This is a genomic window from Pedosphaera parvula Ellin514 (genome assembly GCF_000172555.1).
Taxonomy (GTDB): Bacteria; Verrucomicrobiota; Verrucomicrobiia; order Limisphaerales; family Pedosphaeraceae; genus Pedosphaera.
This window is the reverse complement of record NZ_ABOX02000006.1, coordinates 1-110,577: the sequence shown is the minus strand read 5'-3', so window position 1 is coordinate 110,577 and position 110,577 is coordinate 1. Positions and strand designations below refer to the sequence as shown.

At 53.5% G+C, this 110,577-nt stretch carries 120 protein-coding genes and 1 tRNA gene (1 of these 121 only partly in view); 57 read left to right on the top strand and 64 right to left on the bottom strand.

Annotation, left to right across the window (positions count from 1 at the left end; genetic code table 11):
* Nucleotides 1-198: the 5' portion of a type II secretion system protein gene (locus CFLAV_RS31950; protein WP_007413888.1), read on the bottom strand. It extends 678 nt beyond the left edge of the window; only the first 198 of its 876 coding nucleotides appear in the window; the start codon lies at nt 196-198; the stop codon falls past the left edge of the window.
* Between the two features lie 928 nt (nt 199-1,126).
* Between CFLAV_RS31950 and CFLAV_RS06580 the strand changes: the two genes are divergently transcribed.
* From CFLAV_RS06580 to CFLAV_RS06565, 4 genes are all read left to right on the top strand, one after another.
* Nucleotides 1,127-1,777, top strand: a complete 651-nt coding sequence (locus tag CFLAV_RS06580) for a LemA family protein (protein ID WP_007413886.1) — start codon at nt 1,127-1,129, stop codon at nt 1,775-1,777.
* A gap of 6 nt (nt 1,778-1,783) precedes the next feature.
* On the top strand, nt 1,784-2,560 hold the full coding sequence (locus tag CFLAV_RS06575; protein ID WP_007413885.1) for a TPM domain-containing protein: 777 nt from the start codon (nt 1,784-1,786) through the stop codon (nt 2,558-2,560).
* A gap of 6 nt (nt 2,561-2,566) precedes the next feature.
* Nucleotides 2,567-3,001 (top strand): TPM domain-containing protein, encoded by a 435-nt coding sequence (locus CFLAV_RS06570; protein ID WP_007413884.1) that lies wholly within the window; start codon nt 2,567-2,569, stop codon nt 2,999-3,001.
* A gap of 66 nt (nt 3,002-3,067) precedes the next feature.
* A complete protein-coding gene (locus tag CFLAV_RS06565; protein ID WP_007413883.1) occupies nt 3,068-3,871 on the top strand; it encodes a hypothetical protein in 804 nt (267 codons plus the stop codon).
* A 140-nt stretch (nt 3,872-4,011) separates the two neighbouring features.
* Here the strand turns inward: CFLAV_RS06565 and CFLAV_RS06560 are convergent, their stop codons facing one another.
* Nucleotides 4,012-4,776 (bottom strand): tetratricopeptide repeat protein, encoded by a 765-nt coding sequence (locus CFLAV_RS06560; RefSeq protein WP_007413882.1) that lies wholly within the window; start codon nt 4,774-4,776, stop codon nt 4,012-4,014.
* Nucleotides 4,777-4,960: 184 nt separating this feature from the next.
* Between CFLAV_RS06560 and CFLAV_RS06555 the strand changes: the two genes are divergently transcribed.
* Nucleotides 4,961-6,388: a hypothetical protein gene (locus CFLAV_RS06555; RefSeq protein ID WP_007413881.1), complete on the top strand. Its 1,428-nt coding sequence runs from the start codon at nt 4,961-4,963 to the stop codon at nt 6,386-6,388.
* 92 nt (nt 6,389-6,480) lie between these two features.
* On the opposite strand, the gene CFLAV_RS06550 is transcribed toward CFLAV_RS06555, so the two are convergent.
* On the bottom strand, nt 6,481-6,828 hold the full coding sequence (locus CFLAV_RS06550) for an ArsR/SmtB family transcription factor (RefSeq protein WP_007413880.1): 348 nt from the start codon (nt 6,826-6,828) through the stop codon (nt 6,481-6,483).
* Between the two features lie 86 nt (nt 6,829-6,914).
* Between CFLAV_RS06550 and CFLAV_RS06545 the strand changes: the two genes are divergently transcribed.
* The 8 genes from CFLAV_RS06545 (at nt 6,915) to CFLAV_RS06505 (ending at nt 14,215) form a co-directional block, all read left to right on the top strand.
* Complete coding sequence (locus CFLAV_RS06545) at nt 6,915-7,928, top strand: zinc-dependent alcohol dehydrogenase family protein (RefSeq protein WP_007413879.1); 1,014 nt, start codon at nt 6,915-6,917, stop codon at nt 7,926-7,928.
* A gap of 102 nt (nt 7,929-8,030) precedes the next feature.
* The gene (locus tag CFLAV_RS06540) at nt 8,031-9,290 is read left to right on the top strand and encodes a hypothetical protein (protein WP_040547274.1); all 1,260 of its coding nucleotides are present in this window, start codon (nt 8,031-8,033) and stop codon (nt 9,288-9,290) included.
* Nucleotides 9,291-9,373: 83 nt separating this feature from the next.
* Nucleotides 9,374-10,747 carry a tetratricopeptide repeat protein gene (locus CFLAV_RS06535; RefSeq protein ID WP_007413877.1) on the top strand — a complete coding sequence of 458 codons (1,374 nt, stop codon included), beginning with the start codon at nt 9,374-9,376 and terminating at the stop codon, nt 10,745-10,747.
* Between the two features lie 66 nt (nt 10,748-10,813).
* Nucleotides 10,814-11,197 (top strand): hypothetical protein, encoded by a 384-nt coding sequence (locus CFLAV_RS06530; protein WP_040547272.1) that lies wholly within the window; start codon nt 10,814-10,816, stop codon nt 11,195-11,197.
* A 41-nt stretch (nt 11,198-11,238) separates the two neighbouring features.
* Nucleotides 11,239-11,523, top strand: a complete 285-nt coding sequence (locus CFLAV_RS06525; RefSeq protein ID WP_040547270.1) for a hypothetical protein — start codon at nt 11,239-11,241, stop codon at nt 11,521-11,523.
* 131 nt (nt 11,524-11,654) lie between these two features.
* Complete coding sequence (locus CFLAV_RS06520; protein ID WP_007413874.1) at nt 11,655-11,912, top strand: hypothetical protein; 258 nt, start codon at nt 11,655-11,657, stop codon at nt 11,910-11,912.
* A gap of 885 nt (nt 11,913-12,797) precedes the next feature.
* Nucleotides 12,798-13,691, top strand: coding sequence for a DUF3592 domain-containing protein (locus tag CFLAV_RS06510; RefSeq protein ID WP_007413872.1), 894 nt, complete (start codon nt 12,798-12,800; stop codon nt 13,689-13,691).
* Nucleotides 13,692-13,708: 17 nt separating this feature from the next.
* Nucleotides 13,709-14,215 carry a hypothetical protein gene (locus tag CFLAV_RS06505; RefSeq protein ID WP_007413871.1) on the top strand — a complete coding sequence of 169 codons (507 nt, stop codon included), beginning with the start codon at nt 13,709-13,711 and terminating at the stop codon, nt 14,213-14,215.
* Nucleotides 14,216-14,249: 34 nt separating this feature from the next.
* Here the strand turns inward: CFLAV_RS06505 and CFLAV_RS06500 are convergent, their stop codons facing one another.
* From CFLAV_RS06500 to CFLAV_RS34750, 6 genes are all read right to left on the bottom strand, one after another.
* The gene (locus tag CFLAV_RS06500) at nt 14,250-15,299 is read right to left on the bottom strand and encodes a hypothetical protein (RefSeq protein ID WP_007413870.1); all 1,050 of its coding nucleotides are present in this window, start codon (nt 15,297-15,299) and stop codon (nt 14,250-14,252) included.
* Nucleotides 15,300-15,412: 113 nt separating this feature from the next.
* Nucleotides 15,413-15,775 (bottom strand): hypothetical protein, encoded by a 363-nt coding sequence (locus CFLAV_RS06495; RefSeq protein WP_007413869.1) that lies wholly within the window; start codon nt 15,773-15,775, stop codon nt 15,413-15,415.
* 4 nt (nt 15,776-15,779) lie between these two features.
* A complete protein-coding gene (locus CFLAV_RS06490) occupies nt 15,780-16,421 on the bottom strand; it encodes a hypothetical protein (RefSeq protein WP_007413868.1) in 642 nt (213 codons plus the stop codon).
* A 15-nt stretch (nt 16,422-16,436) separates the two neighbouring features.
* Nucleotides 16,437-16,634, bottom strand: a complete 198-nt coding sequence (locus tag CFLAV_RS06485; protein WP_150107304.1) for a hypothetical protein — start codon at nt 16,632-16,634, stop codon at nt 16,437-16,439.
* Nucleotides 16,635-16,915: 281 nt separating this feature from the next.
* Nucleotides 16,916-17,341, bottom strand: a complete 426-nt coding sequence (locus CFLAV_RS06480) for a hypothetical protein (RefSeq protein ID WP_007413866.1) — start codon at nt 17,339-17,341, stop codon at nt 16,916-16,918.
* 81 nt (nt 17,342-17,422) lie between these two features.
* Nucleotides 17,423-17,866, bottom strand: a complete 444-nt coding sequence (locus CFLAV_RS34750; protein WP_007413865.1) for a hypothetical protein — start codon at nt 17,864-17,866, stop codon at nt 17,423-17,425.
* Nucleotides 17,867-18,231: 365 nt separating this feature from the next.
* On the opposite strand from CFLAV_RS34750, the gene CFLAV_RS06470 reads away from it, so the two are divergent.
* From CFLAV_RS06470 to CFLAV_RS06460, 3 genes are all read left to right on the top strand, one after another.
* Entirely contained in the window at nt 18,232-18,729 is a 498-nt protein-coding gene (locus tag CFLAV_RS06470; protein WP_007413864.1) for a hypothetical protein, read from the top strand.
* Nucleotides 18,730-19,132: 403 nt separating this feature from the next.
* Nucleotides 19,133-19,627, top strand: a complete 495-nt coding sequence (locus CFLAV_RS06465; RefSeq protein WP_007413862.1) for a hypothetical protein — start codon at nt 19,133-19,135, stop codon at nt 19,625-19,627.
* Nucleotides 19,628-19,676: 49 nt separating this feature from the next.
* Nucleotides 19,677-20,027, top strand: coding sequence for a hypothetical protein (locus CFLAV_RS06460; RefSeq protein ID WP_007413861.1), 351 nt, complete (start codon nt 19,677-19,679; stop codon nt 20,025-20,027).
* Nucleotides 20,028-20,473: 446 nt separating this feature from the next.
* Here the strand turns inward: CFLAV_RS06460 and CFLAV_RS06455 are convergent, their stop codons facing one another.
* The 12 genes from CFLAV_RS06455 to CFLAV_RS06405 all read right to left on the bottom strand — a co-directional run bounded on the left by CFLAV_RS06455 (nt 20,474) and on the right by CFLAV_RS06405 (nt 32,539).
* A complete protein-coding gene (locus CFLAV_RS06455; RefSeq protein ID WP_160164510.1) occupies nt 20,474-22,579 on the bottom strand; it encodes a phage tail protein in 2,106 nt (701 codons plus the stop codon).
* Between the two features lie 134 nt (nt 22,580-22,713).
* Entirely contained in the window at nt 22,714-24,159 is a 1,446-nt protein-coding gene (locus CFLAV_RS06450) for a phage BR0599 family protein (protein WP_007413858.1), read from the bottom strand.
* The gene (locus CFLAV_RS06445; protein WP_007413857.1) at nt 24,146-24,451 is read right to left on the bottom strand and encodes a hypothetical protein; all 306 of its coding nucleotides are present in this window, start codon (nt 24,449-24,451) and stop codon (nt 24,146-24,148) included. The genes CFLAV_RS06450 and CFLAV_RS06445 overlap by 14 nt, the downstream gene beginning before the upstream one ends.
* A gap of 23 nt (nt 24,452-24,474) precedes the next feature.
* A complete protein-coding gene (locus tag CFLAV_RS06440; RefSeq protein WP_007413856.1) occupies nt 24,475-25,581 on the bottom strand; it encodes a LamG-like jellyroll fold domain-containing protein in 1,107 nt (368 codons plus the stop codon).
* A 204-nt stretch (nt 25,582-25,785) separates the two neighbouring features.
* Entirely contained in the window at nt 25,786-28,119 is a 2,334-nt protein-coding gene (locus CFLAV_RS06435) for a phage tail tape measure protein (RefSeq protein ID WP_007413855.1), read from the bottom strand.
* Between the two features lie 12 nt (nt 28,120-28,131).
* A complete protein-coding gene (locus CFLAV_RS36410; protein WP_007413854.1) occupies nt 28,132-28,281 on the bottom strand; it encodes a hypothetical protein in 150 nt (49 codons plus the stop codon).
* Nucleotides 28,278-28,802, bottom strand: a complete 525-nt coding sequence (locus CFLAV_RS06430) for a hypothetical protein (RefSeq protein WP_007413853.1) — start codon at nt 28,800-28,802, stop codon at nt 28,278-28,280. The genes CFLAV_RS36410 and CFLAV_RS06430 overlap by 4 nt, the downstream gene beginning before the upstream one ends.
* A 60-nt stretch (nt 28,803-28,862) precedes the next feature.
* On the bottom strand, nt 28,863-29,885 hold the full coding sequence (locus CFLAV_RS06425) for a phage tail tube protein (RefSeq protein ID WP_007413852.1): 1,023 nt from the start codon (nt 29,883-29,885) through the stop codon (nt 28,863-28,865).
* 25 nt (nt 29,886-29,910) lie between these two features.
* On the bottom strand, nt 29,911-30,879 hold the full coding sequence (locus tag CFLAV_RS06420; protein ID WP_007413851.1) for a phage tail tube protein: 969 nt from the start codon (nt 30,877-30,879) through the stop codon (nt 29,911-29,913).
* Nucleotides 30,880-30,928: 49 nt separating this feature from the next.
* Complete coding sequence (locus CFLAV_RS06415; protein WP_007413850.1) at nt 30,929-31,369, bottom strand: hypothetical protein; 441 nt, start codon at nt 31,367-31,369, stop codon at nt 30,929-30,931.
* A gap of 33 nt (nt 31,370-31,402) precedes the next feature.
* Nucleotides 31,403-31,921 carry an HK97 gp10 family phage protein gene (locus tag CFLAV_RS06410; RefSeq protein WP_007413849.1) on the bottom strand — a complete coding sequence of 173 codons (519 nt, stop codon included), beginning with the start codon at nt 31,919-31,921 and terminating at the stop codon, nt 31,403-31,405.
* Between the two features lie 24 nt (nt 31,922-31,945).
* On the bottom strand, nt 31,946-32,539 hold the full coding sequence (locus CFLAV_RS06405; RefSeq protein WP_007413848.1) for a head-tail connector protein: 594 nt from the start codon (nt 32,537-32,539) through the stop codon (nt 31,946-31,948).
* A gap of 74 nt (nt 32,540-32,613) precedes the next feature.
* Between CFLAV_RS06405 and CFLAV_RS31945 the strand changes: the two genes are divergently transcribed.
* Complete coding sequence (locus tag CFLAV_RS31945) at nt 32,614-33,306, top strand: class I SAM-dependent methyltransferase (RefSeq protein WP_007413847.1); 693 nt, start codon at nt 32,614-32,616, stop codon at nt 33,304-33,306.
* On the opposite strand, the gene CFLAV_RS06395 is transcribed toward CFLAV_RS31945, so the two are convergent.
* The 12 genes from CFLAV_RS06395 to CFLAV_RS31940 form a co-directional block, all read right to left on the bottom strand.
* A complete protein-coding gene (locus tag CFLAV_RS06395; RefSeq protein WP_007413846.1) occupies nt 33,303-35,357 on the bottom strand; it encodes a phage tail-like protein in 2,055 nt (684 codons plus the stop codon). The two genes, CFLAV_RS31945 and CFLAV_RS06395, sit on opposite strands and share 4 nt — an antisense overlap.
* A gap of 398 nt (nt 35,358-35,755) precedes the next feature.
* Nucleotides 35,756-36,973 carry a phage major capsid protein gene (locus CFLAV_RS06385; RefSeq protein ID WP_007413845.1) on the bottom strand — a complete coding sequence of 406 codons (1,218 nt, stop codon included), beginning with the start codon at nt 36,971-36,973 and terminating at the stop codon, nt 35,756-35,758.
* A 35-nt stretch (nt 36,974-37,008) separates the two neighbouring features.
* Nucleotides 37,009-37,716 carry an HK97 family phage prohead protease gene (locus tag CFLAV_RS06380; protein WP_007413844.1) on the bottom strand — a complete coding sequence of 236 codons (708 nt, stop codon included), beginning with the start codon at nt 37,714-37,716 and terminating at the stop codon, nt 37,009-37,011.
* Between the two features lie 522 nt (nt 37,717-38,238).
* Complete coding sequence (locus CFLAV_RS06375; protein WP_007413842.1) at nt 38,239-38,541, bottom strand: hypothetical protein; 303 nt, start codon at nt 38,539-38,541, stop codon at nt 38,239-38,241.
* Complete coding sequence (locus tag CFLAV_RS06370) at nt 38,531-40,432, bottom strand: phage portal protein (protein WP_007413841.1); 1,902 nt, start codon at nt 40,430-40,432, stop codon at nt 38,531-38,533. The genes CFLAV_RS06375 and CFLAV_RS06370 overlap by 11 nt, the downstream gene beginning before the upstream one ends.
* 43 nt (nt 40,433-40,475) lie before the next feature.
* Nucleotides 40,476-41,789: a terminase large subunit domain-containing protein gene (locus CFLAV_RS06365; RefSeq protein WP_007413840.1), complete on the bottom strand. Its 1,314-nt coding sequence runs from the start codon at nt 41,787-41,789 to the stop codon at nt 40,476-40,478.
* Between the two features lie 117 nt (nt 41,790-41,906).
* Nucleotides 41,907-42,494, bottom strand: a complete 588-nt coding sequence (locus CFLAV_RS06360) for a phage protein Gp27 family protein (protein WP_007413839.1) — start codon at nt 42,492-42,494, stop codon at nt 41,907-41,909.
* The gene (locus tag CFLAV_RS06355) at nt 42,491-42,784 is read right to left on the bottom strand and encodes a hypothetical protein (RefSeq protein WP_150107303.1); all 294 of its coding nucleotides are present in this window, start codon (nt 42,782-42,784) and stop codon (nt 42,491-42,493) included. The genes CFLAV_RS06360 and CFLAV_RS06355 overlap by 4 nt, the downstream gene beginning before the upstream one ends.
* Complete coding sequence (locus CFLAV_RS06350; protein WP_007413837.1) at nt 42,768-43,022, bottom strand: hypothetical protein; 255 nt, start codon at nt 43,020-43,022, stop codon at nt 42,768-42,770. Before CFLAV_RS06350 ends, CFLAV_RS06355 begins: the two co-directional genes overlap by 17 nt.
* Nucleotides 43,019-43,510: a hypothetical protein gene (locus tag CFLAV_RS06345; RefSeq protein WP_007413836.1), complete on the bottom strand. Its 492-nt coding sequence runs from the start codon at nt 43,508-43,510 to the stop codon at nt 43,019-43,021. The genes CFLAV_RS06350 and CFLAV_RS06345 overlap by 4 nt, the downstream gene beginning before the upstream one ends.
* A 462-nt stretch (nt 43,511-43,972) precedes the next feature.
* Nucleotides 43,973-44,227 carry a hypothetical protein gene (locus tag CFLAV_RS06335; RefSeq protein WP_007413834.1) on the bottom strand — a complete coding sequence of 85 codons (255 nt, stop codon included), beginning with the start codon at nt 44,225-44,227 and terminating at the stop codon, nt 43,973-43,975.
* Nucleotides 44,228-44,347: 120 nt separating this feature from the next.
* Nucleotides 44,348-44,737 carry a hypothetical protein gene (locus CFLAV_RS31940; RefSeq protein WP_007413833.1) on the bottom strand — a complete coding sequence of 130 codons (390 nt, stop codon included), beginning with the start codon at nt 44,735-44,737 and terminating at the stop codon, nt 44,348-44,350.
* 164 nt (nt 44,738-44,901) lie between these two features.
* On the opposite strand from CFLAV_RS31940, the gene CFLAV_RS31935 reads away from it, so the two are divergent.
* Entirely contained in the window at nt 44,902-45,570 is a 669-nt protein-coding gene (locus CFLAV_RS31935; RefSeq protein WP_007413832.1) for a LexA family protein, read from the top strand.
* A gap of 229 nt (nt 45,571-45,799) precedes the next feature.
* Here CFLAV_RS31935 and CFLAV_RS06315 read toward each other — a convergent pair whose 3' ends face one another.
* Complete coding sequence (locus tag CFLAV_RS06315; RefSeq protein ID WP_007413831.1) at nt 45,800-47,092, bottom strand: IS110 family RNA-guided transposase; 1,293 nt, start codon at nt 47,090-47,092, stop codon at nt 45,800-45,802.
* A 347-nt stretch (nt 47,093-47,439) separates the two neighbouring features.
* Nucleotides 47,440-48,099 (bottom strand): hypothetical protein, encoded by a 660-nt coding sequence (locus tag CFLAV_RS06310; protein WP_040547246.1) that lies wholly within the window; start codon nt 48,097-48,099, stop codon nt 47,440-47,442.
* Between the two features lie 757 nt (nt 48,100-48,856).
* On the opposite strand from CFLAV_RS06310, the gene CFLAV_RS06305 reads away from it, so the two are divergent.
* Nucleotides 48,857-50,920, top strand: a complete 2,064-nt coding sequence (locus CFLAV_RS06305) for a choice-of-anchor Q domain-containing protein (protein ID WP_007413827.1) — start codon at nt 48,857-48,859, stop codon at nt 50,918-50,920.
* Nucleotides 50,921-51,238: 318 nt separating this feature from the next.
* On the opposite strand, the gene CFLAV_RS06300 is transcribed toward CFLAV_RS06305, so the two are convergent.
* The gene (locus tag CFLAV_RS06300) at nt 51,239-51,943 is read right to left on the bottom strand and encodes a HEAT repeat domain-containing protein (protein ID WP_007413826.1); all 705 of its coding nucleotides are present in this window, start codon (nt 51,941-51,943) and stop codon (nt 51,239-51,241) included.
* Nucleotides 51,944-52,320: 377 nt separating this feature from the next.
* On the opposite strand from CFLAV_RS06300, the gene CFLAV_RS06295 reads away from it, so the two are divergent.
* A complete protein-coding gene (locus tag CFLAV_RS06295) occupies nt 52,321-52,542 on the top strand; it encodes a hypothetical protein (RefSeq protein WP_007413825.1) in 222 nt (73 codons plus the stop codon).
* Nucleotides 52,543-52,830: 288 nt separating this feature from the next.
* Here CFLAV_RS06295 and CFLAV_RS06290 read toward each other — a convergent pair whose 3' ends face one another.
* Nucleotides 52,831-53,133 (bottom strand): hypothetical protein, encoded by a 303-nt coding sequence (locus CFLAV_RS06290; protein ID WP_007413824.1) that lies wholly within the window; start codon nt 53,131-53,133, stop codon nt 52,831-52,833.
* A gap of 39 nt (nt 53,134-53,172) precedes the next feature.
* On the opposite strand from CFLAV_RS06290, the gene CFLAV_RS35440 reads away from it, so the two are divergent.
* Nucleotides 53,173-53,346: a hypothetical protein gene (locus CFLAV_RS35440; protein ID WP_160164509.1), complete on the top strand. Its 174-nt coding sequence runs from the start codon at nt 53,173-53,175 to the stop codon at nt 53,344-53,346.
* Nucleotides 53,347-53,401: 55 nt separating this feature from the next.
* Here CFLAV_RS35440 and CFLAV_RS06285 read toward each other — a convergent pair whose 3' ends face one another.
* Nucleotides 53,402-54,886, bottom strand: a complete 1,485-nt coding sequence (locus CFLAV_RS06285; RefSeq protein ID WP_150107302.1) for a sensor histidine kinase — start codon at nt 54,884-54,886, stop codon at nt 53,402-53,404.
* Between the two features lie 485 nt (nt 54,887-55,371).
* Between CFLAV_RS06285 and ligD (CFLAV_RS06275) the strand changes: the two genes are divergently transcribed.
* Nucleotides 55,372-57,000, top strand: coding sequence for a non-homologous end-joining DNA ligase (ligD, locus tag CFLAV_RS06275; protein WP_007413822.1), 1,629 nt, complete (start codon nt 55,372-55,374; stop codon nt 56,998-57,000).
* A 12-nt stretch (nt 57,001-57,012) separates the two neighbouring features.
* Nucleotides 57,013-57,915 carry a non-homologous end-joining DNA ligase gene (gene ligD / locus CFLAV_RS06270; RefSeq protein WP_007413821.1) on the top strand — a complete coding sequence of 301 codons (903 nt, stop codon included), beginning with the start codon at nt 57,013-57,015 and terminating at the stop codon, nt 57,913-57,915.
* A gap of 190 nt (nt 57,916-58,105) precedes the next feature.
* Here ligD (CFLAV_RS06270) and CFLAV_RS06265 read toward each other — a convergent pair whose 3' ends face one another.
* The 3 genes from CFLAV_RS06265 to CFLAV_RS33920 all read right to left on the bottom strand — a co-directional run bounded on the left by CFLAV_RS06265 (nt 58,106) and on the right by CFLAV_RS33920 (nt 59,962).
* Nucleotides 58,106-58,585, bottom strand: coding sequence for an REP-associated tyrosine transposase (locus CFLAV_RS06265; protein ID WP_007413819.1), 480 nt, complete (start codon nt 58,583-58,585; stop codon nt 58,106-58,108).
* A gap of 242 nt (nt 58,586-58,827) precedes the next feature.
* Nucleotides 58,828-59,391 carry a hypothetical protein gene (locus tag CFLAV_RS06260; RefSeq protein ID WP_007413818.1) on the bottom strand — a complete coding sequence of 188 codons (564 nt, stop codon included), beginning with the start codon at nt 59,389-59,391 and terminating at the stop codon, nt 58,828-58,830.
* Nucleotides 59,392-59,422: 31 nt separating this feature from the next.
* Nucleotides 59,423-59,962: a BON domain-containing protein gene (locus CFLAV_RS33920; protein WP_202796853.1), complete on the bottom strand. Its 540-nt coding sequence runs from the start codon at nt 59,960-59,962 to the stop codon at nt 59,423-59,425.
* A gap of 159 nt (nt 59,963-60,121) precedes the next feature.
* Here CFLAV_RS33920 and CFLAV_RS06250 point away from each other — a divergent pair, with 159 nt between their 5' ends.
* The 4 genes from CFLAV_RS06250 to CFLAV_RS06235 all read left to right on the top strand — a co-directional run bounded on the left by CFLAV_RS06250 (nt 60,122) and on the right by CFLAV_RS06235 (nt 65,093).
* The gene (locus CFLAV_RS06250; RefSeq protein ID WP_007413816.1) at nt 60,122-60,406 is read left to right on the top strand and encodes a hypothetical protein; all 285 of its coding nucleotides are present in this window, start codon (nt 60,122-60,124) and stop codon (nt 60,404-60,406) included.
* 1,130 nt (nt 60,407-61,536) lie between these two features.
* The gene (locus CFLAV_RS06245) at nt 61,537-63,690 is read left to right on the top strand and encodes an alginate lyase family protein (RefSeq protein WP_007413815.1); all 2,154 of its coding nucleotides are present in this window, start codon (nt 61,537-61,539) and stop codon (nt 63,688-63,690) included.
* Nucleotides 63,691-63,915: 225 nt separating this feature from the next.
* The gene (locus CFLAV_RS06240) at nt 63,916-64,611 is read left to right on the top strand and encodes a VIT1/CCC1 transporter family protein (RefSeq protein ID WP_040547239.1); all 696 of its coding nucleotides are present in this window, start codon (nt 63,916-63,918) and stop codon (nt 64,609-64,611) included.
* Between the two features lie 209 nt (nt 64,612-64,820).
* A complete protein-coding gene (locus CFLAV_RS06235; protein WP_007413813.1) occupies nt 64,821-65,093 on the top strand; it encodes a hypothetical protein in 273 nt (90 codons plus the stop codon).
* A 357-nt stretch (nt 65,094-65,450) separates the two neighbouring features.
* On the opposite strand, the gene CFLAV_RS06230 is transcribed toward CFLAV_RS06235, so the two are convergent.
* Both CFLAV_RS06230 and CFLAV_RS06225 read right to left on the bottom strand, forming a co-directional pair.
* A complete protein-coding gene (locus tag CFLAV_RS06230) occupies nt 65,451-65,753 on the bottom strand; it encodes a hypothetical protein (protein WP_007413812.1) in 303 nt (100 codons plus the stop codon).
* Nucleotides 65,754-65,992: 239 nt separating this feature from the next.
* Nucleotides 65,993-66,481, bottom strand: a complete 489-nt coding sequence (locus CFLAV_RS06225) for a hypothetical protein (RefSeq protein ID WP_040547237.1) — start codon at nt 66,479-66,481, stop codon at nt 65,993-65,995.
* Nucleotides 66,482-66,820: 339 nt separating this feature from the next.
* Here CFLAV_RS06225 and CFLAV_RS06220 point away from each other — a divergent pair, with 339 nt between their 5' ends.
* The 3 genes from CFLAV_RS06220 to CFLAV_RS06210 all read left to right on the top strand — a co-directional run bounded on the left by CFLAV_RS06220 (nt 66,821) and on the right by CFLAV_RS06210 (nt 68,419).
* Complete coding sequence (locus CFLAV_RS06220; protein WP_040547235.1) at nt 66,821-67,036, top strand: hypothetical protein; 216 nt, start codon at nt 66,821-66,823, stop codon at nt 67,034-67,036.
* Nucleotides 67,037-67,149: 113 nt separating this feature from the next.
* Nucleotides 67,150-67,605, top strand: a complete 456-nt coding sequence (locus CFLAV_RS06215) for a response regulator (RefSeq protein WP_160164507.1) — start codon at nt 67,150-67,152, stop codon at nt 67,603-67,605.
* Nucleotides 67,606-68,119: 514 nt separating this feature from the next.
* Nucleotides 68,120-68,419, top strand: coding sequence for a hypothetical protein (locus tag CFLAV_RS06210; protein ID WP_007413807.1), 300 nt, complete (start codon nt 68,120-68,122; stop codon nt 68,417-68,419).
* A gap of 233 nt (nt 68,420-68,652) precedes the next feature.
* On the opposite strand, the gene CFLAV_RS06205 is transcribed toward CFLAV_RS06210, so the two are convergent.
* The 4 genes from CFLAV_RS06205 to CFLAV_RS06190 form a co-directional block, all read right to left on the bottom strand.
* On the bottom strand, nt 68,653-69,114 hold the full coding sequence (locus CFLAV_RS06205; protein ID WP_007413805.1) for a response regulator: 462 nt from the start codon (nt 69,112-69,114) through the stop codon (nt 68,653-68,655).
* 176 nt (nt 69,115-69,290) lie between these two features.
* Nucleotides 69,291-69,656: a helix-turn-helix domain-containing protein gene (locus CFLAV_RS37825; protein ID WP_007413804.1), complete on the bottom strand. Its 366-nt coding sequence runs from the start codon at nt 69,654-69,656 to the stop codon at nt 69,291-69,293.
* A gap of 292 nt (nt 69,657-69,948) precedes the next feature.
* Nucleotides 69,949-70,023, bottom strand: a tRNA-Val gene (locus CFLAV_RS06195).
* 66 nt (nt 70,024-70,089) lie between these two features.
* On the bottom strand, nt 70,090-70,518 hold the full coding sequence (locus CFLAV_RS06190) for a hypothetical protein (RefSeq protein ID WP_160164506.1): 429 nt from the start codon (nt 70,516-70,518) through the stop codon (nt 70,090-70,092).
* Nucleotides 70,519-70,868: 350 nt separating this feature from the next.
* Between CFLAV_RS06190 and CFLAV_RS31925 the strand changes: the two genes are divergently transcribed.
* Nucleotides 70,869-71,756 carry a golvesin C-terminal-like domain-containing protein gene (locus CFLAV_RS31925; protein WP_007413802.1) on the top strand — a complete coding sequence of 296 codons (888 nt, stop codon included), beginning with the start codon at nt 70,869-70,871 and terminating at the stop codon, nt 71,754-71,756.
* Nucleotides 71,757-71,917: 161 nt separating this feature from the next.
* Nucleotides 71,918-72,403, top strand: coding sequence for a PTS sugar transporter subunit IIA (locus CFLAV_RS06180; protein WP_007413801.1), 486 nt, complete (start codon nt 71,918-71,920; stop codon nt 72,401-72,403).
* A gap of 5 nt (nt 72,404-72,408) precedes the next feature.
* Here the strand turns inward: CFLAV_RS06180 and CFLAV_RS06175 are convergent, their stop codons facing one another.
* From CFLAV_RS06175 to CFLAV_RS34745, 6 genes are read right to left on the bottom strand one after another with little or no spacing between them, the layout of a single operon-like run.
* Nucleotides 72,409-72,876, bottom strand: coding sequence for a tRNA (cytidine(34)-2'-O)-methyltransferase (locus CFLAV_RS06175; protein WP_007413800.1), 468 nt, complete (start codon nt 72,874-72,876; stop codon nt 72,409-72,411).
* On the bottom strand, nt 72,857-73,684 hold the full coding sequence (truA, locus tag CFLAV_RS06170) for a tRNA pseudouridine(38-40) synthase TruA (RefSeq protein ID WP_150107300.1): 828 nt from the start codon (nt 73,682-73,684) through the stop codon (nt 72,857-72,859). Before truA ends, CFLAV_RS06175 begins: the two co-directional genes overlap by 20 nt.
* Nucleotides 73,681-74,097 carry a Holliday junction resolvase RuvX gene (gene ruvX / locus CFLAV_RS06165; RefSeq protein WP_007413798.1) on the bottom strand — a complete coding sequence of 139 codons (417 nt, stop codon included), beginning with the start codon at nt 74,095-74,097 and terminating at the stop codon, nt 73,681-73,683. The genes truA and ruvX overlap by 4 nt, the downstream gene beginning before the upstream one ends.
* Before the next feature lie 8 nt (nt 74,098-74,105).
* Nucleotides 74,106-74,981, bottom strand: a complete 876-nt coding sequence (locus CFLAV_RS06160) for a HEAT repeat domain-containing protein (protein ID WP_007413797.1) — start codon at nt 74,979-74,981, stop codon at nt 74,106-74,108.
* An 11-nt stretch (nt 74,982-74,992) separates the two neighbouring features.
* The gene (hemL, locus tag CFLAV_RS06155) at nt 74,993-76,282 is read right to left on the bottom strand and encodes a glutamate-1-semialdehyde 2,1-aminomutase (RefSeq protein WP_007413796.1); all 1,290 of its coding nucleotides are present in this window, start codon (nt 76,280-76,282) and stop codon (nt 74,993-74,995) included.
* 9 nt (nt 76,283-76,291) lie between these two features.
* The gene (locus CFLAV_RS34745) at nt 76,292-76,543 is read right to left on the bottom strand and encodes a hypothetical protein (RefSeq protein ID WP_007413795.1); all 252 of its coding nucleotides are present in this window, start codon (nt 76,541-76,543) and stop codon (nt 76,292-76,294) included.
* 220 nt (nt 76,544-76,763) lie between these two features.
* On the opposite strand from CFLAV_RS34745, the gene CFLAV_RS31920 reads away from it, so the two are divergent.
* Entirely contained in the window at nt 76,764-78,554 is a 1,791-nt protein-coding gene (locus CFLAV_RS31920; protein ID WP_007413794.1) for a phospholipase D-like domain-containing protein, read from the top strand.
* A complete protein-coding gene (locus CFLAV_RS06140; RefSeq protein WP_160164505.1) occupies nt 78,538-78,876 on the top strand; it encodes a phospholipase D-like domain-containing protein in 339 nt (112 codons plus the stop codon). The genes CFLAV_RS31920 and CFLAV_RS06140 overlap by 17 nt, the downstream gene beginning before the upstream one ends.
* A gap of 150 nt (nt 78,877-79,026) precedes the next feature.
* On the opposite strand, the gene CFLAV_RS06135 is transcribed toward CFLAV_RS06140, so the two are convergent.
* Nucleotides 79,027-79,668 (bottom strand): TetR/AcrR family transcriptional regulator, encoded by a 642-nt coding sequence (locus CFLAV_RS06135; RefSeq protein WP_007413792.1) that lies wholly within the window; start codon nt 79,666-79,668, stop codon nt 79,027-79,029.
* A gap of 93 nt (nt 79,669-79,761) precedes the next feature.
* Here CFLAV_RS06135 and CFLAV_RS06130 point away from each other — a divergent pair, with 93 nt between their 5' ends.
* The 4 genes from CFLAV_RS06130 to CFLAV_RS06110 all read left to right on the top strand — a co-directional run bounded on the left by CFLAV_RS06130 (nt 79,762) and on the right by CFLAV_RS06110 (nt 83,380).
* Nucleotides 79,762-80,229 carry an ester cyclase gene (locus tag CFLAV_RS06130; protein WP_007413791.1) on the top strand — a complete coding sequence of 156 codons (468 nt, stop codon included), beginning with the start codon at nt 79,762-79,764 and terminating at the stop codon, nt 80,227-80,229.
* 12 nt (nt 80,230-80,241) lie between these two features.
* Entirely contained in the window at nt 80,242-80,856 is a 615-nt protein-coding gene (locus tag CFLAV_RS06125) for an NAD(P)-dependent oxidoreductase (RefSeq protein ID WP_007413790.1), read from the top strand.
* Between the two features lie 362 nt (nt 80,857-81,218).
* A complete protein-coding gene (locus tag CFLAV_RS06115; protein WP_007413788.1) occupies nt 81,219-81,581 on the top strand; it encodes a SirB2 family protein in 363 nt (120 codons plus the stop codon).
* A 350-nt stretch (nt 81,582-81,931) separates the two neighbouring features.
* Entirely contained in the window at nt 81,932-83,380 is a 1,449-nt protein-coding gene (locus CFLAV_RS06110) for a hypothetical protein (RefSeq protein ID WP_007413787.1), read from the top strand.
* A 27-nt stretch (nt 83,381-83,407) separates the two neighbouring features.
* On the opposite strand, the gene CFLAV_RS06105 is transcribed toward CFLAV_RS06110, so the two are convergent.
* A complete protein-coding gene (locus CFLAV_RS06105) occupies nt 83,408-85,045 on the bottom strand; it encodes an NAD+ synthase (RefSeq protein WP_007413786.1) in 1,638 nt (545 codons plus the stop codon).
* An 11-nt stretch (nt 85,046-85,056) separates the two neighbouring features.
* Complete coding sequence (locus CFLAV_RS06100) at nt 85,057-85,587, bottom strand: DUF192 domain-containing protein (RefSeq protein ID WP_007413785.1); 531 nt, start codon at nt 85,585-85,587, stop codon at nt 85,057-85,059.
* Between the two features lie 118 nt (nt 85,588-85,705).
* On the opposite strand from CFLAV_RS06100, the gene CFLAV_RS06095 reads away from it, so the two are divergent.
* From CFLAV_RS06095 to CFLAV_RS06085, 3 genes are all read left to right on the top strand, one after another.
* Complete coding sequence (locus CFLAV_RS06095) at nt 85,706-86,521, top strand: helix-turn-helix domain-containing protein (protein WP_007413784.1); 816 nt, start codon at nt 85,706-85,708, stop codon at nt 86,519-86,521.
* A gap of 65 nt (nt 86,522-86,586) precedes the next feature.
* Entirely contained in the window at nt 86,587-87,015 is a 429-nt protein-coding gene (locus CFLAV_RS06090; protein ID WP_007413783.1) for a DUF6223 family protein, read from the top strand.
* A gap of 204 nt (nt 87,016-87,219) precedes the next feature.
* Nucleotides 87,220-87,609, top strand: coding sequence for a VOC family protein (locus CFLAV_RS06085; protein WP_040547315.1), 390 nt, complete (start codon nt 87,220-87,222; stop codon nt 87,607-87,609).
* Between the two features lie 313 nt (nt 87,610-87,922).
* Here CFLAV_RS06085 and CFLAV_RS06080 read toward each other — a convergent pair whose 3' ends face one another.
* Nucleotides 87,923-89,143, bottom strand: coding sequence for an acyltransferase family protein (locus CFLAV_RS06080; protein ID WP_202796852.1), 1,221 nt, complete (start codon nt 89,141-89,143; stop codon nt 87,923-87,925).
* Nucleotides 89,144-89,287: 144 nt separating this feature from the next.
* A complete protein-coding gene (locus tag CFLAV_RS06075; RefSeq protein WP_007413780.1) occupies nt 89,288-89,869 on the bottom strand; it encodes an adenylate kinase family protein in 582 nt (193 codons plus the stop codon).
* Between the two features lie 550 nt (nt 89,870-90,419).
* Here CFLAV_RS06075 and CFLAV_RS06065 point away from each other — a divergent pair.
* The 10 genes from CFLAV_RS06065 to CFLAV_RS06020 all read left to right on the top strand — a co-directional run bounded on the left by CFLAV_RS06065 (nt 90,420) and on the right by CFLAV_RS06020 (nt 98,262).
* Nucleotides 90,420-90,773, top strand: a complete 354-nt coding sequence (locus CFLAV_RS06065; protein WP_150107298.1) for a hypothetical protein — start codon at nt 90,420-90,422, stop codon at nt 90,771-90,773.
* 86 nt (nt 90,774-90,859) lie between these two features.
* A complete protein-coding gene (locus tag CFLAV_RS06060; RefSeq protein ID WP_007413778.1) occupies nt 90,860-91,663 on the top strand; it encodes a lipid II flippase Amj family protein in 804 nt (267 codons plus the stop codon).
* Nucleotides 91,664-91,795: 132 nt separating this feature from the next.
* Nucleotides 91,796-93,043 (top strand): LL-diaminopimelate aminotransferase, encoded by a 1,248-nt coding sequence (locus CFLAV_RS06055; RefSeq protein WP_007413777.1) that lies wholly within the window; start codon nt 91,796-91,798, stop codon nt 93,041-93,043.
* 47 nt (nt 93,044-93,090) lie between these two features.
* Nucleotides 93,091-93,540 (top strand): response regulator, encoded by a 450-nt coding sequence (locus CFLAV_RS06050; RefSeq protein WP_007413776.1) that lies wholly within the window; start codon nt 93,091-93,093, stop codon nt 93,538-93,540.
* Nucleotides 93,541-93,595: 55 nt separating this feature from the next.
* The gene (locus CFLAV_RS06045) at nt 93,596-94,114 is read left to right on the top strand and encodes a DUF2127 domain-containing protein (protein ID WP_007413775.1); all 519 of its coding nucleotides are present in this window, start codon (nt 93,596-93,598) and stop codon (nt 94,112-94,114) included.
* 26 nt (nt 94,115-94,140) lie between these two features.
* Nucleotides 94,141-94,665 carry a GNAT family N-acetyltransferase gene (locus tag CFLAV_RS06040; protein WP_007413774.1) on the top strand — a complete coding sequence of 175 codons (525 nt, stop codon included), beginning with the start codon at nt 94,141-94,143 and terminating at the stop codon, nt 94,663-94,665.
* Nucleotides 94,666-94,693: 28 nt separating this feature from the next.
* Nucleotides 94,694-95,956, top strand: coding sequence for a M48 family metallopeptidase (locus CFLAV_RS06035; protein WP_007413773.1), 1,263 nt, complete (start codon nt 94,694-94,696; stop codon nt 95,954-95,956).
* A 198-nt stretch (nt 95,957-96,154) separates the two neighbouring features.
* Nucleotides 96,155-96,400, top strand: a complete 246-nt coding sequence (locus CFLAV_RS06030) for a hypothetical protein (protein ID WP_007413772.1) — start codon at nt 96,155-96,157, stop codon at nt 96,398-96,400.
* On the top strand, nt 96,400-97,338 hold the full coding sequence (locus CFLAV_RS06025) for a sulfite exporter TauE/SafE family protein (protein WP_007413771.1): 939 nt from the start codon (nt 96,400-96,402) through the stop codon (nt 97,336-97,338). The genes CFLAV_RS06030 and CFLAV_RS06025 overlap by 1 nt, the downstream gene beginning before the upstream one ends.
* Before the next feature lie 21 nt (nt 97,339-97,359).
* Nucleotides 97,360-98,262: a universal stress protein gene (locus CFLAV_RS06020; RefSeq protein ID WP_007413770.1), complete on the top strand. Its 903-nt coding sequence runs from the start codon at nt 97,360-97,362 to the stop codon at nt 98,260-98,262.
* Nucleotides 98,263-98,348: 86 nt separating this feature from the next.
* Here CFLAV_RS06020 and CFLAV_RS06015 read toward each other — a convergent pair whose 3' ends face one another.
* The gene (locus CFLAV_RS06015) at nt 98,349-99,377 is read right to left on the bottom strand and encodes a YncE family protein (RefSeq protein WP_007413769.1); all 1,029 of its coding nucleotides are present in this window, start codon (nt 99,375-99,377) and stop codon (nt 98,349-98,351) included.
* A gap of 124 nt (nt 99,378-99,501) precedes the next feature.
* Nucleotides 99,502-100,488, bottom strand: coding sequence for a metallophosphoesterase (locus CFLAV_RS06010; protein ID WP_007413768.1), 987 nt, complete (start codon nt 100,486-100,488; stop codon nt 99,502-99,504).
* 187 nt (nt 100,489-100,675) lie between these two features.
* Between CFLAV_RS06010 and CFLAV_RS06005 the strand changes: the two genes are divergently transcribed.
* Complete coding sequence (locus tag CFLAV_RS06005) at nt 100,676-101,230, top strand: TraR/DksA family transcriptional regulator (protein WP_007413767.1); 555 nt, start codon at nt 100,676-100,678, stop codon at nt 101,228-101,230.
* Nucleotides 101,231-101,271: 41 nt separating this feature from the next.
* On the opposite strand, the gene CFLAV_RS06000 is transcribed toward CFLAV_RS06005, so the two are convergent.
* Complete coding sequence (locus tag CFLAV_RS06000; RefSeq protein WP_007413766.1) at nt 101,272-101,799, bottom strand: DUF4864 domain-containing protein; 528 nt, start codon at nt 101,797-101,799, stop codon at nt 101,272-101,274.
* A 201-nt stretch (nt 101,800-102,000) separates the two neighbouring features.
* Between CFLAV_RS06000 and glpK the strand changes: the two genes are divergently transcribed.
* The 3 genes from glpK to CFLAV_RS05990 all read left to right on the top strand — a co-directional run bounded on the left by glpK (nt 102,001) and on the right by CFLAV_RS05990 (nt 104,425).
* The gene (gene glpK / locus CFLAV_RS05995) at nt 102,001-103,494 is read left to right on the top strand and encodes a glycerol kinase GlpK (protein ID WP_007413764.1); all 1,494 of its coding nucleotides are present in this window, start codon (nt 102,001-102,003) and stop codon (nt 103,492-103,494) included.
* A 149-nt stretch (nt 103,495-103,643) separates the two neighbouring features.
* Nucleotides 103,644-103,829, top strand: a complete 186-nt coding sequence (locus CFLAV_RS34735) for a hypothetical protein (protein ID WP_007413763.1) — start codon at nt 103,644-103,646, stop codon at nt 103,827-103,829.
* A gap of 200 nt (nt 103,830-104,029) precedes the next feature.
* Complete coding sequence (locus CFLAV_RS05990; protein WP_050785641.1) at nt 104,030-104,425, top strand: endonuclease domain-containing protein; 396 nt, start codon at nt 104,030-104,032, stop codon at nt 104,423-104,425.
* Between the two features lie 338 nt (nt 104,426-104,763).
* Here the strand turns inward: CFLAV_RS05990 and CFLAV_RS05985 are convergent, their stop codons facing one another.
* The 3 genes from CFLAV_RS05985 to CFLAV_RS05970 form a co-directional block, all read right to left on the bottom strand.
* Complete coding sequence (locus CFLAV_RS05985) at nt 104,764-105,912, bottom strand: aldose epimerase family protein (protein ID WP_040547305.1); 1,149 nt, start codon at nt 105,910-105,912, stop codon at nt 104,764-104,766.
* Between the two features lie 680 nt (nt 105,913-106,592).
* On the bottom strand, nt 106,593-107,051 hold the full coding sequence (locus CFLAV_RS05975; protein WP_007413758.1) for a hypothetical protein: 459 nt from the start codon (nt 107,049-107,051) through the stop codon (nt 106,593-106,595).
* Nucleotides 107,052-107,055: 4 nt separating this feature from the next.
* Nucleotides 107,056-107,367 carry a hypothetical protein gene (locus CFLAV_RS05970; RefSeq protein WP_040547303.1) on the bottom strand — a complete coding sequence of 104 codons (312 nt, stop codon included), beginning with the start codon at nt 107,365-107,367 and terminating at the stop codon, nt 107,056-107,058.
* A 319-nt stretch (nt 107,368-107,686) separates the two neighbouring features.
* Here CFLAV_RS05970 and CFLAV_RS05965 point away from each other — a divergent pair, with 319 nt between their 5' ends.
* Nucleotides 107,687-109,579 carry a hypothetical protein gene (locus CFLAV_RS05965; protein WP_007413756.1) on the top strand — a complete coding sequence of 631 codons (1,893 nt, stop codon included), beginning with the start codon at nt 107,687-107,689 and terminating at the stop codon, nt 109,577-109,579.
* A 655-nt stretch (nt 109,580-110,234) separates the two neighbouring features.
* On the top strand, nt 110,235-110,577 hold a 343-nt coding region (locus tag CFLAV_RS36405; protein WP_237712369.1), incomplete at its 3' end, for a hypothetical protein.

Sequence of the window (110,577 nt, the reverse complement as noted above, 5' to 3'; positions counted from 1 at the left end):
GGCGAGAATCAACTGCTTGTTGTTGCTGGTACAGGAGATGGTCTGCGCCTTCATCTTGGCCCTGGCCAGGGCGGGCAACAGGAGTCCGGCAAGAATGGCGATGATAGCGATCACCACCAGGAGTTCAATCAGGGTAAACGCGCCCCTTCCAGGGGTGGAGCGGAGACGCACAGTGGGTTTTAGATTTGAGTTGCGCATACGAGTTAAATTGGGCGCTGAGTGTTTTACAGAACTAATGGCTATGCGTCGAATATTAATTGTTTCTCTTACGTAGTCAACTGTGCTTTTGCATGCACATGGGTAACTCCGCCCGGCAGTTAAGCCCGGTATTTCAGCTCGCTCAAATGTAACTCAGAGTCACTAACTTTTTACAAGTAGTAACGTCACCCAGTAAAGCAACCTGAGATCGCGCCGAATCGGAGAGTGCCTGATGGGAAAATTGATTTAAAACATAACTGCGAGCCGGGAGGCTTTTGATTAAAGGAAATGATTGCACGCAGCTTCGGATGCCTTTGTTTTCTCTCCAGTTAAAATCCCCCTGCGGTTTGGACGTTTCATCAGGAGTCTGGCACAGCTTCACGCGGGGAAAGCGCAGAACAACATCTCCTGCCTGCAAATGGTATCACCGAGCCACCTAACGGGGATGGCTTTCTAAAGAGGAAGGGAAAAAACAATTTAATGGTTATCTGAGAGCCGATGTCTTCGACTGCAGCCACTGAACATCCGAGTTATTGCCCGTGTTATTAAAGGAGAAGAGAGTTGAATACATTACCTTGGGCAACCTATCCAAATGCTGCCATTTATGAAGCTCTGCGTGGCCATCCAAGAATGAAATGCCGACTGCGCCCCCATGAAGAGTTAAGGGAACATGGATCCAACCGGAAGTTGGATCCATGGCGACGGCAAAGCTCCCATCGTTGATAGAAGCGGATGTTTCCCCTCAAGGTCTCCACTGGAAACGATGTTTCCCCTTCACGGGCAACCCATGGATGGTTTATGATTTACAAGTGAGTGAAGGCTACCTATCAGGGCATTCTCATTTAACAAGAGGCACTTACGCCGGGCGTTCCTGATTCGCCCTCGGACGGTGAGTGTGCTAATCTAAGAGTCAGATAATTGTGATATTATGAAAAAACTTGGGCTTGGTTGTGGGGTGGTGCTGTTGATCGTGATTGTGGGCGTGATCATTGTGGCAATGGCCGGCGCCGGAGGTTATAATCGCCTGAACACGTTGAATCAGGGGGTGAACAGATCCTGGGCACAGGTGCAGAATGATTATCAACGGCGGGCTGATCTGGTGCCCAATCTGGTCAATACAGTGGCGGGAGCCGCCAACTTTGAGAAATCCACCCTGGTTGAAATTACCCAGGCCCGGGCATCGGTGGGACAGGTCAAGGTTGATCCCAACAACGCACCGACTGATCCTCAACAACTCGCAAAATATCAGCAGGCGCAGAATCAACTGGGTGGAGCCCTGTCTCGATTATTGGTGGTGTCAGAGCGCTATCCGGAGTTGAAGGCAAACACAAACTTTCGTGACTTACAGGCGCAACTCGAAGGGACGGAAAATCGGATTGCGGTGGCCAGGAGAGATTTCAACGAAGCTGTTGCAGCCTATAATACGAGATTGAAGGCGTTTCCCACGGTTTTGTATGCGGGTTTTTTGGGATTCAAGGAAAAACCTTACTTCCAAGCCACGGCGGGTGCTGAAGCGCCGCCCAAAGTGGAGTTTAATTTCGGGAATCCGCCGGCCACGTCCGCTCCGGCAACCAGGTAGCAATCTGTGAAGCAACTGTGTTTTATCCTCGGGCTGATCTGGTGTTTTTGCCTCTCGGCTGCGGAGGTCATCCCGCCCGCACCGAAACTTTATTTCAACGATTATGCACATGTGGTCTCGGCGGGCACGGCCCAACGTTTGAACCAGCAATTGGAGGATTTTGAGCGGCAGACTTCGAGCCAGCTTTTGGTGGCGATCTATCCGAAAATGGAGACGGATTCGTCCATTGAGGATTATACGGTGCGGGTATTTAGGGAGTGGAAGCCGGGGTTGAAAGACAAGAATAACGGGGCGGTTCTCTTTGTTTTCGTGCAAGAGCACAAAATGCGGATTGCAACCGGCTATGGACTTGAGGGGGCGATGCCGGATGCCATTTGCAAGCGCATCGTGCAGGATGAAATTGCACCGCATCTGAAACAGAATGATTGGGATGGCGGAATGACGGCAGGAGTGGCCGCGATGATGGCGGCCGCAAAGGGTGAATATAAAGGGACTGGTGGAACGGTCGCAGATCAAACCGGACAGAACGGCAGCCACAGCCTCGGGGGCATCATTTTCCTGGTAATCGTGGGGTTTTTCATTCTTTCCTTCTTCTTCCGCGGGCCGAGAAGGCGGGGGTATTCAGGCTGGACCATGGGCAGTGGCGGCTTTGGCGGTTGGGGTGGCGGGGGTTGGACATCAGGCGGTGGTGGGGGGAGTTGGGGAGGCGGCGGTGGTGGTGGCGGAGGTTTCTCGGGAGGTGGCGGATCCACTGGAGGCGGGGGAGCGAGCGGGAGTTGGTAGAATCTTATGAAAGCAAGGGATTTCATCAGCAAACTGGATGATAAACATATTGTGTCTGCCATTCAGAAGGCGGAACAGACGACGTCCGGTGAAATCAGGGTTTTTGTCAGCCGACAAGAGCCGGAAGATGCCATCGTGGCGGCGCAGGCACAGTTTACAGCCCTGGAAATGCACAAAACCTCAGAGAGAAATGGCGTGTTGATTTATGTCGCGCCGAGAGTTCAAAGATTTGCGGTGGTTGGTGATCAGGCAGTGCACGAAAAGTGTGGGCAGGAGTTTTGGGAACTGGTGGCAAGGGAAATGACGGGTCATTTCAAGAAGTCCGAGTTTACACAGGGGATTTTGCATGGGGTTCACAAGGCGGGTGAACTGCTCGCACGGCACTTTCCCGGCAAGCCCGGTGATAAAAATGAGCTTTCGGATGAGATCGGCCGTGATTAGGCGTCGAGGGAGAGTTCGTAAAATCTTGTTTTGATTTTCAAAAAGGGTTCTATAATCGGGTTGCTCATGGAAGACGTCAGCCCAATTGAATCCGTTCCGCAACTTTCCCAAGGTATTTCTTCTGGTCAAATCCCCATCCGCACGGTGGAGGTGACGGGCATGACCAATCGAGAATTTCTTGAGCTTTACGCCAGTCCGGGACGCATCGGGCTCTCCGGTGGAATCACGTTGATTGATAAGGCGATTGCCCGGGCGGAGCGGCACGTGGATGCGGCCAAGGCATGGGGTTCATGGTCGCACGCCTTTTTGTTCCAAGGCAAGCGGCATGATGGGCATCACTGGGTGATTGAGTCGGATTTGCAGGTGCATCGGAAGCATATCCAACTTGGGGTGCAGGAAAATCGCGCCACCAAATATCATGATGAGGATCTGTACAGCACGCTGGCAGTCCTGGATTTCGGGCTTTCGGAGAAACAAGTATCCACCCTGCTCTGCGAGGCGCTGGATTTGGTGGCGAACCGGGCGCGTTATTCCGTGCGGGAATTGTTCGGCACCATGATTGCGCTGCGTGATGCGAAGATGCGCGCCGAGAGGAATCCATTGGCGCGCGAGAGTTCGATGTATTGCTCAGCTTTTGTGCAGCATTTGTTTCGCAAGGCGGAGATTGAACTGGCACCCGGAGTGCACGCGAAAAATACGACGCCGGAGGATATTTCCCGCACGCCGGTGCCGCACGTTCGGTATGTGTTGAAGCGGGAGATGACACCGCACAGGATTTCGCAATTGAGGACCAAATTTAAGAGCCAAGTGCGGTCGAGAATTGATCACCTCAAGCAGAGGGTGAAAAAGAAAAAAGGATTGAGTGCGTGATTGTGTTGGGGCGTGCGGATTAGATCGGAGGTACTGCCGCCCCGTTGGGGCTGATTTTATTTGCACCTTTCCAGGGGCTCACGCCCCTGGCTAATGACGGCGTCCCTTTGGGACTCTTTAGGATCTGTTGGAACTTTAACTTAGTCAGTCTCCACAGAAGCACCGGCTTCTTCCGCAGCCTTCGCGGTGGCTTCCTCAATAGCTTTGGCTTCGGCTTCGGCTGCGGCAGCGACCTTCATGGCAGCGCGGGCTTCTTCCAAGGTGGCGTAGTAAAGGCCCAGGTTATGTTGGGCAGTCTTGTCACCCTGGCGCGCAGCTTTGCAGAACCACTTCACGGCCATGGCTTCGTTCTTTTCCACGCCGCGACCGGTTTGATAGCAGAGACCCAGATTACATTGCGCAGGGGCGGTTTCCTGCTCGGCTGAAGCGAGATACCATTTGACTGCTTCCTCGTAGTCCTGAGGCACTACCTGGCCGCTTTCGTAGAAAACACCCAGATTGAATTGGGCCTGAGGTTCACCGCGTTCGGCAGCGGCGTGATACCACTTGAAAGCTTCGGCATAGTTTTGGGGTACGCCCTGCCCGGTCTCGTAACACACACCCAAATTGAATTGAGCAGCAGGGTCGCCCTGCTCGGCTGCTTCGCGGAACCAGCGGGTGGCTTGGCCCAGTTCCTGAGGCACGCCCAAACCAGCCTGGTAGCAAACACCCAGATAGCATTGGGCGGCGGAATCTTCCTGTTCGGCGGCACGGCGCAGCCATTTCACGGCTTCGACATAATCCTGCTGAGTGCCCTGGCCGGTTTGATAACAGATACCCAAATAGCATTGAGAGGCGGCATCCCCGCTTTCCGCTGCCTTTTTCAGGTCCTCAAACGTGTTCCATGTCGCCTGGTTCGTAGCCATGATGGTGTTGGTGGTCGGTAAATAGTTTTAATGGCTTTGCCGACTCAGGGTCATATTAAAGTCGCCTACCCCAAATTCAAGCCTCGTTTTATTTTATAAGACGATAAAAACGAATAAAAGGTGACAGAATCCAGTCGAGTTTTTTAGCAGAAATAGTAAAGTAACGATAGCTCTGGATGCCACTATGAACGCCTATCAAACTTATCGCAATCTGCCCGCCCTGGCCGGAATCTGCTCGATGCCGGAGGCCATGAAACCGGGGTTGTCCGTGGAGGCATGCGTCACCCGGTTAAAACGTTATCACTACGCCTACAAACGTTTGCATGAGATTTTCACGGCCCGCCTCACCGCGGAACCGATTTATGAGTTGAAGATGGGTTTCAGCCTGCACTCGCATTATTGCGCCGAGCATGTCTCGGCCTTGCGCAAGCGGGTGGGCGAAATGCGCGAACCACCGCTGGGTTTGGAGGCAATTCCGGGCGCGAATCTGGAAATCTTTTTCGATGAAATTCTTTGTAGCCCGACGACTGAGGAATTGCTGCTGGGGCTCTATGAAAAAGCGGTGCCGGCGCTGAAAGCTGCGTTGGAGCAGCATTTGCAGGATACCAATCAACTGGCGGATCATCCGAGTGTGCGCATCTGCCGATTCGCGCTGCTGGAAGTGGAGGAGATGGAGAAGTATGGCCGGCAAGCGATCGAGAGCCTGGTGGATGCGAAGTGCCGTGAGCGGGCCAAATCATGGCTGGAGATGTTGGAAGAATGCCTGGAAGCGGCTGGGAAACTGGATGGAACTGGACAGCTTTCCGAAGATGTGCCGACCGGACGTTTTTATTCCGCCAAACCCTATAAGTATGACGGCCATCCCAAGCGCGACGAACGGTTTCCTGATCCCTATAACATGGGGGTGAATGCCGAGGTATTTCTTTACGACGAGCAATACCCGCCCGCGCCAAAAACATTGATGATGTTTTACAAACGACTGCGGGAGATTGATGTGCCGGAGATGATGGCGAGCATCATTGCGGAAACGGAGGATAAGCCGTGGGACTATTATCGCGACATGACGCGGCAGCTTTGGGATGAGGCGCGTCATGCAATGATGGGCGAGGTGGGCTTTGCGAATCTGGGTATTGAGTGGCCGAAGCGAGTGATGGTGAATTACACCTGGTCGCTGGCGTTGAATACACAATTGAAACCGATTGAACGTCATGCGGTGCTTTACTTTATTGAGCAGGGGTTGATGCCGAAGACGGGCAAGCGGTTTGAATGGGAGGTGGGACTGGCCTCGCAAAATCCGCTGTCAGGATTGTTTCAAGATTACGATTGGGCGGATGAAGTGCTCCACGCGCGGATTGGTCGCGACTGGTATGTGAAGGATTTCAAGAATGCTTCCGAGGCGGTTCATTACGGGGATGAATGTTGGTCGCGGGTGTTGATGAACTGGGAATCGTGGAAGAAGCAGGGATTGACGCAGCATCGCAACTGGTGGCCGGAGGTTTACAAAGCGGCGTGTGAACGCTGGGGTATCAAGCCTGATCCGAAAGTGCTGTCGTATTCGACCACTTACCAGACGGTGCGGGCGGATTTGAAGAATCTGGTGGGGTCTGCATGAGTCTGAGACAGCGGCAATTCCCGTCGCCTGTGCGGCTTCACTCACTTCTGGTTTGAAAGCCACCGTTCGCTGTTTGGGCGCGGGCGCAGTTGTTATTTTTTAGGCTTCCCCCGCCCGTTTTCATTTTTCTGAAGGTCTGACTCGCCAAGGACAGCGCGCAAGAGACCGGGGAATCTTTGTTCCAGATCGGCGCGACGCAATTCGTTAAATAGCGTGGTTCCCTTTCTCTGCGTCGCCACGACTCCAGATGCCCTCAAAATGCGGAAATGATGCGACAGCGAAGACTTGGGCATGTCGATTTTAAAACATCCGCATGACAACGACTCGACTTGTGCGAGTTGCCGGACAATGTCCAGTCGGATCGGATCGCTCAGGGCGTAAAGAACACTCGTGAGTTCCAATTCGTCCACCGAAGGAAATTTGGGCAATTGTATTCTCATAATTTTTCAGACCTTGACAGGTTTCAACTTGGTTCTATTGTTCGATTGTCTTCGAACAATCAAACTATACTACAAAAGGTTAAATTATGAAAGCGTGGATACTCAAAGGTTTTGGTCGTGGCAACCTTGAAATGTCAGACGTGGCAATCCGCAGGCCCCTTGAAAACGAGGTAATGATCAGGGTGAGCGCCGTTTCCCTCAATTACCGGGACAAACTGATAATCGAAAAGATCTATAATCCTGATATGAGTTTTCCACTCACGCAGGTGGCGGATGGAGTCGGCACCGTGGTGGAATGCGGCAAAAACGTCACCCGATTTCGGGAAGGCGACCGTGTCATGACGCAATACGCCACGCGCTGGATTGATGGCCCGCCGCAATCTGGTGAATATCTCCACACCCTGGGAAATACCATCCCTGGTGCGCTGGCTGAATATCTTGTGCTAAATGAGCAGGCGCTCGTTCTCGTGCCGGATTATCTGGACGATACCGAAGCTGCGACCCTGCCATGCGCCGCCCTGACGGCCTGGTATTCACTGGTGGAAAGAGGCAATCTCCAACGGGGAGAGACAGTGTTGGTACAAGGCACCGGTGGAGTGTCAATCTTTGGCTTGCAGATATCGCGCATGCTTGGCGCGGACGTGATTGTGACGTCGAGCAGTGATGCGAAATTGGAGCGCGCCAAATCCCTCGGCGCGACCCATACGATCAATTACACAACAACTCCCGACTGGGATAAAACCGCTCTTGAATTGACCTCACAAAAGGGAGTTGACCAAGTCCTGGAAGTCGCCGGAGGCGGGAGTTTGATCAAATCGCTGAATTCGCTCAAGGCTTTTGGCCACATAGCAATCATTGGTTTTCTCGACGATATGACCTCGGACCTTCCCCTCTTTCCGGTGCTGGCGAAACAAGCGACACTGCGCGGAATCTCCACCGGCCCGAGGCGCGCTCTGGAAAGAATGAATCAGGCATTTGCCCAATTTAAAATTCATCCGGTCATTGACAAGGTTTACTCATTTGAGGATGCCCTGGCTGCATACGACCATCTTTATCAAGGTGCATTCGGCAAAATTGTCATACGCGGCCCGGGCCATTAATCATGCGCCAGCCGACGTTGAACAATTGAAGGGCTGTGACCAAGTGGGACCGGCGGTGTTGCGTACGCTTGCATGCGTCACGCATCTGATTATTCTGAAGGCATGAAATTCCTTCGGCCTTTTCTGTGCGGCGCAGCGGCGGCGCTCATTGCGTGCGGCTGCTCTTCGACAGACCCAAAACCTATTTCCAGGCGGCAAGCTGAGGTTACCACGAAGGCTTCTTCCATGAGCAATGCGGTTGAGCAGCCAATCTTCCCGGTGATGGCGTGGAATTCTGCGCCGAATGATCCAGCGGTGTTGAAAAAGATGAAGGAATGCGGATTGACAGTGGCGGGATTTGTCGCGCCGGGAACGCTGGATGCGTGTCAGGCTGCGGGATTAAAGGGAATAGTCTGGGATGCGCGCACGATGGGATACGACTGGACGAAGGTTGATGCGAACGTGGCCAGGAGCAATGTGGCGAGCGTGGTCGCGGAAACGGGAAAGCATCCGGCCACCTATGGATATTATTTGCGCGATGAACCGGGTGCGGACTTTTTTCCAGGATTGGCAACGGTGGCAGGGTTCTTCAACGAGATGGCTCCGGGAAAATGGGCTTACATCAATTGCTTCCCGAACTATGCCGAGAACTGGCAAATGCACGCCACGAATTACAATGATTACCTGGAACAGTTCGTGAACACGATTCATCCCACGACGTTGAGTTACGATCATTATTCCATCATGGACGATGGTTCGTTGCGGGACGTTTACTGGTCCAACCTGGAGCAGATGAGTGCGGTGGCGAGAAAATATAATCTGCCGTTCTGGAACATCGTGCTTTCGGTGGGGTCATTCAATTTTCGGGAGCCAACGGCGGCGGACTTTCAGTTCCAGGTTTACAGCAGCCTGGCGTATGGAGCGAAAGGGATTGCCTATTTCACTTACTTTGCGCCGCAGGTGGGGAACTATCGCATGGCGCCGATTGACCAGTTCGGCAATGAGACGGCCAACTGGCACAACATGCAGAATGTGAATCTGCAGATTCAGAAGCTTGCCCCCACCCTGCTCCAGCTGAAATGCGATGAGGTTTATCATTTTGGTTCGATTCCAAGTGGATGCAAAGGGCCTTCGACCAACAGCCTGGTCACAACGGTTGGCGGACAGATGGTGGTTGGGGATTTTACCCATAAGGATGGCACCCGATATGTGATGCTGGTGAACAAGGATGTGCAGAAATCGATTCCGTGCGGACCGCAATTCCGGAAGGCTCCCAGGAAGGTGCTGAAGGTTTCCCCATACACGGGCGACCTCGTTGCGTTTGAGGGGGAACAGGTTTGGCTGGCTCCGGGCGCCGGGGTGTTGTTACGGGTGGAACAATGACGCGAAATCAGGCACGAAACTCTGCTTGGAATCCAACGACGTTGGGTCTAATGTAAGTCAAAACGCTGTTACAACAGCACCAAATGAGTTTGGAGGTATCCATATTAACCTTGGTCGCATTCGTGTGGGGGACGTTCTTTTATCGCGGCCACCTGCTCGGAGACGACGAGACTTATAACCGCAAGTGGCTGGTTAAGTGGACGATTAAAGGGGTGATTTTTCCTCTCGTTCTGTGGACGATTTTTAACTCAGGCATTTCGTCACGGTTGCCGCCGATCTTTACATTTTCAAACTCACCGAACTGGTGGATTCGGACGTCGGGACAAGTGTCACCAGGAGTCAGCATGGTGGCTACCTATTGGGGAGCAATCACCCTGGCCTGGTGGCTGGTGGTGGTGGTGATGCGTTCTGAAAAGGAGAGCCGGAAGGATTTTCTGCTGGCGAGTTTTATCTGGTGCGCGTTGGTGACACCGATCGCCGGCCTGATCCTTTATTCGGGCGGATTGCCGACGCTGGGATATGCTGCCGTGATCTGGATGTTGCCGCTGGTTCATTCGAGTATTTCACTCCTGGTTGAAGAGAAGACAGCCCCGATGTATTCGCGGGCGGTTGCGGCGATGAAGTTCGGCAAATACGCCGAGGCGGAGGTCGAAGTCATCCGCGAGCTTGAGAAATGCCAGACGGATTTTCAGGGCTGGATGATGCTGGCTGAACTTTATGCGAACCATTTTCATGATATCAAGGAAGCGGAGCGGACGATTTCCGGATTAATCGAAGAGCCGGAAATGACGGCGACGCAGGTGGCGATTGCGCTGCATCGGTTGGCGGATTGGGAACTCAAATTATGCGAGAACCCGATAGCCGCGCGGAAGGTGCTGGAACAGATTTGCAAAAGATATCCGGATACGCACTTGGCGAAGATGGCGTGGTTGCGAATCAACCAAATTCCGGAATCATCGGAGGAATACAAAGAGCAGCAAAAGGTGAAGACAGTGCGCATGCCGGCGCTGAGCGGTGGCCTGCTGGGGAGTGGCGATGGCGAAGCGCGGAAGATGGATGTGAATGTGGCGACGTTGCAGGCCAACCAATGCGTGGAAAAGCTGAAACAGGATCCCAATGATGTGGAGGTGCGCGAGCAATTGGCGCGGATTCTGGCGGAGCAACTGGGTTCTGTGCTGGCAGCCATGGAACAAATGGAGTTGCTCATCAGCATGCCGGAGCAGTCGGAGAAAAAGATCCCGGAATGGTTGAGCCTGATGGCCTCGTGGCAGATTAAATATCGTTCCGACCATGCGGCGGCGCGGAAGATTTTGGAGCGTCTCATTCATGACTATGCCGCGTCACCGCAGGCTTTCACGGCGCAGAGGCATATTCATTTGATGGAGGAAGAGGAGCGGATTCAAAAGCGCAAGGCGGCGGAGGTGAATGCGAAGCCGAAGGTGAGGTTGGCGGTTTAGTGTGCTTTTTTTAGCTGAACTTCCTGTTGCTGGGATTTTTTCAAACGCATTTAATAATTGACCTACGTGAGCCACACATCGAATCATCTTTTAACTGACGTTAACCTGGCAGGGATCGGGTTCTCAGAAGACGGACGAACCTTAACTATTGAGTTTCTGAACATGACGGATGGACAGCCGTGTGCCCGGTTAATCGCAAATGGCGTCATCCTGCTGCACTATCACAATATCTTCGACAGTGGCGATGGTTTGGCTGCCTATGTTGGAGAAGTGACCGTGCAAGAACTTGGAATGGATGAGTCTGGTTTGGTTTTGTCGCAACTCGGTTATGGCTTCCGTGGCAGTGGAATGGAGCGCCATAGCATGCTGATTCACATCGAGGGCGGAGAAGTTGCGGTGGACATTGTCTGCTCTGAGTATCATCTGATCGGCCATGCGTCGAATGGCTAATGGTTAATACCCAGCCTCAAACATCCCACTATAGAATTATAATGCACATAAACCACAGCCCCAAGGAGTCGACTATCGAGATAAGCAGCAAGTCTGCTGAGCCGTTGGAACTTGGAAATGCTTTCATTCGAGGCGATAAGTTTGCGATTAGCGCAGAGAAATCTTCGAAGCGGTTTTACCCGGAGGCTTTTGAGCGGCTTGTATTCCTGCCAGCGAAAGAAAGCAAAGCGCAATTGACGATCACAGTCGATGGACAACAACTGGTTCTTTCTGGAGGGATTGAAATGGCGAAAAAAGGTGGGCCAATCGATTTTAAACTTTTTTAGCGGCGAAGTCTTAGAAGGGCAGCACTTTCATTTGGACTATTTTGATTTTGAAGAGAATGGGATTCTTGCACCGACGAATTTCCATCTGATTTTTGCGGTGGCGACGGTTCATTAATTTAAATATTGCGGCCATGAAACCTGAACATCGAGAGCAAATCGTCAAGTTGCTGGAACAAGTAGTGACAAATGAAATCACTGCAAAACGCGCTATTGATTCATGGCCGAATATTGATGAGGAGCAAGACGCATTGATAAAGAGTGCGTGGCACGAATTATATCATTTTTACACTGATGAAGATATTCGCAAAAAGGACGCGGCTTATGACCAAGAACGCAGAGAAGTTATCAGTAAGTTTGTTCAGAGAATTAAAATGCAGACTGATAATTGAATGCTCGCGCTCAACAGGCCTGACTGGCCAATTAGGAAGAAATAATTTGGATCGTTGGTGATGGAATCGCAGATCGCCTCCGCGCTTGGCACGATGAATTGGATTGGATCGCAAGGGAGGTCAGGGAAGCGGCGCAGCGCGTTCCCTACCTTTCAATTGATTGCTGGCGCGGGGATTGCATCGCTGGTCGCTTACGCGAGTTGGGCGTGATTGGATTTGAATCCTGGGCCAGGTCAGTGCGGCGCGTACGGAGTGACGCGCCCTACCTGGACGGCTGGCGGTTGGACGGACTCATCTGGGCGCGTCCGCGGATAAGCTCGATGGGCCGAGCAGAATCACCGACGGTGCTTCAATTCCGGGGTCCTTCCGGACGGGCACCATTCCACACGGACACCGGCGTCATTCCACCAAGTTATTGATTGCTGGCGCAAAGGATGGAGTCGCGGGGTGCGTTCGCGTGCAGGCTCGATGGGCTGAACACGGTGGCCGACGAGGTTAGAATTCGAGTCTTTCCAGACGGGCACCAGTCTCATTCCACCGATTAATTGATTGCTGGTCGCTTACGCGAGTTGGGCGTGATTGGATTTGAATCCTGGGCCATGTCAGTGCGGCGCGCAGCGGAGTGACGCGCCCTACCTGGACGGCTGGTTGCGGACGGCATCGTAGATCGCCTACGCGTTGACCACGGTGAATTGGATTGGAGCATGAGGGAGGTCACGGAAACGGCGCAGGTCTTTCCAGACGGGCAATATTCCCTACCATAAATTGATTGCTGGCGCGGGGGATTGCATCGCACTTCAAATTGGACTTTCAATTGGTTGGGGCTGATGGGATGGTTTGCGGCATGAGATGGGGTGAATTTGCCGGGAGTTTGATTGGATTGTCATGAGCACCATGATTTCAGCGAGCAGTCCTCCGCGAAGTGTGCCGTTGTCCACGCGGTTGGTGGTTTTGTTTGGCGGGACTTTCTCGACATTCGGGTGGTTTTTCTTTGGGTTTGGGATGTTTTTTGTTTGGGCTATGGGGGTCAAGGGAGATTACACGTCTGCCTTTGTGATGCGGGGAAAGTTGGAAACTGCGAGTGCCGAAGTAACACAGGTTGACAGCACGAGTTACACGGAGGGAGGGGGCAGGCACAGCAGAGGCGTGCCCATTTATGCATACCATTATAAGTTTGAGACCGGCGGGACGGGCTTTGAAGGAATCTCGTATAGAACAGGAAGGATAGGCAAGAAGCCGGGCGGTCATATGACGGTCGAGTTTCCCGCAGGCAGGCCGGATCGCTCGCGAATTCAGGGAATGCGGCGGGCGGTATTTGGGCCGTCGGTGGCGATGGTATTCCTTTTTCCCATGGTAGGATTGGGAGTGGTGTTGCCGGGGCTTTGGCGGGGATTGAAGAATATTCGTTTGCTGGCCAACGGTGAAATGGCCGAAGGACGATTGGTCAGCAAAACGGCGACGAATGTGCAAGTTAACAAGAGGACTGTGTATGAGCTCACCTTCACATTCTGCGACTCGCAAGGGCAAGTACGGCAGGCATCCACCAAGACGCATCTGCCGGAAAGGCTGGAGGATGATCGGCGGGAAGTTTTGGTTTATGATCGCAACGATTACAAGTATGCGGCGCTGCTCGATAATCTGCCGGGTGAGCTTGCGTTGACGGAACGGGGTGAAATAAAACCGTGCAGGTTTGGGGCGGTGTTGAAGGTGATTCTGGTGCTGCTGCTCGTGTGGAGCGCGGTGGCAGGCGGATTTGTGGTGAAGCTTTTTCAGAAGTAAGCGGAATAGCATAACGAATGGGCAGTGATCGACATTGCAGCAAATGGAAAGTGATCAGAAGGCCAAAGGGCTTGGTGATTGCTGGTTTGGTTGTTGCCTTATTGGGCGGAGTGGCATGGCACTTCGCGAGTGATCCGGACATGCCTATTCAAGTTTTTGGAACCTTGGCGCCTGAAGATGTGAACCAATTGAAACGACTTGCGCGCCACGAAGCATGGCACAGGGCTTTTCCGGATTTCTCCTGGAGCACGATTCAGCAGCTCCCAAAAAAACTTAGACCGATAAGGGCTCACGTTTTCGTTATGCTGGTTAGCGACAATGGAGATGTTTCGGTAACAGCAACCGTAGAGCGTGGCGCAAATATAGGTAAAGGCCCAACCTACTCCTACCACTTTGCAAGGAGTTCGAATAGCTGGCGTTGTACTGGGTTTGCTGAAGTCGGTGTAGTACATATTGAGACCAAGCCGTTCGAGGTGGCACCAAACCCATATTCCAGCTTCTCATTTGAGCCAGGCAAACACTGATCCCGAATTCAGCGGTGGAAAAAACCGCTCCATGTTAACGAATAGGACTGAGCTTCTTGTGAGCGCTGATAATCCGCAAAGTGAGATAGGTTTCCTTGTCACCCGATTTTTCTGCGAGCAGGCCGACGATTCCGGCGCAACCTAGAAGCGGTGGTCGCGGCGGAGCCACAACCAGCGTGGTGATTAATGCCGGTTGGTCATTCAACTGGAGTGCGAGAGGATAAGCGTAACACGGTGTCTGCGGCGTCAGATTCCATTTTGAGGCGTCCATGGTGGTCACATATTGACTTTCAATCTTTAGATTCACGTCTACACCCAGATGACTCGCGATGGACCAGATGGATGGCAGTTTCACGACTTTTTCAAAAAGGGTGTCGAGCCCGGGCGTTGCCTGGACGAGTTGAACGTAGGACATGAGTGCGAAGTCCGCCCCGGCAATCGCGCGCTGTTCGGGCAAACTTAATTGCAAAGCAGTCATGGCCTTTTTGCCCTCAGCAACCTGGGCTTCGGTAAATGGCCGCCCACTCATGAGGAAGTTGCCATGCACATGGTTTTCCTTTATTCGGCAGGTCGCCGTACCGGCTTGATCCAGACCGAGAGCGAGAAATCCCTTGTTCAAGGTGATGTGCGCTTTCTTGTCTTGAAATTTGGGCGGCTTGCTCCTGCCAGTGGTTTCTGCGAAAGGACCGAGCAAGCGCAGGTTCACGGGTGTGAGGCCGTTGGTGAACTCCATTTTGTCTCCCGCGCCGACATAACAGACCGTCGGCGGACCGGGTTTACGTGCCTGTTCCTCAGCGGTCGGAGCGGCGACCTCGACATAGAGGAGCATTTGTGTTTTGTGGCCGCCCTTTTCGAACAGCGTGATCAGGGCGGTGAGCGAGTCGCCTGGATTGAGATTGTCCGTGTTGTCTGGTGTATCCATTCCCTCGATGGGAATGTTGTTGGTGCGTGCGGTTTCCATCAGCGATGGATAAAGTGCCACTGGCGCCAGTTTGTTGAAATCCGGTTTGATGTCTTCGCCCCTGAGTTGGACGGTCAGCAGGACGACGCAAAAAGCCGGTGCTATGCGATGGAGAAAGACCATAAATGTAACCCGAGAACACCTTGATTCACTGTCACTGCACGTTGAAGAGACAGGGATGCCTCTCGTTTGTTCAAATCTGTGCTGAAGCGAACCGATGTCCTCAGCCAGGATTGTTAGCTGTTAAAGTCGATCATATCATCAATAGCATACCGAAACCACGACCAGAATGAGTCGAATTCCTCCATGTTTTCATGTCCAGAGGAAGTATATGCATTTATAATTTTCACGGTTTCGCCGCAGCCTTTTTCAAGACAAACAACATCGTCACTTCCTCCGCGATGGGCAATCGGGAAAATCTCTCTTTTATATCTATCGCGAAGCGCCGGATAGACATTTAACGCAAACTGAGTGTTTACAAGTCGCCATGGTGCAAAATGCACAATGCCTTGTTTAACCAAAACTATGAACCCCGGTGGATATTCAAACCAATCGGGCAAATCAGCTTTTGCGGCAAAGTATTCGCTCTCTTCCTTCATGGGATTAAGCGCCTGGAAGGAGTGGTGGTTTGCCGTGGGATGAAAGTTGATTATCTGGCGGCGGAGGTTGGAGTTGTTGGACGACGCAGTAGGGAAGCATCATCGCGGCACCGAGGACTAGGTGAGCGAGAATTTTGGTGTGGTCTTTTTGCACCTTCTCCTGATTGGCCTTGATTTCGACTTTTGCGGGGTCAATCCATTCGAGGTAGGTGAGGAATTGATCGCGAAACTCGTCGTTGGGAAATCCGTTCCATTTTAGGGAATAGGATTGGCCTTCTGATTCCAGGGTCATGGTCGAAAGCGCGGCTTGGACGAACAGGCAGGTGAATTGGGATAGGAAAGCTTTTCGCTCGTTCAGGCTTAATAATGGTCTTCCCTTTCTTTTAAGACCGAACACCGGGAAAGCATTACTGAGAATCAGCAGCACAGCGACGCGATGGAGGGCGGTGGGAGAGGTGAAGTATTCGCGCAGGATGCGTCCTCCGACGGTGCTGATGTGGTCAAAATCCCCCTTCACTTCAACTGCATCAACTTCCACGGCATGACTGTGCTTGGAGTGTGTGGAATTATAGAAGTTTACCGATGCCTGAGCTATATGCTGAAGTGAACTGATGTCCTCAGCAGTATCGTCGCTAAAAATCCCCATTCCAGCCTAAAGGTATCAGGCTGCTGGAACGACTTTGGCAGCTCCGATGTGGAAAGTGTTATCGAGCGAACGCTTGATGTTCGCCGGAGTGGCGAGCGCAGAGGAGAACCGGAACCGCGCATTGACTCCACGCGAAATGAGTGCGGGCACCTTGGAAGGTGGTGTGGAGGACACTTTTAGTATGACCGTGGTGCTTTTGGTGTTTTTAGCCATAACATCCATTCTGGTTTTCGCGCCGTCTATATGCGTTCCTGAGCTCTTATTCGGTTTTAACATAACCACAGCTTCCAATGTGCTGTCAACTCTCTTAGGTTGCCATTAAAATGTCATTGTCCCAATTGGGGACATCTGGCGATCTTGATTCGCAATTTTATTTAAGCATTTCTTGTGCTGAGCCAAAAACCCGGGCAGCCAAGTCTAAACGAATGTAGTTGAAGGTTTTAGTTGTGCAATGGGGTATGGGGCTGTGTTGGAAGATCGCCACTACCATCCACTCAGTCCCACCAGGCACGAATTAGCTGATAGCCTGCCGGAATCTCAGGCGGATTTGCGAAGGACTCATCAGAAGAAGCAATCTCGTCTGGTTGCAATGGGCGGAATAATGGTTCAAAAACTGCCGCCGGTAGCCGGGTGACTATTAGGGCTGTGTCGGTGAAGGGCCAGATGCCGTCATAGGTTTCGTCAATCTCGGTGATGGCCAGATACACACCAGCGACTCGATCCATCTCCTCGACCTGTCTGAAGGCAGCGTCGAACGTGGCGATACCGGGATGTTCAATCAAGTTGCAGCCGATGGAGCCGTCATCGTCATTGCCATCGAAAAACTCCTGACGCGTGACGAGAACACGCGGAGGAGCCATGTCGGTATAGCCACGAGATTTTGCGATCTCGATGAGTTGTTTGCGTTTTGCTTTGTCCATGTGAGGAGACATTTATTACCGACTGATTATTAATACGCAATCTCCGGTTCACGTATTGGAATGGTTTATGAAAAGCTGATGTTAGAACCAACTTACGTTGAGTCGCTGCGGGAGTGAACGTGCCTGGCGGAAATTATTTGCGTCGTTGACCGCGTACGCGGGTGGGATCGTAGAGGGAAATTTGAGTCGCGTTACCTCGCGGGCCAGCGTGTAGCTGTCCTCCTCATCGCACTTGTGGTGGTGGCGGCTGATGAGGTGGTTTTGGCGCGGATCACACACGAGGACCTCGGCGACGTGCGGCCGGGCCACCTGGGCCAGCCAGCGGCCAAGCCCGCATTCCTCCAGGGCCAGCTGTCGGGTGGTGGCAGGAATGGCCTTCAAGTGTTGGCACAACTCGCTTTCGGTGGTGGGAAAGCGCCAGTGAGCGCGGCGCTCACCTGCGTCATCCATCCAGGCCAAAACACAAAAATGGGCATGGGCATCCAGGCCCAGCCACGCTATGCTTTTCTCGTTCTCTGTTTTCATAAGCGGACGATTTTTGGGGTTGATGGTGCAGCCGGTTTGTTTTTGAACAACAACCCAATGCTACCAGAAACTCAGGTCGTCCGCTTTTCAAATTACCTGCTACGCGAGATTGGATGGTCGCGGATTGGATTAGAGTGGTGGGTCGCGTACGCGAGTTGGGGCAGTGGCTAAAGAGGAATTGAAGTTTCAGCTTTACCTGGCGGCAGGAGAGATTCATTCTTCGCAATATGAACAAGGTTGAGGTGGTTTCCCCTCACGTCGAAGAGGCCTGATTATGAGTATAATTAATTTGGTCCGATCTTTTACGACCTCTTTAATCCGTTGCAACCCGACCTTTTTGGAAAAGGGGTCACAATAGCAGGAATATGGCATACTTCTTCGAACTCGCCGCTGAATGCGGTTCAGAAAGGGAGGCGGCAGAGGTCTTCGGAAATCATTTTGATGGTTTCCGGATAGTTCTGTTGGCAGCAAGCAAAGAACTATCGACCGTGTGTCAATTTGAAGTTTGGCAAGATAGCGAAGGCAACTGGTGGTGTATTGTGGTACCCTCTGGCGTAAGTCAAACCGGGAGGGAAGATAATGTCATTAAATCACAAAATCAGGTATTTGAGGTTGTTGAAGGCCTATATGAACGTCTTAAGACTGCTCCCGCCTTCCGCTATGCAGTTGTGGGCTTCGAGGTGATACCATTTGATACATATTCTGAGTTGGTAGAAGCGAAGGGGCCGGCCCATGAGCCTTTTGGGGGCTTGGTTCTCGATCAGCATCTTTGGGAGGAAATCGAACGCCCAAGCGGATACGTGAAGTTTTCAGAAGGTGCGTATTGGTTTCCGTTTCGAAAAGAGGACTTACGGTGCGGATAATAGTTACGGAGTAACGACGATGCTAAACGAGCAGATGTTCAAATAGCGGCTGTATAAAGGCGCAAAAAATGGCAGATCGGGAAAGAATAAATGGCAGAAACGGGAAAATCGGGAAATTTGATGGCAGGTCATTTGTGAGCCGATGAAGCGCGGTTTAAGGATGGAATTGGATGATGTTTCAAGAGAGCATCATGCAAGAGCCGATTGGGCTGATGTGTGTAAACAAATTGGACCGACCCTGGTTCGACCCTTTTCTCCAAAAAAGAAATAACGAATGGCTTGAAAGGTGACTCCTTAAGCCTCACTATTTTTAGCGAGCGACCTGAAAGACTGTTTCCGATTTTTGTTCCGTTTGGTTTATGGAAAGGAAGACTTTAATCCAGCATCAAAACATCTAACCAGCATGCGCACACTGAGCTCATTCATTCGCTTCGCCTCACTGGCCATGATTGGCTTCTCCACACTCGTCCTCGTTTTGGGCACCCTTCTGTTTCAAGCGGCCTCAATAACTGGAACGACCTCAAACTATACAGTACCGGTATCCTGGTCTTCCGTTTTGACCAATACATTGTGGCCGCCGGTTCGGCTGCCGTTCCTGCTGCTGTTAGGCGTGGTGATTCTCGTTGGTGTGACTACGTTCACATACTTCCGCATGCCGCGTCTACCTGCTGTCATTGTGCTATTTGGGCTAGCCATTTTTGGTTTCCTTTTCGGTGGCGGACTTGGCTGGTTCTTTCTCACGCGCGAGTTTCAACACTATCACTTCAATATGGATGCAGAAAAGCTCGGCGAGCACTGGTTCTCCTACGAAAGCATCGTCCTCTGGTCCTTTGCGACAGTGGCATTGGCAGTCCTGCGCATCTTTGCCGGGACGCAGAAGAAAGAAGCAATCGCTTGATTGGAATTTCAGCTTTATTTTGCGGAAGGAGAGATTCATCCTCCGAAATATGAACAAGGTTGAGGCGGGTTCTTTGATGTCGAAGGGGAGTGAACATGAGCATAAAGCCCCTGCCTTCAGTAAACGAATATTTGGCTGGAGGCGCTTTATTTGGTGGCCGTTCGCCACACTTTTTATTTATTTTTTAAGCGCCGGACCTATCGCTATGTTGGACGGAAGAGGTGTTTTAAGTATCACAAACTGTGAACCGGTAATCGCGTTTTACAAACCGTTTGGATGGGCATATGACCACACGGCGTTGCACAAGCCTCTGGGCATATACCTGCATTTATGTAGTTCCAATCAATACAATGAAAATGGCGATCGCGCTGGAGAGGAAACTCACGCACCCACCGACTAATACTGGATCGCGCAGCAACATATCTACCAACGCAGAGTATTGTTGCCTGGCGGTGGGATTGTATGATGGACCGCGTCCGCGGATAAGCTCGATGGGCTGAGCACAACTACCGACGGGGTTAGAATTCCGGGTCCTTCCAGACTGGCACCGGGCCCTACCTGGAAAGCCTGCATCGCAGATCGCCTACGCGGTAAGCACGATGAATTGGATTGGAGCGCGAGGGAGGTCACGGAAGCGGCGCAGCGCGTTCCCTACCCGATAATTGATGGCTGGCGCGAGGACTTGCATCTTGGACCGCGTACGCGGATGGGATCGCGGAAGGAAGATTTGAGTCTCGTTACCTCGACTCCTACGCCATATTGATGGTCGCGGATTGAATTGGAATCGTGGGTCGCGTACGCGAGTTGGCGTGAGGGATTGATGGTTGGTTGGAATGGCTACCATGGTTAGATGTAGGCGCCGTCGAAGTATTCGGAGCAGCTGAGGGTGCAGCGGTCCTGGTCGTCGTAGGTGAATTCTTCGATGCGGAATAATTTCTGATTCCAGGCGGGTTGGCTGCTGTGGGTGACGGTGATGACGTCGCCGGGTTCGAGGGCGAGGCCTTTGATGTTGGTTTTGAATTCGCAGGTCCAGCGGGTGTTTACTTCTTCGCGCAGGATTTGTTCACCGAAACGTTCGGCCTGGGGTTGGTCGGTGACAGCCGGGACGCGGAGGGTTTCTTCGACGATACCGTTGTCCCCCACTCTATCGGCGCGAGACTGCTGGTCATTGATATCATCGCGGATGATTTCGGTTTCGGCGTTGAGAGTATCGGCGCTGTGGAAGAAGACGTGGATGCGGTTGCAGCGGCCTGAACGGTCAATCTTCTCGCTGCTGAAGCTGTCGGCAAGGATGTTGGATTCGTCGAAGTCCATGACGCTGGTTTCCGCCTTGCGGGCTTTCATGACGAATTTGCCCTGGCCGAGAAAGAGATAAGCATAGCAGGAATCCAACACGGCGCGGATGTGATCCTGGATAGGCTTTTTGGAATCGAGGATGTAATTGCATTGGTAGCGTGGCCTGGTATAGGTGCCGCTGGAATTGACCCAGGTAACGGAGGCATCGCAATAATCCTGCAGGGCATCCGCAGCGGGCCAGTTGATTTTCGATTCATCAAAGCCTTTGCCACGCAGTTTTTCCGTGAGCAGATAAACGAGATGGACGGCCGGGTTCGCAGACCAGACACGCGGGTAACAGGTGTAGGTGATGCTGATGGTGGCGGAGCTGGCCGGGGCGGTGATGAATTCCACGAAGCCCTTGGTTTTGTTCAACTGATAAACATTGCCGGTCTGGCTGGTGGCGCTGATCTGGCTGTAAGCGGTGCCGTTCACCGTCAAATTGCTCACATCCTTGATGTCCCAATGGGCGAGCTTGAAACGCACTTTGCTGCCATCAGCGCCGGTGAGAGATTCGCCGGTAACTGTGGTGACCGTGAAACCATTGGCGTCAAATTTTCGAAACTGCCTGCCTTTGACGGTGACATTCAAATTGAAGCTGGGGAACTTGGTGGAATCAATGAGGCGAAACACCATGTAAGCGGAACCGGAGAAGCCATAGACCGGGAATCCACGGTCGAAATGGGCGCGCACATCGTGAGCGATGGCGATGTCATGTTGCCCGAAATAGTTGGTGAAGCTGGGGCGATTGAGATCTGCGCCAATCGTGCCGCTGACAGCATTGGTTTTGTCCTGAATCGGGTTCTGGTATAATCCACGATCCGGATTGGCTTTGTAGAAGAAAGGATTGTTGTATTGCAAGCCGTTGATCTTGGCCACGACACCATTGGCCGTGATATCTTCAATCGGCCCCGAGCAGAGGACCACCACCTTGTTGGCTTTTTGCTGCGTGGTATCAGTCGGAGTCTGGCTTTTATCGATCAGTGACTGGAAGGGAGAATTGCCGGCAATGGTGACCGCGCCGAGGACATCAGGCAAGGGCAGCTCGCTGGTGGATTGAGTGAAGAGAGAATCGAAACCATAACGGCCGGTTTGGTTGCGGAGCTGGCCGAGCTTGGGACGCAACAAAAAGGCGGAAGCTGCTGAAAGTGCTATGGAGATCACCAACAACGCGACTATTACCCAGTCGATAGGGTCACCCAAATGTTTATCTCGTAAAGCCAGACAGAGAGTTTCGGCATCCCTGGCGCTGATGGCACCGGCAACTTTCAATCCGATTCGCTCCATAAGGGTGGTGCCAGTCTCCATGCGTGAAACCGAGCCCTTCAAGATATGCAGGTAACGATTGTCTCCCAGGTAAGTGGCCACGTGGCAGACCCGGCCCGATTTGCCGACACGGAAAAAAACGACGTCACCGCGTTCCAAGGCACCCGCTTTATAAATGGGATTAAACAGCTTTTCCGCATCCGGTTCCGGGCCGGTGGGTGGCACGGTGAAGTTGAGGCCCATTTGTTCCGTGAGCCAGAGCTGGGCGAGGCCGGCGCAATCGAGGCCGGAACGTGAGCGCCCGCCATCCTTCCAGGGAAGGCCGCAATAGGTTTTGTCGATGAGTTGCATAAATTTTTTTAACCGCAGATGGACGCGGATGAACACAGATGGGACCGGGACACCCTGAAGGGTGGACAACATACGGTCGCGTGATCTTGCAGTCGCTTTTGTTTTTATCCGTGTGCATCTGAGTGCATTTGTGGTTAGCGAATGACGGTTTCAAAGGGCATGGAGTCGAAGCCGCCGAAGTTTTCCCAGTTGCCGCGCGCGGCACAGGCGTTGAATGTTCGGGCACAGCCGCGTTCGATGATGAAGGTATCGCCACTCACCGGAGCGATGGGCAACGGCGCGCAGATGAGTTCACCCAGGTAGCTCTCACGCACTGCCCGGCTGACATTACGCAGGCCGGCGGTGGTGGTGTTGCCGGCAAAAGTGATCTGGCCGTCCTGCCAATAGTGGCGTGAACCGGCGTAGGCGGAAACCTGCTTGAAGAGTGAGAAACGTTGCGTGTCCGACCAGCGAGTGCGCACGCAAATCCGCCAGTAACGGGCGGTGCTGGCAATGGGCAGGAGCACGTCATAGAGCTGACCAATGCCGGGTGGCATTTCAAAGTAGCCTTCGAAGACGGCGCCAGTGCTGAAGTCACTGGAGCTGTTGGAATAAAAGAAGATGAGGCGCGGCAGTTCCTCGCGATCTGAATCACTACGGCCTTGAAGCTGCCACAATTTGGGCGAAACTGGTGTGGTGCCGAAATCAATCTGGATGTAAGGCGTGAGCAAAGGACTTCTGCGCCCGTTCATGGTGTCCGGAAGCTGCCAGTAACCCTGGATGTTGGCGCCCCAATCGCCGGCCGCGGGCGAGAGCCGCCAGAATCCGGGATTGCCAGACTTTACCTGTTCGGGGCCGAAGCCGCTTTGAGCCGTGGCAGTGACCAGGTTACCGGTGCTGCTGACCAGTATGGCAGTTCCTCCCGAGGTAGCTGAAATCTGGTAATAGCCATATTGAGTTTTCACAACATAGTAGTAAACATTGGCCGTCAGACCGCCCGGCATCGCCGAGCCATCGCCAGGTACTCCGGTGATATTGAACTTTACCTGTTGGCCGACTCCCAAGGAATGGCTGCCGCTGGAGAAGCCAAAATAGGAAAATGCCGTATTAAAGGGAGTGGCAGGAAAGATCGTCCAATCAACAGGGACGCCCGCCCAGGCGGTATCAAATGATGAGGCAGTAAACGAAGCGTCCGGGCGAGCGGCCACCAGATCGGTGCCATAGCTGCCGGAGGTGCCGGTGTCCTCGGTAAGGCCGGAACTTTTGACATTTGCGGTGGTCGATCCGGAGCCAACCGTTTTGGTTTTATAATTGGGGGAAAGAAATCGGATCATGGTGCATTGATCATCGCCCCAGTTGAACCGGCAGTTGGCGTGCATGTTCTCACGAGGGGCGAGGACGTTGAAAGTGCCGAAATCATTGCTGACGGTGAACGTCAATAATGCGTTGGTGACTTTCACGGAATCAATCGAGCCTGAGAAAATGATGGCGCAATCGTCGGCAGTGGGATTGCTGACAGTGGTGCTCACCTTGCGGATCACGACGGGAACCGCTTCCCAATCCACATCGGCCAGCATTTGTGCCCATTCACTGGGAAACATTGCTGGCGGCGATGGCGAGCTTGTCGTTGGTGAATTTGTTGGAGCCTTTGATAATTTGACGTTTGAGCGGCCAAAAGCTGTAGTTTTGCGCGTTGCCCCGGGTGGCCGGGGATTCGGGAGAAACTTTCGGCGTGAAGAAACTCAGGCCGGCGGGATTGCTTGTGAGGCGCAGAACGCTGGTGGGGCCAAAGGGTGTGGTGATGGTGCTCTTTAAATAGAAATCGTAGAGCTCGCACCAGCCGCTTTGGGTGGCATCGCGCTGGGTGGTTACGGGAGAGGTGAGGGATTTCATGGTCCGGTGTTGCGGGTTGCGGGTTAAGAAATAATCGAAAGGCCGTATTGATAGCCGAGCAGGTTATGCAGGGCTTTGATTTGGTCGACAGTCAGGGCGGTGTTGAAGACCATGACGTGGGCCATGTTGGCGTTGGTCACGGCAGCAGCCGGATTGGCGGGGTAATTGTGGCTGGGAGAAGTGCCGAACACTGCTGGCCCTGGTTGATAGGCGCGGCCCACGCCATCGGTATTGGGAATGGCGACGGCATTCACATACATGCTCGCACCATCCGCACCGGTGGGGAAAGTTACGGCAATGCTGCGCCAGGTATCGGGCGGATCGTTCACAAACCGGCAGGTGTAGAAAGGTTCATCGGTTCCAATCCATGGGGCGTAGTAATTTTCCGCACCCAGTTGCAGACCAATGCCTTTATTGGTGCCTTCGACGCCGAGAGAAAAAAGCAGCTCCCGGTAAACGGCAACCGGCGAGGAATGACGGCAGAATGCAAAGATCGTGCAGCCCGGTTTCCCAGCTGCCAATTCAACGACCCTGGGGGAATCAGACCAATTGCCACCAGTGAAGGAGTAGGATTGATACTGTGAGGCGCTGCCATCCAGGATCAATGATGAGCCGGCAGTCCAGGTGCCGGGATAATGTTGATTGGCGGAATCGTAAACTGCAGGTTCGGTGATGAGGTTGCCAGCGTGGCTTAAATAGAATTCCCGGTTGGCATCATACCACAAGATGGGCGCGGAGCTCGCTGCCATGGAGACTTCATCCCATTCCGGCAGGGTACGAATGGCAGCCACTTCGTTCAGGGTGATCTGCGTGTTGAAGAGCACGCCGTCGTGGTCATCGGCCAACGTGCTGGCGAAACGGACGCTGGCATTTCCTTTGCGGTTCACATTATCGCGATACCAGAAGGAATCGAACATGCCGCTGCGCTGGCTGTAGAAACTGCGAAGGTAGCGGTATTCCGCCAGCGTGAGCGGGCCATGGGTGATGTCGAATTTGCGTTTGAAGTTTTGGGGTGACCAGAGGAGGCGGGTCATCGTGGTGCCATCTTCAAATTGATCGGAGACCACCGTGTTTAGCAGGGTGACCTTTTGTTTATCGATGATACCCAAGGGGTAGATAAAATTGGACATAGGATTTTCAGTTGTCGGTTTTCAATGGGACGCGGGAGAAGGAGTGGTGGGTCGCATACGCGATCTGGATTGTAGTTTGATTGGAATCCCGGGCATTGCTAGTGCGGCGCGCACGGAGGTCCTTCCGGACGGGCACCACGCCCTACCTGGTTGGTCACCGTGTTTATTAATGCGGAGGACATGGTAAGTGTTCAGCGTTGGAGTTCAGGAGAACACGCTTTTGACCTGGTTGCGGATGGGGGTGTCGGTGGCGAGGTCAGAAGCGACGGCGACGCGGGCGCCCTGGATGGAGTTTTCGATGATGCGGGTTTCGTAGGCGGGATGAGGAGTCAATTCCACCACGATGCGGCCATCGGGCTGGTTAGTTTGACGGCTGACGCTGAGGCCGGTTTCACTGACGCCAGCGGTCATATAGCCGCTGGCAGCAAAGGTGGCTTTGCCGCTGCCTTGCACCATGCGGCTGAGATTGGCCTGCGAGAGAACGGCGAGTTTTTCCGGGCCGACATTGCCAAGTATGACCGGCATGCCGTCGATGTTTCCCATTTGAGGTTTGGCCATGACGGTCATGACTTCATGGCCGGCTTCACCGGCGAGCACATTGAATTTGGGAAAGTAGGTGGGGCCGTTGACGTCGTTGACGCCTTGAACCCCGGCCGCGGCGAGCATGACGCCAGTGGCGGCGGCGGTGAAAGGAAACATGCCCCCTTTGGCTGCGGGACTCGCGGCCTGCCCACCGTCCCCAAAAGCAAGCACTGATTTCAACGCATCGAGGATCAGCATTTGCATGATCATCTCCGCTATTTGAGAGAGGAAACTTTTGGCAAAATCCTTGAAGGCGTCGCCGGCAGATTTTGAGCCATCAATGATGGACATGAAGGCATGGGAAAGGCCGCTGGCAAAACTGTTTTCGGCCGTCACAGCGATCTTTTTCACTTCGGCATCAATGTCCTCAAAGCTCTGCTTCTGCGCCTGGTTGTTTGCCTTTATCTTTGTGGTGGTCTGATCTGTGGCCGTCGCGATGGCAGTCTGGGCTGCTGCATTTGCCTGTTGCTCATCGGCACAGCATTGTTCGGTATCTTGCTGACGCACCTGCAGGTTTTCCTTTTTAATTTCGGTTATTTTTTGCTCGGTGGCTTGTGCCTGCTGAATGGCGGTATCGGAACCTGCATTGGTATCCAGTGGAATGGGCAACTGCGGCCCAAGTGGATCCTGCACACCAAAGCCGAAGTCGCCCACGGAAAATGGATCTGTCGGGTCAGCAGCAGAGGCGGTGGCAGCAGTTGAAGTTTTTGAAGCGGCAGAAAATCTTTGTTGATTTCGGACCAGGCCTTCGCGAACCGATTTCAGAACCCTCTGACGACTTTCCAGATCAGTCTGGCTGTCGCCCGTGTCCTGGAAGTTATCACCGATCAGGCCAAACCATCCCGCGACCTTATGCTTTTCCTCCGGATGTTCCTGGAGATATTTTTGAATTTCATTCTGTAATCCCTGACGCTGTTTATCAGCCCCTCCCAATCCCTGGTCCACCGAGTTTTTCTCCTGATCAAACGCCTTTTTCATGGCGACGCCTTCCTGCACGGCGCGGATGACTTGAATGGTAGCCGCAACGGTGATGGCGATGGGAATGGCCTGGGGCAGAGCGCCGAGAACACCACGCAATGCGCCGATTTCTTGAATCGCGGCGCCACTGGCGAGCTGCCAGCCCATCTTGAAAGTGTTAATGGCAGCGGTAGTGGCAGCGACACCCGCCGCAAACTCGATAAAATACTTGGCGTATTCGCTGGCCTGTGATCCCTCCTTGAACAAATCGGAGGTTTGGTTTAAGAGCAAGGTCACGCCCTCGATGACAGGTTTTAAACCGTCGGCAGCGAGGCCGCCCAGCGTGGTTTTGAAATGTTCCCACGCCTTATCGAGATCTTCCACCTTGGCACCGGATGAATGGTCGGCAGCCTCGGCCATCCCTTTGAATTTGGACTCAATCAGCTCGGCTGCCTGGGAAAGATTTTTGCCCTGGCCGGCAGTTTTATCGAATTTCATCCCCAGGTTACTCAGGGAACTTTCCTGCCCGGAAATTGCCTTACCCAAATCCTGTGCGGCAGTCACGACGTCCTTTCCGGTCCCAGCGGCGAAGTCCAGGACCGCCTTGGTCAGCCCGGGCATCTCCTCCTTCGTGGCACCGAAGGAGGAGAGCAGCGCCTGCACTTTCATGATTGTCGTATCGGACGCGGTGGTGACGCGACTGAGGGCTTCGGCTTGTTCCTGCAACTCCCGGGAGTAGGATTGCGAGTATTGTCCGGAAAGGCGAAGGGCACCATTGAGCTGGTCCACCACCTTTTCATGAGCGGTGTACATCTCCATCAGCTTATGAATGCCTTCCAGCACTTTGATCGCGGATTCCGCCTGCTCCTTCATTTTCTTGAAGGCTTCCTCGCTAGCCTTGGTCTTCTTCTCCAATTCGGCAAGATCGTCTCCTGCCTTCTTCGCGCCATCGCCCGCGACCTGCATGGCAATATTTATTTGTGTATTATAGGTGTTCATCCTTGTCCTTATTTATGTCATCATGCCCATCCGCTTTTTGATCCGCTCCAGGCTGGGTGGTTCCCAGGTTTCGCCGGTTGAAGGTTGGGAGTTGTCGGTGGAAAGATCCCGCAACTCATTTTCCATTTGGTGATATATCTGTTTGATGCCGTCGCCGGTCATGCCGCTGCAACTGGCGATGATGACGCGTCGGAGGTCGAGTTGGATTTGCCGCTCGCGGGTGAGCTGGAAGTAGATTCGCAACTTGGGAAGTGAGAATCGTCTGACTTCGCAGGACTGGAATCCGGCAGCGACGAGAGCGAGTTCGGCACGGAGTCCGTCGAGGCCATCGCCTGCATCAGCCGTTCGCCCACCTGCAGCATTTTTTTTTGAAACTCACTGCCAAAGGTCAACGCGAAAGAGGTGGCTTCGACCAGGGCACCGAACTCGGGAGTCAGGCGGCCGAGAAACCGTTCCACATCCTTTTGGAATTCCGCGGGCAGGCAGGCTTCGGTGATGACCAGGGGATTTTTGGTCTGTGACAATTTGAACGCGATCTGCTGTGCGTGGCGATAGGTCGGCGCGGTGAGTTTGATGTTTTCGCGTTTGCCGTTGCGGTAAAGTACTTCGAGTTCCTTGAAGCCGGCGTCGTGGTCGGCAATGGTGACGAGTTGAGAGTCGGTGGTTGAGAGTTGGGATTTCATTGTGGTTGAGAGTTGCGAGTTGAGAGAGGCAGGTTAGTCACTTCCCCGCCCTGGTTGTGGTTAGGAGAATTTTAATTGGAACTGGCTGCCGGCGGCTCCAGTCAAATCCGCTTTGACGATGTTGAAGGCCACTTGGAGAATGCGCACATCGTCACGGGCTCCGTATGGAAGGCCTTTGTATTCCGATACGAATGTCCCAGTGAACTGGTTGCCGGAAGTGGCGGCAGTCGTGCCGCCGGTGGTGACGGTGATGGTCTTCACATTGGAATTGCGCCAATCGGCCCAGAAGGGATTCGTTGCCTCAGCCACGCTTTCCGGGTCCAAGGTCCCTTTCGGGTCCATGCCGCTGATGACGAAGCCGGCGATGCTGTCGGCATCGATGGCGCTCTTGCGCAATTTGACCTTGTTGCCGAGATCGACGGTGAGCTGGCTCAGGACAGCGCCGTTGTAGGAGCCAATCGAAACGGATGCGGTGTCGAACAAGGGTGGTTTGGTCGCCAGGAAGGTGGTGCCGCTGGTGGGGAAGTTGTTGTCAATCGGAGCGACGTACTTGCCCGTGATGGAGATATCCAGCGTTACAATCTTGCCGGCCTCCCAGGTGATTTTTTCCACGTTGACCTTGCCGCCGACGAGTTTGTGCAACTTCAGGGCGGTGTACCAATAGCAGGTCACGCTGGGACCGACGCCGCTGTAAACTTTTGGTTGATAGACAACGTAACCATTGCGCGAACCGGTGGTGCTTTCCGCGGTGTAGGTGGGATTCAAATTTGCGGCTTGCAACAACGAATCGATTTCGATGGCATGCGCACTGTTGCCAGACGAAATGTCCGCCGTGGTGCCATCGGTGCGATTACCCCGGAGTTCATAACGGAACTTGAGGTTCACGTTCGGCATCGTGTTAAAGCCGACGAGATTGTCCAGGGTGCCGTCCATGAGTTTGCGATCGACGGGTGTCGATTGCACGTTCCACGAGACGGAATCGCCAATGGGAGGAATGAGATTCGCTGCCAGAGTCGGCACCGCGTCGGTGCCGTAGGTCGATTCAGCTTTAATGGTCAATAGACCGAGTGAGGTGATTTCCATGATGATTTCCTTTTGTGTTGGTGGTTTATAAGAAATAAAGGCTGATGAGCGAGCCGCCGTTGCGAACGAGATTGTATTCTACCTGATGAATGCGCAACTCGTCGCGGCCGGTGTAATTCACGCTCTTCAGTTCGGCGGCGTTGAAGCTTAGGCTAAAGTTGTTCCCGGGTTGAGTTGAGGACATAACCGCTATGGGGATGAGGGTTGAACTTTTCCATTTTGCCCAATATGGCTGAGAAGTGATCGTCGTCGACTCCGGGTCCAGGCGACCTTTTGGTGCGCGTCCGGCAATGACAAAACCGGCGACACCATCAGGGCTGGATAAGCTCTTGCGCATCTTGATTTGGTTGCCGAGCTCAAACTCAAACTTGTTGAGGATGGGGAATAAGCCACCCAGCGTGAACATCGAGCCATTCACCAATGGTGGTTTGATGCTGTTAAAGGAGACCCCCAGCGGCAGCGCGGCATCCACAACCGACGAATACTTGCCGATCACAGTGAACTCGAGGATGAACATTTTGCCCACCTCGCAAGTCAGTTTCAGGTCCACCTTGCCGCCCACCAACCGGTGCAACTTCTGGCCGGACCACCAGCAGCAGGTCACGCCCGGCCCGGCATCCGTATAAATGGCGGGCGTATAACCGACGTTGCCATCGCCAGCCTCATACTCTGATTCCGCAATATAAGCCGAGCTCAAATTGGCCGCCTGGAGCAAGGGATCGATTTCAATGGGATTAGTGCTGTACCCGTTTTGGATCGTGCCATTGCCACGCAACTCATAACTGAACTTTAACGTGACTTGCGGCATGCTGTTGAATCCCGCAACACGATCGAGCGTGCCATCCATGGCCTTGCGATCGGTTGCGGTGGACTGGACTTCATACGTCAACGAATCCCCGACGACCGGGATGACATTGGACCCGCCAGGCGCAGCATCCACCCCGTAAGTAAATTCCTGTCTGATGGCCAAAAGGCCGATTTCTGTAATTTCCATATATAACGTGAGTTTGGATTGGGAACGGTTAATGAGTTGTGTTGCGTGTCTAATAAGTCGTGGTGGGATCACCCAGGATGCGGCGGTATTGGATGGTGTACATGACCAGCGAGCCGCCGAGTGGCTTCTGGACTTCGCTGATGAAAGGGACTTCTTCGCCGCCATCGACGATTACGGCGAGGCCGCCCAGTTGGAGATTGCTTTCGAGCAGGCGCTGGACCTCGGGTACCAAGGCATCCTTCGCGGCGCCCAAATCGCGCTGGCTTTCCACGAGCACTTTGACGGCGATGTCGAAGTGGAAGGTGCGACCGCGCGTGTCCTTGTTGGTCAGGCGTTCGGGGCCGTCGTAGATTTGCAAAGCGGGACGTGCCGGGGCGTTGATGGTTAAATCGACTTCGCGGGTGATGCTGCGCACCAGGCCGCCCGCATGCATCGGTTCCAGCACCGCGAGCACCTTGTCCATGATTTGCTTTTTTATTGAGTCGCTCATTGAAATGAAGTGTTGAAGGATGAAAGTTGAGGGTCAGAGTTCCTTTTGAATTTCGGCCATGATCAAAGGCATGGCTTTTTCCAATCCAGGTGCGATGAAGGGGCGGCCGTTGTAATCGACGCGGCGTTGATGGGGACGCACAAGCACGGTGCCCGCGCTTCGGCCAGCGACGTGAGTTTGCTCCCGGCCGACGAATCCGCCACGCGTGGTCGCGAGTCGGGAGAGTCTTCGTTCAAAGCCGCGCACCTGTTCCACTCCATGAAAGCCATACTCATGAAAGGCCGCGTAGGGCGCCTCGGAGCCAAGGGTTCCAATGACCTGGTTGCCATCAATTTCCACGATGCTCGTGATGCTGTTGCGCAGCCGGCCGGTGACGGCATCAAGTTTGGTTGGGCGCGGGCCGCTCAGGAAGTCTCGTTGCACGATGCTCACGGCCATTTGCAATCCGCGCTTGAGACCGACCAGGGCGTTGGCCTGGATCGTCGCGTCCAGTTTGGCCAACTCTTCGAAAAGCAGTTCGCGGCCTTCCTGTTGAATTTTTGCATCGATCATATTGCCTCCTTTGGGTCCGGTTGATTACATCATGAACCGCTCGTAGTTGCGCACCACGGCCTGCACATTTGGCAGCAGATCCAGCGAGCGGAATTGCTGGATGCTGCCGCCATCACCCGAGATGGAAATGAGTCCGAGCTGATTGCGGCGCTGATACCAATACGCGGCCTGCTCGATGACGGCTTGTTCCAAATCGTCTGGCAGCGCGGTCTGGTCTGCGTTCACGGGATTTCCGGGCAACACGTAGCCGCCATTGAAGATCACGCGTCCCAACTGGCGATAGGAGCCGAGGGGCGATTCGAGTTCGATCACGCTGCGTGCCGGGCTGATGAAGTATTGCGGTGCCGGAAAGTCGAACACCCAGCCCTCGGCTTCGGAGGTTTTAATGGCGAACCCGGTGACAGCGTCGACGGGATAGCGGTCCACGCAGATTTCGGTTTCACAGGCGCGGAAGTCGAAGGTGGCGCCGGTCTGTCGTTCGAAGGAACGATTGCATTCGCTTTCGATGCGCTGGGATAAGCCCCTGAGGGCATTGGTCAGCAAGGCATCGTCTTTGGTGTCGAAAGCATCCAGGCCTAAGCGGGCTTTCAAAGTGGTAAGTTGTGTAAGTGGGGTCATGGGAATTTTGGGTTAGGGACAGGTGACGTGTATTATTTTCTGGAAATGGTTATCTATGGCCTTATGCTCAGGAAATGGGCACAGGAATTAAAAACTACGCTCGCTATCAACTTAAAAAGCTCTCTGGCAAGCTTGAGTCTCATTTTCAAGGCGGGTATGAGGAATGGCGCGCAAAACGCATTCAGATGATCCTCGATCACTACGGCCATCAGTTCTTTTATGGAAAGACGCTTTTGGAGTTGGGTGCCGGTCATGGTGATATTGGCCATTTCTTTTCCATGCTCGGCGCCAAAGTCACGTGCGTTGAAGGGAGGAAAGACAACACCCGAATGCTGGTTCAGCGCTATCCAAGTTTGAAAGCAATCACTCACGATCTGAACCAAGGACTTCCTTCCAAAGAGCATTATGACATTATTATTCACTTTGGAGTGCTGTATCATTTGCAGACACCAGAGCGGTCCTTGCGTGAATCTTGTCAGTGTAGTGACCATTTGATTTTGGAAACCGAATGCTCGGACTCTGATGATCCGCAGTTCTTGCCTAAAGCCGAAGAGACTGCCTACGTTTATGACCAAGCCGTTGACGGAGTTGGATGTAGGCCCGCACAGGCGTGGGTTGAGAGAATTCTCAGCGAGGAGCGTATGCAATTTGAAAGGTTCTTTGATGCTCGACTGAATGCGTCTGGCCATTTCTACGACTGGCCTCTCAAAAACACCAAGCAGTTTCCGCGCGGCCAAAGGAGATTTTGGTTTGTTAAACATGTTTAATCAGCTGTTTCTGTGTACCTCATCCAGGTTGAACCGTTGTAAACACGAAGCCCTGGTGTGCTGTCTGTCTGATAAATAGCCAGACCAGCAACCGGAGAAGAAATAGCGTCCCGCTGGGCTTTCGTCAGGCGAGGGAGCAACAACCCCTTGGTAGTGGATTGAATGTCCACCTGGGCGCATGTTGTATTGGGAGTGCCTCCAAATCCAACTGAACAAGCGTTGGTAAATCGCGCAAATGTCCCGCCTGAGTCAAACGTCAGCTTGGGCAATCCGCCAACATCAACGTTCAAATTATAATTTTGAGCGTCGAATCCAGTCGCGTTGAGAGCAATATCAATTGCAGGATTTGCGGGAGTGCCCTTAGTGTTAAAAAGTGTTCGGTTGATTGTAGCAGTCTGAGTTGGATCCAAGTATTGCGTGTTTAGATGGCCATCGGTTGTGGTTATCGGATATCCACCGCCACTTAACACTCCAGTTCCAGCTCGAATGATACCTTGCACATAGCTATCCCCATTCTGCCTGGTTTCTCCTGTGGATTTTACGCGGTAGGTCACTCTTGATACATCGTCGGTTGTGGTGTTGGAAGAGTATCGCACGAAGTCGCCAGAAAGTTTTTCCATTCCGGAATATATGTAACCGCTGCCAGCGAACAGAAAGCTGCTTAATGTACCGTATGATTCGAGATAGTTTAGTTTGACATATATTGGGCAGGCGGAATTCCCATACCCCATTGCGCCACGCTCACCCAATCCGTCAGCGTCGCACGAATCCCAAGCAGTGGCAGAAAAGTGCGTTCTGCATTGGTTTTTCCAGCGCATAACGTTGTCAGCAGGGGATGATAATGTTGCAGGGTCTTGGGTTGCTCCGGTGCCATTGACGATGAATTTAAACTCTGCAACATCGCGGGTTGGGTTCATGTGGGTTGGGTCACCGAACTGGCATTGTCCGTAAAATGCAAATCCACCCTGCCAATCACCTTGAGATGTAGATTTAGACCATACAAGATATGGAACTCCACCACCATTATCCATTAGCCCTAGTTGTCTAACGTACGAGGGTGTTGCTGCGGCAAATCCTCCCCATGAACTACCGGACTGGATTAGCGGATACACCCCAACCTTTTGTGCCGCCGCACTCTTACTCGCCACATCACTAAGATTATTTGCAGCTTGTAAGGCGGCCGGATCGTTTGCCCTTAGGGGGTTGCCGTCCAGGAGTAATCCGCCAATATTGTCCGCGGTGAGTTTGGGGTTGGAGCCGCCGCCTAGATAAATGCCTTGCTGAGCCCAATAGGGCACGGAGGAAGCGAGGACGGTTTCGCCCAAATCATCCATGTGCAGGGAGGCGCTCGCGAACTGGTAAGGGACAGAGTAATCGTATAATGAAAATTCCAACGAGGGCCAGGTTCCATCATTTGCGGCCTGGATGGTCACGGGGTTGGTGGCAATGATGCCGCCGGAATTGGCATTTGGCTGCCATGGATTCAACGCGTTGAAGATGTTCGTGGCATCCGGCAAACGCGCGACGCCGGTCACCCAGGCACCGTCGCCGCGCAGAAAGGTGTTCGTGCCTGCGGTGCCACTGCCGAGTTGCGTCGTCGGGACGTGTGCGCTGCCGTCCAGTGCCGGGTAGCCGTTTGTTTGCCCTTTGTTCAGTTTGAATTCATACGCGGGTGCGGCGGAACTGTTGTAGGCCAGGGCGGAGGTGATCAGTGTGCTCATCTGGAACGTGCCGGAATTCGTGGGGACGGTGATGACAAAGGAATCGCGCGCGGCGGCGCCGATGGTCACTTTGTAATCGCCGGCATTGAGAATGTTGGTGAATCCGCCGTTGGGGCTGCTGGTGATGGTGTTGATAGTGGAGGAAACGAGGTTGGTGCCGTTTACCTGCGGCGTGCTTAAGGGGGTGAAGGTGATGTTGGTGGCCAGTGGAAGGCCGGCGGTGTTGACAATGGTGCCGGTGATGGTGGCGCCAAGTGATGAGGATTGAGGATGGAAGATGGAGGATAGAAAAACGGCGGCCAGGATTGGCAGGAAAGTGGGTTTGTTCATTTGGAAAAAGATTTTTAATTTTTGGTTTTTGGCTAAGGCTTTGAGGCTTGTCGCGTTGGGGTCTGGGCTAATTGGGTTGCTGTTCGTTGCGCGGGTGTCGTCGTTGGTTCCGCTTCGGATGCATGAGCGGAGCTGTTTGAGATCGCGGGCCGAAGCGGGGGAATTCCTTGCGGGCTAACCACAGCCCGTTGGGCTGGGCTAAGATAAAGCCGGCCCTTTGGGCCTCGGGGACAGGGAGAAGTTTGATCCGGCTCACGCCGAGATGCTACGGAGTGGAACGATGGCTGCTGCGCGAAAGCTGGTGTGGGTTGCATTGGTTCAAGTCTCAATATTGATTTTAAAGGGGGCCGGCGGCGACTCGCGGCGTCGCCGGCCCGTGGGTTACCTACATACGCAGCCTAGCTGGCTGCCAATTGGATCGCGGCCATGGCGTCGGTGGCCATGGCTTCGACATCGAATCGTTCGAGGGCGCGGATGCCGATTTCGTCGGTGGTGAAATAGACGTCGCGCGAGATCTCCACGCTGAGCATGGAGCGTTCGCCGAGGAACCAAAAGCTGTGGTCGCCGAACAGGGCCTGCACCTGGTTGACGTGCGCATTTTGGTCATAGACCGGCAACACGCCGACCCAACGCACGGGGAAGCCGTCGAGCGTGGGTCCGCCGGGGCCGTTGGCGATGTAAGGCGTTACGGTGGCGGAGGTGTTGAAGGCCACCAGCAAGGCCTCCATCGAGGGATGGCAGTAGTAAGCGGAGTTGAAGAGCGCGGCACCGTTGACCTTCGCCCGCACGTTGCGGAAGTCGGCGATCGTGAGGTCGCTCGGCTTGGTTTTGGTGGTGGCGGTCTGCTGCACGAGGCCGCCGGTGACGGCATACTTGCCGATGCCGGAAATGTTGTTGTAAGTGCCGGTGCCGTCCGCGAGGTAACCGACGGTGTCCTCCCAGCGGGCGGTTTCACGGGCGACGTAGCGGGCGATGAACTGGCCCAGCGGCACGACGGCATCTTCGTCAATCTCGCTCGGGATGCGGACGATGCCGCCAGCTTTCTGTGCGGTGAAGGTGACGAAGTTGATCTGGGGCGACTTCTCAGGAATGCTCGCGCTTTGGTTGATGAAACCGAAGGCGGGCGAGGTTTTGAGTTGCGGCAACTTCACGGTGCCGACACTCATGGGATAGACGGTCGCGTACTTTCGGAACTGGCCGTATTTGTAAACCAGTTCGGTGACTTCGCCGACGTAGACGATGGGCAATGGGATGTCCGTGCTGGTGATGGCGGAGCGGGTTTCGAGGCCGAGCACTTCGCGGGCGATGTGCGTGATGGCATCGCGCCGGGGATTGCCCTGGAGTTTGCCTTGCACTTCGGCACCGGCAAAGGCGAGCGCGCCGAACCAACGGGCGCATTCCTCGGAGACGGCTTCACCGGCGCGGAGCTTGGGCTTGCCGCCGCCGTTCAGCTGCTGGCGGCGCAGACGGTCGAGGTCGCCGCGCAACTGGGTGGTGTCCTCTTGCAAGCTCTTGATGCTTTCGGCGGTGGTGCGAATGTCGTTCTTGGTGAGTTCGACGCCGCTTTTGATTTCCTTGAGTCCCGTGCGGAACTCTTCAACGATTGTGTTTTCCATAAACTGAATTTTCTCTTTGGTTATTTGGCTATTGGTTAGGCCCGCTGCAGCAGCGAGCGGATTTCGGTTAATTGCCGGTTCAACTGCAACAACTGCGCCACATCGACTCCGGTTCCCCTGGCGCGGGCGTCGGTACTGGAGTCTGCCGGATCATTGCAAAAGTGTTTCAGGAGCGCGGCGGTTTCGCGCAGGTCGGACTTTTCGATCGCGCCGGATTTCAACGCGAGCGCGAGGGCATTCGGATTGGCGGGAATGCCGACGGCGGAAGTTTCCAACAACTCCTGTTTCAAATAAGTGCGGGACGGTTCCCCTGCCCTGGTGCCATTGGTCCAATCGAGCGGGATGAAGCCGACGCTGGAGGTGTTGAGGTAGCCGCCCTTGTAAAGTCCATACGCGATCTTGGCCATCGGATTCACATCGGTGGCGAATTGCCAGCGTTGCACGAGGGTGTTGCCGCGCACTTCGGTTTTCAATGCCTTGCCGATGGTGAAAATGATGTCGCCATATTGATGGCAATTTTGGATGACGGGATTTTTGACGTAGTTATCGAGCATCCAACCGGAGGCTTTGATGACTTCGTCGTAGCGGTCGAGGGTTTCGTCGCTGGCGCGCATGTCGATGCAATCGCCAGCGGCATCGTCGGGGACGGAGACCTGCACGGCGACCTGGCCGCGCAGGCCGAGCTGGCCGTTGTGGAGTTTGATGAGGCGGCCGTTAAATTCAGATTCGTTGAGTGGTTTCATTGGGGATGTGATGGGTGATGTGTGAAGGTTTCAAACTGGATTGGATTTGTGGGAGATCCCCAGAGTTACGGAAAGTCTGGGCGCATTTTCCCTCACCCCGCCCTCTCCCATTGCAAAGGGAGAGGGGGAACCGGCTGGGGTGGCGTCGTGGATTACTGCACGTTGCGCGGGTGTCGTCGTTGGTTCCGCTTCGGATGCGTGAGCGGAGCTGTTTGAGATCGCGGGCCGAAGCGGGGGAATTCCTTGCGGGCTAACCACAGCCCGTTGGGCTGGGCTAAGATAAAGCCGGCCCTTTGGGCCTCGGGGACGGGGAGAAGTTTGATCCGGCTCACGCCGAGATGCTACGCGAGTGAAGGTGCCTGGCGGTTGGATTGGATCATGGGTCGCGTACGCGGATGGATGCAGTTGAAATGACAGGGTCCCGGACGATGTCAGTGCGGCGCGCACGGAGTGACGCGCCCTACCTGGAGAGAGCTGCTGCGCGGTTGCTGTCGTGGGTTTCATTTTGGATGTTTTCTGATTTCAGTTTTTGGCGCTGGTTTTGAGGGCTTCGTTCCAGGCGACGTAGCTGGCCAGGTAAACGGCGAGGGCTTGTTTGAAGGCGCCGCGTCTGGCAGCGAGAATTTTTGTTGCCTTGCGAATGGCTTGAGGGTCGGTGACGGAGGCCTTGATTGCCCGGAACACCAACATGTAACCGGCGAAGCAATCTATCATTGCCATCTTCACGCGGCGGTGATTCTCCACGTAAGCCTTCAAGGCCCGGTCGGCGCGACTGGATGAGGCTTCCTCGGCGGCACCCAATTGAAATCTTCGCTCAGTTCTCATTTGCGCCCTCCTTGATTTGGAAATCGTTATCCAGGATGTGCGGTTGCTCGTGGCTGCGGAGCTCGGTGGGAGCCTGGCCGGCTTGCGACCAGGCTTTGATTTCGCTCAGGGCGATGGCTCCGGCCCGGCAATCCGCCGCATCCTGGAAAATAGGTTTGAGTCGCTCGGTCAGTTGCGCGTGGTTTTCACCACGCCTGAGGCCTAGTTCCAGCGACTCTTTAATTCTTTCGAACGTCAGGTAATTGACTTCAGTCAATGCCTCCGTGCGCTCGAGTAAAATCTGTTCGCCGACCTGCGTGCCGGCGTGAGCGGTCATGACGGAGCGCAAGCGATTCATGAGCTCCTTGGTCTCCGTCTCCACATCGAAAATCTCTTCGGCAAGAGTTCGGGCCAGCACCTTCCACACGGCTTGATGATGTTCGTCATCCAGACCTTGAACTTGCAGGCCGGCGGTTGGGACCGTGGTTTGCAGCAGGCCCAATACGCGTCCACGTTGCTCGAAGAAGAAGCGGCTCAGCTTGCTTTTGAGTTCACGCAGGCCGGTAGGGCGAATCGAAGCCTGATCACCGGAGTCATGTTCCAGATTTGAGAGGAGGCGGGAGAAGACGTCTGATTCTGCGGGTTTTTTGCTCTTGCTGGCAGGCTGGTTTGCGGCGGCGATGGGTTGGAGGGTGCTCGACAAATAGCCGGTGGCACCCCACGGATATTGTGGCAGGCCCAAATCAAAGGCGCGGTTGATGTCATTCAGTGGCACGCCCATGGCGAAGAATTTGGCGGCGGCATCACCGCGTTCACGACGGGCTTCCTGCATGATGGGCAGGCAATCGGCATCGAACCAACCGCAGAGATCGTTGCCGAAAGACTTCAAGATGGGTTCCACAAAGGCTTCGAGGCGGGCGCAGAGCGGCAGGATGGTTTGTTCAATGAAATTGAAGCGTTCCTGCTGGGCGACGGCGCGATTGGCATCTTCGCTGAAGCCCATGACGGTGGGCGGCACACGGAAGACTGCGCCGATTTCAAGGCGATTGAGTTTGCGGTTCTCGAGGAATTGCATATCTGCGCTCGTGGCCATTGGTCGTTCAACCTTTGCACCATCCCAAAGAAAGAGCGGGCGATCAGCGGTGCCGGCTTTGCGTTTGCGTTGATTCAGGGCGGCCACCACGGTTTCGCGCTGCTCCGGTGATATTTGCTGATCGGTGGTGACAATGAGGCCTGTGTCGGCGTTGTTGAGCATCAGGCCTTTCATATATTGGGCGGAGGCGTAGTCGGTCTGGGCGGCGAGCAACGCGGTGGCGAGTGGGGACAAGCCGCGCCAGAAATCATAGGGATTGGGCAGGCGCAACTGCATGATTTCCTCGGGCAGGAAAACCTGCGATTCCATGGGTGGGTCGGTGTAGCCAAAGCCGGTGTAGCGCCAGCCAACCAGTTCTCCACCTTCGATGATGTGCCAGAAGCGCAGTGGTGAGAGAATGAGAAGTTGGGCGATGGTGTTGCGGCCGCGCGCTTCCCGCACTGGAATCACCTGGCCTTCGCGATTGAGTGCGACGACAAAAACTTCGCCGCGCAATTGCAGCCACGAGACGAGGAGTTCCCAGAATTGATAGCGGTCGAGGTTTTCGTGCGGGCGTTTAAATAAATCGGCGGTGGGTCCGGTGACTACGTGTTCGCCATCACGTTGGCCAGTGCGACTGATGCAGAATGGGATTTGCGACACGTTCGTGGCTAGTGCAGAGACGGCGGAGTAAACCCAGGTGCTTTGTTGCAACGGTGATATCAGCGTTGTGCCTTGTGTTGGAGAGTCCATCTCCTCCCCTTTCAACCAGGCTTCAGTGAGTGAGGTGCCGCTACGGATGGATTTCCAGGTCTGCAATATGTCTTTGAGTAATTTCATAGTTGGTAAAATTGTTGCGTGTTGCGGGTTGCGTGCTGCTACGTCAGCCGACCATGGCGCCGACGCCGCCGCGATAGGCAGCGGCGTGGTGGCGGAGGGCTTTGGCCCAGAATCGATCGCAATGGCTGTCGGCGCTTTCGCCGACAAACCGGATGTTTCCGCTGGTGGTGATTTCCTTTTTGATGCCGCGCAAATCGGCGCGTAATTGGGGATCGCGGGCGATGCGGAGGGTGCGGTCCTCGAAGGCACCGCGCAGTGGGAAGGCGAGTTCCTCCTTCATGGGTGCAGTGAACATCACGGGTTCAACCTTCCAACCAAATCGTTCGCGGGCGCGTTCGGCGAGTTGCATGCCGATGCCAGTGGCATCGATGCAAGCGCGGCGTAATTTGGGAAGCGCAAGCAAACGTTCAAGTTCAAACTCCTGTTCCGCAAAGGTACGGCCCTGCATCTCGATGCGCAGACGGTCCCAGATGACGTCGCCAATCTTTTCACCCACATCCATCACGGTGAGGTCTCTCTTGCGACCGACATCGACGCCGAGATAAAGGGGATTTTTGCATTCAGCCAGGTAGTTGAAATCCTTGAGGCAATCGTCTTCGCAACCGGAGATCATGTCGTAGGTGATGAAGGCGCTGGTTTCATCAGCAGGGACGCAGCAATATTCCTGGAGCCATTGCTCCTGATCGAGGCACTCGGATTCGACGCGGGCGAGGTAAGCTTCGCGAGATTCATTGCGGCCGGTTTTCGCATTGATGCGTTCCACAAGGCCTTCGGCGATGGCATCGTGGAGAGTGACCTTGTGATGCGACCAGCCCATTTTGTTGCCGTTTTCCTTGATCCCACGGATCATTTCGTTGAAGACGGAGTTCGCACCGCGGTGGGTGGAGATGATTTCCAGTTGCCCGCCCCAGGTGGTAACTGGTTTGGCAATGCGATACAAAAGACGTTGGTCGGCGTGGAGGGCAAATTCATCGAGGATGACATGGCCGCGTTTTCCGGCGAGGGCGTTGGGATTGGAGCTGAGGGAATAGATGCGCAGGCCGGTTTTGAATTGCAGGACATGAGCTGAAAAATCGGTTTTGGAGTCGAAGACAACTTCATCCGCGTCCGGTTCAGCGATCTGCATCGTCCTGGCCCATTCCTTGCAATCTTCGAGAAAGAGCCGCGCCTGGGCGTCATCACGCGAGGAAACCCAAACGTCGAGGCGCTCCTCCTCCGCAGCGACGCGGCGAACGGCGGAATAAGCGGTGCAGTAGGAGAAACCGATCTGGCGGGATTTTTCGACGATCTTCAATCGTGAGGAGTCGTTGATCCAACGGGTTTGAAACGGGAGAAAGTATTTGTCTGTGTTATTCATTTTTCGTGTACACACCTCGTGCGTGGTGATCAAAATCGGTCTTTGTTATTGGCGGGATGCCCGTTTCAGGCCGGGCATCCCGCCCGGGGGTTTGGCGTTGTGGGGACTAAGGTTTCATTACATCAAATTCAATGCTTCCTCCATTTTGCGAATCGTTTCCCTGGTGAATGGGCGGCCTGATTTGGCTCTGCCCAATTCCGCTTCGATTTTCTTTTTTTGTTCGGCGACGTTGGCTTTGTATTTTTCGATGTCGATGGAGCCCTTGCTCAGGCGTTCGAAGACGTTGAGAAGGACGGCATAGCGTTCCGGTTTTTGGGCGACCATGTTTTTCAAGGTGCGCACGTCGAAGTCGCAAAAGACTTCGAACAATTGAGAAGCGGCGAGACGCAGGCCGGCTTCCTGAACGGAGCCGCCGACATGTTGGGCGGCGAGTTCAAAGGCAAAGTCCCTTTGGGCGCGCATTTCGGTCAACCGTTCCTGTTCGCGCAGCCAGTCTTGATGACCACCGTGATACCATGAGCCGACAGCGGCCCGGTTGATATCCGGATGGCCATTTTGAGCCAACCAGTCGGCGACCTGGATGTGATGTTGTCCATCGCGCAGGCGCTGGCTTACCTGATCGCGCATATCCTTGGGCAGGCCGGCGATCTTGCCGCAGCGGCGACGCATTCCGTCCCCCACTCTTTCTTTGATACGGGTTTTCATCGTGGAGATTTGTTTTGGTGTTTGGCACTGCTGGCGGTTGATTCCGCACCAAATACGGCGGAGAACTCACGGCGATTCAACCAGGCCTGGTAGTTGGCCTGATACCACCACCAGAGTTTCATATAGGTTATTTGTCCGTAGCCTGAGCCTCTGAGCCACGCGAGTATGGCGCGCAGGCTGGTTCCGTTGAGGATCTTGAGATTCACCTGCTCTCTTACCGGTTCAGGAAGCAATTCCATGTCCGTAGTCCTGCCTTTGGGGTGCCAGCGAACTTCAATCATTTTGCTCATAAGCCAACATCCCTTCGCTGGTGATGATATATTTATTTTCGCCCGTGATGCGGTCCGTGATTTCCTCGCACAGATTTTGCCCACGCAGGAAGTGCAGTTGATCCCGCACTTCGGATTCGCTGTAGTCAAAGCCTTGTCGTTTGGCGACTTTGCGCAGGTGATTGATCGAGATGGGAATGCTCCCGCTGCCATAGAGCTGCAACAAACATTCGTGTCTGATTTCCTGGGTTCTGTTCATGATTTTGTCCTTTCGTCCACGCGGGCGACGAGTTCGCTGACTTCGTTGATGCGATCGTGAATCTCCTTGCCGCGACGCTGGCCGGCGACCAGCAGTTCCCCTTTCATCTCCTCCATTTTTTCGAGCATGTGCATGAACCGGCCATCGATCTTGTCGTGCAGGTCCTTGCTCTGCTGTTGCTTTTCAATGCCGAGCGCGTCCAATTTGAATTCCACCTCGGCCCGCAGTTCGGCCATTAATTGCTCCAACTGTTCGTCGCCGGCCTGGATATCGAAGCGGATGGTGCGCTCGCGTTTGTCGAAATCTTCATCGAGATTCGCCAACTCTTCGTCGATGGGCGGCTGGCGTCCCCAGAGTTTGCGCGCTTGATTGACCACTCCGAGAATCAACAACACGATTCCCATGAATCCGATTGCGCCCAACAGCCACGTACTGGTTGCGGGCCAAGGGACTTGAGGTACTGCTTCCTGGGCTAAAAATGATTTCATTGGACACCTCCGGCGTGAATGGAGGTGTGGGTTGCGCTGGTTGCGACGTTGAGACGGGAAGAAGTATGATCCGGCTCACGCCGAGATGCTACGGAGTGGAACGATGGCTGGCGCGCGTGGAAGTATTTTCCTGCTTTCCGGCTGCATCGCGCGAATCCTGCTGTGGGTTTCGTTTTGTTTTGGTCTTTGTTGATGAGGCTTGCCGCGAGCATGAGCGGATTGATTGGAATCGTGGGCCAAGTTAGTGCGGCGCGCACGGAGGTCCTTCCGGACGGGCACCCCGCCCTACCTGGAAGCCGGGTCATCCCCATAGCAGTTGACAGCCCAAGCGCATCTTCCCTCACCCCTCCCTCTCCCATAGCAACGGGAGAGGGTGAAACATTTTCCAGTCCTCGTTGCAAGGCTGGCGTTGCTGGTTGTATTATGGCTGAATTCATTGGCACTCCTTTCCGAAACTTTCTTTTATTGCGTCTGTTGCGTTTCCAAAATTTTGTCGGCCACTGCGCGACGGTAGCGTTGATACAACGCGTCGGTCATGAACCAACCATCAACGGGTGCCGTGAGGGTCGTTCCCTGGTTGACACGGAGTAACGTCTGATCCGCGCTGATTACCTTGACGGGCGTTCTGCAGCCGCTCGAACTCATCGAGATCAGCAGCGCCATGAAGGCCAGCCTGCAGGCCATTCCCTTTTGCGAGGTCGTCATCAATTTGTTCATAACGGTTCCGGTTTTGTTCCAGAGGGTCTGACCTCCTTGCCGCGCTCTGGCGGTAAAGCCAGATGGCAAACGGAATCAACGCGGCAAGGATGGTCAGAATGGCGGCGGTCATTGGGTGGGTTAGTTGATCGACTTGGGAACGGTAGCCACCACCACAGCGTGGGGGAGCTTGATGGAGGCCCCCAAGTCGAGGGCGAAGGCGACCGCCGCGAAGATCGGGCCGGCTTCAAATTTTTGTAAAGCGGCGAGACGGGCCGGGTCGTTGGTCACGGCATTCTCGATGGCTGTCATCACCGGCTTGAGAAGGATGCGCAAGGTGCCGATTACGATGAGCACCGTCGCCACCCAGCCGTATTTGCCGGCAATCCCATCCAGGACCGGTTGGAGCGCGTTACTCGTGGCGGTGATGACTGTGGAATCATTGTTTGTTTGTGCGACTGTGGATTGAGCCAGTGCACTGGCGGCGAAAATTGCCGTGAGAACCAGACTTGTTTTCCAAACATTTTTCATTTTACTCTCCTTTTGTTCTACTGGTTTTGTTGTTTTCCGAACCCTGACTTTTTTCTCTCTTTTATTCTGCAAACTATTTTCTTGCGAAAACGCCTTATTTTGTTAGGCTTTATCTATCTAGTGGGACCAAGATAGTAAATAGTTAGAAACCCGTCAACATAAAAATGAAAGAATTAACAGAAAAGTTTAGAGAGTTTCGGAGATTGCATGGAAATCTCACTCAGGCTGAGCTCGGCGAGATGCTCGGCGTCACTGGAAATTACATATATCTCATTGAAAAGGGCATAAAACGCCCTTCCAAGGGACTTACGAAATTGTTTGAAAGCATGTATGCCACTCTGCCTCAAATGGGGGCTCAGCCGGGCATCCATCCTCCCATTAACAGTCTAACTAGTAGTGGTCTTCGAACCACAATAAATCCGCTTACTTTCATACCAGGCAGAAATAGTGCGCCGGTAGTGAGTTGGGCGGCGGCAGGCACGGCGCATGATTATGCCGACCTCGCCAATCAGATTGAGGAGGTGGTTTACACGGACAGCCGCGATCCAAATGCGTTCGCGCTGATCGTGGAAGGTGATTCGATGTATCCGGAAATTGCCGCGGGAGATGTCATCACGTTCTCGCCGAATTCCGAACCGCGCAACGGCAACATTGTGGTCGCGCGCCTCGCTGAGAATCATGGCGTGTTGGTGAAACGTTTTCGTCGCACGGGTCCCGAAGGCCGGACCATCATCCTCGAAAGCACGAACCAGGATTATCCTCCCATCACCCTTCCGGCTGAAGCCTTCCGCTTCATCTATCCTGCGGTGGAAATGAAACGCAAGTGGAGATGATACAAATTTCGAATTTCGAGTTGCGAATTTCGAATTCAAAGCAAAAAGCCAGTCTCGTGAGGGGCTGGCTTTTTTGTTTTGGCTTTTTTTAACCGCTAATTTGCACTAATTAACGCGAATGAAAGAGGGGTGTGGGTTGGATGGAGGTGGTGGTAAAATCTTGGCGGGGCTTGTTGGTTTTTCATTTTAAGCCAACATCTGAGGACAACCGCGCAACATAATTTTTAATTCAAGAGGCCATTTGTTTGGCGAACTGGCGGGCCAGGGCGGCAATGGGTGAGCGGCGTTGTTCGAGTTGACGCAGATATTTTTCTTCCTCGTAGGCTTCGGATTTCTGCCAGCAGCGCCACAGGATGCGCAGCCACTTGAACGCCAAGGCGCGCAGGATCGCCCAGTGGCCGACCCGTTTGCCGCGCTGTTGCTCGTAATAGGCCTTGGCCCACGGGCAATAGACCACCGTTTGTCCGGCCCATTCGACCAGGGTTTGGCGCACAAAGACCGGCGCGTTCCAGCGCCAATGCACCCAGACCCGTCCGCCGCTTTTTTCGGTCACCGGCGCGACGCCAAAGTAACGCTGCATGGCGCCCGCATCGGCAAACCGGTCGCGCAGCGTGCCAAAGGCGACCAACAGCCGCGGGGCCAGCACCGCGCCGGCCCCGGGCAGTTCCCGAAAAAGGTTTTTCTCCGGATGCGCGGCAAAGGCCTGGGCAATGGCCGTTTCAAAGGCGGCAATGTGTTCCTGGAGCACGCGCAACTCGGCCACGAGCAGCCGCACCGTGCGCACGGCCACTTCGGTCACGGCGGCGTCGCGCGTGAGCAGACGGGCCGAACGGATGCGTTGCACCCGGCTTTCAATCAGTTCGGGCCGGCGCACATTGTGGCGCTGATAGAAGCTTTTGAGGGTGGCGTTCCTGGCGGCCTGCACGTCCGTCAGACGGGGCCACCTTTCCAGAAAGTCCAAAGCCAGCGGCGCAGCCAGGTTGTCGCCAACCAGCTCGAGGGCTTGGGGAAAATAATCGCGCAGTGTGCTTTGGAGCTGGTTGGACAGGAGCGTGCGCCGGTCCACCGCCTTGCGGCGGGCCTCAACCAGGCGGGCCAGCGTGCGGGTGGCTTCATCATCCAGTTGCAGCGGACGCAGGCGGTCGCGGTGATGTTGCAGGAGACTCAAAAGCACCAAGGCATCCGGCGTGTCGTCCTTGGCGCCGGAGGGCCGGAAGGCGGCTCTGGTGCGCGTGCTGGTGGCCGGGTGGATCGGGTAGACCGTGATCCAGGGCCGTTCCAGCAAGGCGTAAACGGCGGCGCCTTTGCTGGCCTCGATCGCGACGGCAACCGGCCTGCCGCCGCAGCGCTTTTCCAGTTGATCAAGCCACTGATGGAGATTTTCAGCGGAATGCTCCAGCGTGGAGGTTTCGGTGTTTGCGCCGCTGATCTCCAGGGCGATGGCATGAGCGCCGTGGCCCCAGTCCAGTCCGATCAGGGCGGCAAACCCGGTGAGGGTGGCGTCAGAGGATTGGTTTTTCATCGTTTTACTTTGTTAATGAAGCGGCAGGCTGCAGGTCGTATAGTGCGAGGCGTGGTGACGCCGGCATCTGAGGATGCATGGCTGCTGCTCTCTAGTCCGGTCGCCGTCGAAAAGTCGGCTTAAGTTCGTTTCGCAAACGGTTTGGATCATTCGTACGGCGGCCGGACTAGAGGGTAGCAAATCTCTGGGCCCGCGGGCGGAGTTATTCACGGGCTCAAAGTCCGGGCAGCACAGAAGGCCCGGCCTTCGCCCGTGAATAACTCCGGAGCACCTATACGGTTTGGAAACCAGCGCTCCGGGTAATCACGACGCTTCATCGCTGCCTTCCGCATGGCGTTTTCGGAGATCTATGGAACGGCATTTGTTTGAAGGGGAATGATTGGTGTTCCGTGGATTTTGAATTCGGGGAACTTCCTGAAAAGGCCAAGTGCTTCGGCCTCTGTTTTATATAAATCACAAAGCGCGCCGGCAGCGTTATAGCTAATTTCGACATCGTTTTCAGAGAGTTGCTTGGACAAGACTGGCAGCAGCAGTGCTCCAGAATGTTTTATCTCATAAAGGCAATCGAAGGCGGCGTTTCCATAGGAATTCGTCGGTGAAGCCATCTTTAACAAAACTGGGACGGCAGGAAGTGCGTCATTACCAAGCATGCCAAACCCGGCGGAGGCCATGCTTTGATACCCCTGCGCACGCCTAAAGCGAAGAGGAATCAGGCTCTGTCGATCCAGCATGTTGTTCAATCTGCTTGTTACCGAAGAATCAGCCTGCACCCACTCTAATAAGATGGGAATTGCGTTCGTCCCTATTGCTTTGACGGCAAGTTGGATATTCGTTTCCCAATCTCCTGACCGAGGCCTGGAGCCGCTTCCATAATCATACAGCTCCAGCCATTGAGTTAATGTCCTGCCCTGGTAAGCAGGTTCACGATGACGGAACAGAATAAAGGTAAAGGAGACTGCGATGAGCAGTGCCAGAGTTATCAGGATGAGTCTCGATCGTTTACCCACAGGTTTTTAAATAGTGCACAGGGCGTTCGTAGACCAGTCAAAAGGGAGAAGCCTCATGTAACGCGCGCTTTCCAGGAAGAATTCAGGATGTTCCTGGAAAAATATGGTGTCGAATATGACGAGGCTTATGTATGGGATTAGGGCGCCCCTTCAGGGCTTTGATGTTTGTTGGGAATCGTTCCTGGGGTTCCACCCCAGGCTGGTATTGAGCGCCCCGTTGGGGCTGGGAAAGGGCACTTGATGGTTCCGGGAATCTTCTGTGGCAAAGTAGGAGACGGCAGCATACTGCCATCTGAGTTTTCTTATTAATTATCCAAGGAGATGAAGATGGGCTGTCGCTTGGACGGAAACGATGGTGAGACATTGGGCGGTGTGGTTGTTACTGCATCGTAAGTCGGTTTGGAAACCGGCGCTCCGGAACGCGAATGAGCCACCGGTGTTCTTTCGTTTCGGTGATACGTGTTACGGTTCACACAAAATGTGTGGTCACCACGCGTGTCGGCGAAAGTGTTTGACGGCTTTTCCTCGTTTTACGTTTGGAATTCCTCATGGCATCGCAAATGCTAAATCCTCTCAATCAGTGTCGGAAATAAAAGGATTTGGTTGAGGAGAATGGTCGGCAATTTATGACTGGGGGTCTGTCCGTAACTGTGCGTTCAAAGGCACAGTTGACCATGAGAAATAAATTCTTAGTATCCAATACTAGGCACGACAATCTGTTTCGAGGTGGGGCGGCGTGCGCAAGGAAGGTGAACCGATGAAATACACACTTATGCGAAGGATGAAGGCAGGGAACAACTACAAGGCTCCTTCTTCTTTGACGCGGTTGGGATTGTTTCAGTTTAAGAACCGACAAATTTCGGCAGTCCTGCTTGCGTCCATATTGCTGCTGTGCGCGACTGTGCGTGGCTGGGCCGCCACGACATATGTCAATATCAACAACCATGCTCCTTCAGCTCCGTACGCGACGTGGGCCACGGCCGCCACGAATATCCAAGATGCCGTGGATGCGGCTGCGCCGGGTGATGTGGTTCTGGTAAACGACGGGGTATATCAAACCGGGTGGCGAACTGTTGGAAATGTGAACAACCGTGTGGCTGTGACCAAACCGTTGACTCTGGTCAGTGTCAACGGTCCGGGTGTAACCATGATTCTGGGGCTGCAATTTCCCATGTATAACTCTAGCGGGGTGCGGTGCGTGTACTTGACCAATGGCGTGGTGCTCTCCGGTTTTACGCTGATGAACGGGGGCGCCCAGGGCTCCGGTGGAGGCGTGTGGTGCGCTTCGACCAATGTGGTGGTGACCAATTGCGTAATCCTGAACAACTCGGCGTCTTCCTCCGGAGGCGGAGTCTATTTTGGCACGCTGAACAACTGCATAATCAGCGGCAATTCCTCTTATGCCGACTATTGGTCAGGAGGAGGGGGAGCCTACTCGAGCATATTGAACAATTGCATCCTGCGCGGCAACTCGGCCTACAATGGCGGCGGAGCCTACTCTGGCATGCTAAACAACTGCATTCTCAGCAACAACAACTCGACAAGTTATGGTTATGGTGGCGGAGCTTACAACGGCACTTTAAGCAACTGCACACTGAGCGGCAACTCGGCCGCCTCAGGCGGTGGGGCTTACTTTGGCACATTGAACAACTGCATAATCAACGGCAACTCGGCGGCCAATGGCGGCGGGGCTTACTTTGGCACATTGAACAGTTGCACTGTGAGCAGCAATTCGGCCTCCCAATCCGGCGGCGGGGCATATGCTGCGACGCTGAACAACTGCATATTGAGCGGTAACGTAGCTACCAACGGTGGTGGGGCTCGCGGCAGCACGCTGAATAACTGCGCGCTAATCAGCAACGTGGCGAGCAATGGCGGCGGGGCTTACTCTGGTACGCTGGACAATTGCATGGTGACCGGCAATCTAGCCACCAATGGCGGCGGAGCTGCTTTTAGCTTTCTAAACAATTGCAGACTGAGCAGTAATTCTGCATCCGCTTTTGGCGGTGGGGCTTATTATGGCGGGTATCCTTCCGGCGGGTTGACCAACTGCATATTGGCCGGCAACTCTGCTTACTGTGGCGGTGGGGCTTATTATGTTACTCTGAACAATTGCACAGTGACTGCAAACTCGGCTTCGTATCTTGGGGGTGGGACTGCAGGTGGCACGCTGAACAACTGTATTATCTACTACAATGACGCGTTGACGAACGCTAATGCCGACTATTTCGGCACATTGAATTATTGTTGCACCGTGCCTTTACCTAACAATGGAAATGGCAATTTCACCAAAGCTCCATTGTTTGTAGATCAAACTGGTGGTGACTTTCATTTGCAGGCGGGTTCGCCGTGCATTAATGCCGGGCTGAATGCGTACGTGCAGGAGAGCACTGATTTGGATGGCAACGTGCGCATCCGTGGGGGGACGGTGGATGTGGGGGCGTATGAGTTTCGGTCGCCAACGTCGGTGATCTCGTACGCGTGGTTGCAGCAATACGGGCTGGCGATGGATGGTTCGGTGGATTTTGCGGATAAGGATGGGGATGGCTTGAATAATTGGCAGGAGTGGCGGGCGGGGACTGATCCGACGAATGTGGCGTCGTTGTTAAAGTTGACGCAGACTTCCTCCACGGCGGGACAGGTAGCGCTGACGTGGACGAGTGTGGCCAATCGCAGTTACTTTGTGGAACGGGCGACGGATTTGGGGGCGGCGGTGCCGTTCTCGTTGCTGCAAGCCAATGTGCCGGGTTTGCCGGGCACGACGTCGTTTACGGATACGAATGCCCCTGCCCCGGCGTATTATCGTGTGGGGGTGCAGTAATTCAAATTTCGAATTTCGAATTGAAAAGCAAAAGCCGGCCTCGCGAGGGGTTGGCTTTTTTGTTTTAGTTTTTCTTAAACCACGAATTCACACTAATTAACACGAATGGGATTGGGGGGCGGGTTGGATGGAGGTGATCGAGTGAGATTGGGTGGCTTGGGTGATACTTGATCGTAAGCCGGTTGAGAAACCGGCGCTCCGATGCTGGTCGCATTCGCGAGTGGAGGCAATGGGGGAATGACATCGTGGGCCGTTTCAGTGCGGCGCGCACGGGAGTGACGCGCCCTACCGTGGGGCCTGGCGGCGGCGGGGGCTCATTTATTGGCCGAAGGGTTGGTTGGTGAAAATGTTGTTGGTGTCGGCGGGTTTCAATGCGGGGTATAATTTGTACACTCCGGCGTAGTCTGCTTCTTCAGGATACAAGTCTGCCAGTATCGCGGCCGAGAGCATCTGGGTTCCTGCATCGGGATCATGCATCGCCTGGAGCAGGATCGGCAGAAATATCTCCGGCTTGGGATGGATGGAGCGAAGGCTGTCCAAGGCCATGGCTCGCACATGTGGATCAGGGTGTTTGGTCAGCCTGGCCAGGGCTGGCACTGCGCTCAGGGCGTCCGTGCCGAGAATCTTCAAGCCTTCCCTGCCCTGGAATTGGTCCCAGCCGTGGGTCGTAGAGAGGAACTGAATTAATGACCGCTGGAAGAAAGGTACCCGAAGAAGGCTTCGGGGCAGCTTAGGAATTGATAATCGCAAATGCTTTTGGAAGTTGGTTTCCCGGGAGGTTAGTTTTTTGATCAGGAACGGGATGGCATTGGTGCCAATGTGCTTTATGGCATTGGTGGATGCATCATACAGCGCCGGTCTGTTCGGCTCATTTGCTGAAAATGATCGGTAATAAAGATTCAACCATTCCGTCAATGTTCTGCCTTCGTAACTCGGTTCCCTGGGGTGCGTGAGATAAAAAGCGAGCGAGCCCGCGATGAGCAGGGCCAAAGTTATCAGGATGATTCTCCGTCGTTTTCCCACGGATTTTTATATAGTGGGCGGACCGTTCGAAGACCAGTTAAAAGGAGGGTGAAAGTTGAGATTGAGCCATAAATATGCAGATCCTACAGACTGCGCGCGCGGCCCTGCTTTCACTCAGGACTCCGGGGCAACGACTTGAATTGGCGACGAGGGGAAATGCGAGGGAGCCGATTGTCCTTGTGTTCGTGAGGCGTGGGGCGCAAGGTTGACTAGGCCTGAAGAGCTCATATTTTCCGAGTCAGCATTACTTCCATCGCAGGCACCTTAACTCCTCAAGCAGCGTCTTCAAGATTGGGTTGGAGCATCACCAGCGATGAGGCGTTAAGCGGTTCGCATGCGGAAGCGGATAAATAATTCAAGCGTCATGGCTGTATAAAATGACAGAACATTGGACCTCCACACAATTTCACCACTGGAAACGCGATTGCGAGGGTTTCGCAGTCGGCAACCAGCTTTTTGAGGTGATTGATATTTTCACGCCGGAGCAGGAGCTCTTTTACGTCGGCCTTTGTGAAACGCATGGTTACGCGTGCGTCAGGAAAAAATACAACGTCATCTGCACTCCTCCAGCGGTGATGAAGGAAAAGCAAGGGATGTAGTTTAACCGCTGATGGACGCAGATAAACGCGGATGGGGGATGAAAGGCGGACATTCAACACCCCAACATCGAAAGCTGAACTTTCAATAGGGAGAGCTTTCTAACAAAAAGGCCAGTCCCTTGCGAGACTGGCCAGCTGTCTCCACCACCTCGATGGAAACGCTTTTAGTGTAGTACTTAATCCCCGCCTACACCGAGGATTGGCAAAACCTTATCATGACTACAGTTGACAACAACCAAAAACTTTTCAATGGGTGGCACAAACCCGATAACCGCTCCAAAGCTGCATTTAGGCGGCCTGATGTGCTGCGACCTGGTGGGCTATCACGTTGCCTGCCACGGTCCGGAATTGACCAGTGATGAGTTTGGCCGCGTTTTGGGCGATCCAATCCTCGGCCATCAGGTTCGACAAGCCAGCTCCTTCCTCTGAATCAAACACGCTTGTGGAAGCAATCATTCCTTCCCCGGCATCAATGCAATAGTAAGCTTCGAATCCTTTGATTTCGCTGATACGGGGAACAAAGCTTTCGTTGATCAACCGGGTTAATTCGGCCGGCGAGTTCGTCTCATAGCGTCTTATAGCTGCATACATAAAAACTCCTTTCTCCATAACTTTAACCTAAGGCTTCCATTGAAAACTACCAAAGGAGAAAATGGCGCACTAAGTCGTCCTGTGGGGAGCGGGGCGACAAGTTGGGGCGGCCCTTCAGGCCTTGATGATTTATATGGACCTTATTCCCAGGCCTTCGCCCGCGGCTGCGGCCTGGGCTGGTTTGGGGCAGCCCGTTGGGCCTTGGGAGTTTAGAAAGTGGCGCGGGAAACCGGCGTTCCGTCAGAACGAATGTTATTTCATCCGGAGTCTACATTACCTTTCGGCATTCGGCAGGGGGTTCTGGCATGGCGGTGCAGGACTCGAGGGTTTGGGGATGGCCATCGTTGCCTACTGGCTGCGTCTGCAGGGTGAAATAGAATGTTGCGCCCTGGTTGATGGCGCCTTCGGCCCAGATTTCTCCGCCGTGGCGGTTGATGACGCGTTGGACGATGGCCAGTCCAATGCCGGTGCCGGGAAACTCGGAGGCGGAATGGAGACGTTCGAAAACACCAAAGAGTTTGCCGGCGTAGGCCATGTCGAAGCCGATGCCGTTATCGCGCAAAAAAAAGGTGGGATGACCGGCGTGCAGTTTCACGCCGAATTCGATCCGGCCACGATCGACAAGGCGGGTAAATTTCCAGGCGTTATTGAGGAGGTTTTCCAAGGCAACGCGCAGCATGCGTTCATCCACCGAAGCGAGGATTTTTGGGGCGATGATAAAATCGACCTGGCGTTGTGGTTCATCCTTTTGAAGTTGCTGGGCTAATTGCCGCAACGAGGCGCTGAGGTCGACTGGGCGCCGTTGGATTTCGCAACGTGAGAGCCGGGAGAGTGCCAGGAGGTCGTGGATAAGCTGATCCATTCGCTGGGCGGATTGAATGACAATCCGGAGCATCTCCCTGCCCTCCTCCTTGAAGAGCGGCGCATAATCCTCGCGCAACAGTTCGGTGAAGGAGGAAATCTGACGGATCGGGGAGCGCAGGTCGTGGGAGACCGAGTAACAGAAGGCTTCCAGCTCGGCGGTGCGTTCGCGGACGGATGATTCCAGTTCAGCATTCCATTGTTTAATCCTGGCTTCGGCTCGTTTTTGCGCGGTGACATCAATGAGCACGGCGAGGGAATGCACTTCGCCGCTATGGCGGTCTTTTTCGATGGCAGCCGACAGGAGGACATCAATGATCTCGCCGTTTTTCTTAATCACCTGGTAAGGAATGTCGCGGCAGACACCCGTCTCAAAGAATTCCGGCAGCACCACCTCCAGGGCATACTGGCGGGATTCGGGCGTGAGGAACTCGACAGACTTGTGGCCGATAACCTCCGACCGTTCGTAGCCGAGGGATTCGAGCCAGAAGTTGCTGACGTTGAGGAGGGTGCCGTTCTGATCGATGGAGTGCATCATCACGGGTGTGTTGCCGTAGAGAGAACGGTATTTTTCCTCGCTCTGATTTGCGCGGGACTGGGCGGCAACGTGGAGGCGATCGAGCGAGACGATGCCAAAAGAGACCATGGCATAAACCAAGGTCTGGGCCCAGACCGAGAATCCAGAAATGGCAGAAGAATGTCGTGGAAGAATAACAAAATAGTCAACCGCGATATAACCCAGGATGATCGTAAGGACTGCCGGTCCGAAACCGGCCCAGAACGCAATTACCAGGATGGCCAGGAACACAGTGGCAAAAGGAGCGTGATCTCCCAACCAGGGGTCGAGCAACATCCTGACCAGAGTCGCCACGGCAATACTTAAAACTGCCATGCCATAGTGGACAGGTTGGGCAGGTTTGTAGGGCTTGGAGGCGGAGGTGATTAAATTTCTTACAAAAGTCACTGCTTAAACAATCTGCTTTCCATTACATGTTCCAATGTGCCCTGAATCAGTGAACGCGCAAGGCGATCAGGGAAAAAAACTTGAAGCGCTGCCAATGGTTTCCGTTCGAGGTTTTGCCGCGCAATTGGCAGTCCGGATTGCCATCGTTTGAGGCAAAGGCATTTTTCAGTAAAAGTAAAAAGCCAATCCCTGGTGAGAGACTGGCTTCGCACCTCCATCATCCGATGGAGGTTTTAGTGTTGTGGTGTCATTCTGGGACGGAAATATGCCGATGATAAGTAGGTGAAACACGTAAACCCTGTTTGGAAACCGGCGCTCCGGGTCGTGGGTGGATACTGCTGACGAGTAGTGAAGATTGTTAGTAACTTTTAGTGGCACAAGCGTCTGCCGTGGCGGAGCTTATTTCAGGAATTATGTCGCTCACAGAGTATAGTCGGAAACGCGACTTTAAAAGGACTGCGGAACCCAAGGGCAGACTCGACCGGAGCAGCAAGAGGCATCGCTTCGTCATCCAGAAACATGCTGCCTCACATCTGCATTATGATTTCCGCCTGGAAATGGGCGGCACGCTTAAATCCTGGGCGGTGCCGAAGGGGGTGCCTTTCGCCAGGGGTGAAAAGCGGTTGGCGATGGAGGTGGAGGATCATCCGGTATCGTACATCGATTTCGAGGGGACGATTCCCAAAGGGGAATATGGTGGCGGGACGGTGATGGTGTGGGACAAGGGAACGTTTGAGCCATTGAGCAAAGAGCCGTTGAAGGAGCTGGCGGGCGGGAAATTGCATTTCATTCTGCACGGCTCAAAACTGAATGGGGAGTGGTATTTGGTTCGTTTGCGTGGCGGGAGGCAGTGGCTGTTGATCAAGGGCGGGAGTGACATGAAGCCGGTGTCAAAAAAAATGGATGACACGTCGGCGCGGTCGGGAAAATCGATGGCAGAACTCGCCGGGAGTGGCCAGGCTTGGAAATCCAACAGAGCTACATCAATCACAAAAGTGGAAAAGGTTCAGGTTAGGAAACTCAAAAAAGCTTCACCAACCACGAAGGTGTCGGCGGTAAGGGAGCGAAAGAGTTCGGTAAAGTTCATCGAACCGATGAAGGCAAGGCTCGTCGAAGCTCCGCCGCCGGGAGAGTGGATTTACGAGGTTAAATTCGATGGCTTTAGAGCACTGGCTTTCAAACATGGCAGCAAGGTCACCCTGCTATCGCGCAACAAAAAGGATCTCGGAGAGAAGTTTCCCGAGGTGGTGGATTCGATCGCGCAAATCGATGCAGAGGAGGCAATCATCGATGGGGAAATTGTGGCATTGGATAAAAAAGGTCGGTCCTCCTTCCAACTGTTGCAGCGGTATGACATGGGGCAGGCGCGTCCAGCGATCTTTTTCTATGCTTTTGACCTGCTGCGGTTGAACGGGAAGGATTTGCGGAAAGAAACCGTTGTGGAGCGAAAGGCGGAGCTGGAGAGGCTGCTGACGGGAGACCTGGGCATCGTGCGCTACTCCGCCTCGCTCGAAGGGGAAGTGGGGAAATTGCTAAAACAGGCGCAGAAGTTAGGATTGGAAGGGCTCATCGGAAAGCTAAAGAATTCGGTGTATGAGGCGGGCCAACGCAGCGGGTCGTGGATAAAGCTCAAGCTCCATCACGAACAGGAAATGGTGATTGGGGGGTATACTGATCCTGAGGGGAGTCGCAAATATTTCGGCGCGCTGCTGGTTGGGTATTACGATAAAAAAGAACTGCGATTTGCGGGCAAGGTAGGTACTGGCTTCAATCATGCACTGCTCGAGAGTCTTTATGCCACGTTCAACAAAATGGGACAGGCAAACTGTCCTTTTGTGAATCTGCCCGAAAAGCGCCGCGGCAGGTCTGGCCAGGGTCTGACGGCCAGCGAGATGAAGCGGTGTCATTGGCTCAAGCCGAAATTGGTTTGCCAGCTCAAGTTTTCCGAATGGACGGAGGACGAAAAATTGCGGCAGCCGGTTTTTTTGGGGCTGCGCAAGGACAAGGATGCCAGGGAAGTTGTTCGTGAAAAACCTGAATAATTAATTAATCCAATGGAGCTCACAGTTGATGGATCGAAGGTGGAGGTTTCCAATCTGGAGAAGGTCTTCTATCCGAAGACTGGTTTCACCAAGGGGGACGTCATTGATTATTACATCCGCATTTCGGAGCATTTGCTGCCGCACTTAAAAAAGCGGCCGATCACGCTCAAGCGGTATCCGAATGGGGTGGAAGGATTTTTCTTTTACGAAAGGCAATGTCCCACGCATCGGCCGAAAAGTATCAAGACGGCGAAGGTGGCCAAGGAGGGCGGAGAAGTTCATTACTGCGTGATCAATGATTTGCGGGCGTTGGTATGGGCAGCGAATCTGGCGGACCTGGAGTTGCATACGTTTTTGCACAAGGTTCCGGCGATTGAGCGTCCGACTGCGCTGGCGTTTGATCTTGATCCCGGACCGCCGGCGGACATCGTGACCTGTTGTCAGGTTGGGCTCTGGCTCAAGGCGATGCTGGATGCGCTGGGACTCAAGAGCTTTGCCAAGACTTCAGGGTCGAAGGGTTTGCAGGTTTATGTGCCGCTGAATACGGCGGTGACGTATGAGCGGACGAAGGAATTTGCGCGTGCCGTGGCGGAGGCTTTAGAACTAAAATTTCCGGAGACGGTGGTGTCGAATATGCAAAAAAAGTTGAGGAAGGGAAAGGTGTTGGTGGATTGGAGTCAGAATGATGATCATAAGACGACGGTGAATGTTTATTCGTTGCGGGCGAAGGAGCGTCCGACGGTTTCGACGCCGGTGACGTGGGGAGAGGTGACGACGGCGCTTAAGAAGAAGAATGCGAAATTGCTGACGTTTGAGACGGCGGATGTGCTTAAGCGAGTGGAGAAGCAGGGAGATTTGTTTGCGGGGGTGTTGAAGGTGAAACAGAAATTGCCGAAGTTGGGGAAGGAGAAGTGATGCGGTCATGGTAGGGGGTTGGATTGTTGTTCGCAGATGCGAGTGGGGCTGTGGGAGGAATGACATCGTGGGCCATGTCAGTGCGGCGCGCACGGAGTGACGCGCCCTACCTGGGGCTGGCGCGAGATTTTGAGATCGTGGGTCGCGTGGGTCCCATTCGTGCAGGCGACCTGGAATTCGGTTCCATCCATCATGGCATCGACCGATCCTTGGGACAATAAACCCATCTCCAATCCTCCACGCGTTTACACAAACCTTTGCGCACCGGGTTCATTAGAATGTAACGGGTCTTTTCATCCAGTTCATGATGGTCGCGCAGGCGATGATCAAAAAAGTCGCGTTGCCAATCCACGCCGTGCCTTCCAGCCACGTATTTCTTCCAGTTTTTGATCGTGGTTTTCATTCCTGGCTCGGGTGGAAACGCAAGAATCGCATGCAGATGGTCAGGCATTAATAAACAGATCCTGCAATGCCAGGCCAGTTTGTCGTGATTGTGTTTTATCGCGGCTAGGACGCTGTCCCCGGTATCCGCCCGGCAAAACTGATTTTTTCCAGGGGGTGCGCATTTAATCGTGATGAAAAACCAACTCGCTTCAGGAACCCACTGTGGAATGGCATGCGGCAACTTTTTGCGGAGAGGTAATTCCATGTCCGAAGTGTAGTGAGCCATGAGTCAAATCAACTGTACACGGAGGCGATCGTGGGTCGCGTGCGCGGATTGGGGGGATGGGTGGGATTTTGTCGTGGGCCTTGTTAGTGCGGCGCGCAGCGGAGTGACGCGCCCTACCTGGAACCTGGCGGTTGGAATGGGATCGTGGGGCGCGTGCGCGAGTGGGCTCGATGGGTCTGTAAAGTGAACAAGCCAGTCCCATGCGTGGGACTGGCGACCACGGGTTTGCAAAACCGATTTAATCAGTCAAGTGTGGTCCGAGTGCGAGGGGTTGTCTCGCGCTTATCCTTAACGCTTTCTTCCCCGGCGGTGGAAATGTCCTCAGCACCGGCTCGTTCGAAGATATTCTTGGCGCGTTTGGTTTCGTTGCTGTCTTCCGAGTGAACGGAGAGAAGAATCCGGCCTTCGCGGATTTTGCCTTGATAACGCTTGGCTTCGAATTCGGGGATGCCCATGCCGACCAAGGTTCCAACGAGGCCGCCTGCGGCTGCTCCCACGGCTGCGCCGCTCAACGCTGCCATGATGGGGCCGGCGGCAATGAAAGGGCCGACGCCAGGTATGGCCAGGGCACCAATGCCAGCGAGCCAGCCCAAGGCACCGCCCAATACGCCACCGGTGCCAGCACCGGTGGCCGCGCCTTCCGGAGCTTTGGTCCCTTTTTCATGGGCGAAGTCCCTGGTTCCGGATTTGTCCGGGAGCAAGGCGGAGATGTCGTTCTTGGAGAAGCCAGCCATCTTGAGATCATCGACGATGCAACTGGCCTGGACTTCATCCCGAGCTACACAGAATACAGATTTAGCTGCCATATGATTTTCCTTCCTTTTGAATTTTTAATGGTTATTTAGCGCTGCTGTCGGTCTTGACTTCCAATTGATTATCCACGGCGGCGCCGTTAGCGACGTTTTGCACAACGTCGGAGATGGTCTTCAGCTCCTGGTCGCTCTTCACCGGGCCGCGCAAGGTCACCTTGCCATCAACGGTGATGATCTTGATGTTTTTGGCTTCCGTGGAGAGTTGGTCGTTTTTGGTGATGGCACGACGGATGTTGCGGGTGATTTCGCGGTCGGATTCGCTCTTGCCCTGGTCACCGGGGGTGAGCGTGGCGTTGTCACGGTCGCGCACGTTTTTACCCGTATTATCCGCTGCCTTCAGCGAGCTGGTGTCAGCCGCATTTGTGGAATTCGCAGCATCGGGATAGACGCGATTCTTGGAATCGAGTTCGCGCGAGGTGGGTGAGAGGGCATTCGTCGCGGGAGCGTTGGCGACGGTGGTGTCCCTACTAGCATCGCTGCTGGCGGTGGTTTCGGCACTGCGACTACAGCCGGCAATAAGGACCAAGGCGGCCGCGAGGCCCATCAATTTGGTTGGTGTTTTCATAATTGTTAGAATTAATTCCGGGTCAAAGCACCATCGTTCAGGTATAAGTCCGCTGCCATGGGGGATTTCCATACGCGGAAAGCAGGTAAGCAGGTCTTAACCCCAATTCACAGTGGGGCAAGGGTCGGTAATTTGGTTAAAGCGAAAAGGAGAGAATGTATGATTCCCAAATATATCGTTGAATTCACGACACAATCAGGCAGAACTCCGATAGCGAGTCATTACTCAACGGATGACCCGGTTGCCTGCGAGGAGTTTGTGGAAATGCTATTGGATCGCGGAGCCAAAATTCAGGCGATAAAGCATGCGGGAGAGGAGTTGCCGAAGCGTGATTTTGACAGAATGATCAAAACGGCAGCGGGCATGCTGGCTTCCAGTCGCATTTGCAATTCGCTGAACATCAAGGCTGAGGAGGAGCATTATCGGTTTGGGTTTACGGGGTGAGTGGAAGGTGGAATGTCCAACGTCCAATGTCCAAGGACTAAGAGTCAAAGAATATTCAATGGCCAATATCAGAGTTTGAGCCCGCGATATTGGGTGGAGTGTGGCGGAAAGAAACCGTTGGAAACGGTTGGGGAAACATTGGGATGCGAAGGACCCCACACTAAAGTGGGGGGGTTAATGAGAAGGGTGCGGCGTCAGTGCCTAGATAGTAACAAACCGGCGAGCAGTCAGCCTATTTGTTCCGTGACGATTATGCTCATCTGTTGGTGGTGATAATTGTGTTCAGTCGTGTCAAGGGTGAGTGGAGGTTAACAAATATTGGATGGCGCGGAGGGCGGGGTCGTTGAGCGCATACGCGATTTGGGTCGAGGGATGGATTGGGATTGTGGGCCTTGTCAGTGCGGCGCGCACGGAGTGACGCGCCCTGCCCACGTGGCTCGGGTGGGATTGGAGTCGGGGGGCGCATCCGCGGGAACAGGTCAGGGTGGAACCGGATCGCGGGCATCATTAGGGAGCGAGCGGCAGGTCTTTCCAGACGGGCACCAATCCTTACCATTAATTGATGGCTGGCGCACGGTTTGGAATTGAGGACTGCGTCCGCAGATAAGCTCGATGGACTGGTAGAATCGCCGACCGTGTTAGAATTCGAGGGGACTCTCATTCCACCGATTATACGATTGCTGGCGCGGGTTGGTCGGGTCGTGGGTCGCGTGCGCGGAGGGGGTGATTGGTAGAATGAGATCGTGGGCCATTTCAGTGCGGCGCGCACGGAGTGACGCGCCCTGCCCACGTGGCTCGGGTGGGATTGGAGTCGGGGGGCGCATCCGCGGGAGCGGGTGAGGGATGGATTGGATCGCGGGCATCATTAGGGAGCGAGCGGCAGGTCTTTCCAGACGGGCACCAATCCTTACCATTAATTGATGGCTGGCGCACGGTTTGGAATTGAGGACTGCGTCCGCAGATAAGCTCGATGGACTGGTAGAATCGCCGACCGTGTTAGAATTCGAGGGGACTCTCATTCCACCGATTATACGATTGCTGGCGCGGGTTGGTCGGGTCGTGGGTCGCGTGCGCGGAGGGGGTGATTGGTAGAATGAGATCGTGGGCCATTTCAGTGCGGCGCGCACGGAGTGACGCGCCCTACCCACGTGGCTCGTGGTGAGATTGGAGTCGTGGGGCGCTCCTACAATCACATTGAGCTTGGCAAAGAGGCTGTATCAGCTCCAATGGTGGGTATGCGTAATATTTTTTGCGGGATGATGCGCTTGCTGGTCGTTGTGCTTTTTATTGTCGCCGGGGTGGTGCGACCGGCGGCTTCGGCGCCAGTGCCTGATCCGGGTCCGAGGCTCTCGGATGTGGAATTCTTTGCGCTGCTCGATTTGTCCCGTCCGGATTTGGCCGAGGTGAAAAAGAGTGTTGCCGGGTCTGATTGGACGGCGGCACGTCATGCGCTGGCGGAACATATGCGGACGCGTCCGCTGCCGCATTGGCAGATTGATCCGCGCGGAGTTGGCCACGATGCGAAATCCAATGAACCGGATGCAGAGAAGGCGTTGAAGCATCTGGTCAACAGCCAGGGTATTGAATGGCAGTTTGGGGAGACCATTGATTGGGCATTCAACCCGACGACGCAGCCTGATTCCAAGTGGCCACGCAATAATGAGTGGACCTGGCAGTTCAACCGGCACGAACAATGGCTGGCGTTGGCGAAGGCTTATTACGCCACGGGCGATGAAAAGTATGCACAGGAGTTTGTGGCGGAGTTGAACAGTTGGGTTCACGACTGTCCGGTGCCGCTGGCCGCGGTTCAGAATGGGCCGTTTTCCCGCTGGCGCACGATCGAAGCGGGCATTCGTGCCGGCACGGTTTGGCCGGAAATTTTTCCGCGTGTGCTATCGGCGAAGTCCTTTGATGATGCGGCGGTGGTATTGATGCTAAAGAGCTTTGTCGATCATGCCGAGTATTTGATGAAGTTCCACACTACCGGCAACTGGCTGACCATGGAAGCCAACGGGCTTTATCATGTGGGCGCGCTCTTCCCGGAATTCAAGGATGCCCAGCTCTGGCGCGACACGGCCGCCGAACGGCTGGATCACGAACTCGATGTGCAGGTTTATCCCGATGGCGCACAAATCGAACTGGCTCCGGGTTATCACGGAATTGCACTCAGAAATTTTAGCGGCCCGGTGGAGCTCGTTTCGATGACCGGGTTTCAACCGCCCAAGGATTATCTGCCGAAGTTGGAGAAAATGTTCAGCTATTTGCTCTTCTCGATGCAGCCCGATCGAAGGATGCCGCCGTTGAATGATTCGGGGGCCAGCAGCATTGTAGTTGGGATGAGACCAGGGGCGCGGTATTTTCCGCAACGGGAAGATTTTCTCTGGGTTGCGACGAACGGCAAGGAAGGGAAGCCGCCGATGGAAACGTCCCACGTTTTTCCTTACGCGGGTCAGTTCATCATGCGGAGTGGCTGGGATGCCGATGCACGCTGGCTTTGCATGGACGGTGGGCCGTTTGGGTATGGTCATCAGCATGAAGATAAATTGAGCGTCATCCTCACTGCTTACGGCCAGCCGCTGCTCGTGGAGGGCGGCGCTTATATTTATGATGCGAGCGAATGGCGGCAATATGTGCTGAGCAGCCGTGCTCATAACGTGGTGATGGTGGATGGCCTGGAGCAGGCGCGTCGTCATGAACCCAAAGAGACTTTTGTCGTAAAGAATCCCCTGCCCCAGGTTTGGGAGAGCAATGATGTTTTTGATCATGCTGCCAGCCGATATGACGAGGGTTGGGGCGCGGAATCTCTTCACCCGATAAGGCAGACGCGGCATGTGTTTTTTCTTAAGCCGGATGTGTTCATCATTGCGGATGAACTGGAGTCGATGGATGGCAAACCGCACGATTGCGAGGCGTTGTTTCATCTCAATGCACCGGACGCCACCGTGGACGGCCTGCGTGTCACCACACAAAATGCCGGTCCGAATCTGACGGTCATGGCTTACGGTGCGGATGGTGTGAAAATTGTCAAAGGCCAGAAAGAGCCGGTGGTGCAAGGCTGGTTGCCGGATTCATCCGCTGGTTATGGGGGCATCAAAGCGATTCCGACGGCCATCTATCGTAAGAGTGTGGGGGGCAAAGTGACGGTGGTGTATGTTCTTTATCCATCAGCCAAAGCGGCGGCATGTCCGGTAACGGAAGTTAAACTGGCCGGGGAGACGTTGACGGTTCGGTTCAATCAGGGGGCGGAGAAGACGGTTAAGTTTCGGCCGTTTCCCGGGTTGTAGTCGATGCTGCAGGCCAACTGGCTTAGGCCTCGTACGGAAATAAGCTGACCCGATCTGCTGGTCCTCCGGGTGCCAGTCGGCGTTGCTCCTCAGTCGCAGATCGCCTTGGATATGCTCTTTCGTCGCGCCTTGACTGGCCCCCGGATGTCGGCGCAGCTCGTATCAGCTTATTTCCGTACGAGGCCTTAGGGTTGCACTTTTAAAATCCTGCTGGATTCTTAAGGCATGCCAATGACACCACATACTGAGCAGCACTTCACGGCTGGTGACACGGTCCGGGATATTGTCATCGGCATGTCTGATGGGTTGACCGTGCCCTTCGCGCTGGCGGCGGGGTTGACGGGGGCCATTTCCCAGACTCATCTCATCGTGACGGCAGGGTTTGCTGAGATTGCGGCGGGTTCGATAGCGATGGGGCTGGGCGGCTATCTGGCGGCGCGCGGCGATGCGGAGCATTACGCGCATGAGCAGGCGCGTGAGGAGCAGGAGATTGTAAACATCCCGGAGGCGGAGGCGCAGGAGGTGCGTGAGATTTTCGAGACTTACGGTCTTTCCGCCGAGGAGTGCGCCACGGTGGTGGAATCGCTCCGACGGCGGCCAAAGGACTGGGTGGCGTTCATGATGCGCTTCGAGCTTGGCCTGGAGCGGCCCGAACCCGGACGCGCGTGGAAGAGTGCATTGACGATTGCGCTTGCTTACATCGTCGGCGGCATCATTCCGCTCAGCTCATATATCATACTTCCGAATGCGCACAGTGCTTTGCGGTTGTCCGTGGCAGTGACTTTGGCGGCGCTCGCCGTCTTCGGTGGCATCAAGGGGCGCTTTACTGGGGTGCCGGTTCTGCGGAGTGCGCTTCAGACTACTGTCATTGGTGGCCTTGCGGCAGCGGCGGCATTTGGTATCGCGCGGTGGATTGGGTGAGTTTGAGGGAGCAGCATCGGTGGGTTGCTAACAGGCTAAGCCGGTTGGGAAACCGGCGCTCCGGGGCTTGACGGTGGGATTGGATCGCGGGTCGCGTGCGCGAATTGGGGCAATGGGCTGGGCAGAGTCACCGACGGTGTTTGAATTCCGGTGTTTCCACACGGGCACCAGCGTCATTCCACCATTTAATTGATTGCTGGCGCGTGGCAATGGAGTCGTTGGTCGCGTGCGCGAAGGAGATCGCGGAAGGAGAAATGAATCTCGTTACTCCGATTGCTAAGCGAGAGAACGTGCCTGGCGGTGGAATTTGGATCGTGGGTCGCCTGCGCGAATTGGAGGAATGGGGAATGATATCCGGGGCTTTGTTAGTGCGGCGCGCACGGAGTGACGCGCCCTACCCACGTGGCTCGTGGTGGGATTGGAGTCGTGGGGCGCATCCGCGGGAGCGGGTGAGGATTGGACTGGATCGCGGGCATTGTTAGGGAGCGAGCGGCAGGTCTTTCCAGACGGGCACCAATCCTTACCGATGCAAGGTGAACGTGCCTGGCGGTGGGATGAAGTTTCCTGGCCGCATCCGCGGGAACGGGTAAGGGTTGGGGTGATCGCGGGCATTATTAGGGAGCGAGCAGCAGCTCATCCTTACCATTAATTGATCGCTGGCGCGCGGGATTTGGGTCGCGGGGCGCGTGCGCGGATAGAAGCATGGGAGGGATTGATTTCGTTGGCGATATTAGTGCGGCGCGCACGGAGGTCCTTCCGGACGGGCACCAACGACGAATTGGATTGGATCGTGAGGGGTGGTTTTAATTTTTAAATGTGTTGTATTCGGCCTGGAAATCTCAGGTGAGGGCGTGGGCTGGTTGTTTTTGGGCGACGACTTCGCCGATGAAGGGTTCAAATTTTTTGGTGAGAAGTGATTCAGTGTTCTTCAGACCCCATTCAACGACCATTTGATTGCATTGCTCGGCGGCTTCCCGGGTATCGAACAAGGTCACGGATGACATCATGCCGTCGCCGAGGTCGAGGCAATAGTAACCCTCGAATCCCTTGATTTCGCTGATGAGGGGGATCAAGCCGTCGTTGATCAACGGGGTTATTTTGGCGGGGGAAACGGTTTGATAGCGTCTAATTGTGGCAAACATAATTAACTCCTTTGGTTGATTACCAACTCAACTCAATCTAGGGCCGTTTGGTGAAAAGGGCGAATCGAGATGGAGAGCATTGGAGTTAGCATATTCAAAAGAAGGAGGATGGGATGGTATGTCGGGAATAAAGCGGAAAGGGAAACCGTTGGAAACGGTTGGGCAAGAAACGGACGGAAATAACCCCGCACTAAAGGCGGGATTAATGAAAAATGTGAAACAAGTGATGCTGGCGCATTTCAAGACCAGCGGAGGTCGGGTTCGATCTCCTTGATTTCGCGGCGGATGGCGGTGGCGAGGAGCGGGAAGATTCTTACCAGGAAGGTGCGTTCCAGGACTAACTCGTCTTTGGTGAGGGTCAGGGAGCGGGTTTCGATGCCGCCGGCTTTTTCGGAATAAACGGGGGCGGAAATCTGGATCTGGGCGGGGAATCGGCCGGGGGCGATGGTCCATTGGATGTCGCGAGCGGCGCGGGTGGCGAGTTCGTACGCGCGGATCTGGAGTGGGTCCTCGGTATTGGGAAGTGGCGCGGCGGGTGGGGTGTCGCAGACGCGCAGGAGGTAGGTGCGAGCCATGGACTCGAGGCGCTGGTGGCGGAGATCGGTACTGGCGAGGTTGAGGGTCCAGGCAAAAGCCCAGCGTTCAGCGGCGGAGTCGCCACCGTTTTTGCGCACGGCGGTGGCGATGATTTGTTGAAAGACGGCCTTGGGAATGGTGTTGTCGTTCATAACGCTACCTTTTTTGATGTTCATAACGACACCATACTAACGAGGGGGGTGGGACATAGGGTGTCCATCCCCCATCACAGGACAAAAAAACCAAAAAATACAAGAACTTGGACAGCAGCGATTTGTAACTGGCCTGGGAAAAAGCGATGGGGAGGGAGGGTTCCAATTGAAGCCGGTGGCGAAGGGATTGCCAGGCGTTCGGCGGGTTCAACAACTCGGTGTGAGCGAGACTTGAAGGTCAGGGAAATTGCGGAACGGTTGAACGCCGGATTGATTTGAGAATGTGGGTCGAAGCGGAACTGATGCGGAGTCCGCAGGGCGATTGGGAGTGGATGCCTTTTGACGAAACCGATTCATGAGAGTGATATTGAGCGGATTAGCGGGACGGAGGAGCGATGGGTGTTGCATTCACCGAAGCCGGGAGTTTGCGGGATTGGGCTGGTTGAAGCAGAAGGACAGTGGATGGAAGTGAAAGCAGCGGAGTTTGATTTTAAGACATGCATGCTGTCAGAAGGGGATGGGCCGTTGAGGATGGATTACAGCCGCTTCATTTGATTACATGGTTTAAGTTAATTAAAGTTCGGTGGGTCAGTCTCCCCAAGAAAAGACACTGGCGTTTTAGTCACACGCGTTTAGCGTAGAGTAGTATGGGGCAACAGATTAAAGTCATGATAATGGATAATTGCGATGACGATCGCTTTTTATTGCAACGGTCATTGCGGACCCACCCGGATTTGAAGGTGATTGGTGAGATGGATCAGGGAGATACAGTATTAGATTATCTCGCTGGCAAAGGTCCGTTTGCTGATCGCGCACGCCATCCGATTCCCGATGTATTACTGGTCGATGCGGTTATGCCTCAAAAAGGTGCCGTCGAGATTTTGCGGTGGTTACAGGATCATCCCATGCCACAGTTGACTGTGTTTGTACTTTCCGGTTCTGTCTTTCATGAGGAGTGCCAGCAGCTGGTGGATATGGGTGCCAAGGCATGCTATGAGAAAACGGGTGATTTGGATTTGCTCAATGCCATTGTCGATGAAATTGATACTTTCAGTCACACCGGCCGGTTTGATCGTTCGAAGGCTCCGAAGAGTTTTATCCAGGGCCGCGACGCTCGTTTCTGAGCAGAGCCATTTTCAGAAAAGGTCCTTCATTACCATCCGGGAAAGCGTCTCGTACATTTCATTCCCAGTTCGAATGTATCAACTGAAATTGTTTTACACGGCGGCAATGAATGAACAGGAGCGGTAATCTGTGTCACAGATCACCGCCCCTTTATCAACTGCGTCCCTTTCCCCCGCACAGTTAACGCATAAGACTATCGCTTCAGCTTTGCACATTCCATGGGGAGATTTGCCACTTTTAAGAGGGCATTATGGGCAGACGAAACTTCATAAATAAACTCGTTGTATCCACTTTTGACTTCTTCAGACCGGTGGGATGATTTTTGCGAGCCTTCGGTTTGGATGAACGGAAGAGATTGGAACTGGAATTTCCAAGGAGAAAAAAGAGAGTCATCTGCATCTTCATTCGTAATAGATCTTGGCCATGGCATCGTTAGTAATTGGCAGCCTTCCTTCATTTCTCACCTAATCCGATTCTTGCCCCCGGGTTGCTCACAGATTTGTAGGAACAACCATGACACTGAATTCAGAACGCATGCGACTTATCATGCGCATGCGCATTGGCTATGGTTGGGCAGGATCAATGAACGTGCTTATTCAAGACATACAGACGGCGCAGTTTTTGACTCATGATAACCGCTGGACTAAAAATCCTGCTGAGGCGGAAAACTATGGTTTTAGCCTCACGGCCCATAGCGCTGCCCGCATGCTGAATCTGCAAGGCTACCAAATTCTTTTCTACTGCCCGGAAACCCACTACCAGATTTTGATTTACAGTTCCGAAGGCACACAACCGTCTCCCCAATCGAACTGATTAACGCTCGCACCTGCAAGTAGCCGCCACTTTCGGCCTACTGCACCTGGTCCAAATGCCGGTCCTTTTGTCTATGGAAGTTGCCTTCTTTTTTTGGAACAACTTTCTCCAAGTAAGCCAGGACTTCCCAGAAAGTCCCTGCGCCCTGCAGCCAGCCTCAAAGACTAATGGTTCTGTCCTTAAACAGTTTCCCTCACTGAAACCAGTGATGGCTTGAAGGACCATGCAAAAGTTCAAAATGCACCAGGCTGGCAGGCCTTGACCTGGAGAGCTGGCTGTTCACACCACCACCACTCGCCCGCAGCTTCCTGAATGGACTCGATAAAACCATCGAGACTGCCGGTTTTGGCCACAAAATAATCTGCCCCCAGTGAATAGACACGCTTCACTTCCTCGCCTTTAAACGAGGTGAATACAATCACCGGCATCATTGAATATTCCGGTTTGCCTTTCAGCCATTCCAAAAGTTCGAAGCCATTCATGAAAGGCATCTTCAGATCGGTAAACATCACGCAAGGCAATGGAAAAGCTTCGCGGTCCATGTATTTACCCTTGCCCTCGAGGTAAGCCACGGCTTCCAGACCGTTTTCGACTCGCCGGATCGGATTGGCAATCCGGTTGGAGTGCATTGCCTGATGGAATAACAGCACATCATCCGGATTGTCCTCCACAACCAGTATCGTGCGTTTTGTCATAAAATCAGGATAATTCCTGGTTGCTCGCCGGAAACGGGGTCTTCACCCCAAACCCGCCAATGGAACTCCCAAGCAAGTCTGGATTAATTTAATTCTCCACTGAATTTTCCACGACCGGGATCAACCTCATTGCGGGGTAGCCTAAAACAACAACTTATGAAGACTCGAGATAGAAACTACCTTTTCCTCTTTGCCCTCCCCACCACTTGCTTGGGTACTACGTTAAGCACCTTTTTAAAACCCGAGAGCAGTGTTGCCCGGACATCCGGATGAAGCGAACGCATTTCGCTCAACAAATCGCGTTCCCATTCTTCAATGGGGCGTAAGTCCGAACCTTTCCCCTTTCCTGCTGCATTAGGCAGCGGAGAGATGTCGCCTAGCATGAGCTTGAATAACTTCAAGGTGGTTAAGCTTGGTCGGGTTTCCCCATTCAAATAGCGGGTGATAACTGCCGGTGTTAACTCCAGCTGCCGGGCGCATTCCGATTGAGTCCAACCAGACTTGGCCAGCAATCGTTCGAATTCAATGTTTAAAGGGTCCACAAAATTAATTTGATTAGGTTGCTGTCCCTCTTTACGTATTGAGTTAATCAATAACGTGTTTAAGTAGCTTCATCAGGCGCGCACACTGAAACAAGCGAAAAATGAACCGTGCTTTTGGCCCAGGCCACCTTTGATTTTACCACTCACGGACTGCGACTCAAATTGGCAAATGCTCCATTCGCACTCACCTGTTATCTTCCCCGGTTTCCATCCATGATGACACAACTCAAGCAAGCTGACTAATCAACCAATTCATCAGGTTTTGATGGCGATGGAATTCCCCAAGAAAAAATGGTAGGCGATGAGGGATTCGAACCCCCGACCCACAGCGTGTAAAGCTGCTGCGCTACCACTGCGCCAATCGCCTAACCGGTCATCATATTGTGCGCCGATTTCGTTTGGAAGCAAGCTCAATTGGCAGGCAAAGGAACCTTCACCGCTCACCAAATAATAAAACCAAATGTCTAAGCTCCACCAGAACACCCATCCAAAACACCGGCAGTGCACCTCCTTGAAGGTAAACATATACCATCACAAATCCTCCCGCCACTCGCATCAATGCCAAAACAGCCACTAACCACATTGCCGGCAATCTGTTCGCGGAGCTTAATTTGAGGTATAACACAAAAACTCCAAATAAGACCGTCAAAACGGTGGCAATCTTCGGCTTCCTAAAGAGCCGTATGAAAAAGGCAAATGGCGCAAAACAAAGAAAGAGAGGATCGAACGACAATGTGAATAATCCCATATTCGCCCAAGATTTTAGATCAACGGGATAATCTTTAGGCGTGGTTACCCGCAGCTGCGGATCGACCACTAACATTAGTAAAATCGCCCCCGCCATTCCGGCCAAGCTCGCCAATCCCCACAATTTAAGTGAAGTGGAGGCTTTGAAAACTCCTTCCCCACTGTACCGCTCGTGCCAGCCAAAAACAAAGGACCAGAGCACAAAGGTCGTCCAAAGCAGCATCAGTAGGAAGAACCCCACAGCACCGTTCCTCTCAGTCCAGCTAGCGAGACGCGGATACGCCGCCAATGAAGTTATCATTGCTGCCACTGCAGCCTTGATAAGGACGTTTGTTTGAGCCAATGAGCGCATGCTTGCGCTTCTCCTTCTCATGTTGGTCGGTCGGATTCAAGTCAAACACACGATCATCGTGCAAGAAACCAGTTGAATGTCCTAAGAGTTGCGGCAAACTCCTACCACCCTATATGGATGAAATCGCGAGGTGTTATCAATTGTTGGGCTTGGAGGCCGGAGCATCGCACGAAGAAGTAAAACAGGCGTACCGCGACCTGGTTAAGGTCTGGCATCCAGACCGTTTTTCTCATGACCCCAGGCTGCAGATTGTGGCGCAGGAAAAGTTGAAGGAGATCAATGGTGTTTATCAAATCCTTGAGTCCAGTTTTTTTGAAGCCAGCATCACCCCTGCTCTCGCTGAGGAGATTCCAACAAATCCAGATAATCAACCAACTGAACAGTCAGGTCCAACAGCAGATGGCGACCGACCTAAATCAAAATTCAACAAGTCCGCTTTGATAATTGTTGCCCTAACGGTTCTGGTACTTATTTCAGGGGTAACGCCCTTCATTTGGAAGTTTTACCGAGCTGGAAAAAATCTTTCCAGCCAGCCTTCAACCGCCAGCTCTTCGCCCGAGGTTCCAGTGGAATTAAAGGATGTCGAATTGATTCTTAAGGATGGCTCCGCTATTTACACGGGCAAATGGACAGAAGTCAGCCCGGGAAAAAATAAGAAAGGAAGACAATTTCATTACGCAGGCACAGTCGACGGTCTGCCAACAGCCACCGCCACTTTCGTTCCAAGCATGCCGAAGACTGGCAATTATGATGTCTATGTCTGGTACACCGCAGGTGGCAATCGCTCAAGTTCTGCTGCATTTGAGGTCGTGCACAATGGCGTGACTAACAACGCAACCGTCAATGAGTTGATAAATGGCGGGCGCTGGGAAAAAATCCTTGCGGAAGCGCGCTTTCGCCAGGGCACCAATGGTTTTGTGCGACTGAACAATAATACCGATGAAACCAATCGTATTGTCGTAATACACGCCGTCCGCTTCGTCGCCTCGGACACCCAATAAACACCTTCACCGGCCCAAACCACCGCAAATTGTACAACTCCGGCTTTGGACCGTCTGCCACCAAAATTCTTTGCCACGGAGACCAAGCCGATCAAAATTAGTCCCATTTGTCGGAAACATTTTCCTTCACCTCCATCCTATCACGTCTAAGATAGCTACCGATGAACAACAGCGGCCCCATTGTCTTGAGTGAACTGCTTGCGCCGGAAACGATCAATCTCCAGCTTTCCGGCACTCAGCGTGATCAAGTGTTATCCGAACTCGTCGGCCAAATAAAGGAACTCAACAACCAACCCCAGGCAAGGGAAACACTTTTGCGTGCCTTGGAAGAACGCGAGCAATTGCACAGCACCGGCATCGGTGACGGAGTTGCCTTGCCGCACGCGCGCAACGCCCTGGTCGGTCTGGTGAATCGCCCCATCATGGTTTTTGGCCGCCATCAAACGGGCGTACCTTATGGCGCCATCGATGGCGCGCCAGCAAAGTTGTTCTTTCTATTGATTGCTCCAACAGTCACTCAACATCTATCAATGCTGGCACGCATCAGTCGTGTTCTGCGAGATCCCAAAGTGCGGAGAGGCCTGCTGGCCGCGGATTCGGCTGACAAGGTGATCAAGACCGTAAAGGATGCCGAAGCCAGAATTTGAGAAACTTATCTCAACTCACCGGCAAAGCCTTGCTGCCTGAGTGCCTCAAATAATACAATCGCTGCGCAGTTGGACAAATTGAGCGAACGCGACTCAGCATTGAACATCGGCAGCCTCAACCAACGCTCCGGATTCTCCTTCAGCAACTGTTTCGGCAACCCTGCGGTTTCACGCCCGAAGACCAGGTAATCTTCCGGCAGGTACTGCACTTCGGTGTAGAGCCTGGGCCCGTCTGACTCCACAAACCAAAGCCGGGCATCTGCTGGCAACTGCTCGCAAAAGGTCTTCCAGTTCGCCCATTGGCGCCACTCCACCTGTTGCCAATAATCCATCCCGGCGCGTTTCAGTTGTTTGTCATCCAGCTTGAAACCCAAAGGCTCGATCAGGTGCAACCGGGTTTTGGTGGCGGCGCACAACCGGGCAACGTTTCCAGTGTTTGGTGGAATCTCCGGCTCAACCATTACTATGTTCATGTTCCACCTTCTTTTTCGGCACCGACACTTTGGCCTTTGATTTGTAAAACACTTTCCACAAAACCAATCCATGTGCGGGCGCTGTCATTCCCGCCACTCGCCGATCCCTGGTTTCTAAAATCTTTTTGATGTCCGCCGCCGCTATCTTCCCCTGCCCCACCTGCACCAGCGTGCCAACAATGCCGCGGCACATTTTGTAAAGGAATCCATCGCCTTCGATTATAAATGTCAAAAGCGATCCACTTTTCTTGATATCGCACCGAGCCAAAGTCCGCACCGTGGATTCCACTTCATAGTTGCGACTGGCGGCAAAGGATCTGAAATCGTGTTTGCCCGGAAACAACTTTGCTGCGGACCGCATCGCCTTCAAATCCAGCTCCTTCGGCACCTGCCACGCTTGCTCCCGCAGCAACGGATTCATCGCGGTCTGGTTCCAGACAAAGTAACGATACTGTTTGCCTGCTGCATCAAACCTCGCGTGAAAATCGGCAGCAACTTTTTGCGCAGACATCACCCGAATGTCCTCGGGCAAATGGGCATTGATCGCCAGCGCAAGTTTTTCTGAAGTCATCCGGAATTCTGCCTTGGGAATTTCCATATGGGCCACCATGCCGATGGCATGCACACCAGTATCCGTGCGGCTGGAACTATGGATTCTTCCGACACTTGGAAATAATTTCGTCAGCGCCTCTTCCACCCGTTGTTGAACGCCAATGCCGCTTTTCTGCACCTGCCAGCCGGAATAGTTCTTACCATCATATGCGATGGTCAGTTTGAATTTCAACTTTTCCACGGGCGCGCTGCTCACGTTGCAAAACTATCCAGGTAACTCTGCAACAAAATCGCCGCTGCAGTCTTGTCCACCTTTTCCTTCCGCTTGTCGCGTCGAACATCCGCTTGAATCAAAAAACGGTTCGCCTGTGCCGAAGTCAATCGCTCATCCCACGTCTTGATCGGAATCGCCACCGAATCCTTCAACACAGTCACGAACTCCTGCACCTTCAACGCCGCCGGACCATAACTCCCATCCATATTGCGCGGCATGCCCACCAGCAGCATCTCCACCTGCTTTTCCTGAATGAGTTGCTTCAATCGCACCAGGAAATTCGCGAACGGCTCCGCAAGAACAAATTCCAATGGTTGCGCAATTACTCCCAGTTCATCGCTGATGGCGAGTCCGATCCGCTTTGTTCCGTGATCAATGGCAAGAATTCGTGGCATATCTCATTTTACTTTCCAAAAAGCTCTTCCGCTTTCGCAGGGTTGACGGAGCGCAAAATATTGGTCGCAGCCCAGCGCACCCTGGCGTTGGCGTCCGTCAGATAACCTACCACTGTTTCAGTAGCAGCCGCTGCATTTGTTCCCAGGCGCCTTAACCCATACAAACCCGTTTCCCGGATGGGTGGTGATTCCATAGCCTGTTTCAGCAATGGCACTGCGAACTCGGGCCGGGGTTCAAGATTCCCTGCGAGGTTCGCGGCCTGCGCTTTTATAATGATGTTATTGGTGGATTTGGCAATCTCCAGAAGCACCGGCATCGCAAAGATTCCATTGGTTCCCAAAGAGGCGATGACATTCCATTCTTCGTACCACTTTTGGGGATTAGATGTATCCAACAAGACCGCCAAATGCTTTTCCTTTGGCTCCCGCCCGAGCACGATGAGTGCCGCCATTGCGGAATAACGCGCATGAAAGGCCCTTCGACCTGCTGTTGTCCGGGTCGCGGCTTCAAGCGCCGCAATTGCCGGTTGCGCCCGCTCGCCCAATCGTGCCAAGGCCATCGCCGCTTGCGGCCGTCGATCACGATCACCATCTAACTCATCCGCAGCGGAAACGCCCAGCCCATTCAATGACCGCGCAAAAACCGCCCAAAGCACGGATGGACGCCAGGACACCTCCTGTGCCAGCCATCTTACAGCACGCTGGTCCATCTCTGCGTATACCGCAGATACAGTCTCCGGGCTTTCATTCTTATTCTGCCAGGGCTCGATCCAATAGGAGAGCGGGTGCCCGCGATGCCAAGGCTCCCGCTCACGCACGAAGAAAAAAACTGCCAGCAGGAGCATGCCGGCTCCAACCAACAGATAAATTCTCGTGCGTTTCATGCGAATGTATTTTAGGCGATTTGGCGCATTACCTTGGCTGCGGCGCTCACCGTCTTATCGATGTCCTCCGCCGAATGCGCGGTGGAAATGAAACCAGCTTCAAATTGTGAAGGCGCCAGGTAAACACCCTCCTCCAACATGCCATGGAAATACTTCCCAAACCGCGCGCGATCACTGTGCATCGCATCGGCCAGATTATAAACCGGCTCCTCGGTAAAATAACCACAGAACATCGATCCAATCCTCTGGAATTGCACCGGCACATTCGCCAGCTTCGCCGCATCCTTCATCTCAGCTTCCAACTGCGCGCCTAACGATTCCAGTTTCTCATAGGCATTGCCGCTGAAAAGCTCCTGCAGCGCAGTGATGCCCGCAGCCATGGCCAGCGGATTGCCGCTGAGAGTTCCAGCTTGATACACCGGCCCGAGCGGCGCGAGACAATCCATGATCTCCGCGCGTCCGCCGAAAGCCCCCACTGGCAGACCGCCACCGATGATTTTTCCAAAGCACGTCAAATCCGGCGTAATGCCGTAACGCTCCTGTGCGCCGCCTTTGGCCAGCCGAAATCCAGTCATCACCTCATCAAAAATGAGGACCGCCCCATTTTCCTCCGTAATCTTCCGCAAAAATTCCAAAAAACCCGGCTTCGGCAGATAAAGTCCGGCATTGCCCGGCACCGGCTCCACGATAATTCCCGCCATCTGCCCCTTGTTCGCATCGAACGCCGCCCGCACTGCTGCCTCATCATTGAATGGTACCACCACCGTATGCTGCGTAAACGCCGCCGGCACACCGGCGCTGTCGGGATTCCCAAACGTCAATGCCCCCGACCCCGCCTTCACCAGCAACGAATCCGCATGCCCATGATAGCAGCCGTCAAACTTGATAATCTTATCCCGTTTCGTAAAGCCACGTGCCAAACGGATCGCCGACATCGTCGCTTCCGTTCCCGAATTGCACATCCGCACCTTCTTCACGCTCGGCACATGGTCACAAATCAGCTTGGCCATCGTCACCTCCGCCGGATTCGGAATTCCAAAGCTCGTCCCATGCACCGCCGCTGCCTGCACCGCCTGAATGATCTTCGGATTGGCATGACCCAGAATCGCCGGCCCCCAGGTACCCACGTAATCCACATACTCATTCCCATCCACATCGAAAACATGCGCCCCCAGCGCCCGATTGACAAAGAACGGCTGCCCACCCACGCCTCGAAAAGCCCGCACCGGCGAATTCACCCCGCCGGGGATATACTTCAACGCTTCAGCAAACAATTGTTCCGATTTAATCCGCGAAATCATGGGTAGAAGTTAACTGTTGTAGCCACTGGAAGCCATCTCATAAACAGGCGCAGATGGCGCGGGCAGAGATTTTGGTCTGCCCCAAGGCGTGAGGAGGGAGCATCCCCCATAATGGGGCTGCGACTGACGAACAACGCAGGGGCAGGCCAAAAGATCGCCCGTCTCCCCGTACAGTTTTCCCTTCTTCATTTTATTTGTATCATGTTTCGACGCCGCTGCGCCTGTTTGTGAGATGGCTTCCAAAGCACACGGTTTTTTCATCACATTGCCCCTGCAACTCGCACCGTGTAAATTCTGCTATTTGTTTTTCATTGTTTTGCTTTGTCTCTCATCGCCACGTTCGCACACTCTTCGGCACACATTATACTCCCTATGTATTACCGCAGCATCAATAACTCTCTTCGGCCTTGGTCATTCCCTTGTGCCAAGGGTCTTTGATCACCATCGAGTTCGGTGCTACATTCCGCCCGAGGTCCCCAAAATGATTAAAAAGTTCGAAGCCGGCCGCGAGGCTCGGCAACACGTTCTGGAGGAATTGGATGGTGTCGGTCGTTTCCTGGGCGTGCTGTCGGTGCTTGTCGTTGCGCTCTTGACCGCAGTTCCTGTTCCTGCTTCCAACCTGTCGGACGACTATGCTGAGCAAGCGCTTGAAACCTTGCTGAATCAGACAAATCTGCATCCACGCGCTTTTGTCGAGGACCACAAGCTCCGTATCTATTACACGAACGGCGCCCGGATTTGCATGTTGAAGGCGACTTGGGAACTGCCGCGGGTGACGGCGGAAAAGTTCGTTTACGCCAGCGCCCCCCTTCAAGCCGTCAAGTCCCCAAAACCAATCCCGGACGCGAACTCGCGCTGGCACGAAGTGACCGTGCTGCCACAGGCCGAGTCTGACCGTCTCATTCACAAATTGGCTGATCACCTTGTGCCGGTCGAGCCCGGCCATGGCATCTTCTGTCGATTTGCGCTGGGAGAAGCGATGCTGTATCGCAATGCGCATGGACAGGTCCAGCTCGCTGCCCAGACGAACCAGCCCGTCGACGTCACGATCGACCGGCGATACACCCGGGAGGAGTTTGCTTCCGCCGCGGCCGCGGAACTCGAAACCGATCTGAGAGCCGCTCACCGGGGTCAAACCGCCTTCATGCTGGCCATCGGACACGGCAGCCGGCTGCGCCTCGCGTTCCTCGACCTAGCCCAAAAGCAAGCCGTTGTTCTTTACGTCCCGAGCAAGGCCGATGATCAGGGCCAGACCGCTCCTATCGGCAGCCGGTTTGTGAACCTGACTTCCTTCATCGTAATCGACAACGGAATCGCCTTCCTGAAGAACCCCATTACAAGTTTGGTGCGGGCAGTCAACCAGTCGCTTCAGTGGCCGCAGACCCTGCTGCCTCGTCTGGCGCATCCAAAATCGGAAATCCCGCCCCTGACCCACGCTCCCGGGATGGACCTGACTGCATGGGAACAATGGCTCGACCACCACGCTCACGCACCACGCGAACAAGGCTCGCTGCGGCTGCTCATTGATGGTGATAATTTCTATCCCACTTTCGAGCGCCGGGTGGCGGAAGCGCAGAGCGGCGTTGCTATTCTTGTCTGCATATTTGACCGGGATGACGTCGCCGTGGACATGGCGAACCGGCTGAAGCAGCGATCAACGAACATCCCAGTACGGGTGGTCTTCGATCGTTTGATGTCGCGCGATGCGGCATCGACCCCGCCAGCCACGCCGATGCGCGAAGGGTTCATCCCGCCCAACTCCATTGCGGCCTATCTGCGCCGCGATTCCGTGGTTCGAGTACGCCCGGAGCCGAATCCGGCCTTCACCGTTGACCACATGAAGGTGTACCTCGTGGATGGATGTTACGCTTACATTGGCGGGATGAACCTGGGCCGGGAATACCGCTACGAATGGCACGACCTCATCGCGGAAGTCCAGGGACCGGTCGTGGCCTCTTACCAACGGCAATTCGACAAGAAGTGGGCCCAGGTCGGACCGTGGGGTGACCTTGGTCTGGCCGCAGAGACCATTGGTGGAAAGAAGCCGAACCCGGACCTCGAGCCCAATGCCGGGCTGATCGAACTCCGCCGGCTCTACACGAAAAGCTTCAGCCGCCAGATCCGCAAGACCGAACTGGCCGCGATCAATCGAGCTTCCGGCTACGTTTTTGCCGAAAATCCCTATTTCTATAGCAACGAGTTCCTCAATGCCCTCGTGCGCGCCCCGTCGGCGCGGTGTGGATGTGCGCGTCATTTTGCCCTCCGAAAATGACCTGACCGCCGGACACCGAAGCAACCTGGTGACCGCAAATTATCTCCGGGAGCAAGGCGTTCGTGTCTTTCTTTACCCCGGCATGACGCACGTCAAGGCCCTGCTGGTGGACGGCTGGGCCTGCTTCGGTTCCGCTAACTTTGATGCCCTGAGCCTCAGGCTTAACGGTGAAGACGATCTTGTGACCTCGAATCCAGCCTTCGCCGCCACATTCAAGCACGACGTTTTCGAAACCGACTTCGACCGAGGCCGGGAGCTGCTGGAAGAGTTGCCGGTTGGGTGGAACGACTACCTGGCCGAAGCCCTGCTGAACCTACTTTAGTTGGCTTCGTAATTTACAATTCGACGCGCGCCAGCTTTCCGTCCCATTCATGCAACACGCTGCTTCCTATCCGCCTTCATTTGCGTCCATCTGCGGTGGAACCCATTCCTCCGTCTCAAATAATCTGATATTTCTGCGCAATGAACCGCATCACCCGCCTGCCCTTTTCTTGAGAACCAGCTCGCCAACGATGGCATCGCTCAACCATTTTTCGTAACGGTCGGAACTCCATTTGCGTTCAATCACCAGCATCCGATAAATGTCCCGTCCGGTGAGCGTCCAAAGAATGTCCCTGGCTTCTTTTTCGCCAAGGCCGGGGAGCAATCGTCCAGCTTGAATAAGGAGGGTGATGGTTGGAGCCTGCGCCTCGTACCGTCCGCATTCTTTTTCGCGCTCAATCGCCGCCAGCTCCGGAATCACCACGCCAGCTTTGCGCAGCAGGTCGAACTCCGATCGTTCGGAGTCATAAATGTGCCGGGCAATTCGAGCGGCAAATCGGAGACGCGCCACCGGGTCCACCAGCCCCTCCACCTCACCGATAAGATCCTGATAAGCGGGACCGAAAGCCGCTCGATCAATCAGTTCGGTCAGAATGCGCCGCTTGGAGCCAAATACAGCATAGACAGTGGGCGTTGCCACCCCGGCTTCACGGGCAATGGCTTCAATCGTCGCCGCTTCATAGCCTTCATTCAGGATGAGTTGCCGCGCTGCGGTCGCGATGCGCGCCCGCGTCTCATCGGCCTGTCGCTGCCGAACAAGGGAATAATAGGAACGAACAGTTTTTTTCGCCATTGACGGTATGAAGATATTGAGTATAGTTAACTATAACGAATATATTAAATCATTATTGCTCTAACGAACACACTCTAACCGGAAATCTGAATTATGAACAGCGGAGAACTTGCCCCCAATCAAATGCCCAAGGAAGTTGTTAACTTGCTCTACGCGGAATTCCTGAACGAAGGAAACCAAGCCATTGCGGATCAACTTATTTCATCCGACTTTGCCGGACCGGCCGGAAAGGGACCGGAAAGTTATAAGGCCTCGGTCCTGCCTCTTCGCCAGGCCTTTCCTGACCTGCATTTCAAAATTCAGGATATGGTGGTGGAAGGTTCCCGCGTGGTCGTGCGCTGGACATGGAAGGCAACTCATCGCGGACCGTTTGCGGGTGTTCCTCCGACCGGACGTCAGGTTTCCAACGAAGGAATTGCCATCTACCGGGTTGAGGACGGGAAAATTGCCGAGTCCTGGGCACAAATGGACCGTCTGGGCGTGCTCCAGCAAATCGGGGCTCTGCCGCCGATTGGTCCGGGTGTATCTCCCAATCAATCAAAACCCCAACCCACTGCCTGAAGGAATCGTACCATGAAATTATTTATCCTTGGTGCCACTGGCGGTATTGGTCAGCACCTGTTAAATATTGCACTTGAACGCGGTCACGAAGTGACAGCGTATGTTCGCTCTCCTCAGAGAGTCGCCTCCAGGCACGAACGACTCAAGGTCGTCCAGGGCGATGTCTTCAATGCCGACCAGATGGCACAATCCATGGCCGGCCACGACGCCGTTCTCTCCTCCTTTGGGCCAACAACCGTACGTTCCACGACCCTCCGACGCCGGTTCGGACGGACCTTGGCCGCAGCCATGCGGAAAAGCGGTGTCCTTCGGGCAGAAATTGTGTCTGCGGCATTTCTCTTCCGACATATAGGTGTACTTGGTCGTCTTCTGAAGGCAACTCTGTTTCGTCAGATGATCCCCGACATGAAAGGAATGGAAGATGAAGTTCGTCAAGACGATCTCAACTGGACCATCGTGCGTCCTCCGCGCCTCACCAATGGTCCAGCAAAGCGCACCTTCCGCACTGTAGGTTGGAACCTGCCCAAAGGCGGATTCCTTATCTCACGAGCGGACGTGGCCCACTTCATGATTGGCGAAGCCGAAAAACCATCTCACTTGAAGCAGGTTGTAGGCGTGGCTGACTAGAGCGGACACCTCATTAACTATACCGAATGCCGAAAGAAATTTCCGAATGGCGGGAGGGATTTTGATTTGAGGCAAGGCGGAGGCCGCAGGCGCTATCCTTAGATAGCGACCAGGCCGACAACGCCGCCTCAAATCAAAAGCACCCTGCTCACAATGACTAATGAATTTCCTCATCCCAAGGTCATGGCTTTTCTGGCTCGAATTACATCCGGCTTATTGCCTGCTTTTATTCCGGTTCTTTTTTCCATTTCGGAAATTAATTTTGGCATTCGGCATAACACTCACTTCACCCGCAAAGACTCGGAGCGGCGCGATAGCCTCCTTCGATTGCGAAAAACTCAAGCAAACCAGGCAGTGATATTATGGATTATTTGATATTGAAAACCATTCATCTGACGGGGCTGGCCATGACCTTCATGGGACTGGCAGGTGTTTTGGCGTCGAAAGTCGCCAGTGAAGCTCCATTTAAGAAACGGTGGATTTTTCATGTTTCACACGGAGTAGGCATGCTTATGCTGGTTTTCTCCGGATTCGCCCTGGCCCACCAGTTGGGCGCTTTAAATTCAATACCCGGATGGCTTAGGGGAAAATTCGTAATTTGGTTGCTCGCGGGTGGCGCCATGGCTCTTGCCATCCGCTTCAGCCGGTTCACGGGGCTGGTGCTGATTTTCTTTGCGGGACTTGTCCTCGCCGCCGCATGGCTCAGCATCCAAAAGCCATTTTAACAATCAGTCAAACTTGTTAACCACGCGTCCCTGGGTTCATCTTCGACCACGAAGTTGACCTGCACTTCCACCCCCTCGCAAAAACATTTCGCGACCATTTTTAGCGCATAATTCCTAGATTGCGATGTGGAACTGACTCGTGCTTAAAAGCGGGCAGTAGCCAGCTTTTTCGGCCTTTCAATACTTCCTGCGAGCTTTGAGTCGCCGTCAGCGCGTGATTTATCCTCTTCAACCAGCTACTGAAATCCTCTTGCCATTCGCTTACATTTGTGAATGAATCGCTGCGTTCGCCCCAGAACCATTCACTGAATAAGGGAGGGGTAACCAAAACTGAAAGTTAAACAACCTATATGCGCACCATCAAGCTGCCCGGTTTAATCGTGTTGTCTCTCTCTCTGAGTCTTGTTCATGCTCCCGCCTTTTCCCTGCTCGGACCTTTCGCTCCTTGGATGGACCCGGTTGAATCTTACCATGATGGTACCATTGGCGGCCCTATGAATCTGGGAGAAGAGTACCGCTGGAACGTGCCGGTGGTCACCTATGCTTACGATCAATCATTCGTCCAGTATTTCGGCTCCAATGGCGTGGCCGCTGTCGACAGTGCCATGAAGATTCTCAACGACCTGCCACCAGCCTCCGCCTTGGCCCCGAGCAACTATCCTTTCAGCACTTTGAGAGTAAATTTCGCTGCCCAGAGTTCATCGCTCTTTGATATTAAATCTATAACTCTCAGTCACATGCTGGAACAAATGGGATTGGCCTCTCCCGAACGCTTCGTTTTTTGCCTTCGCAATTATTCAGAAGCAAACAACACCACCAATTATAATGTAATCACCCGAAACTTTGATCCAATCACCACCACCTATTCCAGCAACATTAACAATGTTCTGTATGATTATTATTTCTTCCACTCAGCCAATTCATCCCGGGTGGATGCTGTTGATTTCGCCGTCGATCCCATGGCCGAGGCATTTACCTCAGTCGCCGGCTTTAACTCCGACTATCCCGGTCTGCTCTTCACCGGCCTGACCTTTGATGATGTTGGTGGGTTAAAATACCTGCTGAACACAAACAATTTGAACATGGAAAGTTTGTTGCCTGGTGTTCATGGCTATGGCGCCAATGCTTCCAGTTACGTCAATCAAGCTCTCCGTCCCGGCGTCGATAAAATCACGTTCCAAAAGGTCCGTTACGATGCAGTGTTCCAGCAGATCTTTCCTCCCTTTACCAATCGTTTTACCGACACATTTCTTTCCAATGGCATTTTCGTGCAACAAAGCCTGGAACGTGTGATTACCAAACCAGACATCCTTTTTACTGCCGATTCAGCCGGTTTTGGTTTCGTCTCACGCACTGGAACCACCAACTGGCTAAACAATGGAACACCTGGCCAACACGGTCCGGGCGTCATCCAACCTCCCATTGTGGTCAATTTCAATAGAATCGGCCCAACACTTCAAAACAATGGAACTTACCCGGTGCCTTACACTCCCGAAGAATCAACCTGGGGCACGTTTGACGAATCAACCAACGCTCCTATTTCCTACCCCGCCACCGTTGGCAACACTACCGCCTTCAATTTTAGACTGATAAATAATTCATCCCCGACTCCTTCTGCCAGGGATTCCACCTGGACCTTGTCAGGTCAGCCGAACGACCATTTCCTGCTTCAAACCTCTACCAACCTCCTGGACTGGTCCAGCATCGCCACCATTACCAATCGGGGCGGAACATTCACCTATATCGATACGATTGCTGCAAAGACCTCTCAGCGCTATTTTCGCACAATCCCTCAATGATTTCCTTGAAACAGCCAGAAATCTACCTCAAGTAATTTGATATTTCTGCGCGATGGGAATCCGCCGTCCCACCCCAAACGCCTTGCTCGTCACCTTCAGGCCTGGCGCGGCCTGGCGGCGTTTATACTCATTGAAATCAATCAGCCGGATGACGCGCTTGACCGTCGGTTCTTCGAAACCAAGGGCAATAATTTCGCGCATACCTTTGCCTTGAACCACGTAGGCATCCAAAATCGCATCCAGCACCTCGTACGGCGGCAGTGAATCCTGGTCCGTTTGATTCGGCCGCAATTCCGCCGATGGCGGCTTCGTGATTGTGTCCCTGGGGATAATCTCCTGCTCGCGATTAATCCATTTTGAAATCTGATAGACCATCGTCTTGGGCACATCGCTGATCACTGCCAGTCCACCGCACATGTCGCCGTAAAGCGTACAATAGCCCACCGCCAACTCGCTCTTGTTGCCCGTGGTGAGCAACAGCGCGCCAAACTTGTTCGACATCGCCATCAACGTAACCCCGCGCAGCCGTGCCTGGATATTCTCCTCCGTCGTGTCCTCTTTCAGTCCGGTGAATACCGATGCGAGCTGCTTTTTCACCGCTTCAAATTCAGGTTGTATCGGCACCACATCATACCGAATGCCCAACCGCTCCGCCAAAATCTGCGCATCATCCAGGCTGCCTTGTGACGAATATTGCGAGGGCAGCGAAACCCCGCGCACATGCTCCTTCCCCAGCGCATCCACTGCGATGACCGCCGTCAACGCCGAATCAATGCCACCGCTCAATCCCAGCACCGCGGATTTGAAACCGCATTTGTGCAAATAATCCCGCAACCCGAGCACCAGCGCCTTATAAATAAATTCTTCAGCCGACCATTCCATGCGCGGCACTTCAACGCTGGATTCCGTATCCACCACGAAAAAATCCTCGGCGAACATATCGCCACGTCCGATTAAAGTCCCTTCCGCATTGAATGCCAGACTGCCGCCGTCAAAAATCAATTCATCATTGCCACCGATTTGGTTGCAAAATACCACTGGCCTTTTGGATTTGATCGCCATGCTCCTTAACATGTTGTAGCGCGTTTCCTCTTTGCCGAGGGACCATGGTGACGCCGAAACGTTGAACAAAATTCCAGCTCCGGCACCGGCCAGCTCCATGGGTGGATTATGCCGATACCGCCGCTCCGGCCAGAAATCTTCGTCATTCCAAATATCTTCGCAAATCGTCAAACCCAGTTTCGTTCCGTTAAATTCCACCGGCTGGTTCTCATTTGCCGGCTCGAAGTAACGATCCTCATCAAAGACATCATAGGTAGGCAGCAGGGTTTTGATGCGGGATTCAACGATTTTGCCGTTCTGCAACAAGGCAACGCAGTTGCTCAATTCCTTGCCAGGACGGGTTTTGTTTTCCGTCACGTAGCCCACCAACATTCCCACCTTGCCGGAAACAGCCGCCAGACGATTCAGCACTTCCAGATTCTCTGCGATGAATCTTTTCTTGTGCAACAAGTCACGTGGTGGATAACCGGTAATGGTGAGTTCCGGGAACATCACCAAATCCACCCCTGCCTCCACTGCCCGCTGATATCCCGCGAGAATTTTTGCCTCGTTTCCGGCAAGGTCACCCACGGTGGTATTGATCTGGGCCAAAGCTACTTTCATGCGCGCGCCTTCTACTGCCTCTTGAAACTGAATATCTTATTTAACGGACCATATTCGCTGGTAAGACTGGTGCCAACGCTGACATTATGTCGCTGGAACCATCCTTGCGGTGTCTCTAAAACATATTGGATGTTTTCAGTTGCGGCCACGACTGAATTGGTGTTTCCAGGTTGTAAATCGTGGATTTCCTGAATCACACCATCAGGATCAATGTAAGCTGCGGAAAGAGGAAGAACGGTGTTTTTCATCCAAAAAGAAGCGCGATAAGGCTGCGGAAAGACAAACAGCATGCCCTCATTCTCAGGCATGTTCGTCCGAAACATCATTCCCGTTTGCATCTCAATCGGTTTCAGAGCCAGTTCAGTCGCCATCACATTGGTGCCGATAAACAGATTAATGGTCTGCAGCTTCGGCTGTGGCGCAGAGGGGATTGGAGTTTGGAAGGGGGTGGCAGTTGCAGCAGTATTGGCTGCCGGCTTGTTACAGCCATGGATACCAATGAACGCAACCACTACCAGAACAAACAGAAAAATCCGTTTCATGGTGCAACAGTGCGGGAAGAATTCACTCTTTTCAACCCTCTTTGAGGCCCATCAGCCGGAATGATTCGGATGAATTGAGAGTTGAGGTTCTCCGAGTCGTTGATTATTTTTATGCGTCATGCAGTACGTCTCCATCGCGCCAACGCCGCCGCTTGCAGAGTTCATCGAGCGATTCTGGTATTCCAGCGACGCCCCAACCCATCAAAAGGTGCGGATCGTGCCGAGCGGAACAATTGAGTTGGTGTTCAACCTCGACGAGGACGATCTGGGATTCTATGACACGGAGCAATCCGGGAGCTGCAAAGGTTTTTCAGGCGCAGTCTTTTCAGGGGCGCACGCGCGGCCGCTTTTCGTTGATACGCGGGAGCACGTCATGGGCGTGCATTTCAAACCCGGCGGCGCTTTTCGCTTCCTGGGCGTTCCGGCAAGTGAACTCGCCGATACTCATGTGGATTTGGAAGTGCTTTGGGGAAGATCTACGAAGGATTTGCGCGAACAACTCTGCGCGGCTGCGAATCCAGCCGGGCGGTTCCGCCTTTTGGAAAGGGCCCTCGTCGCTCGTTTGGAGAACACGTTGGAAGAACATCGAGCAGTTCGGGCCGCCCTGAACATCTTTGGACGGGATGCGGGCGAAGCGAGGACTCGAGACCTTGCCGCGCATCTCGGGCTGAGCCAGCGGCATTTTATCAAGGTATTCTCCAATCAGGTCGGCGTTACACCGAAACAGTTCGGTCGTGTGCAACGTTTTCAACGCGCCCTTGACCTGACGCGAAGCAGTTCCACGCCCGACTGGGCAGATATTGCAGCGGCGTGCGGCTACTTTGACCAGTCGCATCTCATCCATGACTTTCAGACTCTCTCAGGTCTCAGCCCCACCGAATTCCTCCGTCAACGCAGCGAGCACCTTTTGACGCGCCCTCCTATCGCCGAATAGGTCAATTTTTTCCAATACGGAACTCACCGGCTGTTGAATAATGGGCGACGGTCAAAACAAAACCTATGAAACGATTTTGCTTTCTTGTTCTCGCCGCCTTGGCTGCGGCCGCCCTATTCGCGGGGCTTGTGCATGCCGCACTGGTGACCGCGCACGTTTCCGAGCCAGCCGCCACCACGGTTTACGGCCTGACACCCCGGCGACTCTGGGCCACCACAGTCGCTGTGCTGGCGCTGGTCGGCGTGGTCATCGGTGGGCTGGCTCTGGCCCGCCCCGCCGGTCGTTTCGGCACCGCTTCCGGGCGACTCGGAGCCATCGTGGCCCTGGTAGCGGGGCTAATCGCCATGATCAACGGCGGGCTGAATTTGGCCCTCGCCACCGGTGGTCCCGGCACTGGCAACGGAGTAGTCGGTGGCGCCGTGGCGGTGGTGTTGGGGCTGATCGGCATGGTCCTCGGTGGGCTGGCTCTGGCCCGTTCCTGCAGCCCCGGCTGACCCAAGGGCAATGCCCGTGTTGTGACGAACCCTCGTCTCTCCAAACAGATCAATTTTTTCCAATTCGGGAATTGCAGCTTGATGAACAATCCGCGGCAAATGAAATTAATGAAATATGCCATTGTTCTTATTGCACTTGGAGTCGCAAAAAGCTGCTTTGCTGCTGATCCTGCTGATACCGTTCAAACCACAAACCGACCTGCTATGAGCCAAACAAATTCGAACGTCGTCAGCGTGCGCTACATGATTGACGATGTGGAAGCAGCCGTCGCGTTTTACACCAACCACCTGGGCTTTCGTCTGGAGACAGATGCATCTCCGGCGTTTGCTTCGGTCGTTCGTGGAAACTTGCGCCTCTTGTTGGGAGGCGCGAAGAGCTCCGGTCGTCAACCATTGGCTGACGGGACGAAGCCCGTTCCGGGCGGTTGGAATCGGATTCTGTTGGAAGTATCGGACATCAATGCGGAAGCCGCACGGCTTCGCGCCGCAGGTGTGAAGTTTCGACGCGAGGACATCGTGAGTGGTCCTGGCGGGTCGCAGATTTGGGTCGTTGATCCGTCTGGCAACCTGGTCGAGCTGTTTCAACCGAAGTAGCCGCTCAGTTTCCTTTTGGAGAATCGGACCGATGTTGCGAGAGGCGCGTGTCGACAGACAGGACTATTGGCCAATTGTGAAAGGGTTTTCTGCAACTTAGTTAAAGCATTCAGGTGATTTGGAGTCCATAACTCCTTGCTTCCGCAAGCGTGTTGCGGCTTGAGAGCGACAGAAGCACCGATAAATAGTGAACAATTTTGACGAGTTAGAGCGAATCCACCCTGTAAATACAAGGGGTTTTTTGCTATTTTCATTGTGTTTAGTTCGGGTTTACTGACCGTGTCCACTAGTGGTTAAACTGCGTTTTTCCAGATCAGAACTTCACAAACCATTTGCGGCGGCACATGATATAGGCCACGAGATAGAGTCCGAATACATAAACCAATGCCCAGCTCAAAGAGCAGATCTTCGGACCAAAGCCCAGGTGTGAAAGAGGTGCATTGAAACAAGTTTCGAACAAATAGCCTTTCAGGGTGACTACCTTCCCGGCGGCATCGGTTACTTTCTTCTCAATTGAAATTCTTCCCAGCACTCCAGCGAGCATGAACACAGTAATTGCATTCATCCCATAAATGGCGAACGGCTTGGCCCATTTCTGACAGCCCTTCACATCCACCAACCAATAAAATACCGCAAACACATTCATGGCCATTCCCGCCATGAAGACCGAGTAGGAACTCGTCCACAAATTCTTGTTGATGGGCAACCAGATATTCATGACCGCGCCCGCCAGGATCAGCAGGATCCCACTCACGAAGACCCAGGTGGTCTTCTGTTCCACGCTTCGCTTGATAAGCAGGAGTTGTCCGGTGAGGATGCCAAAAAGACAGGTCGCAATCGCGGGAATCGTGCTGATCACACCTTCGGGGTCCCATGGCGCCCCATGCCATGTATGCCTGCCCAAAACATTTCCATCAACATAAGCCGAGAAGTTTCCTTCGGGCGTCAACACCCCTGCTCCATGCCCTGGAACTGGCACGCACTTCATCAAAACCCAATAAGCTGCCAGCAAGCCAATCAACCAGGCAATCTGCCCCCGCAATTTCGTCGTCAGATAAATCGTGCTCGCAATCAGGTAGCAAACGGCGATGCGCTGCAACACGCCGGGAATACGAATTGTGCCGCAGATCTCATTGAACCACGGACCAAACCCACCCAATCGCCCATAGGACCCGTTGATCAGAAAGGAAAAGAAAGCGAGAAACAGTCCCAATCCAAAAATAATCGCCGCCCGACGAACCACGTGCAGCCAGAGATTGGTCCTGCTCGCACCGCCATCCAACCGCTTTTGTGTCGATAATGGAATCGCCACTCCCACAATCCACAAAAAGAAGGGAAAAATCAGATCAGTAAAAGTCCAGCCATTCCACTCCGCGTGGTCGAGTTGCCGGTATATCGAATCCCATGAACCCGGGTTATTCACCAGCATCATCGAAGCGATTGTTGCCCCGCGAAAAACATCCAGGGACATCAATCTCGCACTGCCAGGCGCCGTGACTTTTGCCGCCACTGGTTTGGTTATGGTATCTTGCAAGGCTCCCATCATAGGAACAGGCAGGGACTGAATCAAAACTTTCTTTCGAACCACCACACCTGCCGGCAGTTGAAAACGGCATATCTGTACAAAAAGAAACGCTCTGGCGTCCCGTGGGCGGTTGACACCAGAGCGTTGCAAAAGCTAAAGCTTGGTCGTGCGGCGCAAAATATCGCAAAGCACTTTGGCGGGTGACTGCGTCGCATCAATCGGATGCACCAGTTCCTTGCCATAAAAGCTCAGCAAAGGTTTGGTTTCCTTCACGTAGGTCTTCAACCTGTGCTGAATCACATCCATGTTGGCGTCGTCGAGCCGGTTTTCCCGCAAAGCCCGGCGTTGGATGCGATACACAAGTTTTTTCAAATTCGGGCAGCTCAAAAAGAAAATTGCTTTCACATCCAGGGTATCCTTCAGCATTTCCGCCTGATGCATGTTCCGGGGAATCCCATCGAGTATGAGCGTGTCAGTCTCAGGATGAAAGCGCCCGGCCTGGGTGGAATTGCGAATCGATTGTTGCCACATTTCCACCGTGGTCTCATCAGGCACCAGTTCACCGCGACTGGAATACTCGAGGAAAATTTTCCCAATGATGCTATCCGGCTTCATGCTTCGGAACACATCGCCGCAGGCACAATGGAAAAAATTGGGGATGTTGCCAATAATTTTACCCTGTGTTCCCTTACCCGCGCCCGGAGCGCCAAACAAAAGGATGGTACGATACTTCATAGTAATTAGATTGATTTCGCAGTTCGTAGTTCAATGGTTTCCGGCAAGGCATCAAACTGCATGGAGGCTCCATTTCGCGCGAACGGTTGCTGTGGCAGATGTTTCGCACAAGTGCATGCGGGACAGCAAGCTTGTATTTCCTTTCTCACTGGGGTCTATTCCCCATTGCCTCATATTTCCAAAATCCACTTTCTGACCCTGCAAACTCCTGGTTTTATACCGAATGCCGAAAGAAATTTCCGAATGGCAGGAGGGATTTTGATTTGAGGCAAGGCCGACAATGCCGCCTCAAACCAAAAGCACCCTGCTCCCAATGACTAACGAAATTTTTCATTCCCAAGGCCATGGTTTTGCAGTCTGTATTTTCCTCAAATTATAGCCTTCGTTCATTCCATTTCTTTTCCCCATTTCGGGAATTAATTTTGGCATGCGGTAGAAGCAGGAAATGCAATCAATCGGCCGTGGTGGGGTTCTTACCCCAATTCCAAGCCAATGCGTTTTAAGATAAGAAGGAAACACTCGTGATTCTGTCATGAGTGATGTAACCGACATGAAAACAAAACCATTCCTCCTGCTGACCTTATTGGCCTCAATTTCCACAGCCTATGCCCAGGACAAGGTAATTCGGCCCAACATGATTGGACATCCAGATCCCACGCCGATTCCACCTCCAGCCAATAATGGCCTGGCTCCGGTAATCATGGGGATAAATAAAGGCTCTGTCCCCGACACCGTTGACCTGAACTGGAACAGCGTTAGCGGACAGACTTACCAGCTTCAATTTAGTTCAGATTTTACCAACTGGCTCAACTTAGGCCCTCCCGTTTCAGGCGATGGCAATCTCATTGTTGCCACCCAGTACACTTCCAATCCGCAGGTCTTTTACCGGGTATTAACATACTAACCCCTTGGTGGAACCGCCTTGGTAGAAAGCTAAAGAGCCAGGAATTTCATCTCGCCATCATGGGAATGTCCTGCTAGAAACTCCGTATGGATTGGCAACTTCTTTTTCTTTGTTCCCTGACGTTCGTTATCCATTTTATTGGAACGCTCGCATATTCAGCCCGCATTGCCGGAGTGAGAACCGGCAAAATTGCCGTTTCATTTACCTTATTTAATACTTTAATACTCCTCTCCCGCACTTCGAATCTCTTCCAGGCTCCGCTTTTGGCAAAACGTATCGAAAACCAACTTGGCGCACCGGTTTCAAACCATGTGCTGCAGGACCTGCGCTGGCTGCTATTCTCCGCGGCAGTAGCCAATTTACTCGGTGTCCTGCTCATCCCCACTTTTCAAAGACTTTTCAGCCGGGCCGTTGTGAGTTACCATGCTGATCGTTCGCTATACCGGTTGCTGGACCGGGCATTTTCGACGCGAGGCTGGCACCAGATTCGCCAACACATTACGATACCGGCCAGGCAAAATCTGAGCAGTCTTGCTTCAACTGATTCCATTTCTCCGGGATTGATGCTCGCCAACACGCTGTCGATTGCCCTCTGGACCGTGGCGGTTTTTGCCGCTCTGTATGCTGGCTTTCTGCATCCCCAGCTCCGAAATACCGCCGGCCAACTCTCCGGGCTGATCAATGGAGCAGCTACGATTCTTATGTTTCTTCTAATCGATCCAAGCCTCTCGATTTTGACCGATGACATCGCCGAAGGTAAAAGCACTCAGGCACACCTCAGAAAGACGGTGATCTGGCTGGCGGCCAGTCGATTCGTGGGAACTCTTCTGGCCCAACTACTTCTGCTGCCAGCGGCAATGGCAATAGCCTGCCTGGCTAGATACATTTGAGTCAGCTTTTTTCGAAAGCTTTCAACCCTTCCACGCGCGGCTTGCGTGTGTGGCCTCATTCCATTATTTTCCCGCCTGCGTTTTGCTGGCGCATTAAGCGCTGCTGAAAAATAAAACGCATTTTTAAGAGCCATGTCCGAATCCTATATTCAAAATCTGTTCGCAGAACGCATCGGTGGTCGCCAATACGGCAAATCGACAGCCATCTACAAATTCGAAAAAATCAAGCGTGCCAAACGGGCTGCCCTTGCCGCCAATCCCGGCGCGGAAATCATCGATATGGGTGTGGGCGAACCAGATGAAATGGCTTTTCCCGAAGTCGTTGACAAATTGCATGAAGCAGCTCGCAAGCCGGAAAACCGTGGTTATGCGGATAACGGCGATGCCCTGCTAAAGCAAGCCGGCGCCCGTTATCTCGAACGGGTTTGCACCGTTAAAGGCATCAACCCTGACACCGAAGTTCTTCATTCCATCGGCAGCAAAGCCGCGCTTTCCATTCTCCCCGCCGCTCTGATCAATCCCGGTGACTACGTGCTGATGACCACTCCGGGTTATCCTGTGTTCGGCACTCACTCCAAATATTACGGCGGACTGGTTCACAATTTGCCGCTGACTGAAGCCAATAATTTTCTGCCTGACCTTGACAGCATCCCGAAGGAAATTCTCAGCAAAGCCAAGGTGCTGGTCATTAATTATCCCAATAACCCCACTGGTGCCAGCGCCACTCCGGCATTCTTCGCCAAGGTGGTTGATTTCGCCAAACACAATAACATCGTGGTGATTCACGATGCGGCGTATGCGGCGCTCGTTTTCAACGGCAAGCCCCTGAGTTTCCTCTCCATTCCCGGGGCGAAAGATGTGGGCATCGAGCTCCACTCCACGAGCAAAACTTTCAACATGACCGGCTGGCGATGTGGATTTGTCGCAGGCAATGAACTCCTCGTCAAAGCTTACGGCGATGTGAAGGACAATACTGATTCCGGCCAATTCCTCGCCATCCAGCACGCCTCCGCCTATTGTTTCGATCATCCCGAAATCACGGAACAAATCGCTGCCAAATATTCCCGCCGCATGGACGCACTGGTGCAGGTGCTGCGTGACGCCGGCTTTAACGCCCGCAAACCTCAAGGCTCATTTTTCCTCTACGTCAAGGCGCCAAAGGCGGCCATAAAGAATAATGGTGCCCGCATCGAATTTAAAAACGCCGAGGAGATTTCCCAGTGGCTCATCACGGAAAAGCTTATTTCCACGGTGCCTTGGGATGACGCTTGCAGTTATCTTCGCTTCAGCGTAACATTTTCAGCCAAAGACCCCACGGACGAAAAGCGCGTTGTGGCAGAAATTGCGAAGCGCCTAAGCGACGTGCGGTTTGAATTTTAGGAAGCAGACCAGACATGGTTGCAAACCAGCCATGGGAAAGGACTGCCATGGAACATCAAGCCGACCCAGCTAAGCAGAGGCATGTATTGGTAGTGGATGACAACGCGGAACTGGCGCTGGCCTTCCGGGAGGCACTTCAATTGCATGGATACGAGGCTTCGGTCGCCATGAATGGAGTCCAGGCGCTCAAAATCGTCATGCAAACAAAAGTAGATGCCATTCTTTGCGAACTGACCATGCCGCAATTGGACGGAGACATGTTCTTTAATACTCTTCAACGTGTCAGACCTGCTCTCAGCCGGCGCTTTATTTTCGTGACTGGCAATGCGGGCAAGCCCAAATACGAGCCTTTTCTTAAAAATTCAAGCTGCCCGGTGCTTTACAAACCGGTCTCAGCAGATAACCTGCTCATAACCGTGGCAGGTTTATTTACTGCCTCCGTGGACAATCAGACTCAAGGAACTCGGGAGTGTTCCTCGAATGAATCACAAGTATGATTGTCCAAGGATGAAGTAGCGACCTGCGGATATCAAAGGCGGGCAAATAAATTCCGTGAAGCAGAAGACTGGATTACATCACTACTTTGGTTTGCGCGCAGTGGCGATTTTTGAATTCGCCAAGGGCTTTCTGGTGCTGGCAGCCGGATTGGGCCTGCTTTCCCTCATTCACCGCGACGCTCAAGAGGCCGCTGAGAAAATAGTGCGCGTGTTGCACTTCAATCCTGCCAATCATTATCCGCACGTTTTCATCCAGGCGGCCGGCAATGCTTCGGACGCACGTCTTTGGTTTTACGCGTCGGCCGCTCTTGCCTATGCGATGATTCGCATAGCAGAAGGTTACGGCTTATGGTATGAAAAGCGTTGGGCGGAGTGGTTTGCTGCCATCTCTGCGGGACTCTATATTCCCGTTGAACTCTATCACCTATGGCATCGCGTCACCTGGCTGAAAGCGGTGGTGCTGATTTCAAACGTTCTCATTGTCATCTATTTGGTAATGATACTGCTGGACAACCATCGCCAACGTGTGGCAGCCACCCGGAAAATTAAAACCGGCTCAATCCCCATTGCCTGAGGTAGCCGCGGCTTTTAATTTACCTCATGAGAGAAGGGCTCGCTCTTCAATCAACGCGTTTGGAACTATTACCTGCCACCATTGAATTGCTTGCTGCAGACCTATGTGATCGCGCCAAATTCGGTTGCCTTCTCCAAGCCATCGTGCCGGCCTCCTGGCCTCCACCTCTGGTTGAACGTTCTGAACTCGAATGGTTGATTCAGAAGCTCGGTGAAGATCCCGAAGTCCTCCCGTGGTCTGCCCGCTATTTCATCCTGAAAGATCCCCGCATATTGATCGGTTTTGGCGGTTTTAAAAGCCGGCCGGACACGCGTGGAATCGCCGAAGTCGGTTACGCCATGGTCACGGATCACCAGTGTAAAGGCTTTGCCACGGAAGCCCTGAAGGCCTTGTGCGAGTGGGCGTTCACTCATCCGGAGGTTACGCGCATCATTGGCGAAACCTATCCCGATTTGACCGCTTCCATTTCTGTGTTAGAAAAGAGCAGGTTTGCGTATGCGGATGCAGGTAGTGAACCTGGAGTGGTTCAATACGAATTACTTCGACACTGATTTGATGTTTTTAAATTAAAGATTCCAAATGTCTGTTACCTCGATTGTCACCGCCACTGCATTGATTTTGATTCTGGCCAGATGGCTGGCCCAACTCTGGCTGGCGCGGCTTAATCAAAAAAATGTGCTCGCCCACGCCAACGAAATACCCAGGGCATTTGAAGGCACGATCGACCGGGAGACGTACCACAAGTCAGTTCAATACACTCTCGCTAAAAGCAAATATGGTCAGCTGGAAACCACCTATGAGTTAGTCGTTTTTCTGCTCGTGCTTTTTACCGGGGTTCTGCCCTGGGCGTTTGGATATTTTACAAATCGATTCGGAACCTCCGCCTGGTCCATGGCTGCCTTCCTGTTCTGCATTATGATTGCGCTTTCCATTCCCAGCCTTCCGTTTGACTGGTATGGGCAATTTCATCTGGAACAGCGATTTGGCTTTAACACCAGCACGCCCCGATTGTGGATTATGGACCGCGTCAAAGGTCTGGTTCTGGGCTTTGTAATCGGCTGGCCACTCCTGGTACTCGTTCTGAAAATCGTGGACTGGACGGGTACCTTTTGGTGGCTCTGGGCCTGGGGAGTGATGATGGTATTTCAGCTCATCATGCTGGTGCTCACGCCGATTCTGATCATGCCGTTGTTCAACAAGTTTACTCCGCTTCCAGAGGGCAGTTTGCGCGAACGCCTGCTTGGGTTGGGTCAACGTACCGGTTTCCATGCCAAAAGCATTCAGGTAATGGATGGCAGCAAGCGTTCACGTCATTCCAATGCGTTTTTTACCGGCTTCGGCCAGTTCCGCAAGATAGTGCTGTTCGATACCCTGATTCAACAACTGACGGAACCAGAGTTGGAAGCAGTCCTGGCCCATGAAATTGGTCATTACAAGAAAAAGCACATTCCCAAAATGCTGCTTTGGTCCACCTTTGGTTTGCTGGTGACATTTTATTTAATTTCTCTCCTCGCAAGGCAGGAGTGGTTTTATCGCAGTTTTGGCTTCGAACCCGGAAGCATTGTTCCTGCTTTATTACTGTTCGCTTTGCTTGCCGGGGTGGTCACCTTCTGGTTTTCCCCCATCGCTCATTGGTGGTCCCGACGCCATGAATACCAGGCCGATGCCTACGCAGCTGAGACCATGAAGGAGCCGCAGTCATTGATCGGCGCCCTGCGCAAACTCAATGAGAAGAACTTAAGCAATCTCACCCCGCACCCCTGGTACAGTGGATTCTATTATTCGCATCCTACTCTATTGGAGCGTGAACAAGCCCTTTTGAAAAGTGCCGCCCGGTTATAACCGAAATGCGGCTCCTCCACGCAGGCACCAGATACAAGATCCAGCCCCTGTTGTAGGCCAACTTGAGACTGCCAGTATCATTGGAGCGTTTGGGGTATCCACCGACTTGGCACTTAAACCGTTCTCATGAGATAATTAAGCCTGAGTCAGCGCACGCCGGGCATTACAGAAAGGTCTGATTATGTATGTGGGGTCAGTATGAAAAGGGAACTCAAAACTGTCCTGAAGTCTTTCTGCATTGAGTTGGCGCTCTACAGTGTCCTGGTGGTCGGCTACTTTTTTCTCGTTCTCCATCTCCTGGGGAATTGGTTGTTTCACCTTTATGAAAACGAGCGAAAGCTATATGCCGTGCTGTGTTTGGTTTTGATCATTGGCCAGGGAATGGTCCTTGAATTTTTAACCCGCACCCTCCTGCGTTTCATCAAATTTGAAAGGGGTGAATAATGGACTTCCCGCTTTCCGGAACCCACATCAACCCCTTCGCTCTCATCGCGGTCGGCTTCATAGTTGGAATTCTGGGCGGCTTTTTCGGAGTTGGCGGCAGTTTCCTTGCTGGTCCGGCGCTGTTCGGATTCGGAGTCCCAATGAATATTGTTGTAGGCACCGACCTGGCCCACATTGTTGGCAAATCCATCGTGGCTGCCCGCAAGCACCGCACGCTGGGAAACATTGATCTGCGCCTTGGCGGCCTCATGGTCATCGGCACCATTGCTGGAGTGGAGGCTGGAGCACAATTGATTCAGGAGCTCAAAAAGTCCGCGCATATCGATATGGCGGTGGGAATATCCTTCATCGTGATTTTAGTTGGTATTTCAGGTTTCATGACCTGGGAAAGTTTGCGCACGCTACGGATGAATCGTGATAGGAATGCCAAAGCATCCAAGTCGCAAAAGAACGAAGTCTCTTCCAAACAAGACGTATCAGCTTTTGGGCACATTGCTAAAAAGATTCAAAACATTCCCCTGCCGCCCTACATCAGCCTGCCGGCTTCAGGAATCGAGAGAATTTCTTTGTGGTCCATTGTCATCGTTGCTTTTGTTGGTGGATTTTTCAGTGGCTTTTTGGGTGGCGGCGCGGGTTATATCCGCATGCCTTCCATGATTTATTTATTGGGCATTCCCACCCACATTGCGGTGGGTACCGACCTGTTCGAAATCATCATCTCCGCCGGTTATGGAACGGTTACCCATGCCCTGAAGGGCAATGTGGATATTTTAATCGCCCTCGTAATGCATACTGGGGCGGCCATTGGCGCCCAGATCGGCGCCACCCTGACCCAATACTTTGCCGGCCCGCGCATCCGGCTTGCCTTTATTCCATTGCCGATAATAGGCGCCATCATTGTTATCCATGGCCTGATTACCGGCCATCCGCACAAATGAGGAAGGAGGAACTGAGTGAAGATGTTGATTTGTAATGACGGTTCTGAAGCCGCCAACAGGGCGCTACGCCTGGGCGCAAACATTGCCAGCGCGTGCCAGGCTGAAGTAACGCTGCTGGGTATACTCGAAACCGGGGGAAAGGATGACGGAATACTGGATGTTCTCCGCCGAGGCCAGCAATTGCTGGAAGACAAAAAAATCCAAGCCACACTCGTCATCAAGTCAGGAGAGCCCATCCAGGAGATCACCAGGTGCACTGAGGCTGCCCAATATGATCTCGTTGTCATCGGCGCACTCCGCAAGGAAACACATGGACTCTTCTGGGTCTCCTCCAAAACCTATAGGATCATCAAGAGCGTGACTCCTCCAGTACTGGCCGTGATGCAAAAAGCGAACACGATCAAGCGCATTCTCGTCTGCACCGGTGGCAAGAAGTATATTCAAACCGCCTTTGAACTGACTGGCCGGATTGCGAGGGGAATGGACGCCACGGTAACTCTTTTCCACGTCATGCCAGAACTTCCTGCCATCTACGCTCGTTTGCGTCGCATGGAAGTGAGCGTGAATCGGGTTTTGAATTCCAAATCGGAATTGGGCCAAAACCTTCGGGAGGAAAAGGAAACTCTCGAAGCACTCGGGGTAAAAACCGAGGTTCGTCTACGTCAGGGGATTGTATTGGATGAAATCTTCCAGGAAATCCGGTCCGGCAACTACGATTTGATCGTGACCGGCTCGGCTTTGAACCGGGGGACCCTACACACCTACGTGCTGGGAAATGTGACGCGGGAAATTGTAAACCGCAGCACCTGCGCAGTGCTGGTAGTGCGTACTGGAATCAAATCAGCAGGGATTACGCAGAGTCTGGTAAGCTGGTTTGACCGCGTGACGCATCGCGCCGCAATCAAATCTCCAAACAAGCCGTAAATCGGCAGGGAACGAACAGGCAAAGAAAAACGCAGTTGAAAACGTGGGCTCCCAACTGCGTTTAGCAAATGGCGGAATGGCGCAAATTATTCCCCAAGCACGAGGATTTCAAAGCTGCCGGGCTTCATGTGCGGACGGGGACGCGGATTATCTGCCGTGGCGGCGGGGGCGGGTTCGAACTCGCCGGTAGGCAGGTAAACCTTGTGGGTCTTTGGATCGAGCGCCATGGTGCGCGCGCGGGGAGCAGTCTTCACTGTATCTTCAACCGAATACTTATCAGGTGAATCCTGGTGGATGACAGTCATTGTGCCATCTCCTTGCGACGTGAAAACCCGCTTCTTCCCGGCATCGAACGCAGCCGCATCAACGCCGTCACCAATCGGAGCGTTGGCCACGACCTTGCCGGTTTTGGCATCCATAACTACCAGAGTTTTGTTTCCGGAACCACTAAAGAGGCGGTGGTGGGCCACATCAAAAGCCAGGGCGGAAGGCTCTTCACCAGGGGCCACGGGCCAGCGGTTCAGCACTTTCATGTCCTTGGCATCCAATTGCACCACTTCGCTTTTGTCTTCAATGTTAACCCAGATAAGGCCCTTGCCATCCGTCACTGCAAACTCAGGCTTGCCTCCGACGGCGATGGTTCCCAGCACTTCGCCACTCTTCGCATCCACCACACTAATATCCTTGCTGCGGCCGTTAAAAGTAAATACCCGCTTGGTAGAAGGCTCGTAAAGGATGGCATCCGGGTTCTGGCCCACTTTGATCCGGCTTTCGATTTCCTTCGAGGTGTCGAGCGCGAAAACAGTGACTGTCCCCTCCTGCCCATTGCTGATGAAGCCACGGTTCAGTTCCGGCGCTAATGCGATTCCGTGAACGCCCTTCAGGTTGGGGATTCGGGCTTCGACAGCTTCGGTATCGAGATTGATGACATCCACTTCGGTGCCATGGGAGACATACAGGCGGCGCGCCTTGGAATCGACAGTCAGGTAGTCCCAACCGCCTTCTCCGCCGACTTTTATGTGCGAGAGAACTTTGTAACCGGCATGCGCGGACGGTGTTTGCGCGAATACAGAAGCCGAGCAGAGCAAGGCAAATAGAACACGTGGTTTAAGCATAAGTAGTTGTTTGATTGCTGATTCTGAAATCCTGGAGCGTTAGGTCGGTCTGGTTTTAGCAACACCCCCTTTTATACGCAAGCGCGAATCTTTAACCCGAATCAGACCGCAATCAGCTCAATCTTTATTTACGAACCGTGGCCTGCGATGCCGCGGTGGATATGCGCTTCCAAACATCAATCACCTGGTTGTCCACATTTTGAAACTCGCCACGCATTTCCTTTTCATCGAGTTCGACGGCTAGAAATCCCAGTTGGGAGGCATAAAAGGGCTTCCATTCATCATATGTTTGTTTGCGCAGTTTACTCCCGGCACCGCTGATCAGGAAAAGCGTGGGATGGCCTGGCACCTCAATGCGCTCCAAATCATGATCGTGGCCGGTGATAAAAGCATTCACCCCATACCGTTTGAACAAGGGTTCCAGGCGTTTACGCAACTCCAATACCTGCGCATCGTGACCGTGCTCACCGTTGGAATAAAGCGGATGATGTGCCACCGCGATTTTCCATTTCGCACGTGATGCCTTTAACTCGTTTTCGAGCCAGGCCATCTGCTTATCACCCAGATGTTTATCGGGGTAAGCCGAGATGTGGGGGCTTTTGGTATTCCATGCCTCAGTATCAATAAAGAAGAAATCCACCAAAGGCGCTGTGTTCGTATTGTCTGGTTTGGAAGGAAATTGTCGCTTGAAAAAATGGCCATCCATCTTCCAGCGTGAATCGGGATGGACTTTTGAATATTCAAGTTCCGCGTCCGGCGCGTCGTTTCGCCAGTCATGGTTGCCCAGAACCACATAAAAAGGCATGGGTAACCTTTTGGCATCATACATTTTTTCAAATTTGTCCTGCCATTGGGGGTCGTCCACTGTCTTCACTCCGTCGCTGTAAAAATTATCTCCCAGCAGGAGCACGAAATCGACGGCATTGCTCCCTTTATTGGTTTCCGCATATTTTGCGATCGCCTCAGCGACCTTTTTTTGGTCTGGCCCACCGCTGCCAGTATCTCCTAACGCCACAAAATGCAGCGAATCAGCCGCAAAGAGGCTGGAAGTCAGGAAAGCACACAAAAGACCGACGGTCGCCTGCCATTTCAAATTGGATATGCTTCTCATTTGCGGCAGTTAATAGACCACTACCGAGATTGAGCAGCAAGCCTGGATAGTTATTCGGTTCGCGAACCTTTGCTCCCCTACATTACCCATGGGGAATACTCCTCTTTGACTCGCAGCGAAAAGCACTTAGTGTATAAACGCGGGAAAAGTCACCTGATTACAAACGATCTTTTCAAGGTAAGGAATCATGCAAAAGAAGAAGACTCATACTTCCAAGCAAGGCCGGCGAGTGACCAATCGACCCCAAGCCGCCACCGGGGACATATTGAATCCCAAAGCTCGCCTTGAGGCGACAATAAATCCAAAGTGGAAACGGCACTATGCGCACCTTACGGAGCTTCGGGAACATTTCCTGAACAAGAAGGATAATCTGTCAAAAGATGCGAATGAGGAGACACCTTCCTATAGCGAGCATATGGCTGATGCCGGCACGGACACGTATGATCGCGACTTTGCCTTGAGCATGCTGTCCGCCGATCAAAGCGCGGTTTACGAGATTGAGCAGGCCATCCAAAGAATCGAAAGCAACACGTATGGCATCTGCGAAATGACGGGTAAACCTATCCAGTCAGAGCGACTTAACGCGATTCCCTGGACCAGGTTTTCCGTGGAAGCTGAACGGGAGTTGGAAAGGAATGGCGCGGCCAACAGGGCTCATCTGGGCGCCCTGGGCAGCATTCGAGAGGCCGGCGTGCGTGAGGATGAAACCGAGGATACGGAAAAGGAAGACGAACAATCCTGACGAAAAGTATAATGCTTCGGCGTGTTCCCGGACTGGCCTGATTAAATGATGGTGCCTTCAAACCGGGCTTCTTTGACGCCATTGATTTTCCACGCGGTCCGCTCCCATTTTAGGAAATACTGATAGTGGTGAATTCTGCCTGTTGAATCGAGAATACCCACGTTCACCACCCCTTCCTCGCCATTATCGAGAATGACGCCATATTGCGCCGCCCTGGAACTGGCGATGACGGGATAACTCTTTTTAACCATGGCTTCGAAAACCGGCAGCGGGCATTCGTTCTGGAATCTGGAGCCCGCATAAGTATAGGCCCGGGGATAGTCTTCCATGCGGAAGGCTGTCAACTGCGACTCCACAACCTTGGCAAGCTCCATTCTGGCCTGTTGCGTACTGAGCCGGAGAGCTGGAACGGGATGATGGAAAGAGACGCGGTCGGTGTAATGTGATCTGAAGGAATGTCCTCCTGGTGGCGTCCGCCAGGCGGCGATGCAAAAGTAATAGAGAAGACCTACAATGCATCCCAGCGTTAAGGTCTTCACCCACCGGTCCAGACTCAATCTCGCATTCATGCAAACTCCTTTACCTCCCTCAGCAGTCTTCTGAACAGCCACTCGCAGCCAAACCATACCACTTAATGCTGGAGACATCAAAATTTGCTCTGAAAATTCTATGGCTTACGGTAAATTCCTCCAAACCGAATTGACATTGCACACCTGCCCCATTACCGATTTGAATCAATCCGAAGCCATCAAACATCAAGATCGAATCCTATGGAAAAGTTCATTCTTGCGTTGGATCAGGGGACAACCAGTTCACGCGCCATCATCTTCGACCACGGCGGCTCCATCAAATCGATCGCCCAACAGGAATTTAAACAATTTTATCCCAAACCCGGCTGGGTGGAACATGATGCCAATGAAATCTGGGCGACGCAGGCGGGAGTCGTGGCGGAGGCATTGGCCAGTGCAGGATTGAGCGGCAAAGATATTGCCGGCATTGGCATCACCAACCAGCGTGAGACGACCATTGTCTGGGATAAGGAGACGGGTGAACCGATTCATCATGCCATCGTCTGGCAGGATCGGCGCACGGCGGAATTTTGTGACACGCTCAAAAAGCAGGGATTGGCGGAACTGATTCAGCGCAAAACCGGTCTGGTTTTAGACGCTTATTTTTCGGGCACGAAGTTGAAGTCCATTTTGGATCATGTCCCCGATGCTCGAAAGCGAGCGTTGGAGGGAAAACTCGCCTTCGGCACAGTCGATACGTGGCTGGTCTGGAAATTAACGGGTGGCACGGCACATGTCACCGATGTGAGCAATGCCAGTCGCACCCTGCTCTACAACATTCATACCAATCAGTGGGATGATGAGCTTCTGGAAATTTTTCAAATTCCCAGAAGCATTCTGCCGGAGGTAAAATCATCGAGCGAAGTCTATGCGGAGACCTCTCCGAGCCTGTTTGCTTCCCGGGTTCCGATTGCGGGGATTGCGGGAGATCAGCAGGCTTCATTGTTTGGGCAAATGTGTTTGCGACCGGGGATGTTGAAGCATACGTATGGAACGGGTGGTTTCATGGTTTTGAATACGGGGGATACTCCCATTAGTTCCAGCAATCATCTCCTGACCACCATTGCCTGGAAAATCGATGGCAAGGTCACGTATGCGTTGGAAGGCAGTATTTTCATTGCTGGTGCGGTGGTACAGTGGTTGCGCGATGGTTTGGGGATTATCAAGACCTCGGCGGAGATAGAATCGTTGGCGCGCACGGTTCCTGATAATGGCGATATCTACATGGTTCCGGCATTTGTGGGAATGGGCGCGCCGCATTGGGATCAGTTTGCGCGCGGAACGGTCATGGGGATCACACGTGGGACGACGGCGGGACATTTCGCGCGCGCGGCGTTGGAGAGTATTGCTTTCCAAACGATGGATGTGCTGGAGGCAATGGAAGCGGATTCCAAAATTCCGATCAAGGAATTGCGTGTCGATGGCGGAGCCACGGTGAATGACACGCTAATGCAGTTTCAGGCGGATATTTTGAATGTGCCGCTGGTGCGGCCGAAGACTCATGAAACGACAGCCTTGGGCGCAGCTTATCTGGCGGGGTTGGCTGTGGGTTACTGGAAGGATACGAGTGAGTTGGAGAAGCATTGGCAGAGCCAGAAGACATTTCATCCTTCAATGGATAAGGAGAAGATTGCTGACCTTAAGAAACATTGGCGCAGAGCGGTGAAGGCAGGCAGAGGGTGGTTAAAGGATTAGAGCAGGCGCGAGATTGCTGTTGTGGGGTAATAAGGGAGCGGGGAGTCGTGGGTGCTTCTCGCGTTGAGGTCTGGATTTTTCAGAGTCGCGGTCCCCCTCACCCTGCCCTCTCCCCGAGGCAATAGTATCTACACAAGTCAGAAGATCGAATGACCCTGCCACTTCTTTCTTATGTCTCCATGGTAAAAAGAACCCACGATGGCAACCCGCGCCACCACGCCCGGACAACCACGGGCCGTCAGACGGTTCCCCCTCTACCTTTGCAATGGGAGAGGGCCGGGGTGAGGGAAAATGCGCCCAGACTCTTCGTCACCGAGGTTACTCCCACGCCTTAAACCTCCAGTGCTGTCCCCGCAATCGGTTCCGACCGGCGCAATTACACGTCCATCCACAACAGCAAGGAAAGTTGCCGCGCTCTCCAGGCATTTGCCCGATTTGTGTAGATACCATGCCCATTGCAAAGGGAGAAGAGGAGCCAATTTGCCGTTGAGGAATGTAGCTTGAAATGGGATGACGTGCTTTGCATGCTCGGCTTGTGCGCGAGGCAAAGCAGATTTCGAGGCTATTACGGCGGAATGAAACCTGGGCGGAAAAACTGATGTGGAGCTGGTTGCGGGATCGAAGGTTTTCGGCTTACAAGTTCCGCCGGCAAATGCGTGTAAAGGGATTTTATCTTGATTTTTATTGTCCCCAAGCTCGGTTGAATATCGAACTGGACGGGTCCCGACATGGATTTCCCATGCAGCGGGAATCAGATGCCAGGCGTGATGCAGCTTTGGAGGGTGAGCACATCAAGGTGCTTCGATTTTGGAATCATCAGTTGCGAACCGAGCGGGATGTGGTGCGCGAAAAGATTTGGCGTGTTTTACAGGAACGTGTGCCGCAGTGGGTGCCGAGCCGCTATCAGAGATCAAGTCAAGAGGACGTTTGACTCGTAATTTAAGGAGATCGTGGGAGGTCCCCGAAGCAGTTGAGGGTTTGGACGCATTTTCCCTCATCCCGGCCTTCTCCCATTGCAAAGGGAGAAGGTGATGACGTCCGCCATGTTCAGGTTGAACTGGCTCTGTCGCGCGATTGCCATCGTTGGTTCTATTAACATGGATGCCTCAGGCGAATCGGCACGTTCAGTGCAAATCTCCGACTTGTGTAGATACTAATACCCCGAGGCGAGGGTCGTACGGCCGAGGCGGTTGGATTGAACTGGCGTTGTCGCGCGAATACTGTCGTGTGGATCAGTAAATCATTAAGCAAGCTGCCAAACTCTTAAGTCTAATGCGTGGAGAAGTGGTAGATCGTGGTTTGTTTGTAGGTTTGGTCGGGGCGGAGGATGCTGTTGGGGAAGTTGGTGTGATTTACAGCGTCGGGGAAGTTTTCGGTTTCCAGGCAGAAGGCGCAGTTGCCTTTGAAGGCCGGTCCACTTCTGGTTTTTTGAAGGGCTTCGCCGAAGTTTGGGGTGTAGAATTGGATGCCAGGTTGATCGGTCCAGACTTCCATGACGCGACCGGTCACGGGTTCGTAAACCTTCGCTGCCATGGCGAGTTTCTTTCCGCCGCTGTTCAGCACGAAATTGTTATCGTAGCCGCGTCCCTTCTTGCTGAGTTCAGACAGGCCGGAGCCGATTGTATGCGGAGTAGTGAAATCGAGCGGCGTGTCTTTCACTGGGGCCATTTCGCCGGTGGGAATCAAGGTTTTGCCAGTGGGGGTGTACTTATCCGCGTTCAAGGTGAGCACGTGATCGAGCACTGAGTTGCTGCCGAGCAGATTCCAGTAGCTGTGATTGCTCAGGTTTACGGGAGTCGCCTTGTCGGTGGTGGCTCTGTAATCGACGCGCAGTTCGTTTTTATTGTTGAGGGTATAGGTGATGACGGTGCTGAGATTGCCGGGATAATTTTCCTCGCCGTCCGGGCTGGTGTAAGAGAGCTTGAGAACGGCCGCATCTTTCGTGGATGACGCCTCGGCTTTCCAGAGCTTTTTATCGAATCCCTTGATACCGCCGTGCAGTTGGTTGGTGCCATCATTGTTGGCCAGATTGTAAGTTTTGCCATCCAAGGTGAAGCGGGCACCGGCCACGCGATTCGCCACGCGGCCAACAATGGCACCGAAGTAGGGACCATTTTTCTGATAACGTTCAAAGTCATCATAACCGAGCACCACATCAGCGACGTTGCCGGCACGGTCCGGGACATCCATTTCGGTGATGATGCCGCCGTAATCGGTAATCTTGCAGGTGATGCCCTTGGAGTTCTTCAGGGTGTAGAGACTGACCTCGGAGCCATCGGGCATGGTGCCGAAATGGGATTTTTCGATACGAAGGGTTGTTCCGTTTTGCTCGGTTGCGGAAGATTGCGAAACGGCTAAAACAACCGAGACTAAGGCTCCGAGCAAACAGAGGTTTATTTTGCGAAAGATGTTTCTCATGGCACGCGGGAAGATCATTATTGGAACGCGGGTGATATTAGTCGATTGGTCGGCAAAACCAAGATTTTAAAATATCCGCAAGAAAAAGTTGGCGGGGTGCTGGTTTGCGCTGAGGGGTTCCGCTTCGGATGTGGTTATTGAGCTGTTTGGCGTTGTGGGCCGAAGCGGGTTCTTTTGGGAACGTGTTCCCTGGCCTTCAGCCAGGGCTGGTATGGAGCGGCCCGTTGGGCCTTAGGGACAGTCTTAGACGAGTCGCCGGTATTTGTATAAAGTTCATATTTAGGGAGGAGGAATGGCATTTGACTAAAGCCTTTCGCAATCCAATCAATTGGTTACCCTTTGCAAACATTTTCAAAGTTCAGTTAATCCCATCCTGTTTCCCGATCAGCAGAGTTTGGGTCAAGGTACCACCAGTCCATGTAGTCGGCATATCTGCCACGAACATGCGGGATAAACCAAATGGGAAACGTTGGTAGATAGCAAGCGAAGCGAATCCGTTCCGGAATAAAATCCAAATGGTGTCTACCATCCAGAGCCCAGAAAGGGCCGACCAGAATCAGGTATACAGGATAGGAGATCAGAAGAAAAAGCAGACGCCGCCGGTTGCGCGGGTTGGGACGGACTGGTTCTGGCGACAAAGGATGATCGGTGGTGAAGATGTTCATACGAGCGAACGGGGCTTAAGGAGTTTTATAGATTTTGTTGGAAGTTACATCCGGCCCGCGCAGCAAGTTTTGCATCCTGTCAATTACCTCCATCCGGGCGCCGAAAAGACCTTGGGAGGGAAGACAGAAGAAAACCCTCCGGCCAAAGCGGCCAGGATTCCGAAACTTTATGGCGTATGTCGGCCAACGCATGTAGAGGGAATGAATGCGTTCCACGTCGGTCCAGGGAATGTGAAATTCCTGAGAACCCTCAAGGATGTAAATACCTGCATCGTCAAATGAGACGACCTTTAGGCGAGGGGAAAACCAGATGAGTATGGCCACATAAAGCAACGCGACGAATGCGAAGGGAATTGCGATCCAACTGCGTTGCAGTGCACCCGCGGCCGTTGCAAAACCGAAAGAAACAGCCATGAACAGAGGCAAGGGAAATTTAAAGAAAAACGTGAGTCTGGTGGATGCTACTTCTTTCATTGTTTCATGCGACTTTGAATTCCTCTTTCGAACCTTCCGGCCAGAGCACGGTGTAATGATTTCCATCTACTAAGCGATAGGCCGCCTTGACGGACTCCAACTTTCCTTCCCGGAGCAATGTTTGCCGGACTCGCCCAAAAGTAGCGGTTGGATCAGAAGTAAAAATGAAAATGTTCGTCTCACTGGAACCGCAATCATGGCCATCCACATCTGCTGAATCGCCCAAGTCTTCAATCAACTTCTCTTCAAGGGCGATCATGGTGTCATAGTCGGCGAGTGAGTCGCCGCGAAATTGGAGGACGAGTTGATAGCTCATGGCTGGCATGCTTCAGCCTGAAGAAAATATTGCTTGTCGTGGAGTAAAATCTCATTAGTCTCGCGGAGACTTCTGACTTGGTTATTCCAACAAGGTCATTTCAGCAAGGAGTTGAGGTAAAATGGCATCCCACAAAAGAGAAGCATGGATTCCATGGCGTAGCTGTCATTTGAAGCCGGTCGTGTTTAAGAAATCGAATCCTGCACTCGATAAGATTGGGTGGGTTCGGGTTGTTATGCAGACGGGTTGAAGATGGCAGGGTTGCAACAAAAACAATCAAAACTCAAACCATAAACAGGCAGGTAAAATTCAAAAACAGATGAAATCAAAAAACTCAAACCTAGCGTACACCTTGTTGGCTATACTCGCCCTGACACTGGGCGTTGGAGCGACGAGGACTTTAAATGCCCAGAATTGGGACGTTAGCGCGCCCGGTTCAGTTCCGGGTTCTAGTATCGGAACGATGGTGGCCAAGGATGGGGTCGTTTTCGCAGCTGGCTCAGGGGGCATAGCACGCTGGACCAAGTGCGACGGCTGGCAAACGATCGGTTCGGGAGGTGTGGGCACCATGTACATAAACGGGAACTATCTGTATGTGGGCGGGAGCTTTAGCTATATTAGTATTGATGTACCCCACCCTGGCGGTCCTGTGTCGGAACAGATAACCGCTACAAACATCGCCAAATACAACCTTATCACCCGCACGTGGTCGGCCGTGGGAGACAACACCATGACCAATCCCGTCAATGCCATTGTCCTTGATGCCGCGGGGAAGGTCTACGTTGGGACCCTAGGCCTGGACATTCCTCTTGATGGTTCCCCCTACGAACAAGTTGACACCTCGCTGGCGCAAGTATGGAACGGAACCAGTTGGTCCACTCTCGGTGGCGGCTTGGCGATTGATAAAGACCCCACCAGAATCAGGTATCCATTCGGAGTCTCCTCACTTGCGACCGACGGAACGAATGTTTTTGTAGCAGGCGCCATTAACGGCGCATTTAATGGTGGCACTTTCGTTTCATCACCAGCCCTGATCAAATGGAATGGCTCCTCATGGGTGGCAATGGCCAGCAATATTCCAGGACTCACCCCAAGCCTAGGAGGCACCTCAAGCCTCTTTGATTACTTCTCTACCGATTACACCTATTCCTATAACTCACGCATTAATTCGATGGCTATTTCGGGCACAAACTTGTTCGCCATTGGTAATATGACCGGTCCCAGGGATCTCGTGACCCTTGCCTACGCAATGCCCTACGGTATGGCACGATTCTCTACTACAACCGGAGCCTTTATTCCAGACTACAGTCTGGCTTCACCCGGTATCGGCTATCAGGTGGTTGCGCAAGACGGAATGGTTTACGTCAGCGGTTCATTTGATTCCATTATCAATGGATCTGGTTCGAGCATCTCCGCATATAGCATTGTACGGTGGGATGGAACAAGCTGGTCGGCTCTGGGGGCAGGCATCAAGTGGGCGGCCAGTGGCTATGATAATTACCCGGGATTCGTGACTACCCTGGCTGCGGACCAATACGCAGTTTACGCTGGCGGTGTTTTTGACACTGCGGGTGGCCAGTCTTGTGACAACGGCACTCCTGTCCGTTGGGTTCTCCAAGAAAATCCTGTGCTTTGCGGCGGCCCACTGCTCAACATCAACTTTGCGGCGGCGGACGCCGACAAGGTTGGGTTTGCCGCCGTTGGCCTGAGCACGAGCGACTTTTGGAATGGCTACCGGGCTCCTAACATTTCCTCTGCTGCGGTCACGAACCTGAAGTGGTCGGACGGCAGCAGTTCGACAGTTGGCGTCACGGTTAACAACGCGGCCGGCCAGTGGGGCAATCCCGTGAGCGATGGCATGTATGACGGTTACATTTATCCGCAGAACTCGGGCACCATCACCGTAACCCTTACCAATCTGCCCACGGGCACCTATGACTTCTACGCCTATGGTCACGGAGCGGCGAATGATCAAAACGGCATCTTCAACCTCGTTAGTAACTCGATTGATTATGGTACGCAGTCCACGACGATCGTAGGTTCGGCTTCCTGGCATTCAACCCTGTGGATAAACGGCCAGCAGTATGTGCGCTTTGGCGGCGTTCCGGTGGTGAGCGGCCAACCGGTCGTGCTCAACGTGCTGCCTGCCAACGCGGCCTATGGACACATTGCGGTGATCAACGGCTTGCAGGTTGCCCGGCGCACTCAATAGCGCGGACACGCAATGCGGCGACGCCGACTCGGGGGAGTAGTTTGTGGGCTGTCAACGGCGGCATTGCCGCTTAGAGATAATTGAGTCCCCCGCCACTGTTTCAGAGGGCCCAGAAGCGATTCTGGGCCCTTTTGGCATCACAATGAGATGCTGATTTCAGTGCCTGATTATGCCCGCAGGTCGCCTACGCGGTTGGCACGATGAATTGGATTACGGCGCGAGAGAGGTCAGGGAGCGCGGCGCAATGCGTCCTTACCCTACATTGATTGCTGGCGCAACGGATTGGATCACGGATCGCGTACGCGGATTGAGGTAAAGTTTAGAATGTAGTCGCGGGCCATGTTAGTGCGGCGCGCACGGAGTGACACGCCCTACCCACCCACCAGCCTGGCGGTGGAATTGGATACCTTGTCGCGTGCGCGAATGATAGCCGGGCTGATGGAAAGGAGTGGTCAAAGTGCTTGAAGAAGGCAGCCTTATACCTTCATCTGTATGGTATTTTATATTGACGCCAATCTGGCACAAGGCATACATTTGGGGTGCATGCTAAAGCAGGTGTTAATGAAACTGAAAGCAAGGCTGTGTAAGCCAAGCGTTTTTCATAAACGGGACGGGAGGGCAGCTCGAAGAAGAGAGGCACTCAATTTCATCGACCGTGAGTTATCGGGAGATAACGGGACATCATTTTATTTTTGATTTTTGGATGAGAGCCGAAATTACACGTTATGAAGTTGGGAAGCCCCTCACCCGTCCTATGGACATGCCCTCCCCGCTCAAGTATTCGCTTGGCGAGGAGGGTGGCGTATTTTGGTGGTGTAAGGGAGCTTGGCGCGTTAGGGTCGCTGACAGGTTTTACGATGCGGGTACCCTGAAAGGTGGACAACATGCGGGGATGGCCGGTTCGAAATCGCAAGGTGCATGGGAGTTCGGATGGTGGATGACGGTGAAAAAAATTCTGAGGATAAATACCCGAGTTCGGAAGGTATCGGAAGGTATCG

Bases quoted from the DNA above. Each gene is read 5' to 3' on its own strand.
- CFLAV_RS06285 (WP_150107302.1), bottom strand. From the start codon at position 54,886: ATGGCAGTTTTAAGTATTGCCGTGGCGACTCTGGTCAGGATGTTGCTC.
- CFLAV_RS06215 (WP_160164507.1), top strand. From the start codon at position 67,150: ATGATAATGGATAATTGCGATGACGATCGCTTTTTATTGCAACGGTCA.
- CFLAV_RS06510 (WP_007413872.1), top strand. From the start codon at position 12,798: ATGAGCACCATGATTTCAGCGAGCAGTCCTCCGCGAAGTGTGCCGTTG.
- CFLAV_RS06115 (WP_007413788.1), top strand. From the start codon at position 81,219: ATGGATTATTTGATATTGAAAACCATTCATCTGACGGGGCTGGCCATG.
- CFLAV_RS06565 (WP_007413883.1), top strand. From the start codon at position 3,068: ATGGAAGACGTCAGCCCAATTGAATCCGTTCCGCAACTTTCCCAAGGT.
- CFLAV_RS06535 (WP_007413877.1), top strand. From the start codon at position 9,374: ATGAGTTTGGAGGTATCCATATTAACCTTGGTCGCATTCGTGTGGGGG.
- CFLAV_RS06335 (WP_007413834.1), bottom strand. From the start codon at position 44,227: ATGAACAAATTGATGACGACCTCGCAAAAGGGAATGGCCTGCAGGCTG.
- CFLAV_RS05965 (WP_007413756.1), top strand. From the start codon at position 107,687: ATGAAATCAAAAAACTCAAACCTAGCGTACACCTTGTTGGCTATACTC.
- CFLAV_RS06550 (WP_007413880.1), bottom strand. From the start codon at position 6,828: ATGAGAATACAATTGCCCAAATTTCCTTCGGTGGACGAATTGGAACTC.
- CFLAV_RS06375 (WP_007413842.1), bottom strand. From the start codon at position 38,541: ATGAGAACTGAGCGAAGATTTCAATTGGGTGCCGCCGAGGAAGCCTCA.
- CFLAV_RS06260 (WP_007413818.1), bottom strand. From the start codon at position 59,391: ATGGCAGCTAAATCTGTATTCTGTGTAGCTCGGGATGAAGTCCAGGCC.
- CFLAV_RS06580 (WP_007413886.1), top strand. From the start codon at position 1,127: ATGAAAAAACTTGGGCTTGGTTGTGGGGTGGTGCTGTTGATCGTGATT.
- CFLAV_RS06180 (WP_007413801.1), top strand. From the start codon at position 71,918: ATGAACAACAGCGGCCCCATTGTCTTGAGTGAACTGCTTGCGCCGGAA.
- CFLAV_RS06545 (WP_007413879.1), top strand. From the start codon at position 6,915: ATGAAAGCGTGGATACTCAAAGGTTTTGGTCGTGGCAACCTTGAAATG.
- CFLAV_RS06525 (WP_040547270.1), top strand. From the start codon at position 11,239: ATGCACATAAACCACAGCCCCAAGGAGTCGACTATCGAGATAAGCAGC.
- CFLAV_RS06000 (WP_007413766.1), bottom strand. From the start codon at position 101,799: ATGAATGCGAGATTGAGTCTGGACCGGTGGGTGAAGACCTTAACGCTG.
- CFLAV_RS06075 (WP_007413780.1), bottom strand. From the start codon at position 89,869: ATGAAGTATCGTACCATCCTTTTGTTTGGCGCTCCGGGCGCGGGTAAG.
- CFLAV_RS06110 (WP_007413787.1), top strand. From the start codon at position 81,932: ATGCGCACCATCAAGCTGCCCGGTTTAATCGTGTTGTCTCTCTCTCTG.
- CFLAV_RS06520 (WP_007413874.1), top strand. From the start codon at position 11,655: ATGAAACCTGAACATCGAGAGCAAATCGTCAAGTTGCTGGAACAAGTA.
- CFLAV_RS06445 (WP_007413857.1), bottom strand. From the start codon at position 24,451: ATGAAATCCCTCACCTCTCCCGTAACCACCCAGCGCGATGCCACCCAA.
- glpK (WP_007413764.1), top strand. From the start codon at position 102,001: ATGGAAAAGTTCATTCTTGCGTTGGATCAGGGGACAACCAGTTCACGC.
- CFLAV_RS06085 (WP_040547315.1), top strand. From the start codon at position 87,220: ATGAGCCAAACAAATTCGAACGTCGTCAGCGTGCGCTACATGATTGAC.
- CFLAV_RS34735 (WP_007413763.1), top strand. From the start codon at position 103,644: ATGACCCTGCCACTTCTTTCTTATGTCTCCATGGTAAAAAGAACCCAC.
- CFLAV_RS06135 (WP_007413792.1), bottom strand. From the start codon at position 79,668: ATGGCGAAAAAAACTGTTCGTTCCTATTATTCCCTTGTTCGGCAGCGA.
- CFLAV_RS06250 (WP_007413816.1), top strand. From the start codon at position 60,122: ATGATTCCCAAATATATCGTTGAATTCACGACACAATCAGGCAGAACT.
- CFLAV_RS06470 (WP_007413864.1), top strand. From the start codon at position 18,232: ATGGCATACTTCTTCGAACTCGCCGCTGAATGCGGTTCAGAAAGGGAG.
- CFLAV_RS33920 (WP_202796853.1), bottom strand. From the start codon at position 59,962: ATGAAAACACCAACCAAATTGATGGGCCTCGCGGCCGCCTTGGTCCTT.
- CFLAV_RS34750 (WP_007413865.1), bottom strand. From the start codon at position 17,866: ATGAAAACAGAGAACGAGAAAAGCATAGCGTGGCTGGGCCTGGATGCC.
- CFLAV_RS36410 (WP_007413854.1), bottom strand. From the start codon at position 28,281: ATGACCGGCGACGGCATCAAACAGATATATCACCAAATGGAAAATGAG.
- CFLAV_RS06430 (WP_007413853.1), bottom strand. From the start codon at position 28,802: ATGAAATCCCAACTCTCAACCACCGACTCTCAACTCGTCACCATTGCC.
- CFLAV_RS06210 (WP_007413807.1), top strand. From the start codon at position 68,120: ATGACACTGAATTCAGAACGCATGCGACTTATCATGCGCATGCGCATT.
- CFLAV_RS06460 (WP_007413861.1), top strand. From the start codon at position 19,677: ATGAACAAGGTTGAGGCGGGTTCTTTGATGTCGAAGGGGAGTGAACAT.
- CFLAV_RS06040 (WP_007413774.1), top strand. From the start codon at position 94,141: ATGAGAGAAGGGCTCGCTCTTCAATCAACGCGTTTGGAACTATTACCT.
- CFLAV_RS06420 (WP_007413851.1), bottom strand. From the start codon at position 30,879: ATGGAAATTACAGAAATCGGCCTTTTGGCCATCAGACAGGAATTTACT.
- CFLAV_RS06295 (WP_007413825.1), top strand. From the start codon at position 52,321: ATGACAGAACATTGGACCTCCACACAATTTCACCACTGGAAACGCGAT.
- CFLAV_RS06455 (WP_160164510.1), bottom strand. From the start codon at position 22,579: ATGCAACTCATCGACAAAACCTATTGCGGCCTTCCCTGGAAGGATGGC.
- CFLAV_RS06560 (WP_007413882.1), bottom strand. From the start codon at position 4,776: ATGGCTACGAACCAGGCGACATGGAACACGTTTGAGGACCTGAAAAAG.
- CFLAV_RS06345 (WP_007413836.1), bottom strand. From the start codon at position 43,510: ATGAAATCATTTTTAGCCCAGGAAGCAGTACCTCAAGTCCCTTGGCCC.
- CFLAV_RS31935 (WP_007413832.1), top strand. From the start codon at position 44,902: ATGAAAGAATTAACAGAAAAGTTTAGAGAGTTTCGGAGATTGCATGGA.
- CFLAV_RS06050 (WP_007413776.1), top strand. From the start codon at position 93,091: ATGGAACATCAAGCCGACCCAGCTAAGCAGAGGCATGTATTGGTAGTG.
- CFLAV_RS06230 (WP_007413812.1), bottom strand. From the start codon at position 65,753: ATGTTTGCCACAATTAGACGCTATCAAACCGTTTCCCCCGCCAAAATA.
- CFLAV_RS06570 (WP_007413884.1), top strand. From the start codon at position 2,567: ATGAAAGCAAGGGATTTCATCAGCAAACTGGATGATAAACATATTGTG.
- CFLAV_RS06380 (WP_007413844.1), bottom strand. From the start codon at position 37,716: ATGAAACCACTCAACGAATCTGAATTTAACGGCCGCCTCATCAAACTC.
- CFLAV_RS06435 (WP_007413855.1), bottom strand. From the start codon at position 28,119: ATGAACACCTATAATACACAAATAAATATTGCCATGCAGGTCGCGGGC.
- CFLAV_RS06425 (WP_007413852.1), bottom strand. From the start codon at position 29,885: ATGGAAATCACCTCACTCGGTCTATTGACCATTAAAGCTGAATCGACC.
- CFLAV_RS06385 (WP_007413845.1), bottom strand. From the start codon at position 36,973: ATGGAAAACACAATCGTTGAAGAGTTCCGCACGGGACTCAAGGAAATC.
- CFLAV_RS06055 (WP_007413777.1), top strand. From the start codon at position 91,796: ATGTCCGAATCCTATATTCAAAATCTGTTCGCAGAACGCATCGGTGGT.
- hemL (WP_007413796.1), bottom strand. From the start codon at position 76,282: ATGATTTCGCGGATTAAATCGGAACAATTGTTTGCTGAAGCGTTGAAG.
- CFLAV_RS06005 (WP_007413767.1), top strand. From the start codon at position 100,676: ATGCAAAAGAAGAAGACTCATACTTCCAAGCAAGGCCGGCGAGTGACC.
- CFLAV_RS06235 (WP_007413813.1), top strand. From the start codon at position 64,821: ATGGAGTCGTTGGTCGCGTGCGCGAAGGAGATCGCGGAAGGAGAAATG.
- CFLAV_RS06010 (WP_007413768.1), bottom strand. From the start codon at position 100,488: ATGAGAAGCATATCCAATTTGAAATGGCAGGCGACCGTCGGTCTTTTG.
- CFLAV_RS06450 (WP_007413858.1), bottom strand. From the start codon at position 24,159: ATGTTTCCCAGTGAATGGGCACAAATGCTGGCCGATGTGGATTGGGAA.
- CFLAV_RS34745 (WP_007413795.1), bottom strand. From the start codon at position 76,543: ATGAAAAAACCGTGTGCTTTGGAAGCCATCTCACAAACAGGCGCAGCG.
- CFLAV_RS06060 (WP_007413778.1), top strand. From the start codon at position 90,860: ATGGATTGGCAACTTCTTTTTCTTTGTTCCCTGACGTTCGTTATCCAT.
- CFLAV_RS06395 (WP_007413846.1), bottom strand. From the start codon at position 35,357: ATGAACAAACCCACTTTCCTGCCAATCCTGGCCGCCGTTTTTCTATCC.
- CFLAV_RS06175 (WP_007413800.1), bottom strand. From the start codon at position 72,876: ATGAACATAGTAATGGTTGAGCCGGAGATTCCACCAAACACTGGAAAC.
- CFLAV_RS06500 (WP_007413870.1), bottom strand. From the start codon at position 15,299: ATGGTCTTTCTCCATCGCATAGCACCGGCTTTTTGCGTCGTCCTGCTG.
- CFLAV_RS06265 (WP_007413819.1), bottom strand. From the start codon at position 58,585: ATGGCTCACTACACTTCGGACATGGAATTACCTCTCCGCAAAAAGTTG.
- CFLAV_RS06370 (WP_007413841.1), bottom strand. From the start codon at position 40,432: ATGAAATTACTCAAAGACATATTGCAGACCTGGAAATCCATCCGTAGC.
- CFLAV_RS31945 (WP_007413847.1), top strand. From the start codon at position 32,614: ATGGGCACAGGAATTAAAAACTACGCTCGCTATCAACTTAAAAAGCTC.
- CFLAV_RS06065 (WP_150107298.1), top strand. From the start codon at position 90,420: ATGAAAACAAAACCATTCCTCCTGCTGACCTTATTGGCCTCAATTTCC.
- CFLAV_RS06240 (WP_040547239.1), top strand. From the start codon at position 63,916: ATGCCAATGACACCACATACTGAGCAGCACTTCACGGCTGGTGACACG.
- CFLAV_RS06465 (WP_007413862.1), top strand. From the start codon at position 19,133: ATGCGCACACTGAGCTCATTCATTCGCTTCGCCTCACTGGCCATGATT.
- CFLAV_RS06105 (WP_007413786.1), bottom strand. From the start codon at position 85,045: ATGAAAGTAGCTTTGGCCCAGATCAATACCACCGTGGGTGACCTTGCC.
- ruvX (WP_007413798.1), bottom strand. From the start codon at position 74,097: ATGCCACGAATTCTTGCCATTGATCACGGAACAAAGCGGATCGGACTC.
- CFLAV_RS06540 (WP_040547274.1), top strand. From the start codon at position 8,031: ATGAAATTCCTTCGGCCTTTTCTGTGCGGCGCAGCGGCGGCGCTCATT.
- CFLAV_RS06355 (WP_150107303.1), bottom strand. From the start codon at position 42,784: ATGAGCAAAATGATTGAAGTTCGCTGGCACCCCAAAGGCAGGACTACG.
- CFLAV_RS06415 (WP_007413850.1), bottom strand. From the start codon at position 31,369: ATGAGCGACTCAATAAAAAAGCAAATCATGGACAAGGTGCTCGCGGTG.
- CFLAV_RS06160 (WP_007413797.1), bottom strand. From the start codon at position 74,981: ATGAAACGCACGAGAATTTATCTGTTGGTTGGAGCCGGCATGCTCCTG.
- CFLAV_RS06555 (WP_007413881.1), top strand. From the start codon at position 4,961: ATGAACGCCTATCAAACTTATCGCAATCTGCCCGCCCTGGCCGGAATC.
- CFLAV_RS06125 (WP_007413790.1), top strand. From the start codon at position 80,242: ATGAAATTATTTATCCTTGGTGCCACTGGCGGTATTGGTCAGCACCTG.
- CFLAV_RS06025 (WP_007413771.1), top strand. From the start codon at position 96,400: ATGGACTTCCCGCTTTCCGGAACCCACATCAACCCCTTCGCTCTCATC.
- CFLAV_RS06290 (WP_007413824.1), bottom strand. From the start codon at position 53,133: ATGTATGCAGCTATAAGACGCTATGAGACGAACTCGCCGGCCGAATTA.
- CFLAV_RS06365 (WP_007413840.1), bottom strand. From the start codon at position 41,789: ATGAATAACACAGACAAATACTTTCTCCCGTTTCAAACCCGTTGGATC.
- CFLAV_RS06485 (WP_150107304.1), bottom strand. From the start codon at position 16,634: ATGGCTAAAAACACCAAAAGCACCACGGTCATACTAAAAGTGTCCTCC.
- CFLAV_RS06490 (WP_007413868.1), bottom strand. From the start codon at position 16,421: ATGGGGATTTTTAGCGACGATACTGCTGAGGACATCAGTTCACTTCAG.
- ligD (WP_007413822.1), top strand. From the start codon at position 55,372: ATGTCGCTCACAGAGTATAGTCGGAAACGCGACTTTAAAAGGACTGCG.
- CFLAV_RS05975 (WP_007413758.1), bottom strand. From the start codon at position 107,051: ATGAAAGAAGTAGCATCCACCAGACTCACGTTTTTCTTTAAATTTCCC.
- CFLAV_RS06505 (WP_007413871.1), top strand. From the start codon at position 13,709: ATGGGCAGTGATCGACATTGCAGCAAATGGAAAGTGATCAGAAGGCCA.
- CFLAV_RS06130 (WP_007413791.1), top strand. From the start codon at position 79,762: ATGAACAGCGGAGAACTTGCCCCCAATCAAATGCCCAAGGAAGTTGTT.
- CFLAV_RS06360 (WP_007413839.1), bottom strand. From the start codon at position 42,494: ATGAAAACCCGTATCAAAGAAAGAGTGGGGGACGGAATGCGTCGCCGC.
- CFLAV_RS06015 (WP_007413769.1), bottom strand. From the start codon at position 99,377: ATGCTTAAACCACGTGTTCTATTTGCCTTGCTCTGCTCGGCTTCTGTA.
- CFLAV_RS05985 (WP_040547305.1), bottom strand. From the start codon at position 105,912: ATGAGAAACATCTTTCGCAAAATAAACCTCTGTTTGCTCGGAGCCTTA.
- CFLAV_RS06305 (WP_007413827.1), top strand. From the start codon at position 48,857: ATGAAATACACACTTATGCGAAGGATGAAGGCAGGGAACAACTACAAG.
- CFLAV_RS06020 (WP_007413770.1), top strand. From the start codon at position 97,360: ATGTTGATTTGTAATGACGGTTCTGAAGCCGCCAACAGGGCGCTACGC.
- CFLAV_RS31925 (WP_007413802.1), top strand. From the start codon at position 70,869: ATGGATGAAATCGCGAGGTGTTATCAATTGTTGGGCTTGGAGGCCGGA.
- CFLAV_RS06350 (WP_007413837.1), bottom strand. From the start codon at position 43,022: ATGAACAGAACCCAGGAAATCAGACACGAATGTTTGTTGCAGCTCTAT.
- CFLAV_RS31920 (WP_007413794.1), top strand. From the start codon at position 76,764: ATGATTAAAAAGTTCGAAGCCGGCCGCGAGGCTCGGCAACACGTTCTG.
- CFLAV_RS06480 (WP_007413866.1), bottom strand. From the start codon at position 17,341: ATGGACAAAGCAAAACGCAAACAACTCATCGAGATCGCAAAATCTCGT.
- CFLAV_RS31940 (WP_007413833.1), bottom strand. From the start codon at position 44,737: ATGAAAAATGTTTGGAAAACAAGTCTGGTTCTCACGGCAATTTTCGCC.
- CFLAV_RS06030 (WP_007413772.1), top strand. From the start codon at position 96,155: ATGAAAAGGGAACTCAAAACTGTCCTGAAGTCTTTCTGCATTGAGTTG.
- CFLAV_RS06090 (WP_007413783.1), top strand. From the start codon at position 86,587: ATGAAACGATTTTGCTTTCTTGTTCTCGCCGCCTTGGCTGCGGCCGCC.
- CFLAV_RS06410 (WP_007413849.1), bottom strand. From the start codon at position 31,921: ATGATCGATGCAAAAATTCAACAGGAAGGCCGCGAACTGCTTTTCGAA.
- CFLAV_RS05970 (WP_040547303.1), bottom strand. From the start codon at position 107,367: ATGAGCTATCAACTCGTCCTCCAATTTCGCGGCGACTCACTCGCCGAC.
- CFLAV_RS06035 (WP_007413773.1), top strand. From the start codon at position 94,694: ATGTCTGTTACCTCGATTGTCACCGCCACTGCATTGATTTTGATTCTG.
- CFLAV_RS06405 (WP_007413848.1), bottom strand. From the start codon at position 32,539: ATGACCCCACTTACACAACTTACCACTTTGAAAGCCCGCTTAGGCCTG.
- CFLAV_RS06495 (WP_007413869.1), bottom strand. From the start codon at position 15,775: ATGAAGGAAGAGAGCGAATACTTTGCCGCAAAAGCTGATTTGCCCGAT.
- CFLAV_RS06100 (WP_007413785.1), bottom strand. From the start codon at position 85,587: ATGAAACGGATTTTTCTGTTTGTTCTGGTAGTGGTTGCGTTCATTGGT.
- CFLAV_RS06225 (WP_040547237.1), bottom strand. From the start codon at position 66,481: ATGAACGACAACACCATTCCCAAGGCCGTCTTTCAACAAATCATCGCC.
- CFLAV_RS06440 (WP_007413856.1), bottom strand. From the start codon at position 25,581: ATGTCCAATTTTATCTACCCCTTGGGTATCATCGATAAACAAAAGGTC.
- CFLAV_RS06205 (WP_007413805.1), bottom strand. From the start codon at position 69,114: ATGACAAAACGCACGATACTGGTTGTGGAGGACAATCCGGATGATGTG.
- CFLAV_RS06095 (WP_007413784.1), top strand. From the start codon at position 85,706: ATGCAGTACGTCTCCATCGCGCCAACGCCGCCGCTTGCAGAGTTCATC.
- CFLAV_RS06315 (WP_007413831.1), bottom strand. From the start codon at position 47,092: ATGAAAAACCAATCCTCTGACGCCACCCTCACCGGGTTTGCCGCCCTG.
- ligD (WP_007413821.1), top strand. From the start codon at position 57,013: ATGGAGCTCACAGTTGATGGATCGAAGGTGGAGGTTTCCAATCTGGAG.